The sequence below is a fragment of the Haladaptatus pallidirubidus genome (assembly GCF_020700235.1).
GTDB classification, from domain to species: domain Archaea; phylum Halobacteriota; class Halobacteria; order Halobacteriales; family Haladaptataceae; genus Haladaptatus; species Haladaptatus pallidirubidus.
Window position 1 is genome coordinate 880,007 of record NZ_CP085301.1, and the last position, 112,379, is coordinate 992,385.

Genomic DNA, 112,379 nt, shown 5'->3' on the forward strand with positions numbered 1-112,379 from the left:
ATATCCTCACGAACGGGTTCGCCGGGGTCTGCGCCGTTCTCGATACCTTCCAGTCCGGCACTGATGACGGCGGCGAGTGCGAGGTACGGATTACACGACGGGTCGGGACTGCGGATTTCGAATCGTGAACTCGCGCCCGCGGCGTCCGGAACGCGGATGAGGGCAGAACGGTTTACACCGCTCCACGCGACGTAGACGGGTGCCTCGTAGCCGGGGACGAGACGTTTGTAGGAGTTGACAGTCGGATTGGTGATTGCCGTAAACGCTTCTGCGTGGTTGAGGATACCACCCATGAAATTATACGCAGTCTCGGAGAGGTTGAACTCGTCGTCAGCGTCGGCGAAGGCGTTGCCGTCCTCGTCGAAGAGGCTCATGTGACAGTGCATGCCCGACCCGTTAATCGCCGAGATGGGTTTCGGCATGAACGTGGCGTGGATGTCGTTCTGTTCGGCGACGGCGCGAACCACGGCGCGGAAGGTGGCGATGTTGTCCGCGGCGGAAAGCGCGTCGTCGTATTTAAAGTTGATTTCGTGCTGACCATCAGCGACTTCGTGGTGGCTGGCTTCGATTTCGAAGCCCATCTGTTCCAGCGTGAAGATGACTTCGCGGCGCACGTCGCTCGCCATATCTTTCGGCGCGAGGTCGAAGTAGCCGCCGGAGTCGTGCGGGATGGTGGTTGCTTTTCCATCCTCGTCCTTTTCGAAGAGGAAGAACTCGGGTTCGGGGCCGATGCTGACGGAGTACCCCATCTGGTCGGCTCTGTCGAGAACACGTTTGAGAACCTGTCGAGGGCCGCCTGAGAACGGCGTTCCGTCGGTATTCACCACGTCGCAGATGAGGCGCGCGCTCGCGGTTTCGCCGTTCGAACGCCACGGGAGAACCTCGAACGTGGACGGGTCGGGTTCGAGGCGCATGTCGCTCTCCTGGATGCGAGCGAATCCCTCGATAGAAGAGCCGTCGAACCAAATACCTTCATCGAAGGCCTTCTCGACTTGGTGGGCCGGGATGCTGACGTTCTTGACCGTCCCTGTAATGTCGGTGAACTGGAGGCGAACGAAATCCACGTTTTCGCGCTCGATTGCTTCCAAAACGTCCTGTTCTTCTTTCCCCAACCCTTCCTCTTCTTTCGCGGCAATATTTCCGTCTGTCATCTTTATCGACAGTCTACGCAAATACATCCATCATTAAAACTGTAACGGTTGGTCAATTGTGCAATTTTTGCCCAGAATTGGATATTCGTTAAATTCTAATGCTTGGAGTGGGATGGTTGGTGTAATGACGTATGAAAATCTGGATGCGAAGTTAGTAAACGAACTACTCGGCGACGGGAGAGCAAGTCTTCGAAGTCTCGCGGAGAAACTTGATGTTTCGGTAACAACTATTTCGAATCATCTAGCGGATTTAGAGGAGAGAGGTGTCATCCAAGGATACAGCCCGCGCGTGGATTACGACGCGCTCGGTTACGACGTGACCGCAGTCGTCCAGTTGAAGGTAGAAGGGAACGCCCTCCCGGAAGTGACCGACCGACTGCGAGACCACGACCAGATGATAAGCGTGTACGAAGTCACGGGGGACTACGACATTATCGCCATCGGAAAATTCACGGATACGGACGGAATGAACAAACAAATCAAAAAACTGCTCATCGACCCGGATATCAAAGAGAGCAACACGAGCGTCGTGTTGAACGCCGCGAGCGAACACGAGCAGTTCAAACTCGACATCGAGGAGTAATCACTCGCCAACTACTCGATTTACAGTAAACGCTTAGACCCCGGGACGAGTCGCCCAAGTTATGAGCGTTATCGCGGAGTTCACGCTTCACGCTCCGACCATCGCGCTGACACCGACGCTCGAAGCGGTTCCCGGGATGACCGTCGAACTCGACCAACAGATGGTAGCACAGGGATACACGCCGCTCGTCATCGTCTGGGCGAGCGGCGGCGATTTCGAGGCGTTCGACACCGCCCTTGAAACGGATACGACGATCGCCTCGCACGCGATTATCGAAGACCTCGATGGTCGGAAACTGTATCGGTTAGAACTCTCTCGGAAGGACCTTCAGGAGGTGTATCCCGCGTATCAAAACGTCGGGGCTGTCCCGATGTCCGGACACGGAAAAGCGGGCGTCTGGCGGCGGCGTATTCGATTTCCCAACCGCGACGCGTTGGTTGATTTTCAGCAGTTCTGCACCGAGAAAACCATCGATTTCTCGCTCAAACGACTCTACACCCCGGGCGACGACGAGACGGCGTTTCAGTTGACCGAACCCCAACTCGAAGCGCTCGTCGCCGCATACGAGGTCGGATACTTCAACGTCCCGCGCGACGCGACGCTCAAAGAGTTGAGTTCCGAGTTGGGAATCAGCAAACAGTCCGTCTCGGAACGACTGCGACGTGCGCAGTCCCGCTTCGTTTCGAACGCCATCCTCGGAAAGTGATATAAACAGCATGATTTGTAAGGCCAACGTTGAGATAGACTGACGTACATAAATCAACAAAGAAACAATCGAAAGTGCAGATTTCCAACCGAATCGCCCTCCATCCAAAATGCCCCTTCCAGACGACATCGACACGACCGCACCGTCAGTTGTATTCTCGACACTCGCCAGTCCGCGGCGGCGACTCGTCCTTCGAGAGCTGCTTAATGGAGAGCAGTCCGTAACGAGCCTCGCGCAGAAAATTGCATCCGAGGAGACGGACAGCGAACCGCGACGGATTTACGCCCAACTGCATCACAGCCACCTGCCGAAGCTCGAAGATTCCGGATTCGTAGCCGTCGGAGACGGCACCGTCAGACTCGTTTGCCGTCGGGAGACTATCGAACCGTATCTGATACTCGCGGAGCGATACGACTCGCGGGGCGACTAGTCCCTCAAAAAGCGTTGAGTAGCCGCGTTCGGACGAAAATTTGAAATAGTCGATAGCGGTGCGGTTGCGGAAAGCGGTTCGGAGTGCGGTTGTGTGGTTAGGCTGCGGCCGAGAGTTACATCGCGCCGCCCATGCCGCCCATGCCGCCCATGCCACCCATGCCGCCCATGCCGCCTGCTGGTGGGCCGCCCGCGTCCTCGTCGTCGTCACTGCTGCCGCCTTTCAGTTCGCCTGCTGCGATAACGTCGTCGATGCGCAGGAGCATGACGGCGGCTTCCGTCGCGCTTTCGATCGCCTGCGTTTTGACTCGAAGGGGTTCGACGACGCCGTCTTCTTCCATGTCCACGATGTCGCCGGTGTAGGCGTCGAGTCCGGAGGTCGTCGCGCCACCGTCGTGTTTGCTACGGAGGTCAACGAGCGAGTCGATGGGGTCGAGTCCGGCGTTCTCGGCGAGCGTGCGTGGAATGACTTCGAGCGTGTCGGCGAACGCTTCGACGGCCAACTGTTCGCGGCCGCCGACGCTGTCCGCGTAGTCGCGCAGGGCGAGGGCGAGTTTCGTCTCCGGAGCACCACCGCCGGGGAGCACTTTGCCGTCTTCGAGCGTAACGCGGACGACGCCGAGGCTGTCCTCGACTGCGCGTTCGACTTCGTCGACGACGTGTTCCGTGCCGCCGCGGAGGATGAGGCTGACGGATTTCGCCTCTTCGACGTCTTCCACGAAGATGCGCTGGTCGCCGCCGACGTCCTTCTGGGCGACGCTGCCGGCGAATCCGAGGTCGTCTTCCGTAATGTCGTCGACGCTATTCACGAGGGTCGCGCCCGTTGCGCGGGCGAGTTTGTCCATGTCGCTGGATTTCGCGCGTCGGACAGCCAGGATGCCTTCCTGCGCGAGGAAGTGCTGTGCCATGTCGTCGATGCCGCCGTCCACGAAGACGACGTCAGCGCCGACATCGACCAGCGAATCGACCATTTCGCGGAGCTGTTTTTCTTCTTGGTCGAGGAACTGCTGAAGTTGGTCGGGGTCGGTGACGTTGACTTCGGCGTCGATTTCCGTTTCCTTGATTTCGAGCGCGCCGTCGAGGAGGGCGACGTCGGCGTCTTCCGCAAAGTACGGCATGTTGTCGTGGACGCGCTCCTTGTCGATGATGACGCCTTCGACGAGTTCCGAGTTGTCGATGGTGCCGCCGACAACTTTCTCGACTTTGATGTTGTCCGTATCGATTTCGTCGTCGTCGGCGACGCTCTGGACGGCGTTGACGACGAGTTGTGCGAGATGGTCCTTGGCGTTCTCCGCGCCTTTGCCGGTCATCGCCGTGGCGGCGATTTTTTCGAGGTATTCGGTGTCGTCCGCGTCCACTTCGATTGCGGCGTCTTCGAGGACTTCCTTGGCCTTCTCGGCGGCCTGTCGGTATCCCTGCGCGAGCGTGGTCGCGTGGATGTCCTGTTCGAGGAGGTCTTCGGCCTTCTGGAGGAGTTCACCGGCAACGACGACCGCGCTGGTCGTTCCGTCGCCGACCTCGTCCTCCTGCGTTTCAGCCACTTCGACGACCATGTTGGCCGCCGGGTGCTCGATTTCCATCTCTTTCAGAATGGTGACACCGTCGTTCGTGACGACGACGTCGCCCATCGAATCGACGAGCATTTTGTCCATCCCTTTCGGTCCGAGTGTGGTACGTACGGCCTCTGCAACCGCCTTCCCGGCGGTGATGTTCATGGACTGCGCGTCGCGACCGGAGGTTCGCTGGCTGTCCTCTGAAAGAACGATAAGTGGCTGGTTGCCCATTGGCTGTGACATAGTCATCACATGGGTTGATTGCGATTCTATATAAACTTTTTCTTGGACGCGTGCGAACGTGCCACAAACGCCTTTCGGAAGGGAATGCTACGCAGTAACAGGAATTCATTTATAAGGAAAAGTGGCGTTCACTATCGAATCGACGGCACTCTTACCCGCTGAACTGGTGATACTCCATCCCCTTTCGCTTCATCTCGTTGCGTTTGCGTTCGAGGAACGAATACACCGCGCCGTGAGGTGCACCATCGAGAATCATCTCGGCGGCGCTTCGAACCGTCTCCACCTGCTGTGGATGGCCGATGATGCCGAGCGTCGTCCCATAGATGACCACGTTGGCACCCGTCAATTCTTCCATCAGTTGTCGAGTTCTGCCGTTCTCGCCGATGAGTCGTCCTTTCTGCCGCTGGAGGTCGTTTTTGTTGCGGGCCGCGGCGTCGATGTCCACGAGGTCGAACAGCATCAGGTCGTCTTCGAGCAGTGCGAGCGCCTCGTCCGGAGCGAACCCGCGACCGATGGCTCTGACGATTTCCGGCGCTTTCAGTCCGCGGACGGGGTCGCCAGTCTTTTCGACCCGTACCGAACCGTCGTCGGAGTCGATGTCGAGGCGCACGTCCGCACGGCTCTCTATCTCTCGCATTGTCTCACCGCCTTCGCCGATGAGAACGCCGATTCGGTCCTGCGGTATCGTCACGTGCTTCATGACCGCTCTTACCACCTGACGCGGTTTAAGCCCTTCCCCACGACCTTTTGCCAGGAAGGGAGGTTGATCAAAACCCCCTCGCTCCCTGCGATCGCTCGTGGCCCGCTCGTTCGAACGATTTCACTCATCATTCACGGAGATCGAACCAGTATTTCATCGGTTGTGTTGTCCGCTGATTTCGGCGGTTGTGCCGTTTTCCGAAACCGGCGTCGTATCCACTTTGACAACCCGAATCGAGCTACATCGTCCCGATTTGGAGTACAAACCACAAATCCATCCGTGGATAATATTGATAAGTGGCTAAAAATAACATACGATTATGGAATCGTCGAACAACGGTTCGTGGTCGAAATACGATAAGTTGGCAGGGCTGCTGGCGGTCGGGCTGTTCGCTGGCTACTTCGTCCAGCCGATTGAAGCGATTATCGTCGCCGTGGTGTCGCCGCTTCTCTCGCCGCTCGCGGTGTGGCTTCCGTTCTCGCTGTTCATCGTCGCCCTCGCGGGGACGACCGGACTCTACACCGCGATTTTGCAGACGAAACTCCGCGATAATGAGCGAATGGAGCGACTTCAAGCGAAAATGAAGACGCTTCAGGAGCGAGTGCAGACTGCCCGAAACGAGGGTGACGAAGGCGAACTTAATGAGCTTCGTTCAGAACAACAGGAACTGATGCAGAGTCAACTAAAGATGATGAAGGAAAGCGTTCGACCAATGGTCTGGAGTCTCTTGATTACCGCCCCGGCGTTCATCTGGCTTCGATGGGTGTTCACGTCGCCCGCCGCAGCAGTCACGCCGGTGGCATTCTTTTTCCCGGTTATCGGCCAAATCGCGTGGACGGCAACGGTTGTGGGGCCACTACAGGTGTGGTTGGTCTGGTACATCGGCGCATCAATCTCGTCGGGATACGTCAGCCGAAAAATCGCGCAGCAGGCCCTGTAGTCAACGGTTCTGTAATCGCAGTTTTTCGGTCGTCGCTACGTTTCCGGATTCGAATTTTCCCGAATCCATTCTTCGAGTTCGTCGCCGCGAACCTCCAACCCTTCCCGTTGGAAGAACGACGCGATGTTGGCACAGTCACGGGTCAGAAATTCCCCGCTATTGGGGTGGTGATAGGTCACCGCCTGTCCTACGTCGATGATGCAGAGTTCGCCGTTGCTAACGAGGATGTTGTACTCGGAGAGGTCGCCGTGGACGAGTCCCGAATCGAACAGTCGTCGCATGTACTCCCTGACGACTTCGTAGGCGGTTTCCGGATTTTCGAGTCGGGCGTCCGCGAGGGTGGGCGCTCGCCTTCCGTCGTTTCCCATGAACTCCATCACCAGCACGTTTCGCTGGACTGCGATGGGTTCCGGTACTCGCACGCCCGCTTTTCTGGCCCGCTTTAGGTTGGCGTACTCCTTGCGAACCCACGCGAGGACGATTCGCTTTTTGTCCCCGCCGAGTTCCTCGAATCGCGGGTCGCCGACGAGATACTCCCGCATATCGCGGAAGTCGCTGGCGTTGATTCGGTAGATTTTGACCGCAACCTCCACCTCCTCTCCCAACGCGCTGTAGACGGTCGCTTCCTTGCCGGACGAAATCGGCCCGCCGAACGCCTGAACGTAGCCGTCCTGCACGAGTTTGTACAGTGCGGCGAGCGTGGCGTCGTCGAAGACGGACTGCTCGACTTTGAACTGATCCGAGTCTTTGACCCGTTCCCGAAATTGGTTGAACTCTCGGTCGCGCTTTCGCGCGATGCGGTCGGCTTCGGTGTCGGAAACGTCGATTTCCTCCCACTCGTCGCCGGGTGACTCGGTGTTTTCCGGGTCAAGCAGTCCGTACTCCTCACTCATCTATCCCCGTCTATGGGGAGGAGCGGTAAAAGGGTGGCCCGTTCCTGTCGGTTCGTTTCAGTTAGTGCGATTCGTCCCGCTAGTACGATTCCTTGTGGAGAATTTCCTCGACCGGGCGTCGAGGAAGGCGGTCAGGCTCCGCTCCACCGCTCGGACCGATTGCAAGGAGCATCACCGGAATTTCGTCGTCGGGGAGGTTGAGGAACTCCGCGATACGCTCTTGGTCGAAGCCGATCATCGGCGTGGCGGTTAGCCCTCGCGCGTGCGCTGAGAGCATGAGGTTTTCTGCGGCGAGGCTGGCGTTTCGAATCGCGTAGTCGCGCCCGGTCTGGTCGTCGTCGTACATGCCGACCGTCTGGCCTTTCGTCTCCGCCGCGGTTTCTTCGTCCAATCGGCCCGCTTCGACCCACTCATCGAAAACGCGATCCGCCGTCTTCGCGTCGGTGTGACCGACGACCAGAATGGCGGTTCCGGCGTCGCGGATGTGCTCTTGGCCGTAGGCGATTTCGACGATTTCGTCCAGTCGCTCTTCGTCCTGCACGGAGACGAACTCCCACGGTTGGAGATTGTACGACGACGGTGCGATTGCGGCGTCTCGAATCAGTTCCTCCAACGTCTCCTCGTCCAAATCCGCATCCGGGTCGAAGTTGTGGCCCGACCGCCGGGTGCGGAGTGCTTCGATGACGTTCGGAAATTCGGCGTCGTGGTCTGCGTCCAAATCCTCGGTAGACAGGTTCTGTGACATCGTGCGACGAATTATGCACTCGGTATTTAACCGAAACACGGAAACGGCCGAGATTTCCGATTGCGATGTGCTACCGTGGCTATGAAAATGAAGAACAACGGAACAAGCGAAGCGAGTTCACTCTGTGAGTGATAGGCCGAAGGGACAACCACTGGAAATCGACTCTCTCTGTATCCTTCAAAATCAGCAACCTACACACCGCTAGCGGCCAGTTTTCCCTCCGGGAAATCTCCGGTTTTCCGGAGCGAGAAACCCTCGAAGGAACGAGGACGACAAGCGAAGCGAGTCGTCCGACGTGACTAAGGGGGTGACGAAGTGCTTTTGGTACAGCTTTTACAGGCAGACGGCCAGCGTCCGCGTCGATTCGACGCGGACGCTGGCCTTCGACCGTCGTAAATTGCGACCGTCGTAAAAGGTGTTAGCTGATATGCCCTTCTTGGCGCAGTTGGTCGGCCTCCTGCTTGTCGTAGCGCCATTTGATGTCGGCCTTTTCGTCCTGCCAGTCCCACGGCTCTACGAGGACGATGTCGTCCTCTCGAATCCAGACGCGTTTTTGCATCTTGCCGGGGATTCGAGCGGTTCGTTCCGTGCCGTCTGCGCATCGAACTTTGACGCGATTCGCACCGAGCATGTTGGTGACGGTAGCGAATACCTCATCATCGTCAGGCATGCGGAGGTTGTTTCGTCCGCTGTTGTCACTCATACCCCATAGTTGGAGGTCATCGGTTTTAAATCCGCTGTCCTGCGCGGCAGGTACACCTCCGTAGCCGGATGGGGGTTCGGAGCGAATCAATCCGCGCAACTGCCACTTTTAAGACGCTCCCGGACACATTCCGGGCTATGCTCGGAAAACTCGGTGCCAAAGGCATCGTCGGTCTGCTCGCACTCGTCGCCGGAATCGCGGTTATCGCCCTCCAAAACATCATCATCGCCGCAGGAATGGCGCTCGTCGTCGTCGGATTCGTCCTGACCGCGTGGGGACTCGTTTCGGGCTTGCTGGGGAGTTTCGGAATGGGCGCGATGATGGGCGGCGGATTCGAATAAAACGGAGGAACCGTCGGTTACTCGGCCTGTCGAATCTTCTTTCGACCCGGTGCGATGAGGTCGTCCAAATAGGTCGCCAGCGCGCTCTTTGCGTCCGCAGGATGCAGTTCGCCGCTCTCCAAGTCGCCTTCGAGCGAGTGGTAGTCGTCGTATTCGAGGTTACCACCGTACTTGTCGGGGCGTTCGACCACGACCTGCTGGAATCGCGGGAAGACGTGGTACTCGAAGATTTGGAGCACCGGATTTTCGAGGTCGCCCTCTGGGTCGCGGGTCGGGGGGCAGAACGCCGAGTTGACCTTCTCCTCGATGTCCTCGGTCGAATCCTCCATGGAGATGGTGACGCCCTTGCTGGAGGACATCTTCCCCTCGCCGGAACCGAGGTCGGCGATGAGCGGCGTATGGATGCAGGTCGGTGCGTCGTAGCCGATACTCGGCAAGGTGTCGCGGGCGAGCATGTGGACTTTTCGCTGTTCCATGCCGCCGATTGCGAGATCTAAATCGAGGTATTCGATGTCGAGCGCCTGCATCAGGGGGTACACTGCCTGCGAGACTTTCGTGGATTCGCCGCTCTGAATTTCCGACATCGCCCTGCTCGCTCGGTTGAGCGTCGTCTCAAGTTCGAGGCTGTGGAGGTCGAGGACGTAGTCGTCGTCCATCTGGAACTCGGAACCGAATCGGAACTCGGTGTTTGCCTCGTCCAGTCCGTAGGCAATGAACTGCTCTTTCATGCGTTCCGCGGTTTCCCGAATCTCCTCGAAGGTTCCCTTATCGTTCAGGTAGGCGTGAACGTCGGCGAGGAGAATGACGACCTCGAAGCCGGCCTCCTGCAAGTCGATAAGTTTGTTCGCGGTGAGCATGTGTCCGATGTGGAGCACGCCGGACGGTTCGTAGCCGACGTAGGCGCGCTTGCCCTCCGGATCGGCGGCGAGGTTGCGCACTTCCTCTTCGGTCACCAACTCCTCGGCGTTCCGGGAGATTAAGTCGTAAGCGTCCATGCACGCAAAAAGTTGGCTCACCGGCTTTAGGGTTACGTCATGTCCCAACAGCCAAGTCACCGGGGGGAAAAGACGAAGTATGAACGCGGCGAGAATCGGACTCTGGTTGGTCGTCCTCGGCGGCCTCGCGCTCTATCCCGCGATATATTTCGGCAGGGGAGTCGGCACAACGACGAGCGAGTACGTGCTGTTGTACGCGTCAATACTGGCGGTCGGATTCGGTGTCGCACTCTGGGGACTGCACGTTCTTCGAACGTTTTCCGTGGAGTGGACGGCCTGAGCAAAACTAACACATCGACTAGTTGCCGAACGAAGATGAAGATGAAGAAGACGAAGGCGACGATGAGGATGACGAAGACCGACGCTCGTCGGCCCTGCGCTCGGCGCGGTGTTCGCTGATGAGTTGGTCGAGCTGTTCGGTTTTCTCCTCCTTCCGGCGGTCTTCCGCACGGTCGCGCCACTCCCCGATAACCGATTCAACCTCCGACTCGCGCGCAACGGCGAGTTCGTCGATTTCCTGAATCGTCACCTCGCTCGCCGGTCCGACCGGAATGTCGTTGTCGAACAATACGTCGTCCGCCGCATCCGAGATTCCACCCGCCTTGAGCACGACTCGCGGATCGATATCCGCGAGTCGTTTTGCGGTCGAGCGACCGGCACCGCTTGCATCACGGAGGTAAATCACGTCGTCTTCGGCGAGTCCGTAGCTCTCGTGAGCGACGTCGATGGCATCGTTGGTGAACTTCGAGATGGGTTTGACGGCGACGAGTCCGGCCTTCTTCTCGGCCACGTCGCTGAAGTTCGAGTGGTCGAGCTTCCACAGTTCCTTGAGTCGTTCGAGTTTGCCGTCTAACTCCTCGATTCGCGCGTCGCGGTCGTCCAGTTCGTCCTCCAGTCGGTTGTTCTCGCGCCGAAGCCGAGAGATTTCGCGTCTGGCACGGACGTTCTCGCGCTCCTCCCGTTTGGCGTCCGAGAGGTCGCGTTCTAGGTCCTCGATTCGCTCGTCTTTCTCTTCCACGGTCTCCCGTAGGCCGTCGGTGTGCGACTGTAAGCGTTCGACTTGCGATTCGAGCTGTTTGATTCGCTTTTCCTCAGCGGAGAGTTCCCGAACTGTGTGTTCTGACTCTTCATCCTCCGGTTCCGGGTCGTCCGAGAGGTCATCGACCGCGCTTTCGACGCTCTCGTCGCCAGCGACCACGCGTGCGGTCACCTCGCTCGGATTCATGCCCGCTGGGACTTTTCGAGCGATGCGCTGGAACTGGTTTTCGTGGCCGTCGAACGCGAACAACGCCGCGGCCATGGCGTCCCGCTGGTGGTCGTTGTCGTAGTTTTCCTCTCGGGTTCGGTGCTGTTTTTCGTCTATCGGAAGGTCGGTTTCGGGCGTCCACGAGGCCGCGTCGAAGCTCCGGCGAATCTTCTCGACCGTTTCCGGCATCGGCGTCACGTCCGCGGCGACGATAATCGGTCTCCCGCGCTCGATTATCCATTCGATTACGTCCGCGGTGTCCGCGGTTCTCGTGCTCCACACGTCGAGGAGCGACCCGTCCAAACCGACCAGTGCGACCGCGGTGGTGGTTCCAGGGTCGATACCGACGATGACGTGGTCGCGACGCTTAACGAGGGGTTCGAACTCGATCCCGTCCCGGCGGAGGCGCTCGATTTCGACACGAACGTCGCCTGCTCTGCGGGAGGAAACCGGAATGTCGCCGGGACGAGCAGACACCTCGAACACCGCGTTGGAGTAACCGCCGTACTTTTCGGTGACCTCGCGCTCGTAGTCCAGTCCGGCGCTCCGAAGGTCGGATTCGACTTTTCTGGTCGTTTCCTTCACGGAGCCGTGAATCCGCCGCGTGAATCGGTCTTCGCTCCACCCGCCTTTTCCGGTCGAACGCCCGCGAGAGACTTTGACGCGGGTTGTATCGGTGAACGCCGTCACCTCGTGGCCGACGTTCATCGCGGCGAGTCGGGCCGCAGCCTCCGCTTCGCGCATCGGCTTCTTTCCGTAGGGAACCCCGTGTCTGGATGCGACTCGGGAGAGCGGTTCCGGTCGTTCCGCACCGGTCACTTGGACGAGCCGAGTCCCGTCCGGAAGCCCTCGAAGGAAGTGGACGAGGGCGTCCTTGTTCTCGGCGAGTTCGTACATGTTGTCCGTCGCCAACAGCGCGGGTTCATCGCGCTCTACGAGTCGCCGAAGTTTGCGGTAGGAAACGACGTCGCGGTCTACCTGCTCGCCATCGTAGACGACGAGCGCGTAGGAGGGAGAATTACCCCGCACGTCCCCGCTTTGGATGTCGATTCCGTAGACGAGAACGTCGAGGGCACTCGTTCGCTCGCTCACGCTTCGCGGTAGGTGCCCTCGAAATATAAATCCGGCGCGGAAACCGCGTTCCGACTCCGCCGAAAGCGGTCGAAATCGACGGAGTCGGTAGCTCGTCGGAGACTCGTTGCAGAGTCGGGCGGATGTTCGCCGCAGTTCCGGCGATGGAGTGAGCGTCTACGCGTCGGTGAGGTACTGCTCGACGGACCAGCCCCACACGTTGCGGTCGAGCCAGTGGACGCCCCACCAGCGATAGCCATCCTTGTCGATCGGGCCGTTCATGATTTCGCCGACTTCGCCCGGCGAAATCGTGGCGACGATTGGTTGGTCGGTTCCGGGTTGTTCGCGCGTGTTCAGGTTGGTCGTCGGCGTGACTCGGTCACCGTCCACGAACCGGTCGCCACCGCCGTCACCGCCGTTGACGAGGCTCATGAAGTAATTCCAGTCCCACGTCGAACCGGGGTCGGTGTGGTCATTGTAGCCGCAGTCGGATTCGGGTACTTGATGATGTCCGATAATGCCACTGCCGTTGCGGGCGTCGCACGGCGCGACTCCAGTCGGATGTGTCTTCGAGATGCCGTAAGTGTCACAGAGCCAACTGACGATGTTGGCGGATTTCTGGTATAGTGCGTCGGTGAAGTTCGTCTCGCCAACGTAGCCTTCGTGTTCGATACCGACGGAGTGAGCGTTGTAGTTCGTACCGCCAGCGTGCCACGCGGTGTCCTCATTGTGAACCATTTGCGTGGTGTGGCCGTCGGAGTTCCGCATCACGTACTGGGCGCTGACGTTGGAGTCGGGATTCTGGAGCCAACTGACGGCTCCGGCGTAGCTTCCCTGCGTCACGTGGATGACAACCCAGTTAATCGAACTCGCACTTCTGTTCGTGTTTGAGTAGTTGCTCGAATCCGCCGCAACCCATCTGTCCGCGTAAGGGTCTTGAACATGTGCGCTCGCCGTTCCGGACAGTCCAACGCTTCCAAGTCCAATCGCACCAGCCGCTCCGAGCTGTTTCAGTAGACTTCTTCTATTCTTATTCATTATGAGTTATTTAATGTAGTAATCCATTATAATATTTTTTATCGTCAGTAAATATGTTCAAAAATGGATTTGGAATTGTGAAGTGACAGAACATCAAATGTAAACAGCAAACCATCCTCTACGTTAATTCGTCCAATCGGTACGTCCACCCGTTCCGCGTTCGAGGATGACCCGTTACTCGTTCGCACTACTCGTCTCGATACGGCACGTCGATGATGTCGCCGTCGTCAGGCGCGAACACCTCGCCGTCGAACTCCTCGCGGGCCTCCCGGAGATGGGTCGAAACGTCGCCTGCGTAGCGCGAGGAAACGTGCATCAGTGCGAGCCGAACCGCCCCCGCCCGCTGGGCGATGTTTCCGGCCTCCGCCGCGGTCGAATGGGCGGTTTTCTGCGCACGCTCGGCCCTGTCGTTTGCGAACGTCGCGTCGTGGACGAGCAAATCGGCGTTTTCCGCCACGGAGACAACCTGCTCCGACGGTCGCGAGTCCGCGGTGTAAACGAATTTGCGCCCGGGTCGCGGGTCGCCGACGACCTGTTCGGGATCGACGATGGTTCCGTCTTCGAGTTCGACCGGGTTTCCGGCGTGGAGTTGCTGGAACTTCGGGCCGATGGGGACGCCGAGTTCTTCGGCGTGTTCGCGGTCGAAGCGACCCTTTCGGTCGTCTTCGACCAGTGCGTAGCCCAAGGAGTTAGTTTCGTGGTCAGTTCGAAACGCACGAACTTCGTACTCGTCTCTTTGAACCATCGTTTCGCCGGGTGAGACTTCCGTGATGTGAATCGGAAACGACGGCTGACTACCCACCGCGTGAACCAACGTGTCGATGTCGTCGCCGGTTCCGCGGGGCGTGTAAATCGTGAGCGGGTCGTCGCGGTCGTTGAAGTTCCACGTTTGGACGAGGCCGGGAACCCCGAGAACGTGGTCGCCGTGGAGGTGCGAGATGAACAGGTCGGAGACGGTAAACCCGGTTCCGAAGCGCATCATCTGGCGTTGGGTTCCCTCGGCGGCGTCGAACAGCAAACGGTCGCCTTCTCGGTTGACGAGGATGGCACTCGGGTTTCGCTCCGTCGTCGGCACTGCCCCGCTGGTTCCGAGGAAGGTGACTCGCATCGACATCTACTCGCAATTCATTGGTCGATAAGTAAACCGCCTTCGAAACCGTCGCTCGGTTCATCGGGAAATACCGGCCTATGGGTGGCGGTATTCGAGGGTACGGACGGCAGGAGCGACCTAACCGACCGAATCCCCATCTTATCCCGTGAACAGTCGAAGCCGTTTATCCGGTGCCTCGTTGTCGCCTCGTTCGCAGATGAGGAGGGAGATATGACACGAATCCCGAGAACAGTTAGTGCCACATTCGTGGCCGTTCTCGTGGTACTTGCCGGCGGTGTTGCGGTATCGCTCGGTGCCACGGGGCAAACGGACACAGCATCAGAAATGCGGGTTACGAACCTGCAGGAGGAAGCACAGTCGAACGTAACTATCAGCGAACAGCAGAGCGACGGTGAAACCGTCGTTATCGAATCGGTCACCATGTCGGAGGGCGGCTTCGTCGCAATTCACGACGAAAGCCTCCTCGAGGGGAACGTCGTCGGGAGCGTCCTCGGCAACTCGGAGTATCTCGAAGCCGGGACGCACGAAAACGTCACCGTGACGCTCGCGCAACCCGTCAACGAGACGCAGACGCTCATCGCCATGCCGCACCTCGACACCAACGAGAATCGAGTGTACGATTTCGTCATCGGTAACGGAACCGTAGACGGCCCGTACACCGAGCGGGGTTTGCCGATCACCGAAGGTGCGGAAATTTCGGTCGGTGAACCCGAAGAGCCGCCGGAAGACAACGCGACGGACGGACAACCGTCCGAGCAACTCGTCTTCCACGTCGAATCGGCGAGCATCGCGGAATGGTCGTTCGTCGTCGGCGACAGCACCGAACCCGACCGCACTGAAACCGTGAGCGGCGTGGACTTGCAGGACGAGACAGTTCGCCTGAACACGACGGCGCTCCTCCAGAACGAATCGGCAGAGGAAATCGCCCAGCGTGGACAGGACGTTTCGCACGAAGACGTGAAGGATACGGTGGAGTCGAACAACGCGTCGGTTCCGAGTGACTTAGAAACCGTCCGCGTTGTCCTTCGCGACATCAGCGTCCAGAACGTGACGTTCGTGGTGGAACTGCCATCGAACCTGAACGCCACGACAATGCCGGGCCAACCAGAGGTGCCCGAGCAACCGGAGGAGCTCGACGCGAACGTTAGCTTCGAAGACCAGACGACGAGCGGCGAAACGGTAACCGTCGACTCCGTCACCATGTCGGAGGGTGGCTTCGTGACGATTCACGACGAAAGTCTGCTTGAGGGGAACGTCATCGAGAGCATTCTCGGGTCGTCCGAATACCTCGAAGCCGGGACGCACGAAAACGTCACCGTGACGCTCGATGAACCGCTGACCGAGAGTCAGACGCTCATCGCCATGCCGCACCTCGACACCAACGGGAATCAGGTGTACGACTTCGCCACGTCCGAGGGAATGGAAGACCTCCCGTACGTCGTGGATAACGAAGTCGTGGTTGACCCGGCGAACGTGACCGTCGAGGACGGTGCCGAGACGACGACCGCGGAAGAGACCACCACGGCAGCGGAGACGACTGTTGAAGAAACGACGACTCCAGCAGAGGAGACGACGACTCCAGCAGAGGAGACGACGACTGTCGCTGAAGAAACGACGACTGCCGCGGAAACCACGACCACCGAGGAGACACCGCCAGCGGCGGAAACGACCACCGCTGAAGAAACGACCACCGCTGAAGAAACGACCACCGCCGAAAACGGCGGAGAGGTCAGAAACGTCACCAACCTCGGCCCGTCGCTGGAAGTGCAAAACTTAGAAGCGCCCCAGAATGCGACGATCGGCGACACTATCGAAGTGAATGCGACCGTCACCAACCCGACCGACCAGGAACTCTCGCAGTTCGTGGACTTCCGGTTGGAGGGAACGGTCGTTGAGCGCAAAGACGTGAGCCTCGCACCGGGCGAAAGTACGGACGTGACGTACACCGTCAACCTCACCGGTATCGAGCCCGGTACGTACACGCACGGGGTCTACGCGGCCAACTTCGGCCAACTCGCCTCGATTACGATAGCGGACGCCGAGGAAACGACGACCGTCGAAGAGACCACGACGCCTGCGACGACCGCTGCTGAAGAAACGACGACCACTGAAGCGACCACGACGCCGGTGACGACGACCGCCGCGGCAGAAACGACCGTCGCGAACGAAACGACGACTGCCGAAGAGACGACGATTGTTGGAAACGAGACCACCGTTGCCGAGACCACCGTTGCGAACGAAACGACGATAGTCTCGGATACGACGACTGACGCGGGCGCTGAGACGACCACCGTGAACGGGACGAGCGCGTAAGCGAGTCTCGTTCGGTCGGCTCACTCAACACACTGCTTTTTTCGAGGGAATTTCACCGCGAGTTCACGCGGCGCAACCGACCGATTCTTGTCCGGCGACCTGCTACACCATTTCGATGGAGTCGCCGCTGTGGACCGAGACGTACGCGCCCGACCTGTCCGACCTGCCCCAGCCAGCGGTGCGCGACTATCTGGAGCGGGCGGTGACCGAACCGATAAACCTCGTCCTCTACGGACCGGAAGGGAGCGGGAAAACCGCCGCCGTGCGGGCGCTGGCCCGCGAAGCGCACGACGACCCGGACAACGACCTCGTGGAGATCAACGTCGCGGACTTCTTCGACCGCACGAAAAAGGAGATTCGGAACGACCCGCGATTCTCCAACTTCCTGCAAGGAGAAACCGAGTTCTCCAAGCAGTACCGTCACGGGTCGAGCAAGCGCAAGAAGTACAAGCGCCAGTGGTCGAAGCGCGAGATGATAAACCACGTTCTCAAAGAGTACGCGGGCTACGCCCCCTCCTCGGGCGAGTACAAAACCATCGTGCTCGACAACGCGGAAGCAATCCGCGAGGACTTCCAGCAGGCGCTTCGCCGGGTAATGGAGCAGTACCACGAAACCACGCAGTTCGTCATCACGACGCGCCAACCGACGAAACTCATCCCGCCGATTAAATCGCGGTGTTTCCCCGTCTCGATGCGAGCGCCGACGGAGGACGAAATCATCGGCGTGCTCGAACCGATTTTGGAGGCGGAAGAGGCAGAATACGACGAAATGGGCCTCCGATTCGTCGCTGGCTACGCGAAGGGCGACCTGCGCAAGGCGATTTTGGGTGCCCAACTGCTCTACGAGCAGGAAGGCGCCGTCACCACCGACGCCTACGAAGTTCTCCGCGAGTTCGGCATCCGCGGGCGCGTCGAGGAGATGATGACGCAGGCCGAGAAGGGTCAGTTCACCGACGCCCGGAGTTCGCTGGACGAACTCCTCATCGACGAGGGGTACAGCGGCGAGGAAGTTCTCGAAGAGATTTTGGACGCTTTCGGACGCTCGAACAAGTACACGGGAGAATCGCTCGCGGAAGCGGTTTTGCTGGCGGCGACGGTCGATATGGACTTGACCGAGGGAACGAACGACAGATTGCACATCTCGCATCTGCTCGCCGAACTCGGTGCCGAGTCGTAGTTAGTGAATAGAGAAGGTGGGTGGGATTTTTCGTGTTTTGTGGAAGTAGTCGTTTGAACAGTATTGGACGTGGAAATGGCAACTGATGCAGACTCTGCGTCACGCCTGCGAGATTTTGGGAGGATACGACCGTAGAAGTCACGACTCCACGCCCTCGTTCGCATTCGCTCCTTGCAGTCGCTCATTTCTCGCTCGCCCGTTGCCACGGGAAGAACTTGTTACCTTTCTGCCATCAAAATCGCAGAGCGATTTTGAGACACCGGGAACTGCAGCGAACCGAGTACGACGCACTCGGCCCGCAGCGGATTGTGCGGCCTCCCGCGGCCTTGGAGGCAAGGGCGAGCAAGGGAACCAGTGGTTCTGCCACGAGTGACTGCGAGAGCGAGGGCGTGGAGTCGGCATCTGCAACAGTCACATCGATGCGACCAATTTCGATAGCTCATCAACGTGGCCTCTTAGCAGTCACAATCCTGCGTTCAGAAATCCGACCCGAGGAAACGAAGCCAAAACAGCGAAACCGCGTTAGTCCACTAGTCGTTCGATTTCGGTGACGAGAATCCCACTCGCCCCCAATTGCTTGACCTCGTTGATGGTTTCGAACACGTCGCGCTCGTCAACGACGGTATGCACGGCGACCTTTCCGTTGCCAGCGATGTCCATCACGGTCGGACCGCCGAGACCGGGCATCACGTCCCGAATCTCGTCCAGTTTGTCCTCGGGCGCGTTCATCATTAGGTAGCGTTTTCCCTCGGCAGAGATGACCGATTGGAGCGCCATCACGACCTGTTCGACCTTGTCGTCGTCGGCCACGTCGTCGCGGGCGAACAGTCGAACCGAACTCGATAGCACCTCGTCGATGATGCCGAGGCGGTTGACCTTCAAGGTCGTTCCGGTACTCGTGATGTCGATGATGGCGTCGGCCATATCGACGTGGGGCGTGAGTTCGGTCGCGCCCGAAACTTCCACGATTTCGGGTTCGACGTCGGTTTCGGCGAAATACTGCTTCGCGATGTTTGGGAACTCGGTGGCGACCGTTTTTCCGGCGAGGTCGGCAACGTCGTGGATGTCGCCGTCTTCAGGCGAGGCGAGGACGAGGCGACACTGGCCGTAGCCCAAATCGAGCAAATCGACCACGTTTCCGGGGTCGGCTTCTCGCATCTGGTCGAGACCGGTGATGCCGATGTCTGCCGCGCCGTCGCTCACGTACTCCGGAATGTCGGCCGCGCGGGCGAACAGCAACGTCACGTCCGGGTCGACCGTCGTCGCGTACAGTTTTCGGTCTGCTCCGTCCACGACATGCAGTCCCGCGTGTTCAAGCAGTTCCATCGACGGGTCGTGCAGTCTGCCCTTGTTGGGGACGGCAATTCGCATTATCTCGGCATCTGTCCGCCAGACGGATTACTCTTGCTTTCCCGGCGCGAACTGCAATCCATCAAAGTCATGCACGGGGACGGGCAATCAGTAGGCATGACCACCCTCCGAATCGCGGGCGGGCAGGTACTGCGACCGGGCATGACCGTAGAACGAGCCGACGTGTTGCTCGACCAAAACGAGGGAAAAATCCTCGCCGTCGGCCCGGCGGACGACCTTCCGGACGCCGACGAAACGCTGGACGCTGGCGACGGACTAGTGATTCCCGGCCTCGTCAACGCGCACTGTCACGCCGCGATGACGCTTCTCCGCGGCTATGCCGACGACAAACCGCTGGAATCGTGGCTGAGAGAGGACATCTGGCCCGTCGAGGCCGAACTGACGCCGGAGGACATCCACGCCGGAACCGAGCTCGGCCTGCTGGAGATGATACAGTCCGGAACGACCGGCTTCGCGGACATGTACTACCACGTCGAAAAGGTAGTCGAAGCGGTCGAAAATGCGGGGCTTCGCGCTCGACTCGGCCACGGCGTCGTCACGATTGGACGGAACGAGGCGGCCGCACGGGAGGATTTCGAAACCAGTCTCGAAATCGCGGCGGAGTTCGACGGTGCCGCCGACGGACGCATCTCGACGGCGGTGATGCCACACAGTCTGACGACGGTCGGCGAGGAGTACTTGGAGGAGTACATCCCGCAAACCCGCGAGCTCGGGGTTCCGCTGCATTACCACGCGAACGAAACCGAGGACGAGGTGACCCCAATCGTGGACGAACGGGGTGAACGACCGCTGGAGTACGCCCGCGACATGGGTATGACCGACGCATCCGATTTCGTCGCGCACGGCGTCCACGTCGACGAAACCGAAATCGGCCTGCTCGCGGAAACCGGAACAGGCGTCGTCCACTGTCCGGCTTCGAACATGAAATTGGCAAGCGGAATGGCACCGGTTCAGGCGATGCTAGACGCGGGCGTCACGGTCGGTCTGGGTACTGACGGCACGGCGTCGAACAACGACCTCGACATGTTCGGCGAGATGCGCGACGCGGCCATGCTCGGCAAACTCGCCAGCAACGACGCCAGCGCGGTTGACGCCGAGACGGTCGTCCGAATGGCGACCGAGGGGAGCGCGACCGCCCTCGGTTTCGATAGCGGGCGAATTGAGGCGGGTGCGAACGCCGACCTCGCGGTCATCGACCTGACGGCGAGTCACCTGACGCCGCGACACGACCTCGTCAGCCACCTCGCATACGCCGCGCGGGGAAGCGACGTGAAGCATACGATCTGTGATGGAAACGTACTCATGGCGGATAGAGAAGTATTAATTATGGACGAAACATCGATTCGGGAAAAAGCCGAAAAGCGTGCGAAAGAAGCCATCAGACGCGTTGACAACTGATTTCTCGATCTCTTTCCGAATCCGCGCGGTTCCTACTATTCATATTTGTCATGTTATTAACTATATATAGAAATTAAACTGTTATATTTTATTTTAAACTCTCTCGAGCGCTCTGAACTATTTATGTACGGATATAACAATCCCGAACGAGAACCGGGGTTTATACTGTCGTCCCGAGTCGGGAAAACTGCATGAAGACGAAGCAACTCGCACCGATAATCGCGGCGGTTCTCGTACTCTCCGTCGCCGCACCCGCACTCGCCGCGACCGAGGGCGACGGGATAACCGTCGGCGTCTCGCAGAACGAAGACGTCGTCGTCACCGTCACCTCGAACGGAACCGCCGTCGAGAACGCCTCGGTCAGCGTCGATGCGCTGAACAACTCCACTTACGCCGGAGCCGGGAGTTACACGACCGACGTGAACGGAACCGTCTCCTTGGCGACGCCCACGAACAACACCACGGTTCGCGTCGTGGCGACGAAAGGCAACGCGACCGATGTGACGACGACCACGTTGGTCGCTGCTGAAGAAACAGAGGAAACCGAAGGCGATTCGTTCGGCCAACGGGTTTCGTCGTTCGTCCACGCGCTCATTTCGGGCGAGAACGTGAAGAATCCGGGTCAAATCATCTCGGCGTGGGTTACGGAGAACAACCCCGGAGCGGACAAGAAATCTGCCGTAGACGAAGAGTCCGGTGCGGACAAGAAACCCGACCACGCAGGCTCGCCGGAAAAGAGCGAAAAGAACGGTGACGACCACCCCGGAAACGGACACGACAAGAAGGGTGACGAGAAAGAGGACGACGAAGACGAGAAGGACGGCCATCCCAGCAAAGGGAACGGCAAAAAGAACGGGCACGGCAACTGACGAGGAAGCCCACACATATAGTCCCTACTCGCAGCGTAGATAGACAACAGACAAACAGTACCAGCAGTAGACACACAGTACCAATAGCAGACACTCGCAGTACGCGGTAACGGGACATCCCGTCCACATTGCAACCGACTGTCGACGAATCACTGCAATCGACTGCCTGTGACGCATCGTAACCGACTACTTTCGAATTCTCACACCACGGCCGACCGCCTTCGGTAGCATTTTGGGTGCGCTCTTCCTTCTCCAACGTATGGCAGAGTATCTATCGATTAGCGAGCAACTCGACGATACGGAGAGTGCTCGCGTCGAAGGCCATCGAAAGATGGACTGGGCGCGACAGCACATGCCGATTATGACGGCTGTCAGGGAGGAATTCGAATCCGAAAAACCCCTCGACGGCCAGCGAATCGGCATGGCGATGCACGTCGAAGCGAAAACCGCCGTGCTGGTCGAAACCCTCGCGGAGGGCGGCGCGGACGTCGCCGTCACCGGCTGTAACCCGCTCTCGACCCACGACGACGTGAGCGCCGCGCTGGACGAACACCCTAACATCACGAGCTACGCCAAACGCGGCGTCGGTGACGAGGATTACTACGAAGCAATCGAAGCCGTCATCGACATCGAACCGACCGTCACCGTGGACGACGGGATGGACATGGTCGCCGCGATTCACGAAGACCACCCCGAGCTCATCGACTCCATCGTCGGCGGCTGTGAGGAAACCACCACCGGCGTCCACCGACTCCGTGCGATGGATGCGGACGGCGCGCTCGACTACCCCGTCTTCGCCGTCAACGACACGCCGATGAAACGCCTGTTCGACAACGTCCACGGAACGGGCGAATCTTCGCTCGCGACCATCGCCATGACGACGAATCTCTCGTGGGCCGGGAAGACCGTCGTCGTCGCCGGCTACGGCTACTGCGGCAAAGGCGTCGCCAAGAAGGCCTCGGGCCAGAACGCGAACGTGGTGGTCACGGAGGTCGAACCGCGCCGCGCCCTCGAAGCACACATGGAAGGCTACGAGGTGAAACCGATGGCCGAGGCCGCAAAGGTTGGCGACGTGTTCATCACGACGACGGGCAACCGCGACGTGATTACGAAAGACCATTTCGAGGTCATGAAGGACGGCGTCCTGCTCGCCAACGCGGGCCACTTCGACATCGAAATCGACCTGAACGAACTCTCCGACCTCGCCGTCGCCGAGCGTGACGCCCGCGACGGCGTCCACGAGTACGAGATGGAAGACGGCCGCCGCCTCAACGTCCTCGCCGAGGGTCGCCTCGTCAACCTCGCCGCGCCCCTCGCGCTGGGCCACCCGGTCGAAGTCATGGACCAGAGCTTCGGCGTGCAGGCCGCCTGCGTCCGCGAAATGGTCGAAAACAGCGACGAGTACGACGCTGGCGTCCACGACGTGCCGGACGAGTTGGACAAGGAAATCGCGGAAATCAAGTTGGAGGCAGACGGCGTGAAATTCGACTCGCTCACGGACGAGCAGGCGGAGTACATGGGTAGCTGGCAGCACGGGACGTAAGGCTTCGATTTTCTATCCGCGTTCTTCGATAGCGAGACGCCGCGGAGCGACGGGATTAAACCGTGGGCAGAGAGAGATACGGACACGAATGGCGAACGCGAAAGGTGATAGACGGGAGCGCGAACTCGTCAACAAGTTGGACGAGGAAGGATTCGCTGTCATGCGCGCTCCTGCCAGCGGGGGTGCGACCCAGCGCGAACTGCCGGACGTGCTGGCCGGGAACGGCGACGTGTTCTACGCTATCGAGGCGAAATCCAGTTCCGGCGACCCGATTTACCTCTCCGGGGAAGAAATCGAGGCGTTGGTCTACTTCTCGCAGAACTTCGGCGCGAAACCCAAAATCGGAGTTCGATTCGACCGCGAGGATTGGTACTTTTTCCACCCCGCGGACGTGCACCAGACCAGCGGGGGCAACTACCGAGTGAAAAAGGAAACCGCGCTGGAAGAGGGCGACCCGATGGACGCCCTGCAAACGGAGGACGAAGACGAGGAAGCGAAACACCAAATCGGGGACGTGCTGAACGCGGTTGCAGAGGGTATCCTCTCGGTTGATGAAGCGAAAGAGATGCTGGGGTGAAATTCGGATTTCGGGAATATAGGCCGACGACTGTCGAAAACTTCGACAGTCGTCGGCACTACTCGGGACGAGGGGCGTTTTCGTATTTCAGCAGTTCGTCCGGTTTATCGATTCGGGAGTAGATGGTCTGAAACGTCTTCTCCGCCCGAAGAACGTTGTGCCGGTCGAGGAACGCCCGTCCCGAGTCGGAGAGACCGTAAAAAGTGTGTGGAAAGTCGCGGCGGCGCTCGCCTTCGGGGAGTTCGACCGCTTCGACTACGCCGTGGTCGCGGAGCACCTTCAGATGGGTGTAAATCGTACTTTCGCTCTTACTCGGGTTGACGAGCGCCAACTCCTTGAACGACGGGAGTTGTTGTGGGTGGCCGAGGATGTTTTGCAGGAGTGTAAACCGCGTCTCTTGGGTAATGGCGTGCAGGGTTTCGCGTTCCGATTCGACCGTCGAATCTCCCGAGGTGCTACTCATACTGATATCTACCATCGCCGGGAAGGAAACTGTTTTGGTCGTAATCGAATCAATCGGTATTGAATCGATTGTAATCTAATTAGTTACCAAATCAGTAATTGATTCGATAATTAAGTTATTTGTATTTAGAGTTCGTCGGCTATTGCATGGCTCCTCGTTCCGACAAATCTCCCAACACGCCTCCCGGGAGACCACCTGACAAGTCGTCCGACAAGTCACCCAACGACACCCCTGACGAACCCCCCGACCGAACGGAAATCGTGGAGAAAGCCGAGGAATATCTTCACGACACCAGTCTCTCCCTCGAAGCGTACGAAAACCTCTCGCGCTCCATCAGCGAACTGACGCCAATCATTCGAACCGACACGTCGTACTTCGTACTCGGCAGTTACGGTCGAGAGGAGATTCGTCGATTGCAACTCGTCAAAGACCGGCTCAATCGACGTCTGAACAGCTACGCATTCCTGATGGTCGATGTCCGCGGAGAGTGGGAAAACGGCGTCTTGAAGTTCCGTGTCCTCGCTGATTTCACCGACCACATCGTCGGTGTCGTTGAACACGACCGAAGCGGGTTTCTCGTCGAACAGGGATTGTTCGTCGCCGAAGAGTCGTACTTCGAAAAGACACACGTACTGAAGCGCGAGTACGAAGGCGAGTCGCCATACAGTTGGATGCAAGAGAGCGTCTTCGAGCTCCTCGACCGAGAGGGTCGCCTCTACGCGTGGAGCGGGGAGGGCGCTCTCGGTCGGGAAACAGAAAAAATTCCGTAGGTCAGTTCGGCTCCGGAAAGTCCGTCAGTTCGGACTGGTCATCCGGCGGTTCGGGGCGTCGAAGCCGCGAACGCGGGAACGAATACCGGCGCACGTGCGACGGCCGTAACTGCTCGGGTCGCAGTCCCGCCGGAATGGGATAGAGGACTTCCACCACGGGGTCGTCCGCCGGGTAGCCCTCGTTCGCGGGATACTCGGCCACGGTGCAGTCTTTGTCGGGCACTTCGACGGAGTCAGCGCGGAAGCCCGGCATCCGGACGACGACCATGAGGTCGCCCGTGTTCCGGTCAATAACCGGTTCGCCGGGGTGGAGTTCGCAGTGGTCACAGAAGTGAATCGCATCCGCCTTCTGTTCATCCACGAAAACGTCCGACTCGCATCGAGCGCATCCGACCGCCTCCTTTCCCGGCGGCGGCACTCGCCCCTCGTTGATTTCAATGGCCACGCGACGGAGGTGTTTGCACCGAACCCCGCGCATCATGTGGTCGGGGCAGGTGCATCGACCACCGATCAGGTCGGCGAAGTAGGTGTGGTCGCTCTGGCTTTCAACTTCGTACAGACCGCCACCGAGCGGCGTGACGGCCATTCGCTCCGCTCTGGCGCGCTGTGAGCGAGGGTCGGCCTCGCCAGTGTCCGCCAACGGAGCCAACGATACTTTTCTGGAAGCTGTTGTGTTCATGCTGTTGCTTCCTCCTACGCGAAACGAATACGACGAAAATCGGCGCTTCACGGCGTCTCAGCGGTCGTTTCTACGTACTAACTGTACGCGCTGGAAGGTCGTAAGGCTTTCACCTGTTCTCGCAAGTGACTGACGGTTTTGCAAGGTGTTTCGGGGGTAATGGCTCGTTGAAAGCGGACGGCGGTCCGAACCGAGCCCGACCTCCTCGGGCGTTTACGCGCCCTCGTCGAACGGCCTCAGGCGCTCACTGCGTCCGGGGGGAGATTGGTCTGCCGATTCGCGGCATTTACACACCCGACTTGAGGACGAGGCGAGGGGGCTTGCGCCAGCGGACGGCGCAGGTTCCCGAGCGTCGGGGAGGACAGAAGACGAAACGGAGCGTCGTGCCAGCAATCGGCACGACGCTCCACAGGTGGTTTGGCCCTAGCAGTTGCGATCGCGGCAAGAGAATCAAAACCCATCAAACAGCGTAACACGGACAGAAACCAGCAATCGCGACGGAGCACGTTACAGCTCACACGAAATATCGGTCCCGGCCGAGAAACGGAGAACTTTTGACCGAACCGTGGGAAACGCCGGACATGAATATCGAGGGCGAGACGCTCCGTGACATCGTCGTCTCCGTCGTGTCGGTCGGTCTATTTATCGCATCCACAATCGTCGTCGGCACTCAGTTCGACGACGGCGGCCTCACGGAGCAGGGGGCGCTTGCGCTCATCGCCGTCATGGTCGGCTTCGTGTTCTTAATGACCATCGTGGGTATCTGGCTGGCGAATCAACACTAAAGATTTCCCCGAAGGTCACGCCTGACCGTCACGCGAAGGGTCACGCCTACCGGTCGCGCCAATCCGTCACGGCTCCGTTTTCGTCCAACGCGTCCTCGTAGTAGACGAGCGGATGCGTAATCGTCTCACAGCGGTCGTCCATGTTCACGCAGTCGTCGTAGGCTTTGAGCGTCGCGCAACTCGGCGGGGCGAACTGCGCGCTTCGCTCGTCGCGCACCCGCTCGACGCGGTAGCGCAGACGATCCGCCCGCGCCGAACCTCGAACTTCGCAGAGCGCCAGCACCTCGTCGGCGTCGAGTCCGATGCTGGCGAGGAACGATACGAGAGAAAACTCCGAGGCAGGAGCGAGCGGTTCCCCGTCCCGAATGTCCGTGAGCAGGGCTTTCATGCACGGCGGGAAAAATTCCGGCGCGAGCGTGTCGATGTCGTGCGAAAAGTCGGCGTCGGTGAACGACGATTCCAGTTCCGACACCTCCGCGGAGAGCGCGTCCGCGATTTCCTCCGGCACGGAAAGCGGGAGTTCGGAGGCGATGCGTTCTTCCGCCGCGGAGCGGAGCAGTTCGTGGAGTTCCGCCTGCGACACGCCGACCAGCCCGTCCGAAAGTCGTCGCGTGACGAGTCGCCAGTCGTCGTCGGAAAAATCACCGACGAGCGAAAGGTAGGTGCCGACAGTGACGCCGAAATCGTTCTCGCGCTTCGTCACCGACTCGGCGAGGTCGAAATCCGAAAGAAGCGATTCGAGCGTGAGCGACGCTCCTTGCGTGCTTTTCAGACCGTCGCCCGGCGACTCGAAGTCGGCAACGAACTGCTCGTAGGCCGTCCCGGCCTCCGCGCTGGCGTACTTTTCCACCGCGCCGGGAGCGTCGAGGAGCGACACCAGCATCCGGGCGATGGGATAGGAGAGAACTTCCGCGGTCACTCCCCATCGCGGACCGTCTTCGGGTGAGCGAACCGTCCCGTCCAGCAGCGCTCGGCGCACGCGCTCCACGCCGCGTTCGACCGCAGGGTGGCGGTCACCCTCGCCGGCGATGATCTCGGCGAGGTTGACGTTCGCGTCCCGAACCGCCTCACGGGAACTCGTGAGGAACGGGTACCGGGCGTGGAGCGAGTTCATACTCGCCAATTCGTGTGGCCACGAATAAACGCGACGGTCGCTCGGTAACGGTCGATTACCCCGAGGCGGTGGAACGGAAATACGACGTTTCCCGACCGCAGTGGAATCCAATCATCTATTACCGCCGCGTGAGAAGCGGGTTCCGTGCCACGTTTCGCGTATCCGTGTCCCGACTGCCGAACCACGACGAACCTCCACGGCCCGGACTGCCAGCTCGACGGCGAACCGTGGGCCGACATCGAGAAGTCGTACACGGACATCATCGCGGTACTCTCCACCGACTCGCACACCGAAGAAGAGCTCCGAGAGGCGATTCACGGACGCTGGGATGGGCTTCACGCGGCGGCGTTGAGTCGTCTCCGCCACGAAAAACGGGTGGTCGAAAGCGACGGCGCGCTTCGCCTTCTCAGCGCGGAGGAGTTCCGCGAAACGGTGTCCGAGCCGAGTTTCGAGCCGATGGAAACGATTTACGAGAAAGGGAGCGTCCCGGGGACGCACGACAACGCCGTCTTCGCCATGATTGCGTGGTACGAGATGGTCGGTTTGTCGTGGCCCGAAACCCGCGAGAACGTCATCGACTGGCTTCACAAAAGCGGAACGTGGGGGCGCGGCGGGTTCGAGGAATCCTCGCCCGAGGAGCTGGTCGAAAGCAAGCGACACGTCTACGAGGCAGGGTACGGCTGGAAGGAGAAAGCGCAATCGGCGAAGGCGGTTATCGACCGCAATCTGTGAGCGAATCCGAACACGCATCGTGATTTGTTCGGGAAATCGCGCCACGATTATTATATCGCTCGATACCCTGCTCTCGATATGAACTCGAGTAAGGGATTTTTGTTGGCATCGTTCGCCGTGTTTGCCCTCGTCGGCGTCCTACTCGTCCTCCCGTTTCTCCAGCACGTGCTCGCGGCGATCTTGCTCGGCTACATTCTGTACCCCCTCCAGCGACGACTTGCACCGCACGTCGGTTCCCGACTCTCGTCGGGACTGTTGCTCGTCGTCGCCACCGTTGCCTTTCTCCTCCCGTTCGCGGCCGTGGCGGGTGCTGTCATCGAGGAGGCGACGCGGCTCTGGATAGCGATTCGCGAAGGGCGCCTCGATCTCACGACCGTCGAGAGCTACGTGCTCCGGTATTCTGGGATAGAAGTGGACATTTCGGCGCTTCTCCAGTCGTCCGGTGAAAACGGCGCGACCCAGTTGGTCGGAAACCTCATCGGCGTGTTCGGAGCCGCCACGCACGCGCTCATCGGTCTCGGTCTCACCCTTTTTCTCCTCTACTACTTTCTGAAAGACGGTGACAGCCTCGTCCGCTGGATGCGGAGTGTAACGCCGCTCCCATCGGACGTGCAGGACGACTTGTACTCGGAAATCGACGACGTGATGTGGGCGGTTTTCGCCGGGCACGTTTTCGTTGCGGTCGTACAGGGCGTGGTCGCAGGAGTCGGCCTCTTCGTCACCGAAATACCGAACGCCCTCTTCTGGACGGCCGTGATGGTCGTACTCGCCCTTCTGCCGCTCATCGGCGCGTTCATGGTGTGGGGGCCGGCCGCCATCTACCTGTTCGTGAACGGACAGCCGCTCGCGGCGGCATTCTTGGTCGTCTACGGAACCGTCGTCGTCGGCATCACGGACGACTACTTGCGGCCGATCGTGGTAGACCGTCACGCCGAGCTGAACCCGGCGGTCATCATCCTCGGCTTGGTCGGCGGTATCTACGTTATGGGGTTCATGGGAATCTTCTTCGGCCCCGTCGCGCTGGGGGTGCTAAAGGCGATCATCGACGTGCTCGGAGAGGAGTACTCACGACCGGAAACGGGAGAGTAGCTTTCGAAGAAGATTGTACGATGATATTCGGTCGGTCGGCTGCTCAGCGTCTCCCGAAGCGAGAAAAGGGTTAGTCGCTCTGGATGCGCGGCGCGAGCATGTACGTAACCTCGCCCATTCCTTCCGCGGTTTCGAAGTGAAGTTTCAGCGGGAACTCCTCGCCGAGGTCGATGGTCACTTCGCCGTTTTTCGGGAGCGCCTTGTTCATATCCTTCAGGTAGTCGAGGCTGAACAGAGAGTGGGCCGGGCCCGCAGTGAGATCGATGAGGTCGTCGGTGTCGAGTTTCAAATCGACGTTGTCGGTGTCGCCCTCTGCTTCGATGTAGAACACGTTTTCGTCCTCGTCGACGCCGAGTGCGATGTGGTCGGAGACCATGTCCGCGGCTTTAACTGCGCGGTCGATGTCCGAGCCTTCGACGACGATGGTCGCGGGAAGGTCGAGATCTGGAATGTCGGGTTCCTGCCGGATGGAGTCCGGGTCGATGAGCGCGAGGGTGTATTCCAGTCCGTCGATTTTGATGTGGAGTTTGCGGGTTTCCTCGTCCAGTTCCAACTCGATGAGTTGGTCGGAACTGGCCATTCCTGCAATACTTTCGAGTCGGTCTAAGTTGACGCCGATGACGCCGCCGTCCGCCTCGTAGGATTCGAATGCCTCGTTGGAGAGTTGGAGGTCGACCATGCCGACGTTCGCCGGGTCAACCGCCTTGATAGCGAGGCCATCCTCTTCGAGGTGGATTTTACACTCATCCACCAGTACGCCCACGGAATCGATTGTCGTCCGGAGCGTATCCGCGCTCACGATAGCCTTGAACATGTTGGCGATTGCTACGAAACCGCGGCATAAAAAGTCACCCGTTCGCGCGCGCGACGTGTGCGTGTGACAAACAGTTTCTGCCCGACTCACCGCCGTTTCCGGATTATTACATCCGTCAATAAACAGATTTTTGATAAACGTTTTACGGGAGAAGGTATTCTTCTCGAATATGTCGCAGGAGTGGCGGCCAGAAGGATACACGCTCGATGAAGACGACCCACGCTGGGGAATATGCGATTATTGTAACAAAAAAGTCTTCGTTGGCGGGAAGAACAAATCGGACCTCGTTCGGCATCAGGACGAGTGTGAACATCGCTGAGACGATATCTCCGGCAGTTATTTTCATATTCGCCAGTCTTAACCCCGGGGCGACGGACGGGCAAAGCGAGAGACGAAGCGAACGAAGGGCGTTTACGCCTCCGAAGGATAGCATCCACAACAAATGGCTCGCAAAGACCACTACTACAATAAATCCAAGCAGGAAGGCTACCGCGCCCGGTCGGCCTACAAATTAAAACAGCTGGACGAGGAGGCAAACCTCATCGGCGAGGGAGAAACCGTCATCGACCTCGGCGCCGCCCCCGGCGGATGGCTACAGGTCGCAAAGGAGCAAGTCGGCGAGTCAGGAACCGTCGTCGGCGTCGACCTCCAGCGAATCGACGAACTAGACGGCGTCGAGACGATTCGCGGCGACATGACCGAGGAGAAAACGCGAGAGGAAGTCCGAGAATCGGTCGGTTCCGCCGACGTCGTCCTCTCCGACATGGCACCGAACATGTCCGGCGAGTATAGCCTCGACCACGCTCGATCGGTCTACCTCGCCCGACAGGCCTTCGAGACGGCGCTGGAGATGTTGGACAGCGGCGGTGACTTCGTCGCGAAGGTGTTTCAGGGGCCGGATTTAGCCGACCTGCGCGACGACATCGAAGACGAGTTCGAATACGTCAGAACGATGAGTCCCGAAGCTTCCCGCGACGAATCCTCCGAAGTATACCTCGTGGCCCGGGGGTACCTCACCTCGCCGGTGGAGGCGGGAGACACCCTCGAAGTGACCATCGAAAACGTCGGAAGCGAAGGCGACGGCATCGCAAAAGTCGAGGGGTACACGCTGTTCGTCCCGAGTACGGAGGCCGGTGAGACAGTCGAAATCCGCGTCGAAGAGGTCAAACCACGATTCGGCTTCGCCCAGAAAATCGACTAACGAAGTAGTCGATTCGCGCGAGAAAAGTTACGTAGCGATTCGTTAGGAACGCGGAATTCCGGAGATGAGAAGCGAGGTCACGATACCGAACAGTCCGAGTAGCGCCAATCGCACGACTGCGAATCCTTCGGGATTCACCATCGGAATCGCCGCGTTCGCGGCGATTCCGACGACTGCGAGCACCGCCGCGAGAATACGGTAGTACTTTTCGTCGTACTCGATATTCGCGGCCCGAACCCACGGATTCTCGTCCGGGGCGCTGCTGTAGGAGCGCCGTCTTCGCTCGATGCCATCCTCGGTTCGAACGGCGTAGAACGCGCGTCGCAGGGATAGTAGAATGCCCCCGAAAATCGCGCCGACGAACAGGCCCGTAACGATATTTTCATCGCTTCCGAGGACGGCCACGCCGACCCCGAAGCCGAGCGTCGGGAGGAGAAATAAACCGGCGATTTCCAGCATATCGACGACCGGGGCCGTCGTCTCCTGCGGTGATTGCATCGGTATTTTCGTATTGTTTCGTTGCTACTTAGAGGTTAACGCCGTAGAATACGAATCGCCGCCGTCAATCGGCCGTACTCGGATACGTCGGCGCATGACCCTGCGAGCGCAGGTATCCGACGACGGCGTAGACGAATGGCGTGTCGAGGAAAGCGACGACGAGTTTGAAGATGTACTGGCCGACGATGAGCGAGAGGATGACGTTTCCGGGGAGTTGCGCCCCGATGCCGAGATACTGCGGGAAGACGAAAAACGCCACGCTGACGAAGATGACCGTGTCGATAGCCTGACTGCTCGCCGTCGAACCTATGTTGCGCGCCCAGAGGTGGGCTCCGCCCGTAAGTTCACGGAGTTTGTGGAACACGATGACGTCCCAGTTCTGGCTCACGGCGTAAGCTAACAGACTGCCAACGACGATTGGCGTGCTCGCTCCGAGGACGGTTTCGAACATCGTCGGGTCGACGCTGGACTGTGCGGCGGGCGCTCGGATGGTAGACCAGACGAGCGCCAGCATAACGAAGTTCATCACCAGTCCGACGGTCACGAGTCTCGTCGCCGCCCGGCGTCCGTACAGTTCCGAATAGCAGTCCGACGCGAAGAATGTGAGCGCGTACGCCAGCGCCGCACCCGGCAGGACGAGCGCATCATCAGTAACCGGGAGTGAAAACGGAAGGCCGAACGCCAACACCTTCGCCGCGGTGAGTTGGGCCGTCACGAGTGCCGTGATGAACAGACCCGCGATGGTGAGTTGACCGGTGGCGAGGGCGGGCTGGTGGCTCCCTCGCGGCCGCTGATCGGTTGGGTTTTCCGAGGGTCGCCGACCCTCGTCAGTCATCCTGCAATCTCCCATGGCGCTCGTCTATCTCGTCTAAAACGTCCAGCATCTTCCTGACGGAGGCGCGAATCGCCTCGCTTCGGTTGACGAATTTCCCGTCCTCACCGACGTGTGCATCCAAGTCGGCGAGCAGTTCGTCGGGCACTTCGACGCTTATCTTGCTCATACCGTGATATTCTCAGAAGCATACTTAAGCACACCGTCAGGCGCGCCTACCGCCGAAAGTGAACACCCACAGGATTGCGAGTCCCAGTCCGTAGGCCAGCGAAACCGGGATTGCGACGAGGAACATCGTGTAGAGGCTGTCCGGCGTCACCAGTCCCGCGATTGCGAAGGTTCCGACGACGAACACCCGCCAGCGATTTCGCATGGATTTGTAGTTGAGGATGCCGCCCGCGTGGAACAGGAACATCGAGACGGGGATGTTTGCCAAAAGGCCGATACCGACCGTGGTGAAGAAAACGAGCCAGAAGAAGCTCTTCACACGGTAAGAGATTATCATCTCCGCGGCGTGAGCGTCGGTGACGAGCCACGAGATGATGCTCGGCGCGATGAGACCGTATCCAATGGCGCTGCCGACGACGAGACCGAGGAAGAGCATCCCGCCCCAGACGAAGAACACGTTGCGGTTCCCCTTGACGAGTTTGCGCTCTTTCATCGCCGGCCAGCCGTAGTACATCACCATCGGAAGCACGGAGACGGCGGCGAGCAGGGTACTGATTTTCACCTCGAAGATGAGCGCCTCGACAGGGTGGAGCGTCACGATGTTGAGCAGGTCGCCCTGTCGAACGATTTCCTGCGGAACACGCCGCGTGAAATCCTCGTTGATGTAGCCGATACCGCCGTTGTACAGCCAGACGAACACGCCCGCGAGGACGAGCATGAACACGCCGACGACTCGGAACATCTTCGACGTGAGGCTCCGGAAGATGAACGCGATGTCGTAGTAGTAGCCGCCGATGTCGTCTTCCGTCGTCTCGTCATCGGTGAAGGCGTTGGCCATCCCGGCGGCGGTGCTTTGGACGACGTTTCCACCATCGTCCTCGTTTCCTTGCTTTGCAACGTCTTCGGCGAGCGGTGCGCCGTCGGCTTCGCGGACTTCTGGTTCCTCTTTTTCCTCTTCCTCGTTGACCTCGTCCCAGCGGTCGAGGATGAGCTGCGCCTTGTCGGGGTCATCGTTTTCCATCGCGGTGCGCGCGTGGTCGAGCGATTCCCCTTCGCTCATCTCCTCGAACACTTCGGGAGGAGCCGCACGAACGCCTGCCGAATCGAGTTCGTCGATGTCGAGTGCACTCGGTGCGCCGGAGGGTTCCATCGTCGAACCGGCTTCGAGCGAGGCGAACAGGAAGTAGAGAACCGCGATAACGAATCCCAAAAGAGCGAACCCGACCACGACTGCGACGATGGCCGTTTCCCGCGGAAGACCGAGGTACTGCTGGAGGGTCGGAATATCGTTCACCGGGCGATACTTCGCCGGAAACATCGGAAGCAGTTCGTTCTGGACGTAGAGGCCGCCGCCCTGCGAGATAAACAGGTAGGTTCCGCCGCCGGCGACCAGCGCGATACCGGCGATGTGGCTCCATTTCTCCCGAATCGTCTTTCCGAGGCTCACCGCCTCGCTTCCGCGACGGATGGTGACGACGATTTTCGTTAGGTAGAGGCTGAACGCGTACAGGACGAGCAGCGGCGCGGCCCACATGATCTGCGTGAACGGATCCGGGGGGGAGAAGAACGCACCGAACAGGAAGATGCCGAGAACCGCGTACCGCCACTTGTCGCGGAACGTTTCGTAGCGGACGATGCCCGTGTAGCCGAGCGAGCTCATGACGAGTGGCATCTCGGCGGCGAGTCCGAACGAGAGCGTCAGCACGAGGACGAACTCCGTCCATTCAACGATACCGTAATTCGGACTGAATCCCGCATTGACCGCGTTTTCCGCCAAGAAATTGAACATTATCGGGAAGAAAAGCGAGTAGCCGTAGGAAAGACCACCGATAAAGAGGACGATGGCGAGAACGACCATCGGGAAAATCTTCCAGTACGAAATCGAGAGGTCGGGGTACCATTCGCGTTGTCGAAGCGAATCGCGGCTAAGATACAGAAGGACGGGGAGCGCGATGAGTGCACCGGCAATCATCGCGATTTTCGCCTGTAAGAGGATAACGTCGAACGGTGTCACCGCGACGATGTTGACCTTGCCCATCACGTGTTGGGGCATTCCAGAGGTCGTCACCTCTTTCAGAAACGGCCAGATGCCCGGAAACGATCCGATGGGCGTCGTCATCGCGTAGAACGTCCCGAGGAACCCGAGAACGAATACGATGAAGACTTTCTGCAGATGCTTCTGGGCGGCAGAAAGCATCGCTCCGATCGTCTCACGGCCGCTCGCGACCGTTTCCGCGGTATCTTCGCCGATAACGCTGTTCCCCGAGGTAGACATTCCTTGCGAATGGTAACCCCGTCCCAGTTATCAATCTTCTCGTCTCGCAAGATGAAGAAAGCCTATAATAACCCGGATGCTTAGCACCGGGTGAATGGGCGAAGAATCGGAGGCGACGGCAGGAAGTAATCTATCGAAGACTCCGACCCCTGAGGAGGGTCGAGAGCCGCCGGAGGAGAAAGAGCATCTGTACGCGCCGGAAGATCCGGAGCCAGCGGTTGAGCGACCGAGCCAGCCGACGAGCGACGAGGAGATGCCGTTGGCAGACCACATCGAGGAGATGATAAAACGGCTCGCGGTCGTCCTCATCATGGCTGGCGTCGTGAGCGTCGTCACCCTTCCGTTCGCGGAGAACGTCATCAACTTCCTGTGGAACTCGGTGCTTCCAATCAGCGAGACCACCCGTCCTCGCCTCTACCATCCGCTCGCGCTCGTCATGACGGAACTCAAGGTGGCCAGCCTCGCCGGAGTTATCATCGCCCTCCCCGTTATGGTGTACCAGACGTACCTGTTCATGCGGCCCGGTCTGTATCCGAACGAGCGCCGATACTACCTCGCCGCGGTTCCGACCAGTCTCGTCCTCGCCTTCGTCGGCGTCAGCTTCGCCTACTTCCTCATCCTGCCCGCCATCTTCACCTACTTCCTCTCATACACCCAGAACGCCGAGGTCGTCATCGTCGCGTTCGGACTGACGAAAACGTTCGACCTCATCCTGATGATGATGGGCGTGCTGGCGGTCGTCTTCCAGATACCACTGCTCATCATGCTCGCAATCATGATGGGGCTGACGACCCGGCAGTGGCTGGCGGACAAGCGGCTGTATTTCTGGAGCGGTTTCCTCGGCTTTTCGTTCCTATTCAGTCCCGACCCGACCGGAATGGCCCCATTCCTCGTCGCGCTCACGATGGTCGGACTGTTCGAAGGAACGCTACTGCTCCTGAAGTGGACGGGCAGGTAACAGTTCGTTCCCGTTCTATTTTCGCGATGAAATTTCTCCGCCGTACAATGGCGCCTTTCGGAGCTCGTAACCGGCTTATAACTAAGGGAGGTGGTTGCGTAGTCAATGATAGCGTTCGTGCCTGTGCCCTTAGCTCGCGTGCCAGCAGCTACAGACCGCAGTTCGCGTGCCAGCAAACTGCCACCCTTTGGGTGCGAACGCCGTCGATTTCTATGAGTCGCCAGTTGGATAGTCAGCGCTGAACACGTCTTCGACTAGCGGTTCGTCCGTTTGCTGTGACTCGTTTTCCTCTGACTCACTTTCGGGACTCACGCTGCCGGTTCGGTAGCCGCCCAAATCGAGCGTGACGTGGTCGAAGCCGAGTTCCGTGAGATGCTCGCGGGCGGCGCTGGCGAACTCCTCGTCCAATGCGCGGGGAAGTTCGTCCTCGCCGACTTCGATGCGCGCGAGTCCGTCGTGGTCGCGGATGCGAAACTGGGAGAAGCCCCACTGCCGGAGGAGGGTTTCCGCGCGCTCGATGCGCGAAAGCCGCTCCTCGGTGACCTCCAATCCGGTCGGGATGCGAGAGGAGAGACACGCCATTGCAGGTTTGTCGGCGACCGAAAGCTCGTACCTGTCCGCGATTTCGCGAACCTCGGCCTTCGAGATGTCGTGCTGGAGGAGCGGAGAATAGGCGTCGAGTTCTTCCACCGCGCGCAGGCCGGGGCGGTGTCCGGCGTTCACATCGTCGGCGTTCGTTCCGTCGCAGACGATGTCGATACCGAGTTCGCTCGCCCGCTCGAACATCGTTCCGAGTCGCATGGTTCGGCAGTGATAACAGCGGTCGTCATCGTTTGCGACGAACGCGGGGTCGTCCAGTTCGCTGAACTCGGCGATTTCGTGCCGGATGCCGATTTCCTCGGCGACTCGGGTCGCGTCTCCGAGTTCAGCGTCTGGAAGCGTCTCGCTCTTTGCGGTGCACGCGACGGCGTCGTCGCCGAGCGCGTCGTGCGCGATGGCGGCGACGACGCTCGAATCGACGCCGCCGCTGAACGCGACGAGAACGCCGTCACGGTCGGCGAGGTCTGCTTTCACGGCGGCCAGTTTCTCCTCGACGGTCGGCATACTACCTTCTCTCGCCCGCGTCTCCAAAACTCTCGTGATGTAAATCGGGGTTCGAGCGGATGCAGGTGATTCCCGCTCCGCGTCGGGAACGTTTTTTATGGGTGACGAAATATCACGGAGCGAATGGATTTCGAGGCGATACCGGGTGTCGGTGCGAAGACGGCCGACGCGCTCGCGGAACTCGATGATTCCGTAGACGCGCTTGAAACCGGCGATGTGGCCACTCTCGCACGAGCGCCCAGCATCTCAGAGGGGCGCGCTGCGGCCATCGCGCGCGCCGCCATCAGGATTCGACACGACGACCCGGGCGGCTTTCTCGCGACCGATAGGTCGCGCGAACTGTATCGTGACGTTCTCTCACTTCTGCAAGCGCGCGCCGTCACGACCTACGCCGAGAAGCGTCTCGAAACGCTGTATCCGAGCGCGACGGCCTCCCGCATCGAGGAAGTGCGCGAATTCACCGCGCGGGCGATGGAGCGCGAACCGACGGCCGAGGTGCGTGATGCGCTCGCAGGCGTCGAACCGCTCTCAACTCCGCGCGACGTGGCCGTCCGCGACCGTTGTTTGGCGACGACGGACGCCGAGCGATACGCGGAAGCCCGCGGAAAGATTCCCGAACTTCCCGTCGAAGTCGTCGAAGACGCCCGCGAGTTGGCCGAACTGGCGCGCGGCTACTCCACCGTCGTCGCGCTCGACGAATCGTTTACCGGCGTCACCGTCGAAGGAGATGTTCGCGTCGAACCCGACGCACTCGAAACCCCGGCGGAACTCGTCCCCGAGCGACCGCTGGCTTTCTTCGCGGAAAACCGGAAAACGCTGCTCGCCGCCGTGGAAGTGCATCAGGTTACAGAAATGCAGGCACCGCTCGACACAGAAACGCTGGAATCTGCGCTCGCACGCGTCACGGCGGACGGAAGCGTGACGGGCGACGACGAGCTGGCCCGCCTGACCGACGCGATAGCCGATTTGGACGCCGCCATCTCGATGGCCGAAAACGTCGCCAACGACCGACTACGGGACGCGATTCGGGAGCGCGACGTGACCATCGAAGGTTCGGATTTGTTGTCGTTGGTCGAACGAGGGGCTGGCGTCGATTCCCTCCTTTCGCGCGAGTTGGCGGACGAGTACGACGCCGCAATCGAGGCCGCTCGGGAGCACCTTGTGGAAACACTTGCGTTGGACTCTGGCGAAACCGAAATTGCCCGGCAGGCGTTCCCCGACGAACCCTCGTTTCCGGTCGAACACGACGAGAGCGTAATCGCGCGACTGAGGGAGCAGTTAGAAGCGGAAAAATCCCGGCGCGAAGAGCGACACAAACGCGATTTGGCGCGGACGCTCGCCGACGAGCGCGAGTCGGCGGAGGAACTCGTCCGCGCCGCGCTCGAACTGGACGTGGAACTCGCCGTGTCCCGATTTTCGCGGGATTTCGACTGCGTGCTACCGGAATTCGATTCTGACCTGAACGGGTTCGAAATCGTCGGGGGGCGATCTCCCATGCTTGACGTGGAGTTCTCGGCGGTCGAACCGGTCGATTACGGCGTTTCGGGCGTCGCGCTCCTCTCGGGCGTCAACAGCGGCGGAAAAACATCGACGCTCGATTTAGTGGCTCTCATCGTCATCCTCGCGCACATGGGGCTTCCGGTGCCCGCCGAGTCGGTTCGATTGAGGAGATTCGCGGAACTCCACTACCACGGCAAGACGCAGGGCACCCTCGACGCCGGGGCGTTCGAGAGCACGCTTCGGGAGTTCGCCTCCCTCGCGGACGGGGAAGCGGGCCGGCTCGTGCTGGTGGACGAACTCGAAAGTATCACGGAACCCGGAGCCAGCGCGAAAATCATCGCCGGAATTTTAGAGGAACTCGGCGAGCGCGACGTAACCGGCGTGTTCGTCTCCCATCTCGCTGACGAGATCCGGGACGTGGCCGACGAGGCGGTTGCAGTGGACGGTATCGAGGCGAAGGGATTGGTTGACGGTGAGCTGGTCGTCGAGCGTTCTCCGGTGAAAGACCACCTCGCGCGTTCCACGCCGGAGTTAATCGTTGAAAAGCTGGCGGACGCTGGCGAGAGCGGATTTTACGAACGATTGCTTGAGAAATTCGACTAGGACTGGAACGTATTTTGGACTTGGTCGAGAGAGTTTATTCTGCCTACCAAGGATTTTTCGTCGCTGTCTACTCCAGTATTGCTAGCTCTTTCGTGGTGTAGCTATTCCCGACATCTATCAAACCCACAACTGCGACACAGGAGATGGTTACTTTGTTTTCTCTGCGCTAGCTATCGCCGACTCCCATCATACCGCCACCCCCCACATTCCTCCCTAACCGACCCCCTGTACTCGCTAACGATTGTTTCAGTCGTCCCTCGCACGCTGTCGGCACAAGCCCTCGGACGACCGCTGTCCTCGGGCTTGTCCCAGCGCGCCACAGGGAACGTCCAACCTTCTCAAATAGTCACGAACTTCCTCGGTACGCGATGACGAACCTCTGGCGAGGTTCGTCCGCACGAGGGACGAACGAGCGACGTTCTCGTGAGCGAACGTGAACGAGATCCTCGAAAACCTTCGATTTTCAGGATGTAACGAACACGGTGGTTCGTAACCAATCCGGACGAGGTTCGCTCGTCCAGAGCGAGAGAGGAGGTTGGGAAAGACGAGGTGCGGTAGTTAGGAGTCGGCAGTAGCTAACGATAAAAAAGAATAAAAATCAGACAATAAACAATTCGTAGACTCGTGATTGGCTACCGACAGTGAAAAATCGATTGCCAATTCCCAAACGACTCCGAACCACGCCCAACCCTGCACAGCCAGAAATATTACCTACACACCACCCGTCACCGTTTGCACCCCGGAGAGGGGAGACAACACCGAACGGAGGACACACAAATGGCACACCAGTTCGAATGCACGCAACAGGATTGTGACTTCATGGTTCGGGCGAACGACGAAAATGAAGTCATCGAAATGGTTCAAGAACACGCCCAGAATCGACACGGTATGTCGATGGACAGAAACGACATTGAAGGCGCAATTCAACAGAGCTAGGCCCGAAGCGTCCATTTCATCGACTTTTTGTCGCTGGCGAAGGATTAAGTACCTCCGGAAGCGTGGTGAAAGTGATGGCAGACGACCCCGACGAGGGGATGTTGTCGTGGGACGAGTCGGTGTTCCGCGAGGAACACGTCTTCGAAATCGACTACGTGCCGGAGACGTTCGAACACCGCGCGTCCCAGATGCAGAGCCTTCAGTACGCGCTCAGACCAGCAGTTCGCGGGTCGCGCCCCCTCAACGTCATGGCGCGCGGGCCGCCCGGGACTGGCAAGACGACCGCGGTTCAGAAACTGTTCGACGAACTGTCGGCCCAAACCGACGTACGAACCGTGCGCGTCAACTGCCAAGTCGATTCGACGCGGTACGCGATCTTCTCCCGCATCTTCGAGGGGATTTTCGAGTACGAACCGCCGTCGAGCGGCATCTCGTTCAAAAAGCTGTTCCGCCAGATTACCGAAAAGCTGGTCGAAGAGGACGAGGTTCTCGTGGTCGCGCTGGACGACGTGAACTACCTGTTCTACGAAGGCGAAGCTTCGGACACCCTCTACTCGCTCCTGCGCGCCCACGAAGCCCACAGCGGGGCGAAAATCGGCGTCATCGTCGTCTCCTCGGACCTCAACTTGGACGTTATCGAGGAGTTGGACACGCGGGTACAGAGCGTCTTCCGACCGGAGGACGTTTACTTCCCCGTCTACGACCGCGAGGAGATAATCGGCATCCTCGGCGAGCGCGTCAAACGCGGCTTCCACGAGGGCGTCATCGGTTCCGAAGTGCTGGAGCGCGTCGCCGAACTCACCGCCGAAAGCGGCGACCTCCGGGTCGGCATCGACCTGCTCCGCCGCGCCGGACTGAACGCCGAGATGCGCGCCAGCCGAACTGTCAGCTTACAGGACGTAGAGGACGCCTACGAGAAATCCAAGTTCGTCCACCTCAGTCACAGCCTGCACGCGCTCAGCAGTAACGAGGTCGCGCTCGTCCGCGTCATCGCGGAACATGACGGCGAACGGGCGGGGGACGTGTACGAGGCGTTTCACGACGAAACCGATTTGGGCTACACGCGCTACTCGGAAATCATCAACAAACTCGACCAACTCGGCATCATCGACGCCACCTACACCAACGTCGAAGGCAGGGGGCGGTCGCGGTCGCTGTCGTTGCGGTACGACCCGGATGCGGTGTTGGCAAGGTTGGACGACTGAAGGTTTTAGTCGGAGTTGTCGTGCCTTTTTCCTACCTTGAATTTGCCACAGAGCGACGGCAAAACTCGCCCGCAGAACATCCGGGAGAGCAGATTTCGACGGATAAATGAACGGGTAAGCCGCCGGATCAGTCGGCTTCTGCGGCCGCCCTTTGTTCTTTGATGTGTTCGACAATCTCGTCAGTTTCATCGACGAAATCGTCCAAATCGACTTCCGCCCCGTGGAGAATCGTCGAGAAGTACTGCGTCGTACTGGCGAGGTTGACGGCTTCTTCCAATTCGGCCTCCGTTACGTCCTCCATCCGTGCCTCCTCCTTGTGAAAGTGGCTGCAGTACGGACATTTGATGGCGGCCGATACGCCGACCCCGATGAGCGCTTTCTCCCGTGCGGACAGTTCGGTTTCTCCGAGTTCGAAGTCCCGGACGAGTCCCCAACTGTGGTCGTTCGCCGGTTCCGAGAGATTGTCTATCCACGTTGGAACCAGTCCGAGATGTTCTTCTACCTCTTTTCGTGTTTCAGTCGATACCATGTTCCTCCCCCCGTTAGATTTCCAACCCACGCTGGAAATCCGATTATAAATACAATCAGCAGAGCAAAGAAAATCATCTAATGGAGTCTGATAGGACGAATTATGCATTATCAATCGGATTTCTGGATTTCATTGTGCTGTTCTCGGGAACATGAAACGGAATGAGTCGAATCGGTTTTAGAACTATACGTTGGTCGAGTTACCGACAGATGCTATTTTTCATTCCTCGGAATCCGACAAACGACCGTCTCAAGTACCTCGAATCCCTACGGAAAACACCATGAGTGACACCCAGTCAGGGCCGCTCAGGCCCGACAACCCGGATGCCGAAACCGAGTTCCGGGTGGACGCCCCGTTCGACCCGGCAGGTGACCAACCCGAAGCCATCGAGCAGTTGGCGGCAGGGTACGACGAGGGAATGGAAAAACAGACCCTGCTGGGCGTCACGGGGTCGGGAAAGACGAACACGGTTTCGTGGGTAATTGAGGAAATCCAGAAGCCGACACTGGTCATCGCCCACAACAAGACGCTGGCGGCGCAGTTGTACGAGGAGTTCCGGAACCTGTTTCCCGACAACGCCGTGGAGTATTTCGTCTCCTACTACGACTACTATCAGCCCGAGGCCTACGTCGAGCAGACCGACACCTACATCGACAAGGACGCCTCCATCAACGAGGAAATCGACCGCCTCCGCCACTCCGCCACGCGGTCCCTGCTGACCCGCGACGACGTAATCGTCGTCGCCTCCGTTTCCGCGATTTACGGACTCGGTGACCCGCGCAACTACGAGGAAATGAGCCTGCGACTCGAAGTCGGCGAAGAAATCGGGCGCGACGAACTGCTCGCCCGCCTCGTGGATTTGAACTACGAACGCAACGACGTTGACTTCACGCAGGGAACCTTCCGCGTCCGGGGCGACACCGTCGAAATCTTCCCGATGTACGGGCGGTACGCGGTTCGCGTCGAACTGTGGGGCGACGAAATTGACCGGATGGTGAAAATCGACCCGCTCGAGGGCGAGGTCAAATCCCAGGAACCAGCCGTCCTCGTCCACCCGGCGGAACACTACTCGATTCCGGAACAGACGATGGCCGACGCCATCGCCGAAGTTGAGTCCGATTTGGAAGACAGGATTCGCTACTTCGAGCGAAACGGTGACCTCGTTGCCGCCCAGCGAATCGAGGAACGAACGACGTTCGATTTGGAGATGATGAAGGAGGCGGGGTACTGTTCGGGCATCGAGAACTACTCCGTCTATCTCTCCGACCGCGAAGTCGGCGAAGCGCCGTACACCCTGCTCGATTACTTCCCCGACGACTTCCTCTGCGTCATCGACGAATCCCACCAGACGGTGCCGCAAATCAAGGGCCAGTTCGCGGGCGACAAATCCCGCAAAGATTCGCTGGTTGAAAACGGCTTCAGACTGCCAACGGCCTACGACAACCGCCCGCTCACGTTCGAGGAGTTCGAGGAGAAAAGTGCGCGAACCCTCTACATCTCCGCGACGCCTGCCGATTACGAACAGGAAGAAAGCGAGCAGGTGGTCGAGCAAATCGTTCGTCCGACGCACCTCGTCGACCCGATGGTCGAAATTAGCGACGCATCAGGGCAGATAGACGACCTGATGAGCAGAATCGATGCGCGAGTCGAAGACGACGAGCGCGTCCTCGTCACGACGCTGACGAAGCGGATGGCCGAAGATCTCACCGAATACTTAGAAGAGGCGGGCGTCGCCGTCGAGTACATGCACGACGAGACGGACACGCTCGAACGCCACGAACTGGTTCGCGGCCTTCGACTGGGCGAGTTCGACGTGCTGGTCGGCATCAACCTGCTTCGGGAAGGGTTGGACATTCCAGAGGTATCGATGGTCGCTATTCTCGACGCCGACCAGCAAGGGTTCCTGCGTTCGGAAACCTCGCTCGTCCAGACGATGGGTCGCGCGGCACGCAACGTCAACGGCGAAGTTGTGCTGTACGCCGACGAGGTGACCGACGCGATGGAGGCCGCGATGGACGAAACCTGGCGCAGGCGCGAGATTCAGCGAGAGTTCAACGAGGAACACGGCTTCGAGCCCCAAACCATCGACAAAGAGGTCTCGGAGGCGAACCTACCGGGAAGCAAAACCGACACCAGCAGTGTCACGGGAAGCGCACCCGAAACCGACGAGGAGGCGGCCCAGTACATCGAGGAGTTGGAAGCGCGAATGCAGGAGGCCGCGAGCAATCTTGAGTTCGAACTGGCAGCCGACATCCGCGACCGGATTCAGGACGTTCGCGCGGAGTTCGAGGTGGACATGGGAATCGAACCCGAGCGAGGCGTCGAACCCGAACTGGACGAGTTCTGACCGAGAATCGTTAGTTCGACTCGGGTTCCGTTTTCGGAGTGTGGGTGATGTCGTCTACGTCGTTATCGAGTTCTGCCAGCATCTCGTCGATGTCGTCCAGACCCAACATCTTCTCCGTCTCGGGGTCGAACTCGTTGCTCTCCAGCATCGCGCCGTTGTCCCGAACGTCGCTTCCCGAGAGATGTTTGCCGTAGCGACCCACCAATGACGAGAGTTCCTGCGGCAGAACGAAGGTGGACGATTTGCTCTCGCCGATTCGTTTGAGCGAATCCATGCCGCGGTCGATGATTGCCCGTTCACCCATCGACTCGGCGGATTTCGCACGGAGGACGATGGAAACCGCATCACCTTGCGCTTCGAGAATCTGACTTTGTTTTTCCCCTTGTGCCCGGATGATGTTCGACGCTTTTTGGCCTTCCGCCGACTCGATGGCGCTCCGGCGTTCGCCCTGCGCTTCGAGAATCATCGCTCTTCTGCGGCGCTCCGCGCTGGTTTGTTGCTCCATCGCGCCGACGACGGAACGACTCGGCATGACTTCGCGGACTTCGACGCTCTCGACGCGAATCCCCCACTCGTCCGTCGGCGGGTCGATTTCCTCGCGAATTCGCGTGTTGATAACGTCCCGGCGGCTGAGCGTTTCGTCCAATTTCATATCGCCCAGCACGGCACGGAGGGTCGTCTGACCGAGGTTGGAAACGGCCTTCTCGTAGTTATCGACCCCGAGGAATGCGCGCTCCGGGTCCATCACCCTAACGAAGAGAACTGCATCCGCGACGACCGGCGAGTTGTCCTCCGTGATGGCTTCCTGCTTCGGCACGTCGAACACCCGCGTTCGCATGTCGAATCGGTGCGTCGCGCTGACGAACGGCGGGATGAAGTGGATGCCGGGGTCGAGGAGTTTCCGGTACTCACCGAAGACGGTCAGCGCGCGCTTTTCGTAGGGGCCGACGATTTCCACGGCGCTGTTCACCGTGATTACGGCGAGTCCGAGGAGGAGAATCCCCGCAATCGCTATCGCGTCGAGATAGGGCAACGCGAGAAAGAAGAAGGCGACGAACGCGATTGCGAGGAGGATCGACCCTGCGCTCACCCTCGCGGTCGTCTTGCCGAGCGTGTAGAGGGGGTGGTTCATGTATGTGAGTTAAGGCACCAATCGCTTAACAGTTACGTGCTAACGAATAGCAGAGAGTTTGGTTGGATTGGCCGACTCGATTTACAACGAGACAGAACCCGAATCAGCGATTCTGAATTTACTCTCGTGTTTTCCGCAGTTCCCGACCCTAATGAAACCGCAACCGCACCGTCGACGCAAACCTCACCCACCCCATCCGACTCCTTCACTACGTTCAGTCGCCCCTCGCGCGACTTTCTCGTGCCTTCTCGGACTTGTCGTCCGAGAAGGCACGAGAGCGCGCGCCACGTGGAAAATTCGAATTCTCGAATCGATGCAAACGCTGTGACGCGTGCGTCGGCAGGCCTGCGAGCACTCCTCCCGAAGGCTAACCGATTATCGCGCGAGGTCATCGTGAGCGAGCGAACGGCTCGTCAGAGCTCGTCTCTGACGGTGGATGAGTGACCGAGCGCCAGCGAGAGAACGAATCGGGTGGAGAGGTGGGTGGACGGGTGCGGGGGAAGAGGCGGTCATTTGCTGCCGTGACTTGCTGACGACGAATCTGCACGGAGATGGGTTACACACTGCAAGTTCCGTTGCCGTGGCAGTCGTGTGTTGTCAGAAACAGCTAGCCTCACTGCTAACTGTGCCTCCGGGGAAAGTAACGCTCTCGCCACGACACCACTGCTCAACACACCCGCCATCAAATCGTTAGTCAAAAGTCAAAACCGGTCTCGAATCGCGGAAACGGTCTTTTCACCAACTCCTTGCACCTCTCGCAGTTCCGCATCAGACGCGCTCCGAATCCCATCCAAACTCCCGAACCGGCGGAACAGCTTTCGCCGGGTTTCCGGACCGACGCCTCGAACTCCATCCAATTCGGTCGAAATATCGTCGCGGAGGGTCTGATGGTACTGAACCGCGAATCTATGGGCTTCGTCGCGCACTCGCTGAAGGACGTGGAGTTGGGGCGCATCGCTCGGCCAGTCGAAGGTTCGGGTCGGCGCGACGACGATTTCCTCGGCCTTAGCGAGACCGACGGCGGACACGTCCCACCCGACTTCGGCCAGCGCTTCGCGCGCGGCGTCCAGCTGGCCCCGTCCGCCGTCGATGAGGAGCAGGTCGGGGTCGGGTCGTTCGTCGCGCCCCGCCACCGCTCGCTCCGCGCGCCAGCGAATGAGAGTTCGCATGTTGTCGTAATCGTCGTTTTTCTCGTCCAGCTTTTTCCGCCGATAATCCGATTTTTCGGGCGATCCATCGACGAACACGACGTTACTGCCGACGACGGAAGACCCCTGCGCGTGGCTCACGTCGAATCCCTCGATTCGCTCGATTGGGGACATGGAAAGTTCGTCGGCCAAGGCCCGCAGTTCGTCGGGGGCGTTCGCTCCCCGTCGGGCGTTTTTCAGCGCCAAATCGACGAGTGTCGCTTCCCGGCCCGCGCCCGGAACGCGAACCGCGACTCCTTCCGCGTCCAACCAGTCCAGTACGTCCGCGTCGTTCGGGCGCTCCGAGAGCAGGAGGGCGTCGGGGAGTTCCCGCTCGGCGTAGAACTGCGGGATGAAGCCGGCGAACACCGCGGCCACATCGTCGCCGTCCGGCACGGAAAGCGTGTGCCGGTCGCGGTCAACGAGCTGGCCCCGTTCGCTGTGCAGTCGGGCAACGGTCGCCCGCTCACCCTCAACTGACGCGCCGAGCACGTCTACTGTTCGCTCGTCGGTCTGGGAAGAAATCGCGTCGGCGTCGCCGCCGTGGAACGATTCGACTGCTTCGAGTCGGTCGCGGAGGTTGGCCGCGCGTTCGAACTCGCGGCTCTGGGCCGATTCTTCCATCTCGCGTCGGAGCGGGGTTGCCAGCACGTCCGTCTCGCCGCCCAAGAATCGCTCGACGCTTTCCACGTCGGCGAGGTACGCCTCGCGCCCGATTTCGTTCGTACAGGGCGCGGTACAGAGGCCGATGTCGTAGTCCAGACAGGGGCGGTCGCGGTTGGCGAACTTGTGATCCGAACAGCCTCGGATTCCGTAGGTTTCCCGGAGCGCCTTGACGACGGTTTCCACGTTCACTTTGCTCGTGAACGGCCCGAAAACGGTCGCTCCTTTGCGATTCGGGTCACGGGTAATCTCGATTTGCGGAAACTCGTGACCGGTCACCTGCACGAGCGGGTACGATTTGTCGTCCTTCAAGCGAACGTTGTACCGCGGCTGGTAGCGCTTGATGAGGTTCGCTTCCAGCAAGAGCGCCTGCGTTTCCGTGTCGGTCACCGCGAAATCTAGCGCGTCGGCGCGTTCGACCATCCGGCCGATGCGATTGCTTCGAGGGTCTGCGTACGACCGTACACGCGAACGAAGGTCAACAGCCTTCCCGACGTACCGGACGGTGTCGCCCTCCAAAAACTGATACACGCCGGGCTCACGGGGAAGTTCCGTCGCGCGTTCTCTGACCGTTGCCGCGTCCATCGGTTTCGGCTAGCCGTCGCGGAAGTTTGAACCTGTCCCTATCGGGGGATTGTTCGGGATATCGTGTGCTAGCACGGCGACATATTATGCTTGACAGTAATATACTGTTTGCCATCTTCGACCAATCGTTTTTATTCGGTGGAGCCACGTTAGTGGGGATAGAGCATGGCTAATTGCAAGGAAACGATGGTACTGATTGCAAATCGAACCGGATGGACGGACGTCCATCGATAACCGAATCTAATGATTTCAATCTCGAAACGCCGCCTTCGAGCGCTGTTCGCCGCCCTCCTCATGCTGTCGGTTCTGACAGTCGGATACGGAGTTGCGACATCGTGGACGGAGACGACGTTTGAATCCTACATCGACGGCAATGACGTGAATCGAGAAGCGCAGGTCGCCCCCGAAGCGAATGGCATCACGGTCATCGCGACGGACTCTAATTCGTGGCGAGGACAGGCCAGCGAGGGACCGCGCGCGAGAGCCGAACTCGTCGCGTTGAATCCGGACGGGACGATGAAGTATTACAACGACACTCACACGCGCTACTGGGACGTCGACCCCGTTCCGGGAACGGACGCGACGGTCGAGTACTCCTACGCTGACCACCTCGACGGAAACGAGTGCCCGAGCGCCGACGAGTGGAACGCGAGCGACTACGGCGTGAGTCAAGAGATGTGGGACACCTACTACGACACCCACGGCGACGTGAACGCCTGCACGTTCAACGGCGTCGAGCGCGTGAACCTCACGACCGGCGACGTCGAAAACGTGTGGGGCCACCCGACGCCCGGAAAGGAAGCGTCGCGGTACCACGACGTTGACCGCATCAACGAGACGCATCTCGTCGTCGCCGACATTTACCTCGACGGCGTGTTCGTCGTGAACACCGAATCCGACGAACTCGAATGGCGTTGGAACGCCTCCGACGACTTCGACCCCGAAGCGACCGGCGGCCCGTTCCCGAAAGACTGGTCGCACATCAACGACGTGGAAGTCCTCGACGACGGGCGAATCACGGTGAGCGCCCGTAATCTCGACCGCGTGGTGTTCCTCTCCGCGGACGACCACACCGCCATCAAGGAACAGACGCTCGGCGAGGAGGATAACTACGGTATCCTCTACGAACAGCACAATCCCGACTACATCAACGAATCTAACGGCGGGCCCGCAGAAATCGTCGCCGACAGCGAGAACAACCGCGTCATCGAATACCAGCGGAACGGCGACGGCAACTGGGAACAGACGTGGATATGGCGAGACGGGCGAATGCAGTGGCCCCGCGACGCAGACCGCCTGCCGAACGGCCACACCCTCATCGGCGATTCGAACGGTAACCGCGTCTTCGAAGTCGATGAAAACGGCAAAATCGTCTGGCAACTCAACATCGCGTTCCCCTACGAAGTGGAGCGTCTCGAAACCGGTGACGAATCGACAGGCGGCCCGAGTGCCCAATCCGCAGACGTCGCATCCCGCACCGGAAACGTCGGCGACCAGTTCTGGATTGCCGTGAAGAACTTCATCCCAGGAAAATATCTGAACGGGTTGATGTATATCACGCCCGTCTGGATGGGCGTTCCCGAAGTGTTCGCCATCGCGCTCGGCCTCGTCGTCGCCCTCATCTGGGGTGGCATCGAAGCCAATTGGTACGTGAATCGCCGCCGGGAAACGGCAGGTGACGGCACCGAAGAGCAATCGATGGACTGAGGCGAACGCCGATTTTAGACTAAAACCGGCGTTCGGTGCAGAATTGATTTTCGCGCATCGAACTTACTGCTGAACCTCTTCCCGTCCGAGCGCGGATCGAATCCGGCGGGCCGCGTCTTCGGCTTCGTTGCCGTTTACGGGCACGTAAATCGGATCTCTACCGGCACGTTCGATAACTAACTCCTCCGACCGAGTCACGAAGTACAGCGTGCCGAGCGCGAACGCGGAAAAAAACAACACGCCGCCAATCAGCAGTAACGCATCCATGAGGATGCCGAACACGATTGCCATCGAGGAAATCATCTGGCCGACGTCGCCGATAATTTGGTCGTTCGAAGCCTCCGTACTGCCGAGTTTGGCGAGGAGACCGCTGCTATTTATCAAAAATGCGCCGCCGAGGAGGATGAGTCCGTAGACGACGCTCCGGATGGTCCACGAGAGGTAACCATCTCGACCGGTCGGTTGGACGCTGGCATTGAGGACGTTCGGACGGTCTGCGTGGTCGAATCGCCGACCGCCGCCCTCCGGCATAAACGCGAGCACGCGATGGCTCGTCACCGCGATTCGCGCGCCATCCAGTTCGATTTCCTCCTCGATATCCTCGCCCGCGAACAGCATATCCAGCAGTCGGTCGTCTGACGCCTCGGACAGCGGGGACTGTCGCATCGTTTATCGGGTCAATCACCGAGTTAAATAAGGTTGCGGCTACGTCATCTCTCGCCAGATACAAATTTGCGACGAAAGAACGTTCGAGCATGACCGACGTGCGCGTCTGGCTCGTGGAGCGAACGTACAGTGACCGCGACCTACTGACGCTGGTGTATGCGACGCCGGACGGCGAACGATACCTCCAAAAGGAACTGGCCGGGCGACTGGGCGGCGAGACGACCGCCGCAATCGAAGTCGAACGAGACAGGCTATCGTCCGTGGCAGACGACAGCCGTCAGCAGCGCTACGCCGAGGAAGCAAAGCGAATGGCTGAAAAACATGAGCCGAACGACACGGTGTGACACAGAACAGTACTGTTTTATGTCCGTTCCAGCAACCCGGAACCATGACCGCCATCCGACTCGACGGCGTGACAAAACGCTACGGTAGCGTTACCGCCGTCAACGACCTCTCGCTTGACGTGAGAGAGGGAGAGGTGTTCGGTTTTCTCGGGCCGAACGGCGCGGGGAAATCGACGACGATCAACCTCATCCTCGACTTCATTCGGCCGAGCGAGGGCACCGTTACCGTCCTCGGGCGCGATGCGCAAAAAGAGAGCGTCGCCGTCCGCGAACGAACTGGCGTCCTCCCCGAGGGATTTTCCGTCTACGACCGACTGACCGGAAGACAACATCTGGAGTTCGCTATCGAATCGAAGGAGACAGAAGACGACCCCGACGAACTCCTCGACCGAGTCGGACTGTCGCCGGAGGACGGGGACAGAAAGGCGGGCGGCTATTCGAAAGGGATGGCCCAACGCCTCGCGTTTGCGATGGCGCTCGTCGGCGAACCCGACCTGTTGATTCTGGACGAACCATCGACCGGTCTCGACCCGAACGGTGCGCGCGAGATGCGCGAAATCGTAAGAGCGGAAAAAGAGCGCGGCGCGACCATCTTCTTTTCCAGCCACATCCTCGGGCAGGTCGAAGCCGTCTGCGACCGCGTCGGAATCCTGCACGAAGGCGAACTCGTCGCGGAGGACTCCATCGAAGGACTTCGACAGAACGTCGGCGGCGACACTGCGATTACGGTCGAAACGAAGTCGCTTTCGTCCGATGCCGTGTCCGAGGTGCGTGACCTCGACGGCGTGACGAACGTCAACCGGGACGGAAACGAGTTGTTCGTCACCTGTGATTCGGAGGCTAAAACGACCGTCATCGCCACGCTGGAAAACGCAGGGGCGGATGTAGTGGACTTCGAAACCGACGAAACCTCGCTCGAAGACCTCTTTATTAGCTACACGGAACAGGAGGCCACGGCATGACGTGGAAAGCGGTCGCCCGAAAGGATTTCCACGATTCGCTTCGGTCGCGGTGGTTCTGGGTCATCTCCGCGATTTTCGTCGGTTTATTCATCGGAAGCGCGTACTTCGTCGGGCAAGGATTAGGAAACATAGACGAGCAAGTTAGTTCCGACGCTTTCCTCGGCCTGCTCGGTGGACAGGTCGTCGCGCTTCTCGTTCCGCTCATCGCGCTCGTCGTGGCCTACAACGCCATCGTCGGCGAGCGAGAATCGGGCACGATAAAACTCATGCTGTCGCTTCCCCACTCCCGGCAGGATGTCGTTGTCGGAAAGCTACTCGGGCGGAGCGGCGTCATCGCCGTCCCGATTCTGCTCGGCATGGTGGCCGCCGCAATCGCCCTCGTCGTCTTCGGCATCAACCTCAAAATCGTGAGTTATCTGCTGTTTACGGTGCTGACGATTGCGCTCGGCGTGACGTTCGTCAGCCTCGCCATCGGTATTTCGGCCGCCGCGTCCACGAACCGCCGCGCGATGGTCGCCTCCGTCGCGTTGTACGTCGTGTTCACGCAGTTCTGGATGTACGCCCGCCGGGTGGTACTCGTCCTCAACGACAAACTCTCGCTCGAGTTGGAGACGGTCGAAGTCGTCAAATATGGACTGTTCATCAAATACTTCAATCCGGTTCGCGCCTACGAGACGCTGGTCGAATCGCTGTACGCGAACTCGACGCTCGGAGCGCGACTGTATGGCGCGGGGCAGTTCGGCCCGATCCTCGAACAGCAGATCGGGTCGGTGCCGTTCTACCTCTCGAATCCTGTCGTGATAGCCCAGTTCCTGCTCTGGTTGCTCGTTCCAGTCGCGGTGGGGTACCTGCTCTTCGACAGGGCGGAACTGTAAGGTCGACGGGTATCCCTTACCGTTCTTCCCGTTCGATTCCGTTCTCCGCCAGCACGTCCCAGAACTCGTCTTCTTCGAGAACGGTCACGTCCCGCTTCTCGGCGTCGTCGCGCTTCGTCTGTCCCGGATTGTCGCCGACGACGAGGTAGTCCGTGTTACCCGAGACGCTTCCCGTCGCGTTTGCACCGTGGGCTTCGACCAAATCGGAGATGTCGGAGCGCGATTGGGAGAGCGACCCGGTGAACACGAACGTCAGTCCGGCGAGTTCGTCGCCGCCGTCGGTTTCCTCCGCTTCGGGTTCGACGTGAGTCAGGAGTTCGCGAACGACTTCGCGGTTTCGCTCGGAGTCGAAAAACTCCCGAATCCGGTCGGCGACGACCGGCCCGATGTCGGGAACCGATTCGAGTTGGTCGCGGGAGGCGTCCAGCAGGTGGTTCATCGACCCGAATTCGCGGGCCAGCGCGCGGGCCGTCTCGGTTCCAACGCGGGGAATCCCGATTGCCGAGACGAAATTCGCGAGTTGGGGATGCTTCGATCGTTCCATTTCCGCGAGGAGGTTTTCCGCGCTTTTCTCACCCCAGCCGTCGAGTTCCAGTAGGTCGTCCGCGTCGAGTTCGTAGAGGTCGGGTAGCGATTCGACGAGTCCGCCGTCGATGAGTTGCTCGACGCGCTCCTCTCCCAAGCCTTCGATGTCGAGGCCGTCGTCGCTCGCGTAGTAGGCAACTGCGCGCCGGAGTTGGGCATCGCAGGCGAGTCCGCCGGTACAGAACGCGATTGGTCCGTCGCGTTCGACCGGACTGTCGCACACCGGACAGCGCTCTGGGAACTCGTAGTGACCCTCGCTTCCTTTCTCGACCACTTCGGAAACGTACGGAATTACGTCGCCCGCGCGCTGGACTCGAACCTCGTCTCCGACGTTGACGTTTTTCTCCGCGATTTCTTCGGGGTTGTGGAGGCTCGCCCGTGAGACGGTGACGCCGCCGACGTCCACCGGTTCGAGCAAGGCGACGGGGGTCAGTCGTCCGGTTCTCCCGACTTGAATTATCACGTCGGTTATCGTCGTCACTTCCGCGCGCGCCGGGAACTTGTAGGCGTAGGCCCAACGATACGAGCGCGCGGTGGTTCCGAGTTCGGCGCACGCGGAACGATCGTTCAGTTTGATGACGACGCCGTCGATTTCGTAATTCAGCTCTTCGCGTTCGGCCATCAGGTCGTCGCGGTAGGCGATTGCGTCCTCGATGTCGTCCACGAGTTCCGTTCTGTCCACGACCTTCAGGCCGTAGGTCGGCAGGGCCTCGTATTCCGACCAGTGTGTCGGAAACTCCTCGCTCGCGTCCAGCACGTCGTAGAAAAAACAGTCCAGCGGGCGCTCCGCGGTGACTGATGAATCGAGTTGCCGGAGCGACCCGGCGGCGGCGTTTCGCGGATTGGCGAACGGGTCTTTTCCATCTTCGACCCGCTCGCGGTTGAATGCCTGAAAGGCGTCCCGAGGCATATACACCTCGCCGCGAACCGCGAGGGAATCGGGATAATCGCCGCGGAGGTGGTGCGGGATGCTCGAAATCGTACGGACGTTTTCGGTTACGTCGTCCCCTTCCCGTCCGTTGCCGCGGGTCGTGGCGCGAGCATACTCGCCGTCCTCGTAGACGACTTCCAGCGAAAGCCCGTCGAACTTCGGGTCGCAGACGTATTCCGGGTCGCTGACGGTTTTCCGAATTCGGTCGTCGAAGTCGCGCACGTCGTCGGCCTCGCCGCTCGAGTCGATGGACAACATCGGCGTAACGTGCTCTACGGTTTCGAGTTCGTCCACCGGTTCGCCGCCGACTCGCCGAGTCGGACTGTCTTCCGTCTGGATGCCGAAGGCGTCCTCCAGTTCCTGCAAGCGGGTGAAAAGCGCGTCGTAGGTTCGGTCGGCGATGACGGGATCGTTTTCGACGTAGTAGCGGTAGTCGTGGTGTCGAATCGCCTCCCGAAGGAGTTCGGATTGCTCGCGCGCGCGCTCTTCGCTCACTGCTTCGACCGACTCGAAATCGGTCTGCGGGTCTTCGACGTAGGGATTTCCCTCCGCGCTCACCTCAGCCATTGTTCGGGGGTTGTTCGTCTTCGGATAAAATAGTTCAGAACCGGGCGGAGCGGGATGGGAGGCACCGTCAAATGATGCCTGCAACAGCAGACTGAACCTATAGACGGCTTGCGGCCGTCACCGCCGACCATGACGAACTACAGCGTTCACGAACCCCCGTTCGACGGAACCACCGACGACGACTGGAGCGCGCCCCAAGAGCACGACTTCGACACGGACGACCTTTCCGAAATCGCCGACCACTTCGTCCTCTCCGCGTCTGGATTCGACAGTCCGGAAAGGTACAACGACCTGAAGCTACCGGTCGTGAGTCCGGCGGGAGAGTTGAACGAGAACGCCCTCCAAACAGCCTACAGCGGCGGGCACAGCGTCGAATCGATCGAAGGAATCGACGAAGAGACGAAGTCGAAGGCGAAGGACGTGCTCGAATCGTTGGCGAGCGAGTTCGGCGGTCTCGATTTGAGCGATTGATTCGTTCGAACGACCGGTTCAGACGACCGCGTGCAAAGCGAGGCGAACATCAGCGTAACTGGTACTTCCGCGGCAAACGCCGCGTTTCGGCGTGAAATAGTATGAGTGTGCCGAAGTCCGAACGACCAAATCGCACCTCGCCAGAGAATCAAAACGGCGCTGACAGAAAGCGAGAGCCGCGAACCGAATGATCGAAACGGGCACGTTGAACGCGACGGCAACGAACGTCATCCCGGTAGACTGGTTGGGGGGTTGTGCGACTGCTACTGCCGTCGAAACCACGGATGCGAGACTAGCGAAGAGAAGCACGGTTGTGGGCAGAATCGCGGAGAGCGGCGTCTACCCCCGAATAAACGATTCGGATTGTAGAAAAATTTCGATCACGGGAGAAGATGGAGAGTAACGGCATATTACCCTGCCTCGCACGAACAGAAACGACTTTCAACGCACCGTTTCTCGCGTGGAGTATGAGCGACAACTTTCCGGGTGCGCGCTACTCGACTGCGACGCTGGAGTGGGCGCGCGAAGAGCACGGTGCACTCGGCGAGACTCGAATAGATGGCGAACGACTGCGTGCGCGATTGGTGTCGCGGGCGCTATCGCAGTCGCTGACACGACTGCTGACTCTATTTCGATAACGGGGTTACAACAGTTCGGCGACGTTTTCGATAGCGTTTCGGCAGAACGGACAGCGATAGTTCGTTGCGAACCCACTCGATTGTGCGATAGTTTTTGTCTCCAGTTCGTGGAACGCAATTTTCCGACGACAGTCTGGACAGGGTACTTTTGACACGATAATTGCTATGCTACCGGAGGCACTTAAATCACGTGAGCCACAACAATTATATATTATTACACCACCGTCGAGCGAATATTATCGTATAGAGGGCCATTATAGGCCCGAAGGGTGCTGTTTTGCCGGTTTGTGACTTTTCCACGCATGTAGAAAGTCGTTTAGTTATAAAGGCGCCGAGTTACTCCTCAAACGTGAACGTTCCGTCCCGCTGAACGACTTCGCCGTCGACCTCTATCCGCGAATCGTCGCTCATATCGACGATCATATCGACGTGGACTGCGCTCTCGTTCTGTTCCCCAGTTTCGGGGACGCAGATGTCGTAGGCCTTCCCGATTGCGAGGTGGATGGTGTCGCCCATCTTCTCGTCGAAGAGCATGTTGTAGGTGAATCGGTCGATGTCGCGGTTCATACCGACGCCGAGTTCGCCGAGTCGGCGCGCGCCCTCGTCCGTGTCGAGAACGCCCGCGAGCACCTCTTCGTTCTTTTCGGCGCTGAAATCGACGACCTCTCCCTCCTCGAATTTCAGCCACACGTCTTCTACGATGTGCCCCTGGTGAACGAGCGGTTTGTCGAACAGCACTTCGCCCTCGACGGAATCGGGCACTGGTGCCGTGAACACCTCGCCACCGGGGAGGTTGTTCTTCCCGTGGTCGTTGATGGTTTTCATATCCGTAACGGACATGGTGAGGTCGGTGGTGTCGCCGGAGACAATCCGAACCTCGTCCCCGGCGTCGAGGATTTCGACCATCTCCTGCTGGAACTTGCGCTGTTCGTCCCAATCCTTGTTCATCGCGCCGTAGACGAACTCCTCGTAAGAATCGGTGCTCATCTCCGCCAACTGCGCGCTTCCCGGCGACGGATGTTGCGTGAGACACCACCGCGCCGAGAGAATTTCCTGCTGTACCGGCTGATACACCTGGTTGTACGCCGCGTGTGTTTCCGCGTCCACGTCGCTCATGTCCGAGGCGTTCTCGTGTGCCCGGACGTGGACGACGGCATCCGCCGCCTCGAACAGCGCCCGTTCGTGCTCGGGCGTATCGAGGTTGTCGGGGTCGATGGAGTTGAGAAACGCGGCGCGCTTTCGGTCACGCCGTCCGGCGGTGACGAGGGGGAACGCACCGCGCTCGCCGAGCAGTTCGGACAGTGCAATGGCGAGGTCGTCGGCGACCGACGGGACGCGAAGAACGACGTCATCGCCCGCGTCGATGTCGAGAGAATGATCAACGATGATTTCAGCGTGTTTCCGAATCCGAGAGTCCATGATAGCCGATTCCATGGATATCAGAAACCGCTTTCGATACGTAACCCGGAAAACCGTCCCTACCCTCGATTATTTGTTCACTGCCGCGGAACAGGCGGACATGATAGACCTGCGGAGCGACACGGTAACCAAACCGAGCGAGGAGATGCGCGAATCGGCGCACACCGCCGACGTCGGCGACGACGTGTACGGCGAAGACCCGACCGTGAACGAACTGGAGACCCGCGCCGCGGAGTTGGTGGGAACGGAGGCCGCGCTCTACGTTCCGACGGGGACGATGGGCAACCAAATCGCCGCCCGAGTCCACACCGACCGCGGACAGGAAATTCTCGTAGAGCGCGAGAGCCACATCTTCAAATGGGAACTCGGCGGGTTGGCCCAACACGCAGGGTTGCAAGTCAGAACTCTCAACGGCGGCGAGCGAGGGATTCCGACGCCCGAACAGGTGAAATCGGGCTACGTCGAGGAGGACGCACACCGACCCGGAACGGGGCTTTTGAGCCTCGAGAACACGCACAATAGTAAGGGCGGGGTCGCCATCGATCCGAAGGAAATCGACGCCGCGGCGAAAGCGGCCCACGAACTCGACGTGCCGGTTCACTTGGACGGGGCGCGAGTCTGTAACGCCGCCGTCGCACACGACGTGTCGCCGGCGAGGTTTACCGAAGAGATCGATTCCGTGATGTTCTGTCTCTCGAAAGGTCTCGGCGCGCCGGTCGGGTCGATGCTCGCGGGAACTGAAGATTTCATCGCGCGTGCTCGACGCACGCGAAAGCTGTTCGGCGGCGGAATGCGGCAGGTCGGCCTACTGGCGGGGCCGGGACTGCTGGCGCTCGACAACGTTTCCCGACTCGCGGACGACCACGAAAACGCGCGCGTCCTCGCCGAAAATTTGGCTGGCGTCGGCGGTCTTTCGGTGCAGTCACCGGAAACGAACATCGTCCTCGTGGACACCGAACAAGCGGGATTGACGGCTGGTGAGTTCCTCACCGCCTGCGAGGAGATGGGCGTCCTCGGCACCCAGTTCGACACGCACGTCGCCCGGTTCTGTACGCACTGGGACGTAAGCCAGGAGGACGTGGAAGTCGCGGCGGAGAACGTTCGGGACGCGCTCTATACACAGGATGTATGAAAACGACGAACGCTCTCCTTCTCGGCATTTTGCTGGTGCTATTCGGCGGCGTCGCCAGTCTCGGAAATGAACTCGTCCCATACGAGTGGGCAGTGATAACTCTGTGGGTGGGACTCGCCGTCGGTGTCGGCGGCGTGGTGTTCAACGAATTTGTACAAAGCGAGTCGTAATCGAATTATCGCTGGCCTTTCTGCATTCCTTCCTGAAAGCCGGTGAGCGTTCGGCGGACGAACAGGTAGATGAAGAAGACGAACGCGAGGATGGCGACGAGGAGACCCACGAACACGGGGTCGCCGAGATACTCTCCGACGATGTCGATTGGTTGCACACCTGTGCCTATCAGTTCACGAACCAAATTCGTTTCGCCGTGCTAGTGGCAAAGTTGATTGACGAGCAGATTCATACGCATAAATATGGCAGACCTCTTGCCCTCCAGCACGGACGTGGAACCCCCGACGGGTGGCAACCCGCGGGTACTCGGCGTCGATAGCGACGACGCCGACGATTTGCTCGGGGCACTCTCGTCAGGGACGGCCCGGAGCCTCCTCTCCGCGCTCCACGACCAACCCGCCACCGCGTCCGAACTGAGCGACGAAGTCGATACGTCGCTCCAGAACGCCCAGTATCACCTTCAGAAGTTGGAGGATGCGGAACTCATCTCCGCGGTGGACACCATCTACTCGGAAAAAGGCAGAGAAATGAAAGTGTACGCGCCGACCGACGGTCCGCTCATCCTGTTCGCCGGTCGCGAAGAACAGACGACAGGACTCAAAGATGCTCTCTCTCGCGTTCTCGGCGTGGCAGTCCTCCTCGGCGCGGTCAGCGCCGTGATTCAGTACGCCGTCACGGAAGGGATTGTGGGAATCGGCGGACAGGCCGCCGAAAGTTCCAATTCGGGTGGCGACATGGGAACGTTTTCGGCGCAGTCCACGGACCCCGCCCAAACCGCCGCGGACGCCGTCGTAACCACGATTCCGCCGGGAGTGCTGTTCTTCGCGGGTGGTGCGTTGGTTCTCGCACTCAGTGCTGTCTGGTGGTACATTATCAGAAAATGAGCGGTATTTTCGGTGTAAAACCGATAACTAAAACGCTTTTTTGAGCTTACCAAGAGTACATTATGTCGGGGAGCATATGATGAAATGGAACCGCCCTGCTTCGGCCCTCCGCCAACGCCATCAGCTTTCCACCACCCCTCCAACGAAGAACTCTTGGAGGAGTTCTCCGTCCCGTCTGCGAACCCCACCACCGAAGCCCTCCTCTCGCGGTTCCAATTCGAGATGTGTCGGGAGTCCGCCCCGCGGTCGGGCGTGACTTCCGGGATTCAACAACAGCACCTCGCCAGTATCCTCTACGAGATGTCGATGCGAGTGGCCGAACACGACGACGTCCGCGTCTCGCTCGCGCCCGAGTAGTTCCAAACCGGTACTGCCGCTTCGGTGGCGATGGACGAGCGCGAACCGAATCCCGTTTTCCTCGAACGTTCGCACTTTGGGAAGTCGGTCGAGCACCCCCGAAGTCGCGTTGTTGCCGTGAACCGCGACCAGACGGTTGCTCTCCGACTCGAACGCGTCGAGCGCGGCCTCGGTCGTGAAATCCCCGGCGTGAACGACGAGGTCGGCCGCTTGGACTGCTTCCAACGTTCTCCCGGTGAGTTCGTGACCCGTCTCGCTGTGGGTGTCGGAGACGATGGTTATCATGCATCGATTTTAGAATCGAACTGACTTCCCCTTTCCGTCGGAACGTCCCTTTCGTCGTTCGTTTTCCCCTCACTCGTCGTAAAGTCTTTGACACCTCCGGGAGGGTATCCGGTAATGGCGAGTAGCAAATCCGTGGTGATTGCCGCCCTCGTCGCGAACGGGGCAATCGCCGTGCTGAAGTTTATCGGGTATCTCCTCACGATGAGTCCGGCGATGCTCTCGGAGACGTATCACTCCATCTCTGACACCGGAAATCAGGTGTTCCTCCTCATCGGCATTCGGTACAGCGGTCGCGAGGCGACCCGCGGCCACCCGTTCGGATTTGGCAAGGCGCAGTTTTTCTACAGCTTTCTCGTGAGCGTTCTGCTGTTCGGTATCGCTGGATGGGAGAGCGCGAAACACGGGTACCACGCGCTGGTGAACCCACACGTCGAAGACATGGCGGATGTGACCCTCCTCTCGTTCACGTTCGACGCGGTGTACGTCAACTACGCCGTCCTCATCGCGGCCATCCTGTTCGAAACCTACGCGTTCGCTAAAGCGTACAAGGCGATGAAAATAGAGATCAACCGCCGAAACTGGAGCGGCTTTCGGGAGGCCTTCCGCAAAACCAGCGACGTGACGACCCTGACGGCGCTCACCGAGGACGCCATCGCCCTCGGCGGGGCGGGAATCGCGCTGTTCGGCGTCTTCCTCACCCGATACACCGGAAATCCGATGTACGACGCGGCGTCCGCCCTGTTCATCGGCCTCATGCTGATGGGATTCGCCGTCGCGCTCGCGTGGGAGAACAAACGGCTGCTCCTCGGCGAGAGCCTTCCGAAGGAAGAGGAGGACGTTCTCCGCACGATGCTCGGCGAGGTGGACGGCGTCGTCGAGATTATCGACTTCCGAACCGTCTACTTCGGGCCGGGGAAAGCAATCGTCGCTGGCGACGTGGCCTTCGACCCGGAACTCGATACAGGTGAGATAGACGACCGGATTACCGCCCTCGAAAACGACCTGTTTGAGGCGAACGAACACGTGAAGAAGGTGTACATCGAACCCGAAGTGCAAGTAGAGGCGGCATCGGAATCCGTGGTTTAGAGCCTACTTGTGGTTTAGATGCGTCTCGTAAGCGAGCGTCTCGTAAGCGATTTCGATTTTTGTCAGAGTGTTACCGACGGTCGGCAGTAGCAAATAGCAAGGATGAACGAACCAAATTTGGCAGCCCGGTCGAACGAACCACAGTAGTCCGTGAAAAGCCACTGCTACTTGCTATCGCAGAATCTCACGTAAGCAAGACTTTTTGAACCAAGCCGCGAATACCCCGTATCGTGTCCACGACGAACGAGTATATGCGGTTCTTTCCCTACGAGTCACCCTACGACAACCAGCAGGAGGCGATGGATCGAATCTACAACGGACTGGCTCGCGGACAGGACGTCGTCTTCGAAGGAGCGTGCGGGACGGGCAAAACACTCTCCTCGCTCGCACCCGCGCTGGAGTACGCGCGCGAAGAGGACAAGACGGTGGTCATCACGACCAACGTCCACCAGCAGATGCGCCAGTTCATCACGGAGGCACGCGAAATCAACGAAAACGAACCCCTGCGTGCGGTCGTTTTCCGCGGAAAGGGGTCGATGTGTCACATCGACGTGGACTATCAGGAGTGTCAGGTGCTCCGGGACAACACCTACGAAGTCGTCGACAAGGAACGCGACAAGCAGGAACTCGAACAGCGACAGCGCGAACTGCTAGAAGTGATGCAGGATGGCGACGAAACCGCCGCGGAAGCCCGGAGCGCGGTGATGGACGAACTTCAACAGGTGCAAGAAGAAGTCGATAACCTGCGCGAAGCGAACGTCTGTGAACACTACTACAACAATCTCACCGAGGACACGGGCGAATTCTATCAGTGGCTCTACAACGACGTTCGGACGCCCGACGACATCTACGAGTACGCGGAAGAGCAGAAAATGTGCGGCTACGAACTGCTGAAAGACGGGATGGAGGGCGTCGATTTGGTCGTCTGCAACTACCACCATCTCCTCGATCCGATGATTCGAGAGCAGTTCTTCCGGTGGTTGGGTCGGGAACCGGAGGACGTTATCACCATTTTCGACGAGGCGCACAACATCGAGGGGACGGCCCGCGACCACGCCTCGCGCACGCTAACCGAGAACACCCTCGACAGCGCACTGGACGAGTTACAGGAGAGCGACGACTTCCGGAGCGAGTCGGGATTCAACGTGTTGGCCGCATTTCAGCGCGCGCTAAAAGCCACCTACGAGGATTCGTTCGGCTTCGGCGAGCGCGAGACGGTCGGGGAAAACTGGCAGGACGTTCCCGTGTCGAACGAAAACAAGCGCGACGACCTGACGCTGAACTTCCTTCAGGAGTACACCGGGAAGGGAATCGATGACGAACTGGACGACGCGCTAAGCCTCGCCAAGGAACTCGACCAGCAGTACGAGGAGGCGTACAAGGAAGGCGACGCGAAGACCCGACAGGAGTGCCAGACGCTCCAGGCCGCGAGCTTCGTCAAATCGTACATGGACGAAGGAGCCGAACTCGGGCAGTATCCAGTCGCCGCGGTTCGGCGCGACGAAGGTACCGACGAGGTGTACGGGAGAGCAGAGCTCTACACCTGTATCCCGCGCGAGGTGACGAAAGCCCTCTTCGACGAGGTGTACGCGACGGTCTTGATGAGCGCGACACTGCGCCCCTTCGACGTGCTGTCGGACGTGCTGGGCCTGGCGGAGCCGGTCACGTTAGCCTACGGGCTCCAATTCCCCGAGGAAAACCGCCGAACGTTCGCCGTCGAATCGCCCGCCCTGTTCGCCAGCGAGCGGAGCGAGCCGGAAACCCAAGAAACCATCGCTGACGTACTGACCGACACTATACGTTTCACCGCCGGAAACACCCTCGTCTTCTTCCCGAGTTATTCGGAAGCGGAACGCTACCGCGACCTCATTAGAAATCGAATTGACGGCACCCTCTACTTCGACGAGGCGGGAACGCCCGTCGAGGAACGCCGCAAGCAGTTTACAGCAGACGAAAACGGCGTCCTCTTCACCTCCCTCTGGGGAACGCTGGCGGAGGGCGTCAGCTTCGACGGAAACGACGCCCGAACGGTCGTCGTGGTCGGCGTTCCGTACCCGCATCTGGACGACCGGATGGACGCCGTACAGGACGCCTACGATAGGGCGTTCGCCGACCGTTCCGGGAGAAATTCCGGCTGGGAGTACGCCGTCGAGATTCCGACGATTCGGAAGACCCGACAGGCATTGGGGCGCGTGATTCGCTCTCCGGAGGATTTCGGCATCAGGGTGCTGTTGGACAAACGCTACACCGAAACGAGCGTTCGGGAGATGGGCAAGTACAGCGTCCGAGAGACATTCCCGCCTGAAGAGCGCGAGGAGATGATAGACATCGGCCCCGAAAAACTCAAATTCGCCATGCTGAACTTCTTCACCGACAAGAACGCGTGGGACGGCGAACCGCCGAAACCACAGTGAATTAAAGGAGAAAATCACGCCGGAAGCGAAATCGTCGCGGTCGATTCCTCGTAGATCGCGTTCCAGAGTTGCAATTGCGTGACGTTCCACGTAATCGGCGTACTCTCGCGCTCCGCGAGCTGTCGGGCTACGTCGATATTTCCACCGCGAGCGAGCGTCACGTGTGGAACGTAATCGTCGCCCTCGATACCCTCGATACAGTCGAACTCGGCGACCAGTTCGCGGTGCAGGTCGCGCAAACCGGGGCTTTCGACAGCGAGGTAGACGACCGGGCCATCACCTCGTGCCGGATGCTCGAACAGGTCGATTTCTGCGATTCGGGCTTCGAAGGCAGGGGAACCGGCGATTACGGTTCGTACCTGCATTTCGAGGCGGTCGTTGTCGTCGCGGTCACCGAATCGCTTGACGACGAGGGTGTGCCGATCGCGCACGCTATCGAACTGGTAGAGCGACGGTCGCAGTTCCTCCGCGAGTCGGGCGACTTCGCCAGGAACGGGAACGTTGAGGCTGTACACTGTTCGATTCGAGAGTGTGGAGGAATATGAGGGTGGCGTTCGTCGTCAGTCGTTTTCTTCCTCAATCGGTTCCGGACGAACGATTAAAACCTTGAAATTGCCAGTCGTCGGTACTGATACCGACCAAGACGCTCCAATCGGAGTATGATTCTAACGGTTCGTTCGCAGGTGGCTGGTTGATTGCCACGGTTCCGTCCGCCGTGAGTTGTCCGCGTTCGGCGCGCTCGATACTGTTGACGGAGAGATACGCGGTGTCGCCCGGTTCGAACGATTTCGATAGTTGAACACTTCCCGGTGCGGTGTTCGAATCGTTCATCAAGGTGAATTGGACGGTCGTTCCCGCAGGAACGACTGCACCGTCCTCGTGTTCGATGGCAATTATTCCGGATTCGAAGTGCATGCTCATCTGTGGCACTTGCTCGGCCCATTTGGGTTCCGTGGGTGGGGAAGCCGCTTCGGAAAATTCGTACGAGAAATTAGCCGTGACGGAGCGACTGCCGGTCGTTTGCAGCGTTCCCGAAAGCTCGTGAACGAATCCTCGTTCGTCCACGAACACGGTGGCCGAGAGGGATTTCGTGTCGGGAAGTTCGGTGTCGGAACTCGTTTCGTACCGATACAGTTTCGTTCCGTTACGAACCGTCGTCCCGTTCCACATGAAATCCGAACCCGAAAGTATCCGGTTCACCTGGGCGTTGCTCTGAATGTCCTTGCGAATCGAGAGATGAGTATTCAATTCGGAGTGATATGGCCTATCTTCACGCGGGAGGACGTGCCATATCATCCTATTCTTCGACAGATACGCTGTATACGAACCTCTATTGCCGAAACTGGGTCCTCTACCACGCTGGTCAATCCGGATTCGCTCCTCTCCGACGTGCGCATCAAGGGTTACATTCGTCCACTCTCGTGGGCCGAGACTGTGATTCGGTCGAATGCGAACCTCCTTCCGGTAGTTCGTTTCTGCAAGGATAGAATCGTGCGCAGAGACCAGTCGCTCCGCGTCGAATATCCAGTCGGTGTTCGCGCCGGGAGGCGGATTCACGACGGGTTGTGCATTCGTTTCTGGTTCCGGCGACTGTTCTAACCACGGGATGTACTCTGCGCATCCGGAAGTCACGACGAGGAGGGCGAGTAGGAGGGCGGGCAGTCGTCGCATTCAACAACATTTCAATCGGAAGATAATAAACTCTCGCCAGTAGAAACGATCGCAGGCAACCTTTGCCGTCCCGAAAGCCTTTATACGCACCACGCCAGAATGATTCGATAATGTCGCGGACTCGCGCCACCGGGGTCGCCCCTGTTGTGAGCGGCGAGTCCGCCTTCAACTCCTTCTGCGTGCGACGGCGGCCGGGGCTTTTCTAGTCCCACTAATACCTATTCCACCCCGACCCGACGTTCGTTCAACACGCTCTCAAAACGTACTAACTCGTCGTTAGTCTATTCTCCAATATTATTTCTAATAAAATTGAGAAGAATTTAAGTGGATGGAGTCCTTGGCGACGTGTACAATGAAATCCGTTGCACTCGCCTTCTCGGGCGGACTCGACACGACAGTATGCGTCCCACTCCTCGAAGAGGAGTACGACTACGACGAAGTAATCGGCGTCACCGTTGACGTTGGACAACCGGAAGAAGAATTTGCGGAAGCAGAGGAAACTGCGGAAGCGCTCAACCTGGAACACTACGTCGTGGACGCGAAGGACGCGTTCGCGGAGCAGTGCTTGGATGCGGTGAAAGCCAACGCGACGTATCAAGGCTATCCGCTCGGGACAGCACTGGCACGCCCGGTCATCGCCGAAGCGATTCTCGACGTGGCGAAGAAGAACGACTGTGATGCCGTCGCGCACGGTTGTACCGGAAAAGGGAACGATCAGTTGCGTTTCGAGGCGGTTTGGCGCGCCTCCGATTTGGAAGTCATCGCGCCCGTGCGCGAACTCGGTCTGACGCGCGAGTGGGAGATGGAGTACGCCGACGACCACGACCTACCCGTGGAGGGCGGTAACGAGGGCGTTTGGAGCATCGATACGAACCTCTGGAGTCGCTCCGTCGAGGGAGGCAATCTGGAAGACCCCGGTTACGTCCCGCCGGAGGAAATCTACGAGTGGACGACCAAACCGGGCGCGGAAACCGAACTCGTCGAAATCGAGTTCGAGGGCGGGAAACCCGTCGCCATCGACGGCGAATCCTACGACGCGGTCGAACTCATCGAATACCTGAACGAATTCGCGGGCAAACACGGCGTCGGCCGCACCGACCTCATGGAAGACCGCATGCTCGGCCTGAAAGTACGCGAGAACTACGAACACCCCGCGGCGACGACGCTTCTCAACGCCCACCAAGCCCTCGAAGGACTGGTGCTGACGAAAGAAGAGCGCTCGTCCAAAACTGGAATCGACCAGCAGTGGGCCGAGAAAGCTTACGAGGGTCTGCTCTCCGCGCCGCTCGTGAACGCACTCGACGGCTTCATCAACACGACGCAGGAGAAGGTCACCGGCACGGTGACGGTTAAATTCGAGGGAGGACAGGCCCGTCCGGTCGCCCGCGAAAGCGAGTACGCGGTGTACTCCGAGGACGCCGCCTCGTTCAACACCGAAACCGTCGGCAAAATCGAGCAGGCCGACGCGACGGGCGTCGCGAAATACCACGGCTATCAGGCGCGCCTCGCGAATAATGAGTGAGGAGAAAGGAACTGGCGAAATCGAAAACGGCGACGGAGACGTCGTCCGCGGCGACCGCTTCAGCGGCGGCCCCGCCCGCGGATTCCTCTCGTCGCTGTCCGCGGACGAGCGCATCTTCGCGGCTGACCTCGCGGTGGACCGCGCACACGTCGTGATGCTCGCGGAACAAGACATCATCGAGGATGAAACGGCGGGCGAAATACTCACCGCGCTGAACGTGGTCGAAGTCGATGGGCACGGTTCCCTGCCGGACGGCGAGGACGTTCACGCCGCAATCGAGACATCGGTCGTCCAGAAGGTCGGGGACGACGGCGGGAAGATGCACACCGCCAGAAGCAGGAACGACGAGGTTGCGACCTGCATCCGCCACCGCCTCCGCGACGACGTTTTGGGCGTACTGGATGCGACCCTCGCGCTCCGCAAAGCGCTCCTCGAAGTCGCGTCATCGCACGCGGATACGGTGATGCCGGGCTACACGCACCTTCAGCCCGCTCAGCCTACCACGGTCGGACACTTCCTCGCGTCCTACGAGCAGGCTGTTTCGCGCGATACGGAACGACTGCTGGACGCCTACGGGAGAGTGAATCAGTGTCCGCTAGGGTCTGCGGCGTTCGCGGGAACGCCGTTCAACGTGAATCGCGAGCGCGTAGGCGAACTGCTCGGATTCGACGACGTGCTCGACAATTCGATGGATGCGGCATCCGCCCGCGATTTCCTCGTGGAGACGGTGGCCGCGCTGGCGAATCTCGGCACGACTCTCTCCGGAGTCGCGGAAGACCTCGTCATTTACTCGAACCGCGGATTCGTGGAACTGTCGGACGACTATTCGTCCACATCGTCCATCATGCCTCAGAAGAAGAACCCCGACACCCTCGAACTGGTTCGCGCGGTGGCGGGCGACGCTCACGCCGGACTGTCCGGTTTGCTCGCGACGCTGAAAGGACTTCCGCGCGCGTACAACCGCGACCTTCAACGTGCGACGCCCCACGCGTGGGACGCCATCGACGCCGTGACCGACGCGGTCGAGGTTACGGCGGGCGCGGTGGCAACTGCGACGTGGAACGAGGATGCGCTCGTCGAAGCGTCGGCCGAGGGCTTCTCGACCGCAACCGGTGTGGCCGACCTGCTGGCCATGTGCGGCGTGCCGTTCCGCACGGCGCACGAACTGGTTGCGACGGCAGGGGAAGCGAACTACGACGCGCTCGATTCCGCCGCGAAGGACGTGCTCGGTTCGCCGCTCGCCGAGTACGTCCCCCGCGAAGAAGTCGAATCCGCGCTCGACCCCGAAACGAGCGTCGAGATGCGCGATTCGCACGGCGGCCCCGCCAGTGATGCGATGACAGAAGCGCTGAGCGATGCCGAGGCGACGCTCGTCATCCACGAGGAATCGGTCGCCGAGAGGGTCGAATCGCTCGACGCGGCGAACGAACTGCTCCAGACCGAGGTGAACGACTATGTCTGAACTACCGCGACCCCTCCGGGGGCAACTACTTGAACACTAATCCGAATCGCGAAATACGCAATTTCACGCCGTGAGACGGTAGTCTACGCATTTTTTTCATAATTAATAACGATGGATTTAAGTCCGCTAGCGCGATAGGGGAGAGTACAATGGCAGAATGCGTTGAGTGCGGGGCGGACGTACCCCTGCACGACGACCTCGAATCGGGAGAAATCATCGACTGTGCGACCTGCGGCGTCGAACTGGAAGTCATCGACGTTAACCCGCCAGTCCTCGACCGGGCACCCGAGCTCGAAGAGGACTGGGGGGAGTAAATTGCACGTCACTAACTCTTCAATACGGTTGGCTCACGCGAACCAACAGGAGTGGTTCGCGTGAACGTAGGACTGCTCTACTCCCGTATCCGCAAGGACGAAAAGCTTCTGCTCGCCGAACTCCGCGAGCGCGGGCACGAGGTGACCAAAATCGACGTGCGCAAGGAGACGTTCGACCTGACGGACGTGCCGGACGACATGGCAAATCTCGACCTCGTCATCGACCGCTGTCTGGCGACGAGCAGGAGCCTGTACGCCACGCAGTTCTGCGAGGCCTACGGAATCCCCGTCGTCAACAGCAACGAGACGGCAGACATCTGCGCAGATAAGGTGAAAACCAGTCTCACGCTCTCGGGCGGGGGAATCCCCACGCCCGCGACGAAAGTCGCGTTCACGACCGACAGCGCGATGGAGGCCATCGAGTCGTTCGGCTACCCCTGCGTGCTCAAACCTGTCGTCGGGTCGTGGGGTCGCCTCATGGCGAAAATAGACTCGAAAAGCGCGGCGGAAGCCATCTTGGAACACAAGGCCACGCTCGGCCACTACGAACACAAGGTGTTCTACGTGCAGGAGTTCGTGGACAAACCCGGCAGGGACATCCGCGTCCTCGCGCTGGACGGCGAACCCGTCGCGGCGATGGCCCGTCACGACGACCACTGGCTGACGAACGCCGCGAAAGGTGCCGAAACGACGACGTTCGAACTAGACGCCGAGGCCGAATCCTTGGTCGAGCAAGCCAGCGACGCCGTCGGCGGCGGCCTGCTCGGCGTCGATTTGATGGAAACCGAATCGGGCTACACGGTTCACGAGGTGAACCATACGGTCGAGTTCAAGGCACTGAACGAGGCGGTTGACGCGGACGTTCCCGCCGCAGTCGTCGATTGGTTGGAATCCAAAATACCTGCGGAGGTGGTGGCCTGATGGCCGCCGCGGCCGACAACGATTCAGAGACGAACACCGAGACGCTCTCCGCCACCGTCGTCGGAGCTAGCGGCTTCACCGGCGGCGAACTCCTCCGCCTGCTCTCCGGACACCCGAACTTCGATGTAGCCCAAGCCACGAGCAGAGAGTACGCGAACAAAACGGTCGGGTCGGTGCATCCGAACCTCCGCGGGATGGGGCTACGATTTTCGGAACCCGACGACTTAGAATCGGTGGACGTGCTGTTCGCCGGAACGCCCCACGGCGTTTCGATGGAACACGTAGACGAGTTCCGCGACGCCGCCGACACAGTGGTCGATTTGAGCGCCGACTTCCGCCTCGGTACCGAAGCAGAGTACGACGAGTGGTACGACGGCCACGTCTGTCCGGAGTATCTGGACGAAGCGGTGTACGCCCTGCCCGAACTCTTCCGCGAGGAATTATCCGGAGCGGAGTTGATTGCGGCGGGCGGCTGTAATGCCACCGCGACGATGCTCGGCCTGTACCCCCTGTTCGACGCCGGTATTCTGTCCGGAAGCGAGCAAATCGTCGTGGACGTGAAAGTCGGGTCGTCGGAGGGCGGCGCGACTCCGAGCAAGGCGTCGAGCCACGTCGAACGCTCGGGAATCGTGCGTCCGTATGCACCGACCGGTCATCGCCACGAGGCGGAAATCGAGGGCATTCTGGGCACGAACGTCTCGTTCACGGCGCACGCAGTAGACATGGTTCGCGGCGCATCCGCGACGAGCCACGTCTTCCCCGAGTCGCCGGTTTCGAAGGGAGACCTCTGGAAGGCGTACCGAAACTGCTACGAGGACGAACCGTTCGTCCGCCTCGTCGCGGGCGGCGGCGGCGTCTATCGCTACCCCGAACCCAAGGCTGTCGCCGGAACTAATAACGCCGAAGTCGGTTTCGAACTCGACCCGAGCAACAAGCGCGTGGTCGTCTTCAGCGCCATCGACAACCTGATGAAGGGGTCGGCGGGACAGGCGGTTCACGCCGCGAACGTTGCGCTGGGATTCGAGGAAACCGCCGGACTGGAGTTCCAGGGACTTCACCCCATGGGGTCGCCATGACAAACCCGTACACACACGAGGAACTACTCGACGCGCACGACCAGCTCATCGACAACGACAACGTCCCGGAGGACGCGGCCGATCGCCTCCGAACGGATGGCGGCGTGATCGAGGACGAGAACACGCCTATCGTCGTAAAAATCGGCGGCGCGCGCGCCGTGAATCCGGCGGGCGCATTGGGCGACATCGCTCACCTGACCGCCAACGGTGAGGACGTGGTGGTCGTCCACGGCGGTTCGACCGCCGTGGACGACACGCTGGAGGAACTGGGCGAAGAACCCGAATACGTCGAATCGCCTAACGGCGTCGTCGGGCGCTTCACCGACGAGCGCGCGATGGAGGTGTTCGAGATGGTGATGCCCGGTAAACTCAACACCGACCTGACCGCCGACTTGCAAGCCGAAGGCGTCCGCGCAGTCGGGCTTTCCGGCGTCGATGGCGCGCTCCTCACCGGCCCCAGAAAATCGGCCATCAGGGTGGTCGAGGACGGTAAGAAGAAGATTCGCCGCGGCGACCACTCCGGCAAAATCGAGGCCGTGAACGCCTCGCTTCTGGAAACGTTACTCGCGGAGAACTACACGCCGGTCGTGACGGTACCGATGCTGGCCGACGACGGAACGCCGGTCAACGCCGACGCCGACCGCGCCGCCGCCGCAATCGCCGCCGCACTCGGCGGCGAACTCACCGTTCTGACGGACGTTCCGGGCCTTCTCGAAAATCCGGACGACGAGACGACGCTCATCGAACAGGTCGCCACTCCCGCCGAGATGGCGACGGCCAAAGGGGTCGCGGAAGGCTTCATGACGAAGAAGGTCATGGCGGCCACGGAAGCCCTAAAAGGCGGCGCGAAGTCGGTCGTCATCGCCGACGCGAACAACCGCGACCCGATTACCGCGGCGCAGAAGGGACACGGGACGAAATTCACCCCAACTTCGGTGGAGGGATCGCAATGAGCGAGTTCGTCTACTCCCAGAAACCCATCCCGATCGAGCGCGGTGAAGGGGTGTACCTGTACGCCGAAGACGGAACCGAGTACCTCGATTTCGGCGCGAGTTACGCGGTTTCGCCGGTGGGCCATTGCCACCCCGACGTCGTTTCGGCGGTGCAGGATCAAGCCGCGAAACTGCTGTTCGTTCACGCGTCGTACCCGACGGAATCGCGCGATTCGCTGTACGAGAAGGTGGCGACGGTCGCCCCGTCCGGCCTCGGAAACGTCTGGCTCTGTAACTCCGGCACGGAGGCGAACGAGGCGGCGCTGAAGTTCGCCAGAAGCGCGACTGGAAATTCCAAAATCGTCGCCGCGAAACGCGGCTTCCACGGGCGCACCATGGGATCGCTCTCGGTGACGTGGAAACCGAAATACCGCGCGCCGTTCGAACCGCTCGTGGACGACGTGGAGTTCGTCACCTACGGCGACGAGGACGAACTCGCCGAGGCGGTGGACGACGAAACCGCCGCCGTCATCCTCGAACCCGTGCAGGGCGAGGGCGGGGTTAACCCAGCGACGAAGGACTACCTTCGAACCGCGCGCGCCCTGACCGCCGATTCGGGTACTGCCCTGATATTCGACGAGATTCAGACCGGACTCGGACGGACGGGCGCGCTCTGGGCGTGCGAACACGCCGGAGTGACCCCCGACATTCTCACGACGGCGAAGGGGCTGGCGAGCGGCCTGCCCATCGGGGCGACGCTCTGCGCCGACTGGATTGCCGAGGACGCGGGGTCGCACGGTTCGACGTTCAGCGGAAGCCCGGTCGTCAGCGCCGCGGCTGAGGCGACCCTCTCCGTCCTCGTCGATGAGAATCTCCCCGCGCACGCGTCGGAGATGGGAGAGCACCTTCAGTACGAACTCGACGCCGCGAACCTGCCGGTGCGCGACGTTCGCGGGCACGGACTGATGGTCGGCATCGAGGTGAAACGGGGCGCGAACCGCATCGTGAAGGAACTCGCGCTGTCCCACCAGATACTCGCACTTCCGGCGGGACGGAGCGTCCTGCGTTTACTCCCGCCACTGACCGTGGAAACGGAACACCTCGACGCGGTGGTCGAGGCGCTCTCGGACGTGTTGGGAGGGGACGAATGACGCTATCGAAAACCATGACGGACACGAAAATCGCACAGACCAGCGCACACGACCTGCTGGTCGAGCTGGTCGAAACGCCGTCGGTATCGGGTAACGAGAAGGCCTGCGCCGAGCTGCTCACCTCGTTTTTCGAGGAACAAGGCCGCGAAGCGTGGATAGACGACGCCGGGAACGTTCGCGCGCCGGGAAACGGAATCCTGCTCACCTCGCACATCGACACGGTTCCGGGGGAAATCCCGGTCGAACTCGATGACGGGATTTTGTGGGGGCGCGGAAGCGTGGACGCGAAAGGTCCTCTCGCCGCGATGGCAGTCACCGCGGTCGAAACGGGTGCGAGTTTCGTCGGCGTGGTCGGCGAGGAAACCGACTCTCGCGGCGCGCGTCACCTCGTGAACGACGACGAGGAACCCGCGTTCGTCGTGAACGGCGAACCGAGCGGTTGGGACGCCCTGACGCTCGGCTACCGCGGGTTCCTCTCGGGAGCCTATTCGGTGTCCGTCGAGTCCCATCACACCTCTCGCCCGGAACCGAACGCCATCCAACACGCGGTTCGATGGCTGTCGCACGTCGAATCAGTGTTCGACTCGAACGCCGATTCGACCGGGAAATCGGTAAACGGCGGTTCCGTTTTCGAATCCGTGACCGCGAAACCGGTTTCGTTCGACGGCGGACTCACCGAAGACGGACTGGCAACCGAGGCGGATGTCGAAGTCCAATTCAGAATCCCGCCGGGGACGACGGCGAACGAGGTTTGCGAGGTTGCCGAAGACGAGCTCGACGCGGGAAAAATCTCGTGGAATAAATCGATTCCGCCGACGATGGCCAGTCCGCGAACCGAACTAGCGCGGGCGTTTCGCGTGGCGATTCGAAACGAGGACGGCGACCCGAGTTTGCTCCGCAAAACCGGGACGAGCGACGCGAACATCTACGCCGAGGCGTGGGACTGCCCGGTCGTGACCTACGGGCCGGGCGATTCATCGCTCGACCACACGCCGGACGAACGCCTCGAACTCGGCGAGTTCGACGACGCCGTGGCCGTGCTGTCCGACGTCTGTAATTCACTGGAGAGCAAACTATGACCCGCCACTTCCTCGACGTGGACGACCTCTCTCCGGGTGAACTGGCCGACGTGCTGGCGCTCGCGGCGGAGTTCAAATCGAGGGGCTCGCCGCGCGAACTGGCCGGGCAAACGCTCGCCATGCTGTTCGAAAAGCCGAGCACGCGCACCCGCCTCTCGTTCGAGACGGGCATGACACAACTCGGGGGGCACGCCGTCTTCATGGGGCCTGAACACACCCACCTCGACCACGGCGAGCCCGTTTCCGACACCGGGCGCGTGCTCTCTCGTTACGTGGATTTCGTTATGGGTCGCGTGTTCGACCACGACAACTTGGTCGAAATGGCGGAGTACGCGACGGTTCCGGTTATCAACGGACTGTCGGATATCGCTCATCCTTGTCAGTCGCTCGCCGACTTACTCACGATTCAAGAACGATTTGATTTCGAAGACGTGTCAGTCGCGTGGGTCGGCGACGGAAACAACGTCCTCAACTCATTCGCAATCGCGGCTTCGACGGTCGGGCTCGACTTGACGATTGCTACTCCCGAAGGGTACGAACCGTCGAGCGACGCGCTCGCGCGGGCGAGTGACCGCGGTCACTCGCCCACGCTGACGAACGACCCGGAGGAAGCGGTGGCCGACGCGGATATCGTCTACACTGACGTGTGGGTCAGCATGGGCGAGGAGGACGAACGCGAGGAAAAGTTAGCCGCGTTCGATGGTTTCCAACTGAACACCGACCTGCTTCCCGATTCGGCGCACGTTATGCACTGTCTGCCCGCTCATCGCGGCGAGGAGATTACCGGCGACGTGTTGGAAAGCGACCGCTCGCTTTCGTGGGATCAAGCTGAAAACAGGCTTCACGCGCAGAAGGCGCTGTTGGCGTATATCGGCGAAAACGGGTGATTTAGCGTCGGTAGGTGCGGTGAACACCGCACGAGTGTTTCGAACGCGATTCGATTAACGGGTAGCCTTTTGCTTCTCTCAGGCGAAGAGAGAACACGGGGAACACCATGAGGGACGAAGATGCGATACGACTCGGTTTCGCAGGGGACGTGATGTTGGGTCGGTTGATCGATGACCGACAGCGAAAGCGCAGTGTCGCCGCGGTTTGGGGAAACGTCGAGACGCATCTCGAAGCGCTTGACGGGTTGTTCATCAACCTCGAATGCTGTTTGTCTGCCCGCGGCACGCCGTGGACGGATACCTATCGACCGTTCCACTTTCGGGCCGATCCGGATTGGGCGATTCCGGCGCTGAATGCGGTCGGCGTCGATTGGACAAATCTCGCCAACAATCACATGCTCGATTACGGCCCGGACGCCCTTCGCGACACGATTTCCTATCTGGACGAGGCGGAAATCGCACACTCCGGCGCGGGAACTGACGCGAAGTCGGCCCGCGCTCCCGCGTTCGTTTCCGTCGATGACCTCGACATCGCGTTCGTCTCGTTCACCGACAACACGCCGGAGTTCGCGGCCGAATCGGATAGTCCCGGTACCGCTCACGTCGAATTTGACGTGACGGACGACAAGGCGGCGCGAATCGTCGGCGACTCGCTCGCGCAAGCTCGGGAAGCGAACCCCGATTTGCTCGTGGCGTCGCTCCACTGGGGGCCGAACATGCGCACCGAACCGACCGTCGAGTTTCGAGAGTTCGCTCGCTGGTTGACAGAACAGGGCGTCGACGTCGTTCACGGCCATAGCGCGCACGTTTTTCAAGGCGTGGAAATCGTCGACGGTACGGTCGTTATGTACGACACTGGCGATTTTTTGGACGACTACGCGGTCGATTCCGAGCGCAGAAACGACCGCAGTTTCGTCTTTGAACTGACGGTCGAGGATGGCGACTGTACGGAACTCAGACTGCACCCAACCGAAATATACGACCTCGCGGTTCACGAGGCGGAACATTACGCGAGCAACTGGAGTATGCAACGGATGGATACGCTCTCATCCGCGTTCGGGACGCAATTCGAACGCGAGGACGACGGACTCGTACTATCAATATAGCCGGCGGATATTAATATCATATAAATCTAGAAAGAAATAAAATGGCGAGCGACGAGTAACAAACGCGCCATGCAATCACGAAGAAACCTACTGAAGAAAATCGGCGCGGCGGGAACTGCAGGCCTCGGTGCGGCATCACTGTCGAGTGGCACCGCGGCAGCGAAACCGGCGGTCGATTGGGTACCGGCACATTCGAGCAACTACACGAGTGCGAACCGCGGTGCGGCGAACATTAACGCCATCGTCGTTCACGTCGCGCAGGGCTCTGCTGAGGGAACGGTCAACTGGTTCACGAACCCCGACGCCAACGTCAGTGCTCACTACACGATTCGGGACGACGGCTACAAGTACCAGAGCCTCAGCGACATCAACATCGGCTGGCACGCTGGCGGCATGTCGTGGTACAACAACGAAACCATCGGTATCGAACACGGTGGCTACGTGAGCAGCGGATTCACCGACGCACAGTACCGGAGTTCCGCCGAACTCGTTCGTTGGCTCTGCAACCAGTACAACATCCCGAAAAGTCGCGTCTCCGGCGTAGCGAACTGCTACGGCGAGAGCGGAATCATGGGCCATCATCAGGTTCCGGAAACCGACTGCGGCTACAACGACCACACCGACCCCGGCCCGAACTGGGACTGGGATTACTACATGAGCCTGATTTAACCGCGACGACCGTTCACCCATTTTTTACGTCTGACGCCGCCGTTTCTCTCGCGCTCTCGGCGAATCGAACCAAAAAGATGAGCACCACCGTTAGCGTTGCCACCGTCCGCGCCTTTTTCACCTCGGAACGCATCCACCCCGGCAATGAACCTGACACTCTCGAATCCGACCGCTCCGGCTCCCGACAGCGCAGACGGCGGGACATGGCTCGCCTGCATCGACTGCGAGTGGACCGGGCCGCCGTTCGACGAAATTCGTTATCGCTGTCCCGACTGCGACGGACTGCTCGAAGTCCGGTACGCCGACCTCCCGACGTTCGACGACTTCGCGAAGTCGGAGGGTCGCGGCGTCTGGCGGTACGCCGACGCCCTTCCCGTCGAATCCGGCGTAAGCATCGACGAAGGCGACACCCCCCTCTACGAGGTGCCGACCATCGAGGACGAAGTCGGCGTCTCAGCCCTCCGCGTCAAACACGAGGGGATGAACCCGACCGGGAGCTTTAAAGACCGCGGGATGACGGTCGGGGTCAAAGTCGCCGAAAAGATCGGAACGGACAGGTTGGCCTGCGCCAGCACCGGAAACACCAGCGCGGCGTTGGCGTGCTACGGCACGCGAGCGGGAACCGAAGTTCTCGTTTTGCTTCCCGCCGGAAAAGTCGCCGCCGGAAAGGTGGCGCAGGCGAGCCTTCACGGCGCGCGAATCCTCGAAGTGGACGGCAATTTCGACGACTGCCTCGACATCGTTTCTGAACTCGCAAACCGCGGCGAGGCGTACCTGCTCAACTCGCTCAACCCATTCCGACTGGAGGGCCAGAAGACCATCGGCCTGGAAATCGTAGAGCAGTTCCGCGACCAGACCGGCGACCTCCCCGACAGAATCGTCCTCCCCGTCGGAAACGCCGGAAACACTAGCGCGCTGTTCAAGGCGTTCCGCGAGCTCGTGGCCGCGGGGGAACTGACGCCTGAGGAGGTTCCAATCCTGACCGGCGTGCAAGCCGAGGGTGCGGCCCCGATGGTAGAAGCCGTCGAAACCGACGCGGACTTCGTCCGCCGCTGGGACGAAGTCGAAACCATCGCGACCGCAATCCGAATCGGCAATCCGGTCAACGCGCCGAAAGCGCTCCCGGCGATTCGAGAAACCGGCGGAACCGCAATCGCCGTCACGGACGAAGAGATAACGGACGCACAGCGAGCGTTAGCGGGAGACGGCATCGGCGTAGAACCCGCCAGCGCCGCCTCCGTTGCAGGGCTGCGAAAGCTCCGCGAATCGGGAGAGATTTCGGCGGACGAAAACGTCGTCTGTCTCACCACGGGGCACCTGTTGAAAGACCCCGACGCCGCCGCGAACGCGGGCGTCGAACCGGAACCCGTTCCCGCCGACACCGACGAGGTGCTCGAACACTTATCGAAGTGACCGCATCGGCCGAGCATTGATTCCGAGAATCGCAACCCAGCGACTCAAATTGCCACTCGACTCGAGCCGCCAACAACGTCAAACGACGCCCTCCCTGAAAAGAGGATATGGTGGGGAAAACGGACGTATTGATTCTGGGCGGAGGAATCACTGGAACAGGTATCGCACGCGACCTCGAACTCCGCGGCCTCGATACGGTAGTCGTCGAACGGGGACGCCTCGCCGACGGCGCGACCGGGAACATGCACGGTCTCCTGCACAGCGGCGCTCGTTACGCGGTCGCCGATCCGGAAAGTGCGAAGGACTGCATCGAGGAGAATAGAATCCTGCGCGACATCGCGAGTCACTGCGTTGACGCCATCGGAGGCTACTTCGTTCAACTGTCGGACGACGACGAATCGTACTTCGAGCGGTCGAGACGGGACTGTCTCGACTGCGATATCGACGTAGAGCCGGTCTCCGTGGGCGAAGTTCGAGATGACCACCCCTACCTCGCACCAGAAACCGAGCGGGCGTTTCGAGTGCCTGACGCCGTGGTTCATCCGTTTCCGCTCACCGTCGCAAACGCCGTGGACGCCCGTGAACACGGAGGAACGATCGAGACTCGCGTGGAGGTCGTGGACGTGCTCGTCGAAGATGATTCCGTGGTGGGCGCGGAGGTTCGCCATCGAGAGGAGCCAAAAACCGAGACGATTCGCGCAGAACACGTCGTCAACGCGACCGGCGCGTGGGCCGAATCGGTCGGTGCGATGGCACGCGTCGAGATTCCCATGCGACCGGCGAAAGGGGTGATGGTCGTCGTGGATTTCCCATCGCTCACCACCGTTCTCAATCGCTGTCGTCCGGCGGCGGACGGCGACATCGTCCTTCCGCACGAAAACACGGCCATCATCGGAACGACGAGCGTGGAAATCGACGATCCTGACGACTATCCGAAAGCGCAGTGGGAGGAGGATTTGATGGTCGAGGAGGCCGGTGAGATGATTCCGGATATCGCGACGGCCAGAATCGTCCGGTCGTACTGGGGCGTCAGACCGCTGTTCGGCGGGACGGACGTAGACCTCGAAGACGGACGGACACAGACCCGCGATTTCACGCTCCTCGACCACGACGAACGCGACGACCGGCCGGGGATGACGACCATCGTCGGCGGGAAGCTGACAACCTACAGGAAGATGGCCGAGGCGGTCGCAAATCACGTCTGCTCTGAACTCGGCGTCACCGAGCCGTGTCGAACCGCGACGGAACCGCTTCCCGGACGGGACAACCCGGGCGAACTCGGGGGCGCACTCTCCGAGTTCGGCCCGCTTCCACCGGCGGAGGAGCTGGACTCTGACGTGATTCGAGACTAACGAACGTGAGCGAGTCCGAGGACTATGCTCGCGCTAACGAGCAGACACACCAGCAACCCGGCGAATGCGACCGTATATCCGGCCTGCCCCGCGACGAATCCGACGTAAGTCGTTCCGAGACTGCCGAGGCCGATGTAAATCGTCCGGGTCGCACCGAGGTCGCCGCCCATGCTTCCGTCCGGAAACACGTCCATCAGGTGCGCCTGCATCGCCGGCGGGTAGGCCATCAATCCCGCAGAGAAGACCACGACGCTCGCAGTCACCGCGAGCGTGCCATTCATCAGAACAACGCCTGCGAGGGCTATCGTCGCGACGACCAGCGACCCGGCGGCGACGACCGGCCGCGAAATTCGGTCACCGAGCGACCCTGACATCGGTTTTACCAGTGCGCCGACGACGAACAGCGCTGCGAAGCCACCACCCGCGAGTTCCGGCGAGAACGCCTTTGCCTCCTGCAAGAACGTCGGGAGAAACCCCGTGACTGACTGCCAAACGAAGGCATACAGCGAGTAGGCGACGAGCAGGGCCGTGGTTCTGCGGTTGGCGAACCGCACCGCAGTTTTGCGAACATCACCGAGTACCGCTCTCCCGGCATCGGTCTCGATTCGCGGCGGCGTGTAAGGTTCGCGGTTCCACCGGTGAAGGAGGGCGAGTACTACCACGAGGGCGAGGACGACAGGGAGAAACGCGAATCGCCACGTCGCAACCGCGAGGACGACGACTGCAAGCCCCGCCGCAACCGCACCGCCGCCGTCTCCCGACGCCCCGTGGAGACCGAAGGCCTGCCCACGGCGGGCGACGAACAGATCGGAAACGAATGCCCTCGCCGGAGTCGGATAGAGTCCGGCCCCGGTGCCGACGACTGCCGCGCCGAGGAGGAATATCGAGTAGGTCGGCGCGCTAGCGAGGACGCCGAATCCGACGACGAGAAGCGAGAGACCGGTGGCGAGCAGGGTTTTACGCGATAGGTGGTCGGAGAGTCGCCCGCTCGGATACTGGCCAAGGGCGTACAATCCCCAGAGTAGGGTGAACGCCAATCCGGCCTGCAACTCCGTGATTCGGAGCGACTCCATTACGGTGGGGAGCATGGGCGAAAGGACGAGTCTGCCCGTCTGAATCATCGCCCAGCCTAACGAAACGGCGAGCAGGAGTTTTCCGGAGTAGCCCGTTACCAGTCGCTCATCGTCCGCAGGTCGATTTTCAGCGGCGACTTCCTCGCCCACGGTTCGAAAGGAAGGACGGCGAGTATTTGAGTTCGGCTTTCGCGGCAGGACGGGATCAGTGCTCGTCAAGCGGTGTCAGGTCATCTCCGTCGATAGCTTTCCATTCTCGATCTTTTATGGCGAATTTTTCATTTGTGGGCCTGTCATTACGTAGGCCTGGTCCCGTTTTCGTGTAAAAAAGTTCGGCGGCAAATCGTTCGGTTTCAGCCGTTCAGCCCGATACTCCGCACCTCTATCATGCGCTCGTCGGCTTCGAGTGCGCGCTTGGCGGCGTCCGTGAGTTCGTCGTCAAGATTGTAGACCGACAGCGCTTCCCCACCGTCAGTTTCGCGGGCGTTGAACATCCCCGCGATGTTGATATCGTGTTCGCCGAGGACGGTGCCGACGAATCCGATGACGCCGGGTTTGTCGTGATTACGCGCGGCCAGCATGTGGCCGTGGGGAATCGCATCGACGCGGTAGCCGTCGATGCGAACGATTCTGGGGTCGTCGCCCGCGAACAGGGTTCCCTCGACCGTGATTTGCTCGTCCGCGCTCTCGACCGTGACCCCGATGAGACTCTGGAAGTCGGCGGCCTGCCGGGTCTTGCTCTCGGTGACTTCGACGCCGCGCTCCTCGGCGATTTGCGGTGCGTTGACGGCGTTGACCTGCCATTCGAGCGGTTGGAAGACGCCCTTTTGCGCGCTGGCGGTGACGAGGTCAACTTCCTCCTCCGCGATATCGCCCTCGTAATTCACCTCGATGCGTTCGATTCGCTCGTCGAGGAGTTGGGTTGCAATTTTGCCCGCAGTCTCCGCGAGTTCGATGTACGGTCGAACGCGCGGGAACGCGCTCTCTTCGACCGACGGCGCGTTGAGCGCGTTGATGACCGGTTCCTCTTTGAGCGCCGCGACCACTTGGTCGGCGGTGCTGGTGGCGACGTTTTCCTGCGCCGCCTCCGTGCTCGCGCCGAGATGCGGCGTGACGATCACGTCGTCCACGTCGAGCAGCGGGTTGTCTTCTGGAATCGGTTCCTCGGCGAACACGTCGATTGCCGCACCCGCGAGGATTCCGTCATCGACCGCTCTGGCCAGCGCGTCCTCGTCCACGACGCCGCCGCGGGCGCAGTTGACGACGTAACCACCTTCGATTTGCGCGAGTTCCTCATCGCTGATGAGGCTCTCAGTTTCGGGGGTGAGCGGGGTGTGAACCGTCAGGAAATCAGCTCGGTCGAGGCAGTCGTCCAGTTCGACCAGTTCCGCGCCGAGTTGTCGGGCGAGGTCTTCGCTGATGTAGGGGTCGTATGCGACGAGTTCCATCCCGAGGCTGTCGAGTTTCTTGGCGACCTCCTGTCCAACCCTGCCGAGTCCGACGATGCCGAGCGTCTTCTTGTTCAGTTCGGTGCCGAGGTAGTCGCCTTTCGCCCACTCGCCGTTCTTGAGTCGGACGTGCGCCTGCGGGATGGAGCGCGCGGCGGCGAACGCCATCGCAACGGTGTGCTCGGCGGCGGCGCGCACGTTTCCTTCCGGCGCGTTGGCGACGATGACGCCGTGTTCGGTCGCCGCTTCGATGTCGATGTTGTCCACACCGATACCCGCGCGGCCGACGATAACCAGTTCGGATGCGGCTTCGAACACGTCGCGGTTGACGTCCGTTCCGGAGCGGACGATGAGTCCGTTCGCGTCCGCGACTGCATTCAAAAGCGCATCGCCCTCCACGTCGTAGGCCGTCTCTACCTCGTACCCCGATTCGCGGAGTCGGTCGAGTCCCGCGTCGGCAATTGGGTCGGTGACCAGAACCTTCATTGATGGAGAGAAAACACCTGCCGCCCGTTAACGCTTTCTCTCATCGCGAAGATTGCCAGCATATTTTCCCCTGTGATTTTCCAGAAATTATGGGAGAGTTCGCCTGTGTGGTGGTTCAATCGCGTCGTGATTCGGTCAGTCGTGCTCTCGTCCCTTCGAATGGGTTTGGGACGCCACTTCGTCACCTTCCCCACTATCGACTTCCGAGGTCGTCTCGACGCACGCAACGCAGTAGTTATTCTGTCCGCTTGCGACCAGCGCGACGGGGACGCCATCGACGATGAGTTCCTTGACGAATCGCCGCCGTACACCGGGTTGGTTCCGAGTTTCAGCGCAGTCACAAACCGAACAGCCGTCGCCCGAGAGCGTCGTGCGTTCAGCGACGACGCGCCGCGCGATTCCATATCGGCCGCGGTCGTAGGCCCGGTGTGCCTTGTTGAGTCGATATGCAAGGAGAAAAGCGGGCACGAAAATGGCTATCAGAAGGAGAATTGCCTTCAAACTAATCAGCGATTTGACTACGATGCCGAGAAACGCGGTTCCCAAAAGAATTCCCGCCAAAACGAACATCCGCTTCGCCAGTCGATTCACGGCGTCACCAGCCATCACGCGGACGACTGATTAGTCGAGCCGCCGTTTGCACCTTGTGCGGAATTTTGACCCGAACTGCCCTCGATGTTCCGGACGAACTGCGGATAGTCTTCGCCGCCGACAGGAATGTACACCGTGTCGGTCTCGTCCAGTTTCTCGATGTACTTCTCGGTGAGGACGTTCTGGTCGAGCGATTCGCTCAGGATTCGGTTCGCTTCGGCCTGTCCTTCGGCCTCGATTCGCTTTCGGTCGGCTTCCAGCTTTTCGACTTCGAGTTCGTTTTCTTTCTGCTGTCTGCGCTGTTTCGTGATTTCTTTCTGTTCGACCGATTGGGCGTACTCTTGTGGCAGGTTGACGTTCCTAATCTGTACTGTTTCGAGGATGAGACCGTCCTCGTTGAAATCCCGCTGGAGCGTCTCCTGTGCTGCCTGTTTCAACCTCGTCTGCCCTTCGCCGGTGTAGATTTCGGTAACCGGCAGGCGTCCCGCTTCGGTTCGGAGCACCGACCGAATGCTCGGACGGATGAGACGCTGTTCCGCGGCCTCGGCACCGCGATAGTTTCTGTAGAAATTCACCGCCTCCGTGGAATCGACGCGATACCGGATGGTGATGTCGATGTCCACCCGGAGTCCGTCCTCGGTCAGGACGGTTATCGCGTCGTCGGTATTCTCTCTATTTCCGTCACCTTGTTGGGCCGACATGGTGTACGATTGCGGGCGCGTCGAGAGCGAGACGGTACTCTGGGAGACGGGATTGATGAAGTGCGCACCGGGTTCGAAGACGGTTCCGGTGGCCGCACCCCACTTTTTGACGACTTTCACGTTCCCTTCCTCGACGGGTTCCCACGCCATGAAGCCGACGACAGGCGCGGCGATGACGACGATGGCGAGTCCGATGAGAAGTGTGTTCCCCAAAATACTGCTCAAGTCGACGTCCGGAATCGGACTTGACGACCCATCAGGGTCGATTGGAATGTCGTTGCCAGAACTCATGTAGAATGTTCGATACATACCAGAAGAACACCATAGTTCTTGTCATCGTTCGTTCATACGGATTCGAATATTCCAACAGTACAGGAATTTTAGGCGGGAAATCGGAGTGACGAACTGACTTTCCGAGTTGAGAAAATAAACAGATAATCGCGTCAGTAATCCAAGTTTAAATCAGGTCAAATGGATGCCGAGCAAGTCCCTTACCGAAATCGTTTTTCCAGAACGATTTCGTCGTACTCGCGATACTCCAGTGGATATTTCCCTGTCTCTTCGTACCCACGACGCCGATACAGTTCGGGAAGGAACGGATGCTTTTCGGGTGTCGTAAGCCAAATTGTCGAATAATCACCGTTCTGAACTACTTCCTCGGCGTACTCCAGCAAGCGACTCCCGATTCCCTTTCCTTTCCGCTCTTCGTGAACACCGAGGCGGCTGAGTTTTACACGCTCCGAATCCGTCGCTTCAAGGCGAACGCTGGCAACGAGTTCGCCTTCCACCTCCGCAACGTAAACCCGATACTCCTGAATCCACTCCGAAAGTTCATTCGCCGTCACGGATTCCGCTTTGGTGGGAAATCCGAGTTCACGGTTTTCCCGATACGCGCTCCGGTAGACGGAGACGAGTCGTTCGGCGTCGGCGGGAGCGGCTCGTCGGATTTGAAGTTCGGTCACATTCGACCCGTACGTACTAATTCAGCAATAATTCTTCACAGTATCAATCAAACAATTCGCGGGTCAGTCCGTCGCGACCAGCCCAATACAAGCGGAGGTACAAATAGCCGATGCCGAAGAAAGCGGCGTACGACAGGATCATTCCTATCGATTTCATAGTACAATAGATAATTCATATTTACGAGTGATTTCTGGTCAGTGATTTATTCGAACTCACGATCACAACTGATTCGTGGAAGTTCAACACGTGTCATTCACAATTTGCAACTCAATGTAACTGCATCCTCCTTCTCGGCAATTTCCACGCCGACCACGCTCCTTTAACAATCGGAAGCACCAATCAGCGTTCGAATGAAGATAGTCGCCTTCGACTTCGACGGGACGCTTTCGGACTCGGAAATGACGGTGCTTCTGGGCGAGCGAAAGGACGTTGCCGACCAGATGGCGGACATCACCGCCCGCGCGATGAACGACGAAATTAGCTACGCGAAGAGCCTCCGCGACCGGGCGGCCCTGCTGGAAGGACTGCCGCTGGCGGACGCCGAGGACGCCTTCGCGGATGTTCAACTCCGCCCAGGCGCGGCGGAAATTCTCGCCGACCTCGCGGAAAAGGGTACCCACGTCGCCATCCTGACCGGTGGGTTCGAGCGCGGCGTACAGGCCGCGCTCGACCGCGAGGGTGTCTCCGTGGACACCATTATCGCCAATCGACTGCCGGATGACGGCGAAGCGTTGACCGGCGACGTCGAGGGGCCGCTCATCGAGGGGACAAAGGATGAAGCGCTGGAATCGCTGGCAAAAGAACACGACGTAGATATGGTGAACACTGTCGCGGTCGGCGACGGAGCGAACGACCTCCCGATGCTGGAGGTTGCCGGATTGGCGGTCGGATTCGATCCGAAACCCGCTGTCGCCCCCGCTTGCGACACCATCGTTTCACACATGAACGAACTTCACGACGTCCTCAGAACGAAAAACGCGATTTAAGAGTAGAAGCCTCAAGACGCGCGATATTTCACACCGCGAAATATTTATCTTCTTATGAGTTCTCTAATACAGTTGGTGATTGTGATGGAACGATACACCCCCTTCGAGGAGATGGACCGAATGTTCGAACAGATGCGTTCGCGTATGTGGGGCGTCAGTGAACCCCACAGAGACGGACGACGACTGGAAGGACGACGGGGAACGCACATGAACTTGAAAGAACGCGACGGACAGTTCGTTCTCGTCGCCGACCTCCCTGGATTCGAGAAGGAAGAAATCGACCTCTCGTTCGGCGACGACGTGCTGACCGTCTCCGCGAAACACGAAGTGACGGGAGAGGACTTCGCCCGCGCCCGCGAACTCTCCGAACGCGTGACGATGCCCAAAACGGTCGAAAAAGAGGACATCACGGCGACCTACCGTAACGGCGTCCTCGAAGTTCGCCTCCCAATCGCGGAAAGTGACGACGTCGAAGACGGAGACAGAATCGAAATCAGCGACTGATTTTGTCGGACACGCGACTGTCGTCGGTGGGAATCGCGGTGGTGTGATTCGCATCGCCGACGAGCGACGGCACCGTCCGCCGAACGACCGGTACCGGAATCGCGAAACCGAGATTCTCGCTGCCAACGATTCCGGCGGTATTGACGCCGATGACGCGACCGCGACAGGTCACTAACGGACCGCCGCTATTCCCCGGATTGATGGCCGCGTCGGTCTGAATCGCGCCGGGGATCGAGAATCCTTGCCGGGTCGGAAGGGTTCGATTGACCCCGCTTACGACGCCCTGCGTTATCGTTCCCTGGAGTCCGAGCGGGTTGCCGAGCGCGGCAACCCGTTGGCCGGGTTCCGCCCGGCCGGTTGCGAGCGAAAGGGAATCCACGTACCCCGGAATTCGTTCGACTCGCAGAACCGCGAGATCGGCTCTGGGCGCAGTGCCGACGACTTCCGCGGGTCGAAACTCGCCGCGATTGAACTGGACTTCGAGCGCGGCGGCATCAGCGACGACGTGCTCGTTCGTGACGATGTATCCCGCCGAGTCCGAATCGAAGAGTCGATAGACGAATCCGGAACCCTCCCCGACTCCGCGGGCGGTTTCCACCCGAACCGCGACGACCGAATCTATCGTCCGGTCGTAGAGTGCGGGATATTGGCAGGACTGCGCCTGCTGATTCTGGACGTGCTGTCCCTGCTGGTTCTGAGCAGTTTGCGGCTGTGCACTCCCGATTTCAGCGAATCCGCCACTCGAGGTGACGACCACGACGGCGACGAGCAGAACGAACGGTCGATTTTCCATCCCACCCTCTGAACGACGGGAAGGACAATCAGTTCGGTGGCCAAAACGGACTACAGTCGGGGTAATTGTAAGTCGATTCAGTGCGCGAACAGGCTGGCGTGAACCGGCGCGAATCGTCCCGTTTCGGATTCGAGGAATCGGCGAATCGGCGGCCCGACCGATTCGGGTTCGGTGAGAAAAGCGTCGTGTCCGTGGTCGCTCTCGATGACGCGATGGGTCGTTTCGACGCCCGCATCACGGAACGCCGATTCGAGGCGGTTCGACTGTCCGACCGTAAAGTGCCAGTCACCCGAAATAGACAGCACGAGGGCCTCACCGTCGAATTCGGCGAGCGCGCCGGCGTCGGAATCGTAGCCCGCTGAAAGGTCGTAATTCTCCATCGCGTGCGTGAGCGCGAGGTAGCTGTTCGCGTCGAATCGTTCGACGAATTTCCGCGCTTGATAGTCGAGATAGCTCTCCACGTCGCGGTAGGAGTCGGGCGCAAACGCCGGAGACGATTCGTCCGAATCGTCTCCGGCACCGAACCCACGAGGCGGACAGTCGGCGAATCGCCTGCCGAACTTCTCGGCCATCGAATCCTTCGAAAGGTACGTGACGTGTCCCAGCTGTCGAGCCAGGGCCAACCCGGTATCGGGATGGTCGGGGTAGTAATCGCCGCCCTGCCACGCCGGGTCGGAGACGATTGCCCGCCGAGAAACCGCCGAGAGGGCGAGCAGTTGCGGGTCGAGACGCGCGGACGTGGCGATTGGAATCACCTTCTCGACGCGGTTCGGAAACCGCGTCGCCCATTCGAGGGCGTTCATGCCACCAACGCTTCCGCCGACCACCGCCCGAAGTCTCCCGATTCCGAGGTGGTCGAGCAGGCGACGCTGAGCGCGCGTCCAATCGCCGACGGTGACCGCCGGGAAGTTCGATCCGTATGGTTCGCCCGTTTCGGGATTCGTGCTCTGTGGCCCGGTCGTTCCGTAGCACGACCCGGGAACGTTCGCGCAGATGACGAATCGCTTTCGCGTGTCGATGGGTTTGCCCGGCCCGACCATATCGTTCCACCAACCGGTTCCTTGGCCGTCGGGGATTCCCCGAACCTGCTGACTGCCGGTGAGGGCGTGACAGACGAGAACCGCGTTGTTTCCGGTGTGTTCGCCGTAGGTTTCGTAGGCGACCTCCAACTCCGGAACCCGCCCGCCGGATTCGAACTCGAACGACCCGAGAGAGACGGTCATCGTGTGGCCACCTCGATTGCCGAATCGAGGTCGGCGAGGATGTCCGCGGGGTCTTCGATGCCGACCGAAAGACGAACCAAATCGCGGGTTACGCCGGCCGATTGCTGCTCTTCCGGCGAGAGTTGGGCGTGCGTCGTGCTTGCGGGGTGGATGACCAGCGTTTTGGCGTCGCCGATGTTGGCGAGGAAAGACGCGAGTTCGACCTCCTCGCAGAACGTCTTGCTGGCCTCGTACTCGCCGAGGCCGAAGGCGATCATGCCGCCGTAGCCCCCCCGTAAATATCGATTTGCACTTCCGTGCGTTTCGTGGGATTCGAGTCCGGGATAGGCGACCCACGCCACCTCGTCGTGGTCTGCGAGATACTCCGCGACGATGGCGGCGTTTTCGCAGTGGCGAGCCATTCGAAGGGGAAGCGTTTCCAACCCTTGGATCGTTTGCCACGCGTCGAAGGGAGACTGCTGGTTGCCGAGGCTTCGGAGCGACCGAAATCGAACCGCGGTGGCGAGCGGTGCGTCGGAGAAATCCCGCGAGAAGTCGATGCCGTGGTAGGCGGGGTTGTCGCCGGACAGTTCCGGATAGTCGTCCCAGTCGAAAGTACCCCCGTCCACGAGGACGCCGCCGACCGTCGTTCCGCTTCCGTGGAGCCACTTCGTCGTGGACTCCCAGACCACGTCCGCGCCGTGGTCGAGGGGACGACAGAGTGCGGGCGTGGCGAAGGTGTTGTCCACCACGAGCGGAACGCCGTGGTCGTGTGCGATTTCGGCCACGCGCTCGAAATCGGGCGTGACGAGCGACGGATTGCCGATGGTTTCGACGTGGACGAAGGCGGTGTCCTCGTCGATTGCCTCGGCGTAGCCCCCGTACTCCAGCGTTTCCACGAATCGAGCCTCGATTCCGCGGCGGGACGCGGTGTGCGAGAAGTAGGCCGTCGTCCCGCCGTAGGTGTCGGTCGAGACGACGACGTTGTCGCCAGCCGCCGCGAGGACGAGCGTGAGCGAGTCGAGCGCCGCCATCCCGCTGGCGGTGGCGACCGCGTCGTCGCCGCCTTCGAGCGAGGCGATTCGCTCTTCCAGCATCTCGACGGTCGGGTTGCTCAGGCGGGAATAGATGTGCCCGTTGGCCTCCAGAGCGTACAGTTCCGCGGCGTGGTCGGCGTCCTCGAAGGCGTAGGATGTCGTTTGGTAGAGGGGCGGAGCAACCGCCCCTGTCGTGGGGTCAGGCTCCTGCCCCGCGTGGACGCTCCGGGTGTCGAATCGGGGCTGGTCGTCGCTCATGTGTAGTAAGCATATTTCTACAGAATTTTATAACCAGCAGTTACGGCAACGTTTGCAGAGCGTGCTAACACGTGGCGAATGGGAGTGGTTACGACGAAAGATATGCAAGCAACCACGCGATTACGGTGCAGAAGACGGCGACTACACTGCCCTGATGGAGTTCCAGTTCAGAGCAATGTGAATCCGGCGAGTTCGATGAAAACGAGAAACAAAACGAGTGTCGTGAGGAGATTTTGTTGTTTCTGGAGGCGTTCGATATTCGAGTCAGTCATCACCTATCGGTAGTCATTTTCCTATCATAATCGCTTCGAACGACGGAAAACGGTCGGGAAATCACGACGTAATGATGACCGAGATTCCCGCCAACAGCACCAAAACGATGACGAGCGAGAGCATGGAGAAGAAACTATTACCAACGCTAGTTATCGTCAGTAGTTCCCCGGCCAGCTTGAGAAATTCGAAGAGAACGAGGAAAGCCAGCAATCGAGCGATTTTGTCCAATTTTCGGTGAATTTCTGGCGTATTGGAGTCTGTCATCGACTAATCGTTTCGGCTTTCGAAGAAAGCGTTTTTGAATCGACAACTTACACTGCCGGGCTATCGCTTGGCACGCAACGGCAAAGGTCACAGACTGCATTTGTGTCGGTATGACCCCGCCCGAAACACCCACCGGATACCGTCAGCCGATCCGATTTCGCTACTCGTCGCTTCTGCTCGGGGTTTGTTCCGTCATCGTGTTCGTCGTCTCCGCAGTCGGATTCGGATTTTTGCTCTGGTTCTTTCAGGGCAGACCGGACGAACTCACGATTAGCATCAGCATCAGCGGTGGGCGTGATTTTCTCCCGCTGTTCGCCGGACTCGGCGTCTTCGTCGGCACGCTGGTCGTCCACGAAGCGATTCACGGCCTCGTCTTTCGGCGACTGGGCTACCGCGTCTCCTATGGATTCGAACCGCGGATTCCCGCGCTCTACACCGCCGCGTTCGGCCAGTTCGTCACGCGGCGGGACAACATGCTGGTCGGCGTTGCACCCCTCGTTGTGATGACGCTCGTCGGGATTCCACTGCTGGCCGGGCCGATGCCGGTTGCATTGGCGGCGTATTTCGCCCTGCTGGTCAACACGTCGGGGGCCGTCGGCGACCTGTATCTCCTGTGGCGACTCCGGCGGATGCCCACTGAAACCGTCCTCTACGACACGGACATCAGGCACAGCTACATCTTCGAACCCGCGAGCGACACCGCTATAGGCGTCGGGAAACTCGAACAAAACCGATGAAAAAGCGCACGTTCGTTCTGCTCGGATTCGGCGCGTTCGGCCTCATCCTCCTGAGTTTTCTCCTGCTCGGATTCGGACGACTCCTCTTTTCCTATGAAACCGCGCGGTATCTCTCCGCACCGACGATGTTTCTCTCATTCGCGCTCGTTCTTGTTCTGTTAGTTCAGTCCATTCTCACGGCGACGGGACTGTCTGAGCTAAAATAGTCGAGTTCGTTCCACAAATCACAGTTCGTCCTGCAACGAGCGATATCTTCGCACCCACCACACTTGAAGTGGCACAATGAGGAGCGGCGTCCAGTACGCAAGGTTGAGACTGACCACACTCACCAGCATCGAAAACAGGAAGACGGCGGGAGCGGTGAGACCACGAAGGGAAATCAACCAAGCATCATGTGTGCTGATTTCCTCGGTCGTAAAACCGCGCCGCGCGGCGTACCACCACGTCGCCGTCATCGTCACGCCGACGAGTGCGAAGTTCGTCGCGTACAACCCCCACGTGAGTCGGGTCGAGTACGTCCCGACCAATTCCGTCGGAAACGGGAGGAACGAGATAGTGAGCAGGAACAACAGGTTCAGATAGAGGAGGATTCTGTCGTGGTGCTCTATCTGCTGAAAGATGTTCTGATGGATGACCCAGTACAATCCGACGGCGAAGAAACTCAACAAGTAACTGAACAGTAACGACTGGAATTCGAGAAGCTGGGAGGGGAGTTGGCTGTCTGCTTGTGCCGGTGGAACGGTCGGCACCTCGAACTGGAGCACCAATAGCGTCAAGACGATGGCGAAGACGCCGTCGCTGATAGCTTCGATCCGATCCGTTCCCTCACCTTCTACTACCCGAACCATAGCGGGTATTTCGACGTGATTACAGGTAAGTACACCTGTCGATTCGCCCGATTCAGCGCAACTGTTCTCGCCCCGCTGCCATTCCGGCCTCCAAATCCACGTCTTCTCCGACCTCGTGGAACGCCTCGCCGATGGCGCGCACGCCACGAAGAATCTGCTCCGACGAGAGATTGCCCATGTTGCTCACGCGGAAGATTTCGCCGCCGAGATGGGCCTGCCCGCCGCTGATGCTGACACTGCGGTCGGTCACCGCGTCGAAGAAATCGTCCGGATTCTCGCGGACGCCCGCGGGAAGTGAAACGGCGGTCAGCGTGTTCGAATACTCGGATTCGTCGTTTCGCTCGGGAAACATCGACAATCCCATCGCCATGAACGCGGCGCGGAACGCCCGCGATTGGCTCCGATGGCGGGAAATTCGTTCCGGCATGCCCTCTTCTTCGATCCGCTCGACTGCGACCGCGAGGCCGCGAAACAGCGGGACGGCGCTCGTGAAGGGAGTCTGGTGGGAATCCGCCTTCCGGAGATGCCAATCTAAATCCTCGTAAAACGGCGCGTTCTCGCCGTCGAAGGCTTCCTGTGCACGGGGCGTGGCGTACATCGCGCTGGTTCCCGGCGGGGCCGCGAGGCATTTCTGGGCGTCCGTAACCGCGACGTCGACGTTCCATTCGTCCACGAGGAACTCGTCGCCGCCGAGGGAGGTGACGCCGTCAACGACGAAGCAGGCGTCGTGCTCCTCGGCGATTTCACCGACTTCGGCGACCGGATTTAGCAGTCCGGTGCTCGTTTCGTTGTGAATCATCGTGACGACTTTCGTGTCGTCGCTGACGGCCTCCGCGACGGTCTCCGGGTCGATGGAGTGTCCCCAATCGAACTCGACAGGGGTGACGTTCGCGTACCGGTCGGCGATTCGCTTGAATCGCCGACCGAACTTTCCGTTGACGACCGTGACGACCTCGTCGCTCTCGCCGGCGAGGTTGGCGACGGCGGCCTCCATCGCCATCGTTGCGGTTCCGTTGAAGATGAGGCTGGTACCGCCGCTCGTCGTCGGCGTTGCGTCGAGCGACGACCGCTCGAAGATATAATTGAGACTGTTCTGTGCGCGCTCGTACACCGATTCGAACTCCGAGGAGCGGTGCGAAACCATCGGTTCGCTCATCGCGGTTCGAACCTCACGCGCGAGGGGAACCGGGCCGGGGTTGAGTAGGAGAAAATCCTCTCGCATACTGGTTCGTTCAACCTCCCACTAAATAAGCGTCGTGCGGGGCGCAATTTCCGCCACTTGTCGTCGCGTCAAATTATACCACGCAATAATTTCTCAAAATGTAGGGCAGTATTAATCCGGATAACAATCTCTAGCGCATCAGACGTTATTTGAGATCGGTGTCGAATAAACGGGTAGACGGTCGTTTTATGCTCGCTGGGGTGGGCGAATTGCGAACGTTTTCGAAAAGCGGACGCAAACGCTCTCGGAAGCTCGAAACAGTGGCGACCTCGAACGAGGAATCGACGGGAATCGCCAGCCAAGTTTAGTTCACGGTCGAAAACGGACTTGAGAAATCGAGTCGTCCACGCTCAGTGTACTATTTCGCCGATTCGCCCTTGGCACCCGTTTCACTCCCTCCTCCGGATTGGTTCCTGACCATCCACGCCAGAAGCGACGCCGGACTGCGCGACTGCGTCCAAATGGTTCCCGGCCCTTCGAACTCGCACAGGAGTCCATCACCGCTTTCGGAGATAGAACCCGCGCCGCTCACCCGACGAACCGAAAAATCGACCCCGCCCTCGAACGCGACGACGTGACCCGTGTCCACGACGTACCCTTCCTCGGGATTGAGGCTGACGACCGAAAGTGCGCCGTAACTCGACAAAAACGACGAGCCGGTGCCGGACAGCGTGAGCAGAAAATCACCCTCGCATTCGACGAACGTCTCCTCGCGGCTGAACTCCGCATCGAACACGATCGCATCTTCCACCGCGAGGAACGAACGCGAGGGAGCGTACAACGTTTCATCACGGAGTTTAAAGTGAAAAATATCGCCCGGAAACGGCGGTGCCAGCGTGACAGTACCGGGTCGCTGCGACGTGAACGCCGTCGAAAAGGGACGGTGGTTCTCATCGAGAACGTAGTTCAGCGATTTAATCTCGTCATCTCCACTCCCCATGATTTTGACCCCTTCCGAATAGCTGACCAGCGACCCCGCTTCGGCTCGAATCACCTCCCCCGTATCCAGCGTCATATCGAGTTGTGCGAACCCCGGTTGATTCGTAATTTCGTGCTCCATACTCGCACGAAACACAGCACGAAGCCCCATAGCCCTCGTGGCCTCCTGACTCGCGTTTGATGTGCTCGCAGAGAGGAAGTTTGTGTGGAATGGGAAATTGCGACGAATGGACGAGGGGAACGTAATACCGTTTTTCGAGCACGTTGCTGGATACCGCCGACACATATCAGTCACAATATCGACGCGTCTCATGTCAGACACAAGTACACTCCGAAGACGAGAATGAACGAGTTAAAACGCTCGACCGACCTACTGTCCCGGTAGAATGCCAGTTGCGGAACACGACGGCGTCTCGCTGTACTACGAGACGGATGGAACGGCGAGCAATGATACGGTCGCGTTCATCGAGGACACGGGGTACGGCGCATGGCAGTGGGGGTGGCAACACGCCGCCATCGCCGGTCCCTTCGAATCGGTGGTATGGGACAACCGCGGAACCGGGCGCTCCGACGCCCCGGACGGGCCGTATTCTATTTCGCAGATGGTGAGCGACCTCGATGCGGTGTTGACCGACCACAACTGCCGAAAAGCGCATCTCGTCGGTGCCGGACTGGGAGGAATGGTCGCGCTTCAGTACGCCACAGATTATTCGCGGGCGAAAACGCTGACGCTCATCGGCACGGCGGCCGATGGGTCTCGACTCTCGCCGAAAGTTCGAGACCGACTGCTCGTCGAGAAAACGCCGGATGCACTCCACGAATCGCTTCGTCCGGTGGTGAGCGAGGAAGCCTTCGACGCCGGATTGGAAGACCTCGTAGAGTGGCGGTTAGAAGACGACGCCGCGCTCGACGCTCAGCGCGCGCAGTTCGAAGCCGTGGAGAGCTTCGACGTGAGCGATAGCCTGTTCGAAATTACGACCCCGACGTTGGTGCTTCACGGAACCGAGGATGAAGTCTTCCCGGTCGAAGCAGGTCGGGAACTGGCGAGCGGACTGCCGCGAGGCGACCTGCGGGAGTTCGATGGCGCGCCCCACCTCGTTCACATCGAGCGTTCGAAGGAGGTTAACGACGAACTGCTGGAATTTCTGGAGGCGAACGCGGACGAAACGTTCGAGTGAGTTTCGGACTTTCACAGAAGCACACAGAACTGCTAACACAGTTCACGTTCAATGGAGGGTATGTCGCTGTCACTGGAGCGACGCGCCGACCTTTGGGGGAATCGAGTCGCAGTCGTCGAGGAAGGCGAGGAAATAACCTACGCGGAACTGGCTCGCCGGGTAAAATCCGCCGCAAACAGACTGGCCGAACTGGGCATCGACTCCGGCGACCGAGTCGCCGTCGTCTCTCGAAATCGGGTCGAAGTACTCGTTCTGCTGTTCGCCACGTGGCGCGTCGGCGGCGTGTTCGCGCCGGTTTCGCATCGTCTCACGCCCGCGACCGTTTCGCGCCCGATGGAGCAAATTAAGCCGGATGTCGTACTGTTCGAATCGGCACAGCGCGACCTCGTCAGACAGTTCGACGCCCACTCGTTCGAGGAGATAGAACTGGAAGAACCGACAGTAGCGGTGGAATCGACCGCGGACGCGACCGATTCCACACGCGCAAAATCCCCCCACCGAACAACGACAATCGAGAAAGATGAAACGTTCCTCCTCGTTAACACCGACGAAGGCGGGAACGTCGTCCGCATATCCAGACGGGCAGTCGAATGGAACTGCATCACTGCGGTTTCGGGATTCGGATTGGGCAGAACCGACTGCACCCTCCCACTGCTCCCGCTATCGCTTTCCGATTGCCTGTTCAGATTCGTTTTACCACTGCTTACCGTCGGTGGGTGCGTCGTCCTTCAGCGTGCGTTCGATCCGGAACGCGCACTGGCGGCAATCGAACGGCACGGGATTACCTGTCTCGATGGCGGCCCGACCGAATTTCGAGGATTGGTCGATACCAACGGAGAACCGAATCGAGATTCACCCGGTTCGCTTTCCTCTGTCGATTGGCTGACCACCCGCGCCCGCGTCCCGCCCGATGTGCGCGAAGCGTTTCCGGTGCCATTCGTCCGAGTGTACGGTCGCCCGGAAACCGGCCTGAACATCCTTCGTGAGTCGCCCGAGAACGAGCGCACCGCACATCCGTTTCCGGACTGCGACGTTCGAATCGAGGACGAAACGGGCGAATTATTTGTTCGCGGGCCGACCACTGCGAGTGGCTATCTCGGAGGCGAGAGGTTCGGCGAATGGGTTTCGACCGGCGACCTGTTCCGGCGCGAAAATGGCGGAGATGACGAAGACGAATCCGCCGGATTCGTCTTCGTCGGGCGCGCCGACGAACCGTTCGAGAGCGAAGGAAAACGAATTCATCCCCGGGCAATCGAAACCGTTCTCGAATCGCATTCCGAGGTTCGGTCGGCGGGCGTTATCGAAGGAGTCGCGGAAACCGTCGGAGCGGCACCGAAAGCCGTCGTCGTCGGTGACGCGTCGCCGGGCGAACTGCGAGAGTTCGCGGAGGAACGACTCGCGCCGCACGAGGTTCCGCGGGCAATCGAAGTGGTCGCGTCGCTTCCCCGTCGTGCGACGGGCGAACTCGACCGGGCGGAACTGCGAGCGCGGTTCGGTGGAGGCTAGTCAGGCGTAGATTTTCCGTTTGAGAAAAGTAAAATTTTTATTTAGAGTTAGAAATAGAAACCGTGTTCGACACTGTCGGTTTGGAAAACCCACTCACTCGGGGGATAACGATTATCATCGCCTGAGTTCTCTCTTCTCTGTACTTTCCGCTTATCTCCCGGTCGTAACCGTCTATTTCCTCTATCGCGATTGGACGTGGTATCTCTCTCCGAATTCGATGCGCGAAAACGTCGGTATCACGTTCGTGATCACCGGACTCCTCCTAGGGGGTTATCCCTACGTCGCGGTTACGGGATACATAACGACACCCGGATTCGAGAGAGGTTCATTAAACGTGCTCGACAAGAACCGGAATTGGAGGCAAAGCGTCCGTTCGATCCTTTAAAAAGACCAAATACCCGGTAGCGAAATTCATTTGTTGGTTCCGGTTGCTACTATGGTTCAATGAGTCGGCTCCGAATCGCATTTCTGAACGCCGCGCACGGGGACGAAAACACGCGGCGAAACTTCCGCAGAGAACTCGATGCGGAACTCACCGAGTTCGACGTGACGGAAGGTCATCTACCGGACAGTTTCGACTTCGACGCCGCTGTCGTCTCCGGGTCGCGGTCGTCGGTGTACTGGGACGAAGCGTGGATTCCGCCGCTGAAGGAGTGGGTGGACGTCGCAATCGAATCGGGCATGCCCATGCTCGGCATCTGCTACGGCCACCAACTGCTGGCCGACGTGCTCGGCGGCGACGTCCGCGACATGGGCGAGTACGAAATCGGCTATCGAGAAGTCGAGCATGTCGGGAAGTCGCCGCTGTTCGACGGCATCGAATCCCGATTTGTCGCCTTCACGACCCACTCGGACGAGGTCGCGGAACTCCCGCCGGGTGCGAAGGCCATCGCCGAAAACGACTACTCAAACCACGGCTTTAGGAAAGACGATGTGTTCGGCGTGCAGTTCCACCCCGAGTACGACATGGACACTGCAGAGGAGGTCACACGCGGCAAAGACCTGTCCACGGAGCGCCTCCAACAAGTGTTGGACGGCATCAACGAGGACAACTACATCGCCGCCTGTGAAGCGAAAATCGTCTTCGAGAACTTCACCGACTACGTCCGCGAGTCGGGAGACCTCTCCGCAGACTGATTGTTCTCGCCTAAATCGGTATAAAAGACCTGAATGGGTAACCACCAGAGTCACATTCATCGAAAGCGTGGAAATAGTTCATGGCAGACCCGACGACAGACGACGATGGCTCGTCACGCGCTACGTCGCCATCTGGCCCCAGTGCTAACGTACCTTCGCTTTCACAGGACGCTCTTTTCGACGCGCTCGCGTCCCGCCGGAGTCGCTACATCCTACACTATCTGCGGCGCGAGGAGCCGCCCCTGACGCTTCCCGATATCGTGGACACCGTCGCGGCGTGGGAGATGGACAAACCCATCGACCTCGTTTCGGACGAACACCGGAGAAACGTCTATATGTCCCTCCAGCACACGCAACTCCCGAAACTGGCGATGGCCGGACTCGTACAGTACGACGAAGACCGCGAACTCGTGGACAGCGGCGTTCATTCGGAGCAGGCCGGCGCCTACCTCGACATTGCGATTTCGCGGGACGACGCGGTTCCGGAAGAGTAAACGATATTTTAACCGAATCAGTTCGGTCGCGGTCGCTGGTACTACAACTTATCAGCAGTCGCTGGTTCTGCGGGTTTAATACGCGGGATACGATTACTGCGTGTCACGAGGAACGTGTCGAGCGAGGAATTCCCGTACTGCCGTCGTGAGGAACTCAGGATTGTCGGGTTCAGGCCGGTGATGAGTGCATCGAGGTCGTCGGCAAAAAGGTCAATTGAGTACGTATCTCTGGCCGAGCCGCCAGTTCGGTCACCTCCTCGAACGTCGTAGGCGAGGGTTCTGTACTCGTCGCTGAGGAAACTCACTTTCAGTTCCCACTGGGCGTGGTCGAGAATGGCACCGTGAATGAACACGACGGGTGGGCCAACGCCACGCTCTTCGTAGTACGTCTCGATGTCGTTCGTTCGGACGGTCGGCATGTGCTTAGCTATCGGGTTCGAAGCGAATGAACGATAGGACAAAGTCGAGCGATGTTTCTCGTTAGAGTCCGTCTTCGACGCTGTTAATTGGTGAGCTGCAGTTCCGGTGTGTGGGATACTGAACATTATCCCGTACCTATCTTCGTAGTTAATTTTTCGTTATCCAGTTCCCCGGAGTAGGAGTGTTTTTTAGCCTCCCCTCCGGAGAGTTGTCCATGCTCGATTACGTTGAACTCGAAGCCGACCTCGGACAAGAAGAGCGGATGGTTCGGGACACCGCCCGCGAGTTCGTCGAAGAACACGTCAAGCCCGACATCGGCGGCCACTTCGAAGCCGGAACGTTCCCGAAAGAACTCATCCCGGAAATGGGGGAGCTCGGATTCTACGCTCCGAACCTCGACGGCTACGGCCTGCCGAACCTCAGCGAGACGGCCTACGGACTGTTGATGCAGGAACTCGAAGCCTGCGACTCGGGCCTGCGCTCGATGGCCAGTGTGCAGGGTGCGCTCGTGATGTACCCCATCCACGCCTACGGCTCCGAGGAACAGAAAGACGAATGGCTTCCCGACCTCGGCGAAGGGAAGGCGGTTGGCTGTTTCGGCCTGACCGAACCCGAACACGGGTCGAACCCGTCGAGGATGGAAACCTACGCCGAAAAGGAGGGCGACGAGTACGTCCTCAACGGCTCGAAAACGTGGATTACCAACTCCCCGATTGCGGACGTGGCAGTCGTCTGGGCGCGCGACCGCTCCGACGACGACACCCCGGTTCGCGGCTTCCTCGTGGAGACCGAACGCGACGGCGTGACGACGAACAAAATCGACGAAAAGCTCTCGCTCCGCGCGTCAATCACGGGCGAAATCGGCCTTCAGAACGTGACGATTCCGGAGGAGAACGTTCTGCCCGGCGTCTCCGGCATGAAAGGCCCACTGTCCTGTCTCACGCAGGCCCGGTACGGAATCGCGTGGGGTGCGATCGGTGCGGCCCGCGACTGCTTCGAGACGGCCCGCCAGTACGCGACCGACCGCGAACAGTTCGGCGGTCCGATCGCACGCTTCCAACTTCAGCAGGACAAACTGGCCGAGATGGCGACTCAAATCACCACGTCCCAACTGCTCGCCCACCGCCTCGCCGACCTAAAAGAGCGCGGCGACCTGCGCCCGCAGCACGTTTCGATGGCAAAGCGAAACAACGTCCGGATGGCCCGCGATCAGGCCCGTGTGGCCCGCGAAATGCTCGGTGGGAACGGCATCACGACGGACTACTCGCCGATGCGCCACATGGCGAACATGGAGACGGTGTACACCTACGAGGGAACGCACGACATTCACACGCTGGTTCTGGGGCAGGATTTGACCGGTATCGCCGCGTTTGAGTAGTTCCTTTTTACTGCGGGTCCTCCTCGATGCGCTTCGCGCATCTCGTCGAACCACTTGCAAAAATCTACGCTAAAAAGGCCGTCAGCGAAGCACTGCTTGGCTGACGGCGAACCGCGCTCACTGCATTCGCGCGGATGCTCATTCTCGCAGTTTGGTTTCTCTCAGGAGCGGGCGGTTCTTTGGCCGGTCAAAGTAGTCTCTCCTTTCACCACGGGGCTTGCCGTTGCAGGAATAGAAACAGCAACCCTACGACGAAGAACGCAGCGAAGATGGCGATGAACCCGGCGAGCGTCGGGACGATAGCATGGAGGTCGCCGCCGGACGTTGCAACCCACTGGACGATAGTGAGTAGAATGGCGATGGGGAACACCTTCCGAAAGTCAGCCATCGTGAGTTCGGTCATGGTTCGAACAGTAGTTAGAAAAGTATCAAGTTGGTAGGCGTTTTCCTTCGAACCATCCACTTTTCGGTCGGAGCGACAGCGCCCGCAATGCCTCCGACCGACCGTCGCACGTAACGCGACGCCCACCATGCACAAAGACGAATCAGACGTACACGAGAGACTCGCACAGTACGCAGAACAGTACGAAGTCGTCAGGAAACTCCACGACGTGCCGCCCTACGTCACCTACGAAGTTCGGGTCGATGGGAAACGAGCGGTCTGCAAACGGGCGGGGAGCGATGAAGGAAATCCGGCAATGGAGGCGCGAGCCATGCAGTTCCTCGAAGCGAACACGTCGGTTCCAGTACCGCACGTCCTCGGCGTCGGAAACGACTACTTCGTCGCGGAGTGGAAGAATGAGATTCCCGAAGATGGAAGCTTGAACGAAGCAGGTGCGCGAACGCTCGGGGCAGGTCTGGCGACCCTGCACGAGGAGACGAGTTTCGAGTCGTCTGGATTCCTCGAATCAAGAGACGGCGAACTTGCGCTCGATGTTCGCGGGACATGGGCCGATATGCTCACCGCCATCGTCGGCGGTTGGTGTAACGACCTTGCCGTCTCTCGATTCGAGGAGGCTGGCGAATCGGTGCTGTCGTTCGTTCGAGAGCACGAAGACGCATTTACTGCCATTTCTGAACCAGCCCTCGTTCACGGCGACTACCAACCGGAAAACATCCTATTCGAAGGTGAGTCAGTCGTCGCTGTAGTGGATTGGGAGTTTTGCTTCGTCGGTGCCGGTGAGTTCGACCTCTGTCGTGCCGATCGGGAATTCTTCGATTGGTACACCGTTTCCGAGAGTGACGACCTTCGAGGATCGATTCGGGAGGGGTACGAATCGGTTCGTACCCTCCCGCCCGCATTCGACGGACGACGGCACGTCTACCGTTCGATTCTCAAACTTGACCCGATGCGCTTTTTCGAGATGCGGAAGGGTCAAGTCGGGGACGCCAACGAGGTGGCTGAATCGATGTGTGCGTTCATTCGTGACGAGTTAGAACTGGCCCGAGAAAAATTGTAAAATTGTCCGAACTGCCGACGACCGCGGTTTTAAGCCGTCTGCGGGAAACTGTGGTCTATGGACGGGACAGGAACCGTGGAGGCGATCGAGTCGGTCGAAGCAGTGGCCGGAGCAGGTCTACGTGGTGACCGCCACTTCGACCCCAGCTCTTCGGGTGACGACATCACGCTCATCGAGGCCGAGGCGGTCGAGGCCGTCGAACAGGAGTCCGGAATTTCGCTCGAACCGGGCGAACACCGCCGGAACGTAACGACTCGGGACGCCGCGCTGAACCATCTTGTCGATTCGCGGTTTCGAATCGGGGAAGCGGTTTGTGAGGGTGTCGAACTCTGCGAACCGTGTTCGCACCTCGAATCGTTGACCGAGAAGGGGACGCTTTCCGCGCTGGTTCATCGCGGCGGCCTTCGCGCAGTTATCGTGGAATCGGGCGAAATCGGCGTCGGGGACAGCGTAGAGTCGTTGTAGTACATCTTTCGACGGGGTTAGCCGGTAGGTAGGCCCTACGGCGCGAACCGTCGCGGTCTACGCCCTGTTTGGGGATTGAATCGACTGCTCGAATCGTTCGAAGGGATTCCGTACTCGAACGAAAAATCGGTCAACGACAGAGTGTTTATTTTCGTTCTTGTATGTAAATTACCCATGCGCCGTAGAAGATTTCTGACGGTTTCCGGAACTGCATTCGTCGGAGGAGCCTTAGCGGGATGTACCGGCTCCGAGCCGAAGGACGGCGGGAATGGGAATAGTTCACCGACGAAGAAAGACGGAACCGGCGAAACCACCGGCGAATCGGGCGGAGGTAATGCTGGCGACGGAAATTCGGGCGAAGCGACAACAGCGGACGGTCAGTTTTCGCTCGTTTCGTCGAACGTGCCGAAGGAAGTCGTACTGAGTGAGGAGTTCACGTTAGAATTTACCATCAAGAACAACGGCGACTCCGTGGAGACGTTCGAGTCGCCAATCGAGGTGAACGGAAGCGAGGGCGGTTCCCAGCAGTCCGGTTCGATTCAAACGGATGAAATTCCGCCGGGAGAGACGACGACGTGGTCCACCAGCCTCACCTATCCGTACGTGTCAACGGTGAACTATCTGGTAGGCGCTTTCGAGAAGTCCTTCTCCGTCAAATTCGTCGCTCCGACGCTTTCCGTCGGTGAAACGTTCGTCAGCCCGAACGAGGTGGCGATTACGATTCGGGACATCGTCCTCACCGACCACTATCGCTACGAAACCGGAGACGGCCGAATGGAAGACGTGGAATCGGACGACAATCGTCAGTGGGCGTTCGTCACGGTAAACGCGGAAAACCGCTTCCGGATGCGCCAGGCGCTCCCGAAGGGTGAAACCTTCACGCTCATCGCCGGTGGGCGCAAACTGAAACCGTCCGACATCGCCAAGCAGGAAGGAAAGTACGAACTGGATCGCTTCGGAAGCAGAGACGTTGCATCGGGCGAAAGCCTTGCCGGATGGTTAGCCTACGAGATTCCAGCAGACCGCTCCGCGAGCGATTTGGCCGTCGAGTGGAGAGCGAGCGACGGCAGTGGGTCGTGGTCGGCACAGTGGAGTCCGTAGTAGTCGGGAGAAGTTTCGTCAGTTCCACGCGGCGTCGTCCGGGTCAACGAGACGATTTTCGCGGTCGATGGATTCGATTTTTCGAGCGTCTTCGGCGTCCAGGTCGGGAACCGAGAGGTTCTGGTGGAGGTGTTTTTCGCCCGTTGATTTCGGAATCGGGACGACGTTCTCGACCTGTTCGAGCCACGCGAGACTGATTTGCGTCGGGTCGCGTCGTGCTTCTCGGCGATGTCGCGGAGTTCAGGCACGTCGCCCGCCTCGCCCTGCATAATCGGCGAGTAGGCGATCAGCGTGATGTCGTGTTTTCGGGCGTATGTGCGAAGGTCGTCCTGCTGAAAGAGCGGATGCATCTCGACCTGATTGGCGAGGATTTCCGTGTCGAGGATTTCGCACGCTTCGTCCAAGAGTTCGGGCGTGAAGTTGCTCACCGCGATGTTTCGAGCCTTGCCCGCCTCCGCGATTTTATCGAAGGCGGGGAGAGTATCCTCGGCCTCGTAGGCTTTCATCGGCCAGTGAACGTAGAGCAAGTCCACGTAGTCCGTGCCGAGTCTATCGAGGCTTTCGTCCGTGGTTTCGAGTACGTCATCGTGCGCGAGGTTGTCCGGCAGGACTTTCGTGGCGAGGAAAACGTCCTCGCGGGGCACGTCGGCGCGGGCGATGCCCGCGCCAACCGATTCCTCGTTGCCGTACATCTGCGCGGTGTCCACGTGCCGGTAGCCCAGTTCGAGCGCGGTTCGAACCGTTTTGGCGCACTGTTCTGGGTCTTCGTTTCCAGAGGTGCCCAACCCAGGTGACGGAATCTCAGTCATGGAGTGGGAAAAGCGGGCGAGGGCGAAAAAGGTCGGTGTCGTGGAAAGGGTGGCGTGGAGTTAGGGAGTCGAATGCACCATACGAACTCGTATAAGACAGTACGGTGGTACCCGATTGCGGTATGTGCGTCTTCGAGTGTGAGTGCGGGTAGAACTCGGTGATTTCGTCCGGCGAGTCGCCGGTCACGCCGACTCATCGTTCGAAATCCGGGCGTTTCCAGTGGAAACGAAGGGCTACGAAGGATGTCATCGGATGCCACATCTGGCGTCGCTTTCGGTTCGAATCAACCTACCGAAACGGTACGATTTCGAGCGGATTTTCGGGTGGCGTAGGCCACTTTGTGAAGGATTTTCTAACGTCCGCAATTCGGGTAGAGAATCTTCCGGTGGATTTTCCGAGAGTTGCGTTTCGCGTGCAAGTCGGCGTTCGTAGACGAAGGGCACCATTTCGGGTGGAAATACTCGGGCGTGTAGAAATTTCGTAAATATCGTTCGCTTCGATTCCCTCTCAGAAATCTCCATTTTTGACGTACGGCTCGCTCCACAGCGTCACCTGCAAAACCACCGCCTTGAACCACGCACTGTGCATCTTCTCCACGGCGTCCCCGCTGTATTTTCCGTTCTTCAGAAAGGGCTTCATCGTCGCCGTGATGGGGTAGATGAACGCCGACAGGTAGCGGTAGGGAATGTGGTCAACTGAATCGACATCGTCGGTTTCGTTTTTCTTCTCGTGCGTATGCCGCAGGGCGATTTCCTGCTGGTAGTTCAGCCACTCCTCGTCGTAGGGAGGATTGCAGGTGTCCCGAATCCACTGACCGAATCGCTGCCGAACGCGGTCGAGGTACTCCTCGATCGGCTCGCCCTCCGGCGTGCTGAAGTACTGAATGAGATGCGGGTGGTCGGCGATGAACTCGTACCACGTGTCGAGCACGTCGTCGATTTGCCCGTCCAGCACCTCGCCCGCCATCCGGAGGTGTTCTTCGTCCTCCTCGGTGAACAGCACGGTTTGTTTGAGCCGGTTGAACGCTGGCATGTCGATGGGAGATACGGGTACCGACTCCTCGCCGAAGGTGTAGCCGGAAATATCGTCGGTCATGGATTCTCGCACCAGAAGACAGCACAGGTATCAATAGTCGTGGTGGCCAGCAGAGGGACGAAACTGCTCCTCAGTCCATCGTGCCGGTCACGGTGTCGCAGGTGAGACAGTACACTTCGACGACGTTCTTCTCGTCCGGAATTCGCATCCAGTGCTGTGTCTGCTCGTCACATTCGGGACAGTCGCGCAGAAGTTCGCCCGACTCGCTCTCGGCCGGTGCGCCGAGTGCCACTGCGACCACGCGCTCGTCGCCGTGATTGTGCCCACGTTGGTAATCGCCGGGTGCGAATCGGACGATTTCACCCGCTTCAACGACCACGTCCTCTTCTTTCGTCTCGAACGTTGCAGTGCCGGACTGGACGTAAAACACCTCCTCTTGGTCGAAATGCGTGTGGAGACCGGGAGAAAAGCTGTCACCCGGTGCGAGTTCGTAGTAGTTGATTGCTACGTCGCTCGTCCCGAGGGCCTTTCCGACCGGGCGGGTGACCGACGCCGCGCTCATGAAGCCGTCCACATTGTCAATCGTGACTTTTTCCATACGCCTCGATGGTTCGGAACGCGGAAAAATGCACGACAACCGAGTCGGTTCGCATCGGTCGATAGAATCCGATTGTTCGACTAATCGAATCGTCCCGTTTCCGCCCCGCAGTCGAGGCAGTATGTTACGAGTTCCTCCCCGCCGTCGGCCATTTCGAGCGTGTTCGCGGTTCGCTCGCCGCACTCATCGCAGTTCCGTCGCATTTCGTCCAATTCGGAGTCCCGCGGTGCGCCGAGCGCCAGTGCAATCACGCGTTCGTCACCCTCGTTCACCCCGCGCTGGAACTCGCCGGGCGCAAATCGAACGATTTCACCCGCTCCAACGACCACGTCTCCGGTTTCCGTCTCGAACGTTACCGAACCGGACTGGATGTAGAACACTTCCTCCTGCCCGACGTGAGCGTGATAGCCGAAGGCGAAACTGTCGCCCGGCGCGAGTTCGTAGTAGTTGATTGCCATATCGTTCGTTCCGAGGTCGTCGGAAAGCCCTCGCCGAACGTTCGCTGCGCTCATTCGGGAATCCACGTCCTCGATGGTAACTTTCTCCATGCGAGTCTCTCTGCAGGCCATGGAATAAAACCACTCGTCGTAATCTGGTGATATTTAAAACCTCGGTCGAGCGAAAAACGAGAACCCTAGTTTCGGGCGCTCTTTCGCAGGTTTTTAGCCTAGCCTAAAAATCAAGAGCGTGGAGAACATTTAAGTTAGGTACGTGGTTTTAAGTATGAGTTTTGCGTTTGTAGACGTAGGTGAGAGACAGATGGCTATCGACCCACAGTTCCACGAAAACCGCGAAAAGGTAGACGACCACAACGGCCACGACGTATGGGGCCCGGTGGACGAACCGGACAAACTCGGCATCCACGGCACGCACGTCGCAGTTGACTTCGACCTTTGCATCGCCGACGGTGCCTGTCTCGAAGACTGTCCCGTGGACGTGTTCGAATGGGTAGACTCCCCGGGGCACCCGGAGAGTGAGGAGAAAGCGGATCCGGCCAATGAGGCCCAGTGTATCGACTGCATGCTCTGCGTGGACGTGTGCCCGGTCGATGCCATCGACGTTGACGCCGGACGGGTCTGAGAACCGGTAGCAACAATCGCGTTTTTAGTTATCCAAGGGATATTTATATCCCGCCTCCAATGGAGTGATATGAACTCCCATAGCGCCCTCCAGCGCCGCACGAGGTGGAAGACGTGAGTCCGGCGACGAAGCGAAAATCGGACGACGTTCTCGACCTGGAACTCGACGACGAAGCTTCAATCCCCTTCGAACCCGAGGGCGTCCTCGGAACCGAACACGACGGAGACGTGCTTACGGTTTACACCGTCACCGGCGGAGGCGCATCGCTCGTCCTTACGGAGGAGTCGTTCGCCCGCAGTTCCCGCACGCTTCAGGAAGACGCCCTGTCCGCAATACTTCGAACCGGTCTTTCCTATCTCTTTCGCGACGGCGTCGAAACGGTTCGCGTTCGCTCGGATGCCGATTCGATTACCCGTGCGCTCGACGGTTTCGACGATGCGCCGGCCTATCGCTACGAAGACGTGCTGTTCACCGCACGGCTCGAAGCATAATCTATCTGGCCGCTGTTACTCCGACTTCTCGGCGTCCAATTCACGTTGCAGAGATTCCAGTGCGTCGGACTCCGCAAGGCTCTCGAATCGCTCGCGAAAGTGGGTGTCGCAGAGGCCGACCTGCACGCCGCCCATCTTCGGTGCGAACGTTGCCTTCCGGTCGCAGTAGTGACACCGCATACTAACCGGTAGGGTCTCCACCGAATTGAAACCTGCGTTCAGAGCGTCACCGCACTCCGGAAATGCCGATACTCCTCTTTCGACAATCCAGCCTCCCCGAGCACGTCCTCGTGGGCGTCACTTCCGCCGGTCGGAACGAGGTTGTTGTCGGCGATTGCGCGTTCGATTGGCCGGGTGTCCACCTCGCGTCCGTAAGGATAGTATCGCTCCACCGCGTCAAGTTCGCTCGTCAAGGCGAGCGCAGACGTGGGGTCAGAGTACCGGAATGGATGAGCCAGTCCCACCAAACCGCTCGATTCCGAGAGCAGGGAGACCGCATCCTCGAAACTCGGTATGTCGCGAGCGACGTAACAGGGTTCGTCCGTGCCGATAACCTCGGCGAACGCGCTGTTAAAGTCGTGTTCCGTGTCGGGATTGGCGTCGATCGCCCGCGCGATGTGCGGCCGACCCAACCCTTCGCGCGATTCCAAATCGAGGTCGATGTCGAGGTGGTCTTCCACGCAGTCGATGATGGCTTGTCCGCGTTCTACCCTGTCCTCTTGCAGGCGCTCCAGTTCGGCGATGAGTTCTGGCGTCGGATAGACACCGTAGCCGAGCAGATCAATGTGCTGGCCGTCGGGCGCTTCGACCCGGAGTTCGATACCGTGAACGATGGTCACGCCCTCGACGTTCGTTACGGGCGTCGGCAGGTCGGGATGGAGTCGGTCGTGGTCGGTGATTGCGACGACAGATACATCTGCAGACCGCGCGACTGCGGGAACCTCCGAGAGTTCCATCGACCCGTCCGAGTTGGTCGTGTGAACGTGGAGATCCGCGAAAACACTCATACGTTCGTTCGGTAACGACGGAGCAAGGCGGTTTCGATGTCCCAATCGGTAGACGATAATACCGATTAAACACCTTATATCCGTAATGATTGTTTGGCAACAACCTTTATAATGAACTTTGGTGTAGAAAATTCCACGATGTCGCTCAAACAGGCAAATCAGTTGCTCGATTCGTACCAGTATCCGGTTAGCACGGAGCAACTCATCGCCGCCCACGGTGACTACGTTATCGACCTCCCGAACGGCACCGAAACGCTCGAAGAAGTGCTTCGCCGCGCCGGGGACGAGACGTACGATTCGCCGCACCAAGCCCGCGATGCGATGTACGGCGCCGTTAGCAGCAAAGCAATCGGACGGAAACATTACAGCGACCGCGACCCGACGACGATGGGAACGAACGGACCGAATCAACTCTCGTTCTGAGCGCACCGCCGCAGCGCGACACGCTATTTTCGAGGTATTTCTCAACTACAAGGAGACAGCACGAGCTAAAAACGATGCGCCGAAATTATAGTTCGTTATCTGAGATCTACAGCAAATGGTTTCCGGCGCAGTTGACCTCGCGGTGACTGGCGGACAGATACTACTGATGACCCTGCTTAGCCACCGCCTGCTGACACGCCTCGTCCTTCATCGAAAGTGGCCGAATCCACACGTTCGCATTCTCGCCGTCACCATCGGAAGCGTCCTTTCGGGAGTAACTCTCGGTCTCGGTATTCTGAGTGGAATCCAGTAGCCGCTTCTTTCGTACACCTCACCCCGTTTGCCACCGAATCGCGCCGTCGAGATGCAGTGGCGGCGACCCCTTTTGGTAGCCTTCGACGTGACCGTCTGGCCGGGCGCGGAAAACGACGGCAGGGCGATGCCGAACGTCGGGTTGTTCGCCGATGATGGCGGACCACTCGTCGTCGCGGAAACCGGAGCAGTCCACGAACAGCACCGCGCCGCCACCGTGTTCGTTCAACTGCCCGCTCGTTTTCGTCTCCGCCGTCTCCCGGAGGGCCGCGACGGGCGTACTCGCCGCTCGCTGTGTCGGCGGTTGCGGGCGCGTGACTTCCACGAGCGGCGACTGTCCGTGTTCGTGTCCGGAGTTACCGTGTTTCGGTTCGGCGCGGAAGTCGAGGGAGTGTCCTGTCGTCACTTCGATTTCGGGGACGACATCGTACCCCGCGTCGGTTAGCAGTTTGGCGACGGTGAACTCGCTCATCGTCGCACTCATCCGGTTTTTATCGAAATACTGGCTGGTGCCGAGTTTCGAGGCCATCGTGTACCGGTAGTCGTCCAGGGCACCGGTTCGGAGGAACCGTTCGTAAAACGAGAGTGCCTCGTCCCGCGTCGCATCCGGAAATCCGACGGCGTACTTGCGGAAAAAGGCCCGCGACGTTTCCCGTCCGTCCTTCGAAAAGAACACGGGGAGGAAAAACCACGAGATGTAGTCGTACTTCGCCAGCCAGGGCGATTCGACGGTGAGGTCGGCGAGCAGTTCACGCTGGCCCCAGCGGGCAATTCGATACGGAATCTCGTCGAAGGTGTACTTCGACGTGCGCCAGAGCGCCGGCGGCGTCTCCGTGTTGCCGAGCCAGTACGCAGTGTCGTCGTTCCACGCGAACAGCGCCATATCGCCGTTGTTCATCTCGAATCTGCGCGCCTCGAAGCCGTTCGGTGCGGCGTAGTGCGGTGTCAGCGAACGTGCGCCGAGGTTCGAATCGAGGTGAGAATACAACTCCTCGATGATGCGGTCGTCGTCCCACCGCTCCTGAGAGCGGCGAAAGCGGAGCGGGCTTGCCACGCGAGACTGTAGTAACCGGGAGTGTTTACGTGTTATGCACATCGATACGCTTCTCGTTTCGCTGGGGACATCTCTGGCTTCCCGATGCGCCGCTTTCTCCCCCTCACGGTACATTTTGCCGCCTCCTCTCCGTCTGACGATTTTCCAGCTTGGGTAAACGATGTGATTATCCGTTACATTAATTACTGGCTAACGCTTAGCATGAGTGTGGTTGTCATGTCAATGGGTGCCTATGACGAAGAAGAACACGAGCGCCGTGAGCGTAAAAACAGTACCGTAGACACGGATTTCGACGATGTACGTTCCGACTATCACGGGACTGTTGAGTACGATTCCGGCGACTCGGCGGAGGATTTGCTGAAGCAGTTCGAGAAGATAAAATCGCAGTAGTGTGGTCTTTTCCGCGATGTTCACCAGCCGGAAGTGGGCGGTGCGCCGCGTTCGTCCTCGACTCGCGTGGCTACCGACGGGTCTGACTCCTCGTTTTTCGCCATCGCTTCCCATTCGATAATCGAGCGTCCAACCCACGAATCAGTCTCTCGAACCTCGTCCAATACGGTTTCGTAGGTTTCGCGGTTCGTTCCGGTCGTTCCGGGTCGCCCCGCGACGGCGGCGGCGACGAATCGGGCGCGGTCGCCGTCGGTCAGCTCGTCCGCGAGCAGTCGCCTGACGACCCCCGCTAACTCTTCGGGGTCGGGATAGACGAAGATTTTCTGTCCGATCGCCTGCGGGCCGAGTAGGAGTCCGGAAAGCTCGTCCGGCGGTTCGTCGTCCAGCAGTCGCTCGCCGCCGAATGCGTTCTCGACTCGCTCACATTCGGTTCGTTGACCGAGTTTAAGATTGTGACCCGGATACTCGGCACACTCTTGCGGATACACGTCCTCGTCGTGAATCCGACACTGGAGCGTTTGCGGGTCGAGAAACGCACACGTCGGAAGCCACGAGGGGTCGGCTTCGAACGGGGCAACCAGCTTCGGCGGTTTTCGGATTCCCACGAAAAAGACGGGTTTCCCGTCGATGGCGGCGAGTTCGACGCCATCGACTTTCGCGCTCGATTTGACTTTTTCGCTCGATCCAGCCGTGTCACTTGATTCGGTTTCCGCGTCCGATTCGTCCTTCCAGAGTCGCGGCGTCAGGGCGTCCGCGAGTCCGACGTCGAGAAAGCAGGCTACGTCTTCGCGCGTTAGCGGAACGAGATTATAAGTGTCGTCAAGCGGTTCCCGCGGCCCACGACGCTCGTGGTCGGAGGCGGTCGGTGCGATGGCACGCCAGTCAACACAGCATCCGGCACAGCCTTCGCAGTTCACATCCATGCCAATTATTCACGTCACTGGCACGCATAAATCGTGAGGTAGTATTACGGTTTGTCCGCGCTAACGATACGTATGAACGAAAAGGACGACGGCGGGCATGGAACTGACGACGTACGCGACGATACGTCCGAGAACGACGACGTGCGCGTTTGGTTGGTCGAGCGAACGTACTCGGACGACGAGCAGAACCTCATCATCCTCGTGTATGCGACATCCGACGGAAGACGGTATTTTAGAAAGGAACGCGCGTTACCGAGCTTCACCGGTTCCGCCCGACAGACGTTCGCTGGTCTCGACGTCTCACCCGACCAGTTAGGAACGGTTGCGGACGAGGAAACACGGGAGCGATACGCGACGGAAGCCGATCGAATCGCGAGCGAACACGACCCGTCCGACCCAATATAATTATTTACCCTCATCCAGTTTTAATTGTATTTTACACTATATAGAAATATGTATTAGAGGGGATAAAATACTATAATGAAATGCGATAATTTATACTGCGTCAGGTTCCGTTCTCTGGTGATGCGACGACGAACATTCCTGTCCGCGCTCGCAACAGCCACAGCGTCAGCACCGATTTCGGCAACGCTCAGCTCCGAGGTTCGGGCTACCTCGGGTCAGATTTCGCCCGTGGAATGCTATTCGACGAGCAGTTTCACGAACGCAAGCGGCGCCGAACTGACCGACAGTTCGGTCATCACCGTCTGGGCGGAAGACAGCGCCACCAACAACGACGGGGACGGAAACGGTGACGCCACACTCTACAACAGCGGAACGTCGATTCCGGTCGTCACCGCCGAATCGAACGTCGTCGCTTTCGGTTCGACGCTCGTCGAGGACAGCACCAACTGGCAACGAGGCAACGAGGAGTTCGTCCTGAACACGTGGGACGACGAACTCGGCGGTTCGGGAACTGTCCTCTGGGACAACGGCCACGGCCAGTACTACTCCCTCGGAAAGTTCTCGAACTTCGAGAGCTACGCCGAAGAGAACGGCTACACGGTTACCGGAACGAGCGACCTCGCGGGCGACCTCGGTTCCGCCGACGCAGTCGTCATCACCTCGCCGACGCAGTCGTTCACCACCAATGAGCTTCGCGACCTCGACGACTTCATCGCGGCCGGTGGTTCCGTCTTCCTCCACGGTCAGTCCGACTACAGCGACTACGACGAGACGGCCAACATGAACGACATCGCGAGCTACCTCGGGCTCTCCTTCCGATTTAACGACGACGAGGTTCTCGATACGACGAACAACGGCGGCGCGGATTACGCGCCGCTCACCGAGGAGTTCAACACGTCGTTCGACTACTTCGCCGACCGTACCGGACTCGGTCTCGACAAGGACGAGACGTACACCGTCGATGTCACCGAGGTCACCGACGGCGATACCGCCACGGTAGCGTTCTCGGACGGTTCCACCGAGAGCATCCGTATCCTCGGTATCGACACGCCCGAGAAACCCGCGAGTAGTTCGGCCGAGCGCGTACAGGAGTGGGAAGGAATCGAATCGCTCGACTACCTCGGTACGTGGGGCGACAACGCGACAGCCTACGCCCAGGACGAATTGGACGGCAAAACGGTTGACCTCTCCTTCGATTCGGAAGAACCCGTGCGCGACGCCTTCGGTCGCGTCCTCGGCTACATCCACTACGACGCTGACGGCGACGGAACTCGCGACGACTTCTACAACCGCAACGCGGTTCGAGACGGCTTCGCCCGCGTTTACGGTTCCGGCTTCGGCTACCACGACGACTTCTGGGCCGCGGAGGACGCCGCGCGCGCTTCCGGCACCAATGTCTGGGGCGAAAGCGACCCCGAAAACACCACGGAAATCCGCAACCGCGCGGTAGACGGTCTGTTCTTCCCGACGACC

At 59.7% G+C, this 112,379-nt stretch carries 116 protein-coding genes and 1 pseudogene (2 of these 117 running past the window's edge); 65 read left to right on the forward strand and 52 right to left on the reverse strand.

The window, feature by feature from the left end; all coding sequences use genetic code 11:
- Positions 1-1,151, reverse strand: the 5' portion of a protein-coding gene (gene glnA / locus LIX15_RS05040; protein ID WP_227776411.1) for a type I glutamate--ammonia ligase. Its footprint begins 220 nt before the window's first position; only the first 1,151 of its 1,371 coding nucleotides appear in the window; it begins with the start codon at positions 1,149-1,151; its stop codon lies beyond the left edge, outside the window.
- Positions 1,152-1,275: 124 nt separating this feature from the next.
- On the opposite strand from glnA, the gene lrp reads away from it, so the two are divergent.
- The 3 genes from lrp to LIX15_RS05055 all read left to right on the forward strand — a co-directional run bounded on the left by lrp (position 1,276) and on the right by LIX15_RS05055 (position 2,870).
- Entirely contained in the window at positions 1,276-1,734 is a 459-nt protein-coding gene (gene lrp / locus LIX15_RS05045) for an HTH-type transcriptional regulator Lrp (protein WP_227776412.1), read from the forward strand.
- A gap of 61 nt (positions 1,735-1,795) precedes the next feature.
- Positions 1,796-2,440 carry a helix-turn-helix domain-containing protein gene (locus LIX15_RS05050; protein WP_227776413.1) on the forward strand — a complete coding sequence of 215 codons (645 nt, stop codon included), beginning with the start codon at positions 1,796-1,798 and terminating at the stop codon, positions 2,438-2,440.
- A 109-nt stretch (positions 2,441-2,549) separates the two neighbouring features.
- Positions 2,550-2,870: a DUF7344 domain-containing protein gene (locus LIX15_RS05055; protein ID WP_227776414.1), complete on the forward strand. Its 321-nt coding sequence runs from the start codon at positions 2,550-2,552 to the stop codon at positions 2,868-2,870.
- A 115-nt stretch (positions 2,871-2,985) separates the two neighbouring features.
- Here LIX15_RS05055 and thsA read toward each other — a convergent pair whose 3' ends face one another.
- Together thsA and LIX15_RS05065 are read right to left on the reverse strand one after the other, a co-directional pair.
- On the reverse strand, positions 2,986-4,653 hold the full coding sequence (gene thsA, locus LIX15_RS05060) for a thermosome subunit alpha (protein ID WP_227776969.1): 1,668 nt from the start codon (positions 4,651-4,653) through the stop codon (positions 2,986-2,988).
- Positions 4,654-4,816: 163 nt separating this feature from the next.
- Complete coding sequence (locus LIX15_RS05065) at positions 4,817-5,365, reverse strand: KH domain-containing protein (RefSeq protein ID WP_227776415.1); 549 nt, start codon at positions 5,363-5,365, stop codon at positions 4,817-4,819.
- 319 nt (positions 5,366-5,684) lie between these two features.
- On the opposite strand from LIX15_RS05065, the gene LIX15_RS05070 reads away from it, so the two are divergent.
- Positions 5,685-6,305 carry a DUF106 domain-containing protein gene (locus LIX15_RS05070; protein WP_227776416.1) on the forward strand — a complete coding sequence of 207 codons (621 nt, stop codon included), beginning with the start codon at positions 5,685-5,687 and terminating at the stop codon, positions 6,303-6,305.
- Between the two features lie 35 nt (positions 6,306-6,340).
- Here the strand turns inward: LIX15_RS05070 and rio1 are convergent, their stop codons facing one another.
- The 3 genes from rio1 to eif1A all read right to left on the reverse strand — a co-directional run bounded on the left by rio1 (position 6,341) and on the right by eif1A (position 8,646).
- The gene (gene rio1 / locus LIX15_RS05075; protein WP_227776417.1) at positions 6,341-7,198 is read right to left on the reverse strand and encodes a serine/threonine-protein kinase Rio1; all 858 of its coding nucleotides are present in this window, start codon (positions 7,196-7,198) and stop codon (positions 6,341-6,343) included.
- A 79-nt stretch (positions 7,199-7,277) separates the two neighbouring features.
- Positions 7,278-7,943: a nitroreductase family protein gene (locus tag LIX15_RS05080; RefSeq protein WP_227776418.1), complete on the reverse strand. Its 666-nt coding sequence runs from the start codon at positions 7,941-7,943 to the stop codon at positions 7,278-7,280.
- Positions 7,944-8,361: 418 nt separating this feature from the next.
- Positions 8,362-8,646, reverse strand: coding sequence for a translation initiation factor eIF-1A (gene eif1A, locus LIX15_RS05085; protein WP_227776419.1), 285 nt, complete (start codon positions 8,644-8,646; stop codon positions 8,362-8,364).
- 137 nt (positions 8,647-8,783) lie between these two features.
- Here eif1A and LIX15_RS05090 point away from each other — a divergent pair, with 137 nt between their 5' ends.
- Positions 8,784-8,987 (forward strand): DUF7470 family protein, encoded by a 204-nt coding sequence (locus tag LIX15_RS05090; RefSeq protein WP_227776420.1) that lies wholly within the window; start codon positions 8,784-8,786, stop codon positions 8,985-8,987.
- A 17-nt stretch (positions 8,988-9,004) separates the two neighbouring features.
- On the opposite strand, the gene LIX15_RS05095 is transcribed toward LIX15_RS05090, so the two are convergent.
- Positions 9,005-9,982 (reverse strand): tyrosine--tRNA ligase, encoded by a 978-nt coding sequence (locus LIX15_RS05095; RefSeq protein WP_227776421.1) that lies wholly within the window; start codon positions 9,980-9,982, stop codon positions 9,005-9,007.
- A gap of 79 nt (positions 9,983-10,061) precedes the next feature.
- Between LIX15_RS05095 and LIX15_RS05100 the strand changes: the two genes are divergently transcribed.
- On the forward strand, positions 10,062-10,262 hold the full coding sequence (locus LIX15_RS05100) for a hypothetical protein (RefSeq protein ID WP_227776422.1): 201 nt from the start codon (positions 10,062-10,064) through the stop codon (positions 10,260-10,262).
- Between the two features lie 18 nt (positions 10,263-10,280).
- Here LIX15_RS05100 and LIX15_RS05105 read toward each other — a convergent pair whose 3' ends face one another.
- The 3 genes from LIX15_RS05105 to rnz form a co-directional block, all read right to left on the reverse strand.
- Positions 10,281-12,320, reverse strand: a complete 2,040-nt coding sequence (locus tag LIX15_RS05105; RefSeq protein WP_227776423.1) for a DUF460 domain-containing protein — start codon at positions 12,318-12,320, stop codon at positions 10,281-10,283.
- A gap of 156 nt (positions 12,321-12,476) precedes the next feature.
- The gene (locus tag LIX15_RS05110; RefSeq protein ID WP_227776424.1) at positions 12,477-13,337 is read right to left on the reverse strand and encodes an N-acetylmuramoyl-L-alanine amidase; all 861 of its coding nucleotides are present in this window, start codon (positions 13,335-13,337) and stop codon (positions 12,477-12,479) included.
- Between the two features lie 187 nt (positions 13,338-13,524).
- The gene (gene rnz, locus LIX15_RS05115) at positions 13,525-14,451 is read right to left on the reverse strand and encodes a ribonuclease Z (protein WP_227776425.1); all 927 of its coding nucleotides are present in this window, start codon (positions 14,449-14,451) and stop codon (positions 13,525-13,527) included.
- A gap of 207 nt (positions 14,452-14,658) precedes the next feature.
- On the opposite strand from rnz, the gene LIX15_RS05120 reads away from it, so the two are divergent.
- The gene (locus LIX15_RS05120; RefSeq protein WP_227776426.1) at positions 14,659-16,761 is read left to right on the forward strand and encodes a DUF7282 domain-containing protein; all 2,103 of its coding nucleotides are present in this window, start codon (positions 14,659-14,661) and stop codon (positions 16,759-16,761) included.
- Positions 16,762-16,876: 115 nt separating this feature from the next.
- Entirely contained in the window at positions 16,877-17,938 is a 1,062-nt protein-coding gene (locus LIX15_RS05125; protein ID WP_227776427.1) for an AAA family ATPase, read from the forward strand.
- Between the two features lie 522 nt (positions 17,939-18,460).
- On the opposite strand, the gene hisG is transcribed toward LIX15_RS05125, so the two are convergent.
- Positions 18,461-19,309, reverse strand: a complete 849-nt coding sequence (gene hisG / locus LIX15_RS05130; protein ID WP_227776428.1) for an ATP phosphoribosyltransferase — start codon at positions 19,307-19,309, stop codon at positions 18,461-18,463.
- Positions 19,310-19,405: 96 nt separating this feature from the next.
- Here hisG and LIX15_RS05135 point away from each other — a divergent pair, with 96 nt between their 5' ends.
- The 4 genes from LIX15_RS05135 to hjc all read left to right on the forward strand — a co-directional run bounded on the left by LIX15_RS05135 (position 19,406) and on the right by hjc (position 23,696).
- Positions 19,406-20,707 carry an amidohydrolase gene (locus LIX15_RS05135; protein WP_227776970.1) on the forward strand — a complete coding sequence of 434 codons (1,302 nt, stop codon included), beginning with the start codon at positions 19,406-19,408 and terminating at the stop codon, positions 20,705-20,707.
- Positions 20,708-20,898: 191 nt separating this feature from the next.
- Positions 20,899-21,576: a hypothetical protein gene (locus LIX15_RS05140; RefSeq protein WP_227776429.1), complete on the forward strand. Its 678-nt coding sequence runs from the start codon at positions 20,899-20,901 to the stop codon at positions 21,574-21,576.
- A gap of 259 nt (positions 21,577-21,835) precedes the next feature.
- Entirely contained in the window at positions 21,836-23,119 is a 1,284-nt protein-coding gene (locus LIX15_RS05145; protein WP_227776430.1) for an adenosylhomocysteinase, read from the forward strand.
- A gap of 88 nt (positions 23,120-23,207) precedes the next feature.
- On the forward strand, positions 23,208-23,696 hold the full coding sequence (gene hjc, locus LIX15_RS05150) for a Holliday junction resolvase Hjc (protein WP_227776431.1): 489 nt from the start codon (positions 23,208-23,210) through the stop codon (positions 23,694-23,696).
- Between the two features lie 58 nt (positions 23,697-23,754).
- Here the strand turns inward: hjc and LIX15_RS05155 are convergent, their stop codons facing one another.
- Positions 23,755-24,159: a winged helix-turn-helix domain-containing protein gene (locus LIX15_RS05155; RefSeq protein WP_227776432.1), complete on the reverse strand. Its 405-nt coding sequence runs from the start codon at positions 24,157-24,159 to the stop codon at positions 23,755-23,757.
- A gap of 146 nt (positions 24,160-24,305) precedes the next feature.
- Here LIX15_RS05155 and LIX15_RS05160 point away from each other — a divergent pair, with 146 nt between their 5' ends.
- Positions 24,306-24,929, forward strand: coding sequence for a DUF8170 family protein (locus LIX15_RS05160; protein ID WP_227776433.1), 624 nt, complete (start codon positions 24,306-24,308; stop codon positions 24,927-24,929).
- Position 24,930: 1 nt separating this feature from the next.
- Here the strand turns inward: LIX15_RS05160 and LIX15_RS05165 are convergent, their stop codons facing one another.
- The gene (locus LIX15_RS05165) at positions 24,931-25,608 is read right to left on the reverse strand and encodes an SWIM zinc finger family protein (RefSeq protein WP_227776434.1); all 678 of its coding nucleotides are present in this window, start codon (positions 25,606-25,608) and stop codon (positions 24,931-24,933) included.
- A gap of 554 nt (positions 25,609-26,162) precedes the next feature.
- Here LIX15_RS05165 and LIX15_RS05170 point away from each other — a divergent pair.
- Positions 26,163-26,393, forward strand: coding sequence for a DUF7472 family protein (locus LIX15_RS05170; RefSeq protein ID WP_227776435.1), 231 nt, complete (start codon positions 26,163-26,165; stop codon positions 26,391-26,393).
- Positions 26,394-26,439: 46 nt separating this feature from the next.
- On the opposite strand, the gene LIX15_RS05175 is transcribed toward LIX15_RS05170, so the two are convergent.
- Positions 26,440-27,507, reverse strand: a complete 1,068-nt coding sequence (locus tag LIX15_RS05175) for a DNA primase large subunit PriL (protein WP_227776436.1) — start codon at positions 27,505-27,507, stop codon at positions 26,440-26,442.
- 144 nt (positions 27,508-27,651) lie between these two features.
- Between LIX15_RS05175 and LIX15_RS05180 the strand changes: the two genes are divergently transcribed.
- Positions 27,652-28,239, forward strand: a complete 588-nt coding sequence (locus LIX15_RS05180; protein WP_227776437.1) for a DUF7474 family protein — start codon at positions 27,652-27,654, stop codon at positions 28,237-28,239.
- A 78-nt stretch (positions 28,240-28,317) separates the two neighbouring features.
- Positions 28,318-29,328, forward strand: a complete 1,011-nt coding sequence (locus tag LIX15_RS05185) for an AI-2E family transporter (RefSeq protein ID WP_227776438.1) — start codon at positions 28,318-28,320, stop codon at positions 29,326-29,328.
- Between the two features lie 70 nt (positions 29,329-29,398).
- Here LIX15_RS05185 and LIX15_RS05190 read toward each other — a convergent pair whose 3' ends face one another.
- A complete protein-coding gene (locus LIX15_RS05190) occupies positions 29,399-30,142 on the reverse strand; it encodes a DNA polymerase sliding clamp (protein ID WP_227776439.1) in 744 nt (247 codons plus the stop codon).
- A 442-nt stretch (positions 30,143-30,584) separates the two neighbouring features.
- Between LIX15_RS05190 and LIX15_RS05195 the strand changes: the two genes are divergently transcribed.
- Positions 30,585-31,343 (forward strand): 23S rRNA (uridine(2552)-2'-O)-methyltransferase, encoded by a 759-nt coding sequence (locus LIX15_RS05195; RefSeq protein ID WP_227776440.1) that lies wholly within the window; start codon positions 30,585-30,587, stop codon positions 31,341-31,343.
- A 42-nt stretch (positions 31,344-31,385) separates the two neighbouring features.
- On the opposite strand, the gene LIX15_RS05200 is transcribed toward LIX15_RS05195, so the two are convergent.
- From LIX15_RS05200 to tatC (LIX15_RS05215), 4 genes are all read right to left on the reverse strand, one after another.
- On the reverse strand, positions 31,386-31,841 hold the full coding sequence (locus LIX15_RS05200) for a hypothetical protein (protein WP_227776441.1): 456 nt from the start codon (positions 31,839-31,841) through the stop codon (positions 31,386-31,388).
- Between the two features lie 64 nt (positions 31,842-31,905).
- Entirely contained in the window at positions 31,906-32,676 is a 771-nt protein-coding gene (locus tag LIX15_RS05205) for a queuosine precursor transporter (protein ID WP_227776442.1), read from the reverse strand.
- Positions 32,669-32,842 (reverse strand): ribbon-helix-helix domain-containing protein, encoded by a 174-nt coding sequence (locus LIX15_RS05210; RefSeq protein WP_049969459.1) that lies wholly within the window; start codon positions 32,840-32,842, stop codon positions 32,669-32,671. The genes LIX15_RS05205 and LIX15_RS05210 overlap by 8 nt, the downstream gene beginning before the upstream one ends.
- A 36-nt stretch (positions 32,843-32,878) precedes the next feature.
- A complete protein-coding gene (gene tatC / locus LIX15_RS05215) occupies positions 32,879-35,116 on the reverse strand; it encodes a twin-arginine translocase subunit TatC (protein WP_227776443.1) in 2,238 nt (745 codons plus the stop codon).
- 94 nt (positions 35,117-35,210) lie between these two features.
- On the opposite strand from tatC (LIX15_RS05215), the gene tatC (LIX15_RS05220) reads away from it, so the two are divergent.
- Entirely contained in the window at positions 35,211-36,074 is an 864-nt protein-coding gene (tatC, locus tag LIX15_RS05220) for a twin-arginine translocase subunit TatC (RefSeq protein ID WP_345410286.1), read from the forward strand.
- Between the two features lie 210 nt (positions 36,075-36,284).
- On the opposite strand, the gene larE is transcribed toward tatC (LIX15_RS05220), so the two are convergent.
- Complete coding sequence (gene larE, locus LIX15_RS05225) at positions 36,285-37,178, reverse strand: ATP-dependent sacrificial sulfur transferase LarE (RefSeq protein WP_227776444.1); 894 nt, start codon at positions 37,176-37,178, stop codon at positions 36,285-36,287.
- 123 nt (positions 37,179-37,301) lie between these two features.
- Here larE and LIX15_RS05230 point away from each other — a divergent pair, with 123 nt between their 5' ends.
- The 3 genes from LIX15_RS05230 to LIX15_RS05240 all read left to right on the forward strand — a co-directional run bounded on the left by LIX15_RS05230 (position 37,302) and on the right by LIX15_RS05240 (position 41,422).
- Entirely contained in the window at positions 37,302-39,281 is a 1,980-nt protein-coding gene (locus LIX15_RS05230) for a MutS-related protein (RefSeq protein ID WP_227776445.1), read from the forward strand.
- A 777-nt stretch (positions 39,282-40,058) separates the two neighbouring features.
- Positions 40,059-40,217, forward strand: a complete 159-nt coding sequence (locus tag LIX15_RS05235; protein ID WP_227776446.1) for a DUF1059 domain-containing protein — start codon at positions 40,059-40,061, stop codon at positions 40,215-40,217.
- Positions 40,218-40,291: 74 nt separating this feature from the next.
- Positions 40,292-41,422: an ORC1-type DNA replication protein gene (locus LIX15_RS05240; protein WP_227776447.1), complete on the forward strand. Its 1,131-nt coding sequence runs from the start codon at positions 40,292-40,294 to the stop codon at positions 41,420-41,422.
- Positions 41,423-41,549: 127 nt separating this feature from the next.
- Here the strand turns inward: LIX15_RS05240 and LIX15_RS05245 are convergent, their stop codons facing one another.
- Positions 41,550-41,951, reverse strand: coding sequence for a carboxymuconolactone decarboxylase family protein (locus tag LIX15_RS05245; RefSeq protein ID WP_227776448.1), 402 nt, complete (start codon positions 41,949-41,951; stop codon positions 41,550-41,552).
- 280 nt (positions 41,952-42,231) lie between these two features.
- Here LIX15_RS05245 and uvrB point away from each other — a divergent pair, with 280 nt between their 5' ends.
- Positions 42,232-44,298 carry an excinuclease ABC subunit UvrB gene (gene uvrB, locus LIX15_RS05250; RefSeq protein ID WP_227776449.1) on the forward strand — a complete coding sequence of 689 codons (2,067 nt, stop codon included), beginning with the start codon at positions 42,232-42,234 and terminating at the stop codon, positions 44,296-44,298.
- Between the two features lie 10 nt (positions 44,299-44,308).
- Here the strand turns inward: uvrB and LIX15_RS05255 are convergent, their stop codons facing one another.
- Positions 44,309-45,430: an SPFH domain-containing protein gene (locus tag LIX15_RS05255; protein ID WP_227776450.1), complete on the reverse strand. Its 1,122-nt coding sequence runs from the start codon at positions 45,428-45,430 to the stop codon at positions 44,309-44,311.
- A 701-nt stretch (positions 45,431-46,131) separates the two neighbouring features.
- Positions 46,132-47,865: an excinuclease ABC subunit C gene (locus tag LIX15_RS05260; protein WP_227776451.1), complete on the reverse strand. Its 1,734-nt coding sequence runs from the start codon at positions 47,863-47,865 to the stop codon at positions 46,132-46,134.
- 243 nt (positions 47,866-48,108) lie between these two features.
- Here LIX15_RS05260 and LIX15_RS05265 point away from each other — a divergent pair, with 243 nt between their 5' ends.
- Complete coding sequence (locus tag LIX15_RS05265) at positions 48,109-49,572, forward strand: arylsulfotransferase family protein (protein ID WP_227776452.1); 1,464 nt, start codon at positions 48,109-48,111, stop codon at positions 49,570-49,572.
- A gap of 63 nt (positions 49,573-49,635) precedes the next feature.
- On the opposite strand, the gene LIX15_RS05270 is transcribed toward LIX15_RS05265, so the two are convergent.
- Positions 49,636-50,238, reverse strand: coding sequence for a hypothetical protein (locus LIX15_RS05270; RefSeq protein ID WP_227776453.1), 603 nt, complete (start codon positions 50,236-50,238; stop codon positions 49,636-49,638).
- Between the two features lie 89 nt (positions 50,239-50,327).
- Here LIX15_RS05270 and LIX15_RS05275 point away from each other — a divergent pair, with 89 nt between their 5' ends.
- The 3 genes from LIX15_RS05275 to LIX15_RS05285 are packed head-to-tail and all read left to right on the forward strand — an operon-like array spanning position 50,328 to position 52,419.
- Complete coding sequence (locus LIX15_RS05275) at positions 50,328-50,582, forward strand: DUF7967 family protein (RefSeq protein WP_227776454.1); 255 nt, start codon at positions 50,328-50,330, stop codon at positions 50,580-50,582.
- 44 nt (positions 50,583-50,626) lie between these two features.
- Positions 50,627-51,544, forward strand: coding sequence for an ABC transporter ATP-binding protein (locus tag LIX15_RS05280; RefSeq protein WP_227776455.1), 918 nt, complete (start codon positions 50,627-50,629; stop codon positions 51,542-51,544).
- A complete protein-coding gene (locus LIX15_RS05285; RefSeq protein ID WP_227776456.1) occupies positions 51,541-52,419 on the forward strand; it encodes an ABC transporter permease in 879 nt (292 codons plus the stop codon). Before LIX15_RS05280 ends, LIX15_RS05285 begins: the two co-directional genes overlap by 4 nt.
- A 16-nt stretch (positions 52,420-52,435) precedes the next feature.
- Here LIX15_RS05285 and ligA read toward each other — a convergent pair whose 3' ends face one another.
- The gene (gene ligA, locus LIX15_RS05290; RefSeq protein WP_227776457.1) at positions 52,436-54,502 is read right to left on the reverse strand and encodes an NAD-dependent DNA ligase LigA; all 2,067 of its coding nucleotides are present in this window, start codon (positions 54,500-54,502) and stop codon (positions 52,436-52,438) included.
- A gap of 129 nt (positions 54,503-54,631) precedes the next feature.
- On the opposite strand from ligA, the gene LIX15_RS05295 reads away from it, so the two are divergent.
- Together LIX15_RS05295 and LIX15_RS05300 are read left to right on the forward strand one after the other, a co-directional pair.
- Positions 54,632-54,973: a hypothetical protein gene (locus LIX15_RS05295; protein ID WP_227776458.1), complete on the forward strand. Its 342-nt coding sequence runs from the start codon at positions 54,632-54,634 to the stop codon at positions 54,971-54,973.
- Between the two features lie 467 nt (positions 54,974-55,440).
- Entirely contained in the window at positions 55,441-55,611 is a 171-nt protein-coding gene (locus LIX15_RS05300) for a hypothetical protein (protein WP_227776459.1), read from the forward strand.
- Between the two features lie 336 nt (positions 55,612-55,947).
- Here the strand turns inward: LIX15_RS05300 and LIX15_RS05305 are convergent, their stop codons facing one another.
- Complete coding sequence (locus LIX15_RS05305; RefSeq protein WP_227776460.1) at positions 55,948-57,030, reverse strand: aminopeptidase; 1,083 nt, start codon at positions 57,028-57,030, stop codon at positions 55,948-55,950.
- Positions 57,031-57,130: 100 nt separating this feature from the next.
- Between LIX15_RS05305 and LIX15_RS05310 the strand changes: the two genes are divergently transcribed.
- On the forward strand, positions 57,131-58,162 hold the full coding sequence (locus LIX15_RS05310) for a threonine aldolase family protein (protein WP_227776971.1): 1,032 nt from the start codon (positions 57,131-57,133) through the stop codon (positions 58,160-58,162).
- Entirely contained in the window at positions 58,159-58,332 is a 174-nt protein-coding gene (locus tag LIX15_RS05315; protein WP_227776461.1) for a hypothetical protein, read from the forward strand. Before LIX15_RS05310 ends, LIX15_RS05315 begins: the two co-directional genes overlap by 4 nt.
- A gap of 5 nt (positions 58,333-58,337) precedes the next feature.
- Here LIX15_RS05315 and LIX15_RS05320 read toward each other — a convergent pair whose 3' ends face one another.
- Entirely contained in the window at positions 58,338-58,490 is a 153-nt protein-coding gene (locus LIX15_RS05320) for a DUF7859 family protein (RefSeq protein ID WP_227776462.1), read from the reverse strand.
- A gap of 85 nt (positions 58,491-58,575) precedes the next feature.
- Between LIX15_RS05320 and LIX15_RS05325 the strand changes: the two genes are divergently transcribed.
- Positions 58,576-59,217 carry an ArsR/SmtB family transcription factor gene (locus LIX15_RS05325; protein ID WP_227776463.1) on the forward strand — a complete coding sequence of 214 codons (642 nt, stop codon included), beginning with the start codon at positions 58,576-58,578 and terminating at the stop codon, positions 59,215-59,217.
- Positions 59,218-59,337: 120 nt separating this feature from the next.
- Here the strand turns inward: LIX15_RS05325 and LIX15_RS05330 are convergent, their stop codons facing one another.
- Entirely contained in the window at positions 59,338-59,859 is a 522-nt protein-coding gene (locus LIX15_RS05330) for a metallophosphoesterase (protein WP_227776464.1), read from the reverse strand.
- A gap of 114 nt (positions 59,860-59,973) precedes the next feature.
- Here LIX15_RS05330 and LIX15_RS05335 point away from each other — a divergent pair, with 114 nt between their 5' ends.
- Complete coding sequence (locus LIX15_RS05335) at positions 59,974-60,945, forward strand: cation diffusion facilitator family transporter (protein ID WP_227776465.1); 972 nt, start codon at positions 59,974-59,976, stop codon at positions 60,943-60,945.
- Between the two features lie 230 nt (positions 60,946-61,175).
- Positions 61,176-63,359, forward strand: coding sequence for an ATP-dependent DNA helicase (locus tag LIX15_RS05340; protein WP_345410307.1), 2,184 nt, complete (start codon positions 61,176-61,178; stop codon positions 63,357-63,359).
- A 14-nt stretch (positions 63,360-63,373) separates the two neighbouring features.
- On the opposite strand, the gene LIX15_RS05345 is transcribed toward LIX15_RS05340, so the two are convergent.
- Both LIX15_RS05345 and LIX15_RS05350 read right to left on the reverse strand, forming a co-directional pair.
- Entirely contained in the window at positions 63,374-63,874 is a 501-nt protein-coding gene (locus LIX15_RS05345) for a 2'-5' RNA ligase family protein (protein WP_227776466.1), read from the reverse strand.
- 61 nt (positions 63,875-63,935) lie between these two features.
- Positions 63,936-65,030, reverse strand: a complete 1,095-nt coding sequence (locus LIX15_RS05350; protein WP_227776467.1) for a hypothetical protein — start codon at positions 65,028-65,030, stop codon at positions 63,936-63,938.
- A 352-nt stretch (positions 65,031-65,382) separates the two neighbouring features.
- Between LIX15_RS05350 and LIX15_RS05355 the strand changes: the two genes are divergently transcribed.
- The 13 genes from LIX15_RS05355 to LIX15_RS05415 all read left to right on the forward strand — a co-directional run bounded on the left by LIX15_RS05355 (position 65,383) and on the right by LIX15_RS05415 (position 78,914).
- Positions 65,383-66,552, forward strand: a complete 1,170-nt coding sequence (locus LIX15_RS05355) for an argininosuccinate synthase (protein ID WP_227776468.1) — start codon at positions 65,383-65,385, stop codon at positions 66,550-66,552.
- Positions 66,545-68,014 carry an argininosuccinate lyase gene (gene argH, locus LIX15_RS05360; RefSeq protein ID WP_227776469.1) on the forward strand — a complete coding sequence of 490 codons (1,470 nt, stop codon included), beginning with the start codon at positions 66,545-66,547 and terminating at the stop codon, positions 68,012-68,014. The genes LIX15_RS05355 and argH overlap by 8 nt, the downstream gene beginning before the upstream one ends.
- A 149-nt stretch (positions 68,015-68,163) precedes the next feature.
- Positions 68,164-68,328, forward strand: a complete 165-nt coding sequence (gene lysW, locus LIX15_RS05365) for a lysine biosynthesis protein LysW (protein ID WP_049969434.1) — start codon at positions 68,164-68,166, stop codon at positions 68,326-68,328.
- Between the two features lie 60 nt (positions 68,329-68,388).
- Positions 68,389-69,249: a lysine biosynthesis protein LysX gene (gene lysX / locus LIX15_RS05370; protein WP_227776470.1), complete on the forward strand. Its 861-nt coding sequence runs from the start codon at positions 68,389-68,391 to the stop codon at positions 69,247-69,249.
- On the forward strand, positions 69,249-70,325 hold the full coding sequence (gene argC, locus LIX15_RS05375) for an N-acetyl-gamma-glutamyl-phosphate reductase (RefSeq protein ID WP_227776471.1): 1,077 nt from the start codon (positions 69,249-69,251) through the stop codon (positions 70,323-70,325). Before lysX ends, argC begins: the two co-directional genes overlap by 1 nt.
- Positions 70,322-71,278 carry an acetylglutamate/acetylaminoadipate kinase gene (locus LIX15_RS05380; RefSeq protein WP_227776472.1) on the forward strand — a complete coding sequence of 319 codons (957 nt, stop codon included), beginning with the start codon at positions 70,322-70,324 and terminating at the stop codon, positions 71,276-71,278. The genes argC and LIX15_RS05380 overlap by 4 nt, the downstream gene beginning before the upstream one ends.
- Positions 71,275-72,408, forward strand: a complete 1,134-nt coding sequence (locus LIX15_RS05385) for an aspartate aminotransferase family protein (RefSeq protein WP_227776473.1) — start codon at positions 71,275-71,277, stop codon at positions 72,406-72,408. Before LIX15_RS05380 ends, LIX15_RS05385 begins: the two co-directional genes overlap by 4 nt.
- Entirely contained in the window at positions 72,405-73,487 is a 1,083-nt protein-coding gene (locus tag LIX15_RS05390) for a [LysW]-lysine hydrolase (protein ID WP_227776474.1), read from the forward strand. Before LIX15_RS05385 ends, LIX15_RS05390 begins: the two co-directional genes overlap by 4 nt.
- Positions 73,484-74,374, forward strand: coding sequence for an ornithine carbamoyltransferase (argF, locus tag LIX15_RS05395; RefSeq protein WP_227776475.1), 891 nt, complete (start codon positions 73,484-73,486; stop codon positions 74,372-74,374). Before LIX15_RS05390 ends, argF begins: the two co-directional genes overlap by 4 nt.
- Positions 74,375-74,481: 107 nt before the next feature.
- Positions 74,482-75,480: a CapA family protein gene (locus LIX15_RS05400; RefSeq protein ID WP_227776476.1), complete on the forward strand. Its 999-nt coding sequence runs from the start codon at positions 74,482-74,484 to the stop codon at positions 75,478-75,480.
- 69 nt (positions 75,481-75,549) lie between these two features.
- Positions 75,550-76,149 (forward strand): N-acetylmuramoyl-L-alanine amidase, encoded by a 600-nt coding sequence (locus LIX15_RS05405; RefSeq protein WP_227776477.1) that lies wholly within the window; start codon positions 75,550-75,552, stop codon positions 76,147-76,149.
- A gap of 144 nt (positions 76,150-76,293) precedes the next feature.
- Positions 76,294-77,562 carry a threonine synthase gene (thrC, locus tag LIX15_RS05410; RefSeq protein WP_227776478.1) on the forward strand — a complete coding sequence of 423 codons (1,269 nt, stop codon included), beginning with the start codon at positions 76,294-76,296 and terminating at the stop codon, positions 77,560-77,562.
- 107 nt (positions 77,563-77,669) lie between these two features.
- Entirely contained in the window at positions 77,670-78,914 is a 1,245-nt protein-coding gene (locus LIX15_RS05415) for an FAD-dependent oxidoreductase (RefSeq protein ID WP_227776479.1), read from the forward strand.
- On the opposite strand, the gene LIX15_RS05425 is transcribed toward LIX15_RS05415, so the two are convergent.
- The 5 genes from LIX15_RS05425 to LIX15_RS05445 form a co-directional block, all read right to left on the reverse strand.
- Positions 78,911-80,206 (reverse strand): MFS transporter, encoded by a 1,296-nt coding sequence (locus LIX15_RS05425; RefSeq protein WP_265338411.1) that lies wholly within the window; start codon positions 80,204-80,206, stop codon positions 78,911-78,913. The two genes, LIX15_RS05415 and LIX15_RS05425, sit on opposite strands and share 4 nt — an antisense overlap.
- Positions 80,207-80,340: 134 nt before the next feature.
- The gene (serA, locus tag LIX15_RS05430) at positions 80,341-81,921 is read right to left on the reverse strand and encodes a phosphoglycerate dehydrogenase (RefSeq protein ID WP_227776480.1); all 1,581 of its coding nucleotides are present in this window, start codon (positions 81,919-81,921) and stop codon (positions 80,341-80,343) included.
- 135 nt (positions 81,922-82,056) lie between these two features.
- Positions 82,057-82,527, reverse strand: a complete 471-nt coding sequence (locus LIX15_RS05435) for a DUF8108 domain-containing protein (protein WP_227776481.1) — start codon at positions 82,525-82,527, stop codon at positions 82,057-82,059.
- The gene (locus LIX15_RS05440) at positions 82,527-83,504 is read right to left on the reverse strand and encodes a prohibitin family protein (protein WP_227776482.1); all 978 of its coding nucleotides are present in this window, start codon (positions 83,502-83,504) and stop codon (positions 82,527-82,529) included. Before LIX15_RS05440 ends, LIX15_RS05435 begins: the two co-directional genes overlap by 1 nt.
- A gap of 200 nt (positions 83,505-83,704) precedes the next feature.
- Positions 83,705-84,175, reverse strand: coding sequence for a GNAT family N-acetyltransferase (locus LIX15_RS05445; RefSeq protein ID WP_227776483.1), 471 nt, complete (start codon positions 84,173-84,175; stop codon positions 83,705-83,707).
- A 351-nt stretch (positions 84,176-84,526) separates the two neighbouring features.
- On the opposite strand from LIX15_RS05445, the gene serB reads away from it, so the two are divergent.
- A complete protein-coding gene (serB, locus tag LIX15_RS05450; protein ID WP_227776484.1) occupies positions 84,527-85,162 on the forward strand; it encodes a phosphoserine phosphatase SerB in 636 nt (211 codons plus the stop codon).
- Positions 85,163-85,246: 84 nt separating this feature from the next.
- Positions 85,247-85,666 (forward strand): Hsp20/alpha crystallin family protein, encoded by a 420-nt coding sequence (locus tag LIX15_RS05455; protein WP_227776485.1) that lies wholly within the window; start codon positions 85,247-85,249, stop codon positions 85,664-85,666.
- On the opposite strand, the gene LIX15_RS05460 is transcribed toward LIX15_RS05455, so the two are convergent.
- From LIX15_RS05460 to LIX15_RS05475, 4 genes are all read right to left on the reverse strand, one after another.
- A complete protein-coding gene (locus LIX15_RS05460; RefSeq protein WP_227776486.1) occupies positions 85,656-86,459 on the reverse strand; it encodes a S1C family serine protease in 804 nt (267 codons plus the stop codon). The genes LIX15_RS05455 and LIX15_RS05460 overlap by 11 nt on opposite strands.
- A 77-nt stretch (positions 86,460-86,536) precedes the next feature.
- Positions 86,537-87,682, reverse strand: a complete 1,146-nt coding sequence (gene metX / locus LIX15_RS05465; protein WP_227776487.1) for a homoserine O-acetyltransferase MetX — start codon at positions 87,680-87,682, stop codon at positions 86,537-86,539.
- Complete coding sequence (locus LIX15_RS05470) at positions 87,679-88,956, reverse strand: O-acetylhomoserine aminocarboxypropyltransferase/cysteine synthase family protein (RefSeq protein ID WP_227776488.1); 1,278 nt, start codon at positions 88,954-88,956, stop codon at positions 87,679-87,681. The genes metX and LIX15_RS05470 overlap by 4 nt, the downstream gene beginning before the upstream one ends.
- Before the next feature lie 333 nt (positions 88,957-89,289).
- A complete protein-coding gene (locus tag LIX15_RS05475; RefSeq protein WP_227776489.1) occupies positions 89,290-89,493 on the reverse strand; it encodes a hypothetical protein in 204 nt (67 codons plus the stop codon).
- Between the two features lie 110 nt (positions 89,494-89,603).
- On the opposite strand from LIX15_RS05475, the gene LIX15_RS05480 reads away from it, so the two are divergent.
- Entirely contained in the window at positions 89,604-90,230 is a 627-nt protein-coding gene (locus LIX15_RS05480) for a DUF3267 domain-containing protein (protein WP_227776490.1), read from the forward strand.
- Positions 90,227-90,436, forward strand: a complete 210-nt coding sequence (locus LIX15_RS05485; RefSeq protein ID WP_227776491.1) for a hypothetical protein — start codon at positions 90,227-90,229, stop codon at positions 90,434-90,436. The genes LIX15_RS05480 and LIX15_RS05485 overlap by 4 nt, the downstream gene beginning before the upstream one ends.
- Before the next feature lie 18 nt (positions 90,437-90,454).
- Here LIX15_RS05485 and LIX15_RS05490 read toward each other — a convergent pair whose 3' ends face one another.
- From LIX15_RS05490 to LIX15_RS05500, 3 genes are all read right to left on the reverse strand, one after another.
- Positions 90,455-91,078, reverse strand: coding sequence for a TMEM175 family protein (locus LIX15_RS05490; protein WP_227776492.1), 624 nt, complete (start codon positions 91,076-91,078; stop codon positions 90,455-90,457).
- A gap of 52 nt (positions 91,079-91,130) precedes the next feature.
- Positions 91,131-92,300 (reverse strand): pyridoxal-phosphate-dependent aminotransferase family protein, encoded by a 1,170-nt coding sequence (locus tag LIX15_RS05495; RefSeq protein ID WP_227776493.1) that lies wholly within the window; start codon positions 92,298-92,300, stop codon positions 91,131-91,133.
- A 358-nt stretch (positions 92,301-92,658) separates the two neighbouring features.
- Positions 92,659-93,360, reverse strand: a complete 702-nt coding sequence (locus LIX15_RS05500) for a TIGR00266 family protein (RefSeq protein ID WP_227776494.1) — start codon at positions 93,358-93,360, stop codon at positions 92,659-92,661.
- Positions 93,361-93,625: 265 nt separating this feature from the next.
- Here LIX15_RS05500 and LIX15_RS05505 point away from each other — a divergent pair, with 265 nt between their 5' ends.
- From LIX15_RS05505 to LIX15_RS05520, 4 genes are all read left to right on the forward strand, one after another.
- Positions 93,626-94,417 carry an alpha/beta fold hydrolase gene (locus LIX15_RS05505; protein ID WP_227776495.1) on the forward strand — a complete coding sequence of 264 codons (792 nt, stop codon included), beginning with the start codon at positions 93,626-93,628 and terminating at the stop codon, positions 94,415-94,417.
- Between the two features lie 60 nt (positions 94,418-94,477).
- On the forward strand, positions 94,478-95,923 hold the full coding sequence (locus LIX15_RS05510) for a class I adenylate-forming enzyme family protein (protein ID WP_227776496.1): 1,446 nt from the start codon (positions 94,478-94,480) through the stop codon (positions 95,921-95,923).
- 444 nt (positions 95,924-96,367) lie between these two features.
- Positions 96,368-97,060, forward strand: coding sequence for a type 1 glutamine amidotransferase (locus tag LIX15_RS05515; RefSeq protein WP_227776497.1), 693 nt, complete (start codon positions 96,368-96,370; stop codon positions 97,058-97,060).
- A gap of 80 nt (positions 97,061-97,140) precedes the next feature.
- Positions 97,141-97,554, forward strand: coding sequence for a DUF7344 domain-containing protein (locus tag LIX15_RS05520; RefSeq protein ID WP_227776498.1), 414 nt, complete (start codon positions 97,141-97,143; stop codon positions 97,552-97,554).
- Positions 97,555-97,595: 41 nt separating this feature from the next.
- Here LIX15_RS05520 and LIX15_RS05525 read toward each other — a convergent pair whose 3' ends face one another.
- Positions 97,596-97,973: an alpha/beta fold hydrolase gene (locus LIX15_RS05525; RefSeq protein ID WP_227776499.1), complete on the reverse strand. Its 378-nt coding sequence runs from the start codon at positions 97,971-97,973 to the stop codon at positions 97,596-97,598.
- Positions 97,974-98,188: 215 nt separating this feature from the next.
- Here LIX15_RS05525 and LIX15_RS05530 point away from each other — a divergent pair, with 215 nt between their 5' ends.
- Positions 98,189-99,352 (forward strand): acyl-CoA dehydrogenase family protein, encoded by a 1,164-nt coding sequence (locus LIX15_RS05530; RefSeq protein ID WP_227776500.1) that lies wholly within the window; start codon positions 98,189-98,191, stop codon positions 99,350-99,352.
- A gap of 205 nt (positions 99,353-99,557) precedes the next feature.
- Here the strand turns inward: LIX15_RS05530 and LIX15_RS05535 are convergent, their stop codons facing one another.
- Positions 99,558-99,755: a hypothetical protein gene (locus LIX15_RS05535; RefSeq protein WP_227776501.1), complete on the reverse strand. Its 198-nt coding sequence runs from the start codon at positions 99,753-99,755 to the stop codon at positions 99,558-99,560.
- A gap of 127 nt (positions 99,756-99,882) precedes the next feature.
- Here LIX15_RS05535 and LIX15_RS05540 point away from each other — a divergent pair, with 127 nt between their 5' ends.
- The 3 genes from LIX15_RS05540 to LIX15_RS05550 all read left to right on the forward strand — a co-directional run bounded on the left by LIX15_RS05540 (position 99,883) and on the right by LIX15_RS05550 (position 102,378).
- Positions 99,883-100,812, forward strand: coding sequence for a phosphotransferase family protein (locus LIX15_RS05540; protein ID WP_227776502.1), 930 nt, complete (start codon positions 99,883-99,885; stop codon positions 100,810-100,812).
- Positions 100,813-100,869: 57 nt separating this feature from the next.
- Positions 100,870-101,277, forward strand: coding sequence for an MOSC domain-containing protein (locus LIX15_RS05545; RefSeq protein ID WP_227776503.1), 408 nt, complete (start codon positions 100,870-100,872; stop codon positions 101,275-101,277).
- A gap of 174 nt (positions 101,278-101,451) precedes the next feature.
- A complete protein-coding gene (locus tag LIX15_RS05550) occupies positions 101,452-102,378 on the forward strand; it encodes a cupredoxin domain-containing protein (RefSeq protein WP_227776504.1) in 927 nt (308 codons plus the stop codon).
- An 18-nt stretch (positions 102,379-102,396) separates the two neighbouring features.
- Here LIX15_RS05550 and LIX15_RS05555 read toward each other — a convergent pair.
- The 4 genes and pseudogenes from LIX15_RS05555 to LIX15_RS05570 form a co-directional block, all read right to left on the reverse strand.
- Positions 102,397-103,187, reverse strand: a pseudogene (locus tag LIX15_RS05555) (aldo/keto reductase).
- A gap of 508 nt (positions 103,188-103,695) precedes the next feature.
- On the reverse strand, positions 103,696-104,283 hold the full coding sequence (locus LIX15_RS05560) for a protoglobin domain-containing protein (RefSeq protein ID WP_227776505.1): 588 nt from the start codon (positions 104,281-104,283) through the stop codon (positions 103,696-103,698).
- A gap of 70 nt (positions 104,284-104,353) precedes the next feature.
- A complete protein-coding gene (locus LIX15_RS05565) occupies positions 104,354-104,821 on the reverse strand; it encodes a cupin domain-containing protein (protein WP_227776506.1) in 468 nt (155 codons plus the stop codon).
- An 80-nt stretch (positions 104,822-104,901) separates the two neighbouring features.
- A complete protein-coding gene (locus LIX15_RS05570; protein ID WP_227776507.1) occupies positions 104,902-105,369 on the reverse strand; it encodes a cupin domain-containing protein in 468 nt (155 codons plus the stop codon).
- 211 nt (positions 105,370-105,580) lie between these two features.
- On the opposite strand from LIX15_RS05570, the gene LIX15_RS05575 reads away from it, so the two are divergent.
- Positions 105,581-105,901: a 4Fe-4S dicluster domain-containing protein gene (locus LIX15_RS05575; protein WP_227776973.1), complete on the forward strand. Its 321-nt coding sequence runs from the start codon at positions 105,581-105,583 to the stop codon at positions 105,899-105,901.
- A 113-nt stretch (positions 105,902-106,014) separates the two neighbouring features.
- Positions 106,015-106,392 carry a hypothetical protein gene (locus tag LIX15_RS05580; protein WP_227776508.1) on the forward strand — a complete coding sequence of 126 codons (378 nt, stop codon included), beginning with the start codon at positions 106,015-106,017 and terminating at the stop codon, positions 106,390-106,392.
- 15 nt (positions 106,393-106,407) lie between these two features.
- Here LIX15_RS05580 and LIX15_RS05585 read toward each other — a convergent pair whose 3' ends face one another.
- Both LIX15_RS05585 and LIX15_RS05590 read right to left on the reverse strand, forming a co-directional pair.
- Entirely contained in the window at positions 106,408-106,593 is a 186-nt protein-coding gene (locus LIX15_RS05585; RefSeq protein ID WP_227776991.1) for a DUF6757 family protein, read from the reverse strand.
- Between the two features lie 17 nt (positions 106,594-106,610).
- Positions 106,611-107,399: a PHP domain-containing protein gene (locus tag LIX15_RS05590; RefSeq protein ID WP_227776509.1), complete on the reverse strand. Its 789-nt coding sequence runs from the start codon at positions 107,397-107,399 to the stop codon at positions 106,611-106,613.
- 138 nt (positions 107,400-107,537) lie between these two features.
- Between LIX15_RS05590 and LIX15_RS05595 the strand changes: the two genes are divergently transcribed.
- Both LIX15_RS05595 and LIX15_RS05600 read left to right on the forward strand, forming a co-directional pair.
- Entirely contained in the window at positions 107,538-107,822 is a 285-nt protein-coding gene (locus LIX15_RS05595; protein ID WP_227776510.1) for a DUF5789 family protein, read from the forward strand.
- A gap of 115 nt (positions 107,823-107,937) precedes the next feature.
- A complete protein-coding gene (locus LIX15_RS05600) occupies positions 107,938-108,135 on the forward strand; it encodes a hypothetical protein (protein ID WP_227776511.1) in 198 nt (65 codons plus the stop codon).
- Positions 108,136-108,153: 18 nt separating this feature from the next.
- On the opposite strand, the gene LIX15_RS05605 is transcribed toward LIX15_RS05600, so the two are convergent.
- Positions 108,154-109,188, reverse strand: a complete 1,035-nt coding sequence (locus LIX15_RS05605) for a DUF5784 family protein (RefSeq protein WP_227776512.1) — start codon at positions 109,186-109,188, stop codon at positions 108,154-108,156.
- A gap of 216 nt (positions 109,189-109,404) precedes the next feature.
- Here LIX15_RS05605 and LIX15_RS05610 point away from each other — a divergent pair, with 216 nt between their 5' ends.
- Positions 109,405-109,578, forward strand: a complete 174-nt coding sequence (locus tag LIX15_RS05610) for a DUF5786 family protein (protein WP_227776974.1) — start codon at positions 109,405-109,407, stop codon at positions 109,576-109,578.
- A gap of 20 nt (positions 109,579-109,598) precedes the next feature.
- On the opposite strand, the gene LIX15_RS05615 is transcribed toward LIX15_RS05610, so the two are convergent.
- On the reverse strand, positions 109,599-110,501 hold the full coding sequence (locus tag LIX15_RS05615; protein ID WP_227776513.1) for a YkgJ family cysteine cluster protein: 903 nt from the start codon (positions 110,499-110,501) through the stop codon (positions 109,599-109,601).
- Positions 110,502-110,573: 72 nt separating this feature from the next.
- Between LIX15_RS05615 and LIX15_RS05620 the strand changes: the two genes are divergently transcribed.
- Both LIX15_RS05620 and LIX15_RS05625 read left to right on the forward strand, forming a co-directional pair.
- Positions 110,574-110,906, forward strand: a complete 333-nt coding sequence (locus LIX15_RS05620; RefSeq protein ID WP_227776514.1) for a DUF7967 family protein — start codon at positions 110,574-110,576, stop codon at positions 110,904-110,906.
- 120 nt (positions 110,907-111,026) lie between these two features.
- Positions 111,027-112,379, forward strand: partial view of a lamin tail domain-containing protein gene (locus tag LIX15_RS05625; RefSeq protein ID WP_345410365.1) — the 5' portion only. 1,068 nt of this gene lie beyond the right edge of the window; the window shows 1,353 of its 2,421 coding nt (coding positions 1-1,353); it begins with the start codon at positions 111,027-111,029; its stop codon lies off the right edge, out of view.

Bases quoted from the DNA above. Each gene is read 5' to 3' on its own strand.
- LIX15_RS05065 (WP_227776415.1), bottom strand. From the start codon at position 5,365: ATGAAGCACGTGACGATACCGCAGGACCGAATCGGCGTTCTCATCGGC.
- LIX15_RS05610 (WP_227776974.1), top strand. From the start codon at position 109,405: ATGTCAATGGGTGCCTATGACGAAGAAGAACACGAGCGCCGTGAGCGT.
- LIX15_RS05315 (WP_227776461.1), top strand. From the start codon at position 58,159: ATGAAAACGACGAACGCTCTCCTTCTCGGCATTTTGCTGGTGCTATTC.
- LIX15_RS05415 (WP_227776479.1), top strand. From the start codon at position 77,670: ATGGTGGGGAAAACGGACGTATTGATTCTGGGCGGAGGAATCACTGGA.
- LIX15_RS05155 (WP_227776432.1), bottom strand. From the start codon at position 24,159: ATGAGTAGCACCTCGGGAGATTCGACGGTCGAATCGGAACGCGAAACC.
- LIX15_RS05560 (WP_227776505.1), bottom strand. From the start codon at position 104,283: ATGACCGACGATATTTCCGGCTACACCTTCGGCGAGGAGTCGGTACCC.
- LIX15_RS05100 (WP_227776422.1), top strand. From the start codon at position 10,062: ATGAACGCGGCGAGAATCGGACTCTGGTTGGTCGTCCTCGGCGGCCTC.
- uvrB (WP_227776449.1), top strand. From the start codon at position 42,232: ATGAGTGACACCCAGTCAGGGCCGCTCAGGCCCGACAACCCGGATGCC.
- LIX15_RS05615 (WP_227776513.1), bottom strand. From the start codon at position 110,501: ATGGATGTGAACTGCGAAGGCTGTGCCGGATGCTGTGTTGACTGGCGT.
- ligA (WP_227776457.1), bottom strand. From the start codon at position 54,502: ATGGCTGAGGTGAGCGCGGAGGGAAATCCCTACGTCGAAGACCCGCAG.
- LIX15_RS05270 (WP_227776453.1), bottom strand. From the start codon at position 50,238: ATGCGACAGTCCCCGCTGTCCGAGGCGTCAGACGACCGACTGCTGGAT.
- LIX15_RS05145 (WP_227776430.1), top strand. From the start codon at position 21,836: ATGGCAGAGTATCTATCGATTAGCGAGCAACTCGACGATACGGAGAGT.
- LIX15_RS05510 (WP_227776496.1), top strand. From the start codon at position 94,478: ATGTCGCTGTCACTGGAGCGACGCGCCGACCTTTGGGGGAATCGAGTC.
- rio1 (WP_227776417.1), bottom strand. From the start codon at position 7,198: ATGAGTGAGGAGTACGGACTGCTTGACCCGGAAAACACCGAGTCACCC.
- LIX15_RS05195 (WP_227776440.1), top strand. From the start codon at position 30,585: ATGGCTCGCAAAGACCACTACTACAATAAATCCAAGCAGGAAGGCTAC.
- LIX15_RS05255 (WP_227776450.1), bottom strand. From the start codon at position 45,430: ATGAACCACCCCCTCTACACGCTCGGCAAGACGACCGCGAGGGTGAGC.
- LIX15_RS05385 (WP_227776473.1), top strand. From the start codon at position 71,275: ATGAGCGAGTTCGTCTACTCCCAGAAACCCATCCCGATCGAGCGCGGT.
- LIX15_RS05175 (WP_227776436.1), bottom strand. From the start codon at position 27,507: ATGAACTCGCTCCACGCCCGGTACCCGTTCCTCACGAGTTCCCGTGAG.
- LIX15_RS05090 (WP_227776420.1), top strand. From the start codon at position 8,784: ATGCTCGGAAAACTCGGTGCCAAAGGCATCGTCGGTCTGCTCGCACTC.
- LIX15_RS05515 (WP_227776497.1), top strand. From the start codon at position 96,368: ATGAGTCGGCTCCGAATCGCATTTCTGAACGCCGCGCACGGGGACGAA.
- LIX15_RS05055 (WP_227776414.1), top strand. From the start codon at position 2,550: ATGCCCCTTCCAGACGACATCGACACGACCGCACCGTCAGTTGTATTC.
- LIX15_RS05260 (WP_227776451.1), bottom strand. From the start codon at position 47,865: ATGGACGCGGCAACGGTCAGAGAACGCGCGACGGAACTTCCCCGTGAG.
- metX (WP_227776487.1), bottom strand. From the start codon at position 87,682: ATGACCGTCTCTCTCGGGTCGTTCGAGTTCGAATCCGGCGGGCGGGTT.
- LIX15_RS05480 (WP_227776490.1), top strand. From the start codon at position 89,604: ATGACCCCGCCCGAAACACCCACCGGATACCGTCAGCCGATCCGATTT.
- LIX15_RS05500 (WP_227776494.1), bottom strand. From the start codon at position 93,360: ATGGAGCACGAAATTACGAATCAACCGGGGTTCGCACAACTCGATATG.
- LIX15_RS05455 (WP_227776485.1), top strand. From the start codon at position 85,247: ATGGAACGATACACCCCCTTCGAGGAGATGGACCGAATGTTCGAACAG.
- LIX15_RS05485 (WP_227776491.1), top strand. From the start codon at position 90,227: ATGAAAAAGCGCACGTTCGTTCTGCTCGGATTCGGCGCGTTCGGCCTC.
- tatC (WP_227776443.1), bottom strand. From the start codon at position 35,116: ATGTCTACCTCGGGGAACAGCGTTATCGGCGAAGATACCGCGGAAACG.
- LIX15_RS05095 (WP_227776421.1), bottom strand. From the start codon at position 9,982: ATGGACGCTTACGACTTAATCTCCCGGAACGCCGAGGAGTTGGTGACC.
- rnz (WP_227776425.1), bottom strand. From the start codon at position 14,451: ATGTCGATGCGAGTCACCTTCCTCGGAACCAGCGGGGCAGTGCCGACG.
- LIX15_RS05120 (WP_227776426.1), top strand. From the start codon at position 14,659: ATGACACGAATCCCGAGAACAGTTAGTGCCACATTCGTGGCCGTTCTC.
- LIX15_RS05390 (WP_227776474.1), top strand. From the start codon at position 72,405: ATGACGCTATCGAAAACCATGACGGACACGAAAATCGCACAGACCAGC.
- LIX15_RS05435 (WP_227776481.1), bottom strand. From the start codon at position 82,527: ATGGCTGGTGACGCCGTGAATCGACTGGCGAAGCGGATGTTCGTTTTG.
- LIX15_RS05325 (WP_227776463.1), top strand. From the start codon at position 58,576: ATGGCAGACCTCTTGCCCTCCAGCACGGACGTGGAACCCCCGACGGGT.
- LIX15_RS05050 (WP_227776413.1), top strand. From the start codon at position 1,796: ATGAGCGTTATCGCGGAGTTCACGCTTCACGCTCCGACCATCGCGCTG.
- LIX15_RS05550 (WP_227776504.1), top strand. From the start codon at position 101,452: ATGCGCCGTAGAAGATTTCTGACGGTTTCCGGAACTGCATTCGTCGGA.
- LIX15_RS05330 (WP_227776464.1), bottom strand. From the start codon at position 59,859: ATGATAACCATCGTCTCCGACACCCACAGCGAGACGGGTCACGAACTC.
- LIX15_RS05545 (WP_227776503.1), top strand. From the start codon at position 100,870: ATGGACGGGACAGGAACCGTGGAGGCGATCGAGTCGGTCGAAGCAGTG.
- lysW (WP_049969434.1), top strand. From the start codon at position 68,164: ATGGCAGAATGCGTTGAGTGCGGGGCGGACGTACCCCTGCACGACGAC.
- LIX15_RS05205 (WP_227776442.1), bottom strand. From the start codon at position 32,676: ATGACTGACGAGGGTCGGCGACCCTCGGAAAACCCAACCGATCAGCGG.
- LIX15_RS05505 (WP_227776495.1), top strand. From the start codon at position 93,626: ATGCCAGTTGCGGAACACGACGGCGTCTCGCTGTACTACGAGACGGAT.
- LIX15_RS05460 (WP_227776486.1), bottom strand. From the start codon at position 86,459: ATGGAAAATCGACCGTTCGTTCTGCTCGTCGCCGTCGTGGTCGTCACC.
- hisG (WP_227776428.1), bottom strand. From the start codon at position 19,309: ATGCGAATTGCCGTCCCCAACAAGGGCAGACTGCACGACCCGTCGATG.
- LIX15_RS05540 (WP_227776502.1), top strand. From the start codon at position 99,883: ATGCACAAAGACGAATCAGACGTACACGAGAGACTCGCACAGTACGCA.
- LIX15_RS05405 (WP_227776477.1), top strand. From the start codon at position 75,550: ATGCAATCACGAAGAAACCTACTGAAGAAAATCGGCGCGGCGGGAACT.
- serA (WP_227776480.1), bottom strand. From the start codon at position 81,921: ATGAAGGTTCTGGTCACCGACCCAATTGCCGACGCGGGACTCGACCGA.
- LIX15_RS05275 (WP_227776454.1), top strand. From the start codon at position 50,328: ATGACCGACGTGCGCGTCTGGCTCGTGGAGCGAACGTACAGTGACCGC.
- LIX15_RS05185 (WP_227776438.1), top strand. From the start codon at position 28,318: ATGAACTCGAGTAAGGGATTTTTGTTGGCATCGTTCGCCGTGTTTGCC.
- lrp (WP_227776412.1), top strand. From the start codon at position 1,276: ATGACGTATGAAAATCTGGATGCGAAGTTAGTAAACGAACTACTCGGC.
- LIX15_RS05165 (WP_227776434.1), bottom strand. From the start codon at position 25,608: ATGAACACAACAGCTTCCAGAAAAGTATCGTTGGCTCCGTTGGCGGAC.
- LIX15_RS05295 (WP_227776458.1), top strand. From the start codon at position 54,632: ATGACGAACTACAGCGTTCACGAACCCCCGTTCGACGGAACCACCGAC.
- LIX15_RS05520 (WP_227776498.1), top strand. From the start codon at position 97,141: ATGGCAGACCCGACGACAGACGACGATGGCTCGTCACGCGCTACGTCG.
- LIX15_RS05590 (WP_227776509.1), bottom strand. From the start codon at position 107,399: ATGAGTGTTTTCGCGGATCTCCACGTTCACACGACCAACTCGGACGGG.
- LIX15_RS05525 (WP_227776499.1), bottom strand. From the start codon at position 97,973: ATGCCGACCGTCCGAACGAACGACATCGAGACGTACTACGAAGAGCGT.
- hjc (WP_227776431.1), top strand. From the start codon at position 23,208: ATGGCGAACGCGAAAGGTGATAGACGGGAGCGCGAACTCGTCAACAAG.
- LIX15_RS05305 (WP_227776460.1), bottom strand. From the start codon at position 57,030: ATGGACTCTCGGATTCGGAAACACGCTGAAATCATCGTTGATCATTCT.
- LIX15_RS05335 (WP_227776465.1), top strand. From the start codon at position 59,974: ATGGCGAGTAGCAAATCCGTGGTGATTGCCGCCCTCGTCGCGAACGGG.
- larE (WP_227776444.1), bottom strand. From the start codon at position 37,178: ATGCCGACCGTCGAGGAGAAACTGGCCGCCGTGAAAGCAGACCTCGCC.
- eif1A (WP_227776419.1), bottom strand. From the start codon at position 8,646: ATGAGTGACAACAGCGGACGAAACAACCTCCGCATGCCTGACGATGAT.
- LIX15_RS05350 (WP_227776467.1), bottom strand. From the start codon at position 65,030: ATGCGACGACTGCCCGCCCTCCTACTCGCCCTCCTCGTCGTGACTTCC.
- LIX15_RS05570 (WP_227776507.1), bottom strand. From the start codon at position 105,369: ATGGAGAAAGTTACCATCGAGGACGTGGATTCCCGAATGAGCGCAGCG.
- LIX15_RS05495 (WP_227776493.1), bottom strand. From the start codon at position 92,300: ATGCGAGAGGATTTTCTCCTACTCAACCCCGGCCCGGTTCCCCTCGCG.
- LIX15_RS05265 (WP_227776452.1), top strand. From the start codon at position 48,109: ATGATTTCAATCTCGAAACGCCGCCTTCGAGCGCTGTTCGCCGCCCTC.
- tatC (WP_345410286.1), top strand. From the start codon at position 35,211: ATGGGCGAAGAATCGGAGGCGACGGCAGGAAGTAATCTATCGAAGACT.
- LIX15_RS05285 (WP_227776456.1), top strand. From the start codon at position 51,541: ATGACGTGGAAAGCGGTCGCCCGAAAGGATTTCCACGATTCGCTTCGG.
- LIX15_RS05190 (WP_227776439.1), bottom strand. From the start codon at position 30,142: ATGTTCAAGGCTATCGTGAGCGCGGATACGCTCCGGACGACAATCGAT.
- thsA (WP_227776969.1), bottom strand. From the start codon at position 4,653: ATGGGCAACCAGCCACTTATCGTTCTTTCAGAGGACAGCCAGCGAACC.
- LIX15_RS05280 (WP_227776455.1), top strand. From the start codon at position 50,627: ATGACCGCCATCCGACTCGACGGCGTGACAAAACGCTACGGTAGCGTT.
- LIX15_RS05575 (WP_227776973.1), top strand. From the start codon at position 105,581: ATGGCTATCGACCCACAGTTCCACGAAAACCGCGAAAAGGTAGACGAC.
- LIX15_RS05475 (WP_227776489.1), bottom strand. From the start codon at position 89,493: ATGACAGACTCCAATACGCCAGAAATTCACCGAAAATTGGACAAAATC.
- LIX15_RS05355 (WP_227776468.1), top strand. From the start codon at position 65,383: ATGAAATCCGTTGCACTCGCCTTCTCGGGCGGACTCGACACGACAGTA.
- LIX15_RS05240 (WP_227776447.1), top strand. From the start codon at position 40,292: ATGGCAGACGACCCCGACGAGGGGATGTTGTCGTGGGACGAGTCGGTG.
- LIX15_RS05080 (WP_227776418.1), bottom strand. From the start codon at position 7,943: ATGTCACAGAACCTGTCTACCGAGGATTTGGACGCAGACCACGACGCC.
- LIX15_RS05565 (WP_227776506.1), bottom strand. From the start codon at position 104,821: ATGGAAAAAGTCACGATTGACAATGTGGACGGCTTCATGAGCGCGGCG.
- LIX15_RS05110 (WP_227776424.1), bottom strand. From the start codon at position 13,337: ATGAATAAGAATAGAAGAAGTCTACTGAAACAGCTCGGAGCGGCTGGT.
- LIX15_RS05125 (WP_227776427.1), top strand. From the start codon at position 16,877: ATGGAGTCGCCGCTGTGGACCGAGACGTACGCGCCCGACCTGTCCGAC.
- LIX15_RS05245 (WP_227776448.1), bottom strand. From the start codon at position 41,951: ATGGTATCGACTGAAACACGAAAAGAGGTAGAAGAACATCTCGGACTG.
- argF (WP_227776475.1), top strand. From the start codon at position 73,484: ATGACCCGCCACTTCCTCGACGTGGACGACCTCTCTCCGGGTGAACTG.
- LIX15_RS05595 (WP_227776510.1), top strand. From the start codon at position 107,538: ATGTCGCTCAAACAGGCAAATCAGTTGCTCGATTCGTACCAGTATCCG.
- LIX15_RS05160 (WP_227776433.1), top strand. From the start codon at position 24,306: ATGGCTCCTCGTTCCGACAAATCTCCCAACACGCCTCCCGGGAGACCA.
- LIX15_RS05400 (WP_227776476.1), top strand. From the start codon at position 74,482: ATGAGGGACGAAGATGCGATACGACTCGGTTTCGCAGGGGACGTGATG.
- LIX15_RS05070 (WP_227776416.1), top strand. From the start codon at position 5,685: ATGGAATCGTCGAACAACGGTTCGTGGTCGAAATACGATAAGTTGGCA.
- serB (WP_227776484.1), top strand. From the start codon at position 84,527: ATGAAGATAGTCGCCTTCGACTTCGACGGGACGCTTTCGGACTCGGAA.
- LIX15_RS05470 (WP_227776488.1), bottom strand. From the start codon at position 88,956: ATGAGCGACGACCAGCCCCGATTCGACACCCGGAGCGTCCACGCGGGG.
- LIX15_RS05440 (WP_227776482.1), bottom strand. From the start codon at position 83,504: ATGAGTTCTGGCAACGACATTCCAATCGACCCTGATGGGTCGTCAAGT.
- argH (WP_227776469.1), top strand. From the start codon at position 66,545: ATGAGTGAGGAGAAAGGAACTGGCGAAATCGAAAACGGCGACGGAGAC.
- thrC (WP_227776478.1), top strand. From the start codon at position 76,294: ATGAACCTGACACTCTCGAATCCGACCGCTCCGGCTCCCGACAGCGCA.
- LIX15_RS05210 (WP_049969459.1), bottom strand. From the start codon at position 32,842: ATGAGCAAGATAAGCGTCGAAGTGCCCGACGAACTGCTCGCCGACTTG.
- LIX15_RS05235 (WP_227776446.1), top strand. From the start codon at position 40,059: ATGGCACACCAGTTCGAATGCACGCAACAGGATTGTGACTTCATGGTT.
- LIX15_RS05490 (WP_227776492.1), bottom strand. From the start codon at position 91,078: ATGGTTCGGGTAGTAGAAGGTGAGGGAACGGATCGGATCGAAGCTATC.
- LIX15_RS05620 (WP_227776514.1), top strand. From the start codon at position 110,574: ATGAACGAAAAGGACGACGGCGGGCATGGAACTGACGACGTACGCGAC.
- LIX15_RS05300 (WP_227776459.1), top strand. From the start codon at position 55,441: ATGAGCGACAACTTTCCGGGTGCGCGCTACTCGACTGCGACGCTGGAG.
- LIX15_RS05140 (WP_227776429.1), top strand. From the start codon at position 20,899: ATGAAGACGAAGCAACTCGCACCGATAATCGCGGCGGTTCTCGTACTC.
- LIX15_RS05310 (WP_227776971.1), top strand. From the start codon at position 57,131: ATGATAGACCTGCGGAGCGACACGGTAACCAAACCGAGCGAGGAGATG.
- argC (WP_227776471.1), top strand. From the start codon at position 69,249: ATGGCCGCCGCGGCCGACAACGATTCAGAGACGAACACCGAGACGCTC.
- LIX15_RS05230 (WP_227776445.1), top strand. From the start codon at position 37,302: ATGGATTTCGAGGCGATACCGGGTGTCGGTGCGAAGACGGCCGACGCG.
- LIX15_RS05200 (WP_227776441.1), bottom strand. From the start codon at position 31,841: ATGCAATCACCGCAGGAGACGACGGCCCCGGTCGTCGATATGCTGGAA.
- LIX15_RS05600 (WP_227776511.1), top strand. From the start codon at position 107,938: ATGGTTTCCGGCGCAGTTGACCTCGCGGTGACTGGCGGACAGATACTA.
- LIX15_RS05135 (WP_227776970.1), top strand. From the start codon at position 19,406: ATGACCACCCTCCGAATCGCGGGCGGGCAGGTACTGCGACCGGGCATG.
- LIX15_RS05380 (WP_227776472.1), top strand. From the start codon at position 70,322: ATGACAAACCCGTACACACACGAGGAACTACTCGACGCGCACGACCAG.
- LIX15_RS05535 (WP_227776501.1), bottom strand. From the start codon at position 99,755: ATGACCGAACTCACGATGGCTGACTTTCGGAAGGTGTTCCCCATCGCC.
- LIX15_RS05530 (WP_227776500.1), top strand. From the start codon at position 98,189: ATGCTCGATTACGTTGAACTCGAAGCCGACCTCGGACAAGAAGAGCGG.